At 29.1% G+C, this 115343-nt stretch carries 101 protein-coding genes and 1 tRNA gene (1 of these 102 running past the window's edge); 46 read left to right on the forward strand and 56 right to left on the reverse strand.

Going from position 1 to position 115343, the window contains the following annotated elements; genetic code table 11:
- Positions 1-2365, reverse strand: a 2365-nt coding sequence (locus R3342_RS10765; protein WP_318940103.1) for an endonuclease, incomplete at its 3' end; no start/stop codon positions are given.
- Positions 2366-2574: 209 nt separating this feature from the next.
- Between R3342_RS10765 and R3342_RS10770 the strand changes: the two genes are divergently transcribed.
- Genes R3342_RS10770 through R3342_RS10780 form a run of 3 tightly spaced genes read left to right on the forward strand, consistent with a single transcriptional unit; the run spans position 2575 to position 4797 of the window.
- Entirely contained in the window at positions 2575-3009 is a 435-nt protein-coding gene (locus R3342_RS10770; RefSeq protein WP_318940104.1) for a hypothetical protein, read from the forward strand.
- A gap of 38 nt (positions 3010-3047) precedes the next feature.
- Positions 3048-3779: a lysophospholipid acyltransferase family protein gene (locus tag R3342_RS10775; protein ID WP_318940106.1), complete on the forward strand. Its 732-nt coding sequence runs from the start codon at positions 3048-3050 to the stop codon at positions 3777-3779.
- A 25-nt stretch (positions 3780-3804) separates the two neighbouring features.
- A complete protein-coding gene (locus R3342_RS10780; RefSeq protein WP_318940107.1) occupies positions 3805-4797 on the forward strand; it encodes an acyl-ACP desaturase in 993 nt (330 codons plus the stop codon).
- A gap of 56 nt (positions 4798-4853) precedes the next feature.
- On the opposite strand, the gene R3342_RS10785 is transcribed toward R3342_RS10780, so the two are convergent.
- Entirely contained in the window at positions 4854-5633 is a 780-nt protein-coding gene (locus R3342_RS10785; RefSeq protein ID WP_318940109.1) for an amidohydrolase, read from the reverse strand.
- Positions 5621-6778, reverse strand: coding sequence for a methionine aminotransferase (locus R3342_RS10790; protein WP_318940111.1), 1158 nt, complete (start codon positions 6776-6778; stop codon positions 5621-5623). The genes R3342_RS10785 and R3342_RS10790 overlap by 13 nt, the downstream gene beginning before the upstream one ends.
- Positions 6779-6855: 77 nt before the next feature.
- Between R3342_RS10790 and R3342_RS10795 the strand changes: the two genes are divergently transcribed.
- Positions 6856-7794 carry a pyridoxal-phosphate dependent enzyme gene (locus R3342_RS10795; protein ID WP_318940113.1) on the forward strand — a complete coding sequence of 313 codons (939 nt, stop codon included), beginning with the start codon at positions 6856-6858 and terminating at the stop codon, positions 7792-7794.
- 197 nt (positions 7795-7991) lie between these two features.
- On the opposite strand, the gene R3342_RS10800 is transcribed toward R3342_RS10795, so the two are convergent.
- From R3342_RS10800 to R3342_RS10810, 3 genes are read right to left on the reverse strand one after another with little or no spacing between them, the layout of a single operon-like run.
- A complete protein-coding gene (locus R3342_RS10800; RefSeq protein ID WP_318940115.1) occupies positions 7992-8738 on the reverse strand; it encodes a succinate dehydrogenase/fumarate reductase iron-sulfur subunit in 747 nt (248 codons plus the stop codon).
- A 22-nt stretch (positions 8739-8760) separates the two neighbouring features.
- A complete protein-coding gene (locus tag R3342_RS10805) occupies positions 8761-10713 on the reverse strand; it encodes a fumarate reductase/succinate dehydrogenase flavoprotein subunit (protein ID WP_318940117.1) in 1953 nt (650 codons plus the stop codon).
- Between the two features lie 20 nt (positions 10714-10733).
- The gene (locus tag R3342_RS10810; protein WP_318940119.1) at positions 10734-11375 is read right to left on the reverse strand and encodes a succinate dehydrogenase cytochrome b subunit; all 642 of its coding nucleotides are present in this window, start codon (positions 11373-11375) and stop codon (positions 10734-10736) included.
- A 188-nt stretch (positions 11376-11563) separates the two neighbouring features.
- On the opposite strand from R3342_RS10810, the gene R3342_RS10815 reads away from it, so the two are divergent.
- The 4 genes from R3342_RS10815 to R3342_RS10830 all read left to right on the forward strand — a co-directional run bounded on the left by R3342_RS10815 (position 11564) and on the right by R3342_RS10830 (position 18306).
- On the forward strand, positions 11564-12250 hold the full coding sequence (locus R3342_RS10815) for a succinate dehydrogenase (protein WP_318940120.1): 687 nt from the start codon (positions 11564-11566) through the stop codon (positions 12248-12250).
- Positions 12251-12259: 9 nt separating this feature from the next.
- On the forward strand, positions 12260-14173 hold the full coding sequence (locus R3342_RS10820; RefSeq protein ID WP_318940122.1) for a fumarate reductase/succinate dehydrogenase flavoprotein subunit: 1914 nt from the start codon (positions 12260-12262) through the stop codon (positions 14171-14173).
- Between the two features lie 10 nt (positions 14174-14183).
- Complete coding sequence (locus tag R3342_RS10825; RefSeq protein ID WP_318940125.1) at positions 14184-14933, forward strand: succinate dehydrogenase/fumarate reductase iron-sulfur subunit; 750 nt, start codon at positions 14184-14186, stop codon at positions 14931-14933.
- Between the two features lie 127 nt (positions 14934-15060).
- Complete coding sequence (locus tag R3342_RS10830) at positions 15061-18306, forward strand: VPS10 domain-containing protein (protein ID WP_318940126.1); 3246 nt, start codon at positions 15061-15063, stop codon at positions 18304-18306.
- Positions 18307-18375: 69 nt separating this feature from the next.
- Here R3342_RS10830 and R3342_RS10835 read toward each other — a convergent pair whose 3' ends face one another.
- From R3342_RS10835 to R3342_RS10855, 5 genes are all read right to left on the reverse strand, one after another.
- Positions 18376-21156, reverse strand: coding sequence for a VPS10 domain-containing protein (locus R3342_RS10835; RefSeq protein WP_318940128.1), 2781 nt, complete (start codon positions 21154-21156; stop codon positions 18376-18378).
- A 79-nt stretch (positions 21157-21235) separates the two neighbouring features.
- Positions 21236-22048 carry a universal stress protein gene (locus tag R3342_RS10840; protein ID WP_318940129.1) on the reverse strand — a complete coding sequence of 271 codons (813 nt, stop codon included), beginning with the start codon at positions 22046-22048 and terminating at the stop codon, positions 21236-21238.
- Between the two features lie 93 nt (positions 22049-22141).
- Positions 22142-23206, reverse strand: a complete 1065-nt coding sequence (locus R3342_RS10845) for a response regulator (protein ID WP_318940131.1) — start codon at positions 23204-23206, stop codon at positions 22142-22144.
- Positions 23206-24435: a PAS domain-containing sensor histidine kinase gene (locus R3342_RS10850; RefSeq protein ID WP_318940132.1), complete on the reverse strand. Its 1230-nt coding sequence runs from the start codon at positions 24433-24435 to the stop codon at positions 23206-23208. Before R3342_RS10850 ends, R3342_RS10845 begins: the two co-directional genes overlap by 1 nt.
- A 92-nt stretch (positions 24436-24527) precedes the next feature.
- Positions 24528-25382 (reverse strand): ChaN family lipoprotein, encoded by an 855-nt coding sequence (locus R3342_RS10855; RefSeq protein ID WP_318940134.1) that lies wholly within the window; start codon positions 25380-25382, stop codon positions 24528-24530.
- A 167-nt stretch (positions 25383-25549) separates the two neighbouring features.
- Here R3342_RS10855 and R3342_RS10860 point away from each other — a divergent pair, with 167 nt between their 5' ends.
- Together R3342_RS10860 and R3342_RS10865 are read left to right on the forward strand one after the other, a co-directional pair.
- A complete protein-coding gene (locus tag R3342_RS10860; protein ID WP_318940136.1) occupies positions 25550-26842 on the forward strand; it encodes an aminopeptidase P family protein in 1293 nt (430 codons plus the stop codon).
- Between the two features lie 216 nt (positions 26843-27058).
- On the forward strand, positions 27059-28810 hold the full coding sequence (locus tag R3342_RS10865) for a helix-turn-helix domain-containing protein (RefSeq protein WP_318940137.1): 1752 nt from the start codon (positions 27059-27061) through the stop codon (positions 28808-28810).
- A 64-nt stretch (positions 28811-28874) separates the two neighbouring features.
- Here the strand turns inward: R3342_RS10865 and R3342_RS10870 are convergent, their stop codons facing one another.
- Positions 28875-30200 carry an aspartate kinase gene (locus R3342_RS10870; protein WP_318940139.1) on the reverse strand — a complete coding sequence of 442 codons (1326 nt, stop codon included), beginning with the start codon at positions 30198-30200 and terminating at the stop codon, positions 28875-28877.
- Between the two features lie 99 nt (positions 30201-30299).
- Here R3342_RS10870 and R3342_RS10875 point away from each other — a divergent pair, with 99 nt between their 5' ends.
- Together R3342_RS10875 and R3342_RS10880 are read left to right on the forward strand one after the other, a co-directional pair.
- Entirely contained in the window at positions 30300-30956 is a 657-nt protein-coding gene (locus R3342_RS10875; RefSeq protein ID WP_318940141.1) for a hypothetical protein, read from the forward strand.
- Positions 30957-30958: 2 nt separating this feature from the next.
- Entirely contained in the window at positions 30959-31738 is a 780-nt protein-coding gene (locus R3342_RS10880) for an alpha/beta fold hydrolase (RefSeq protein ID WP_318940142.1), read from the forward strand.
- On the opposite strand, the gene thiL is transcribed toward R3342_RS10880, so the two are convergent.
- Positions 31735-32781, reverse strand: a complete 1047-nt coding sequence (gene thiL / locus R3342_RS10885) for a thiamine-phosphate kinase (protein ID WP_318940144.1) — start codon at positions 32779-32781, stop codon at positions 31735-31737. The genes R3342_RS10880 and thiL overlap by 4 nt on opposite strands.
- 126 nt (positions 32782-32907) lie before the next feature.
- Here thiL and R3342_RS10890 point away from each other — a divergent pair, with 126 nt between their 5' ends.
- The 4 genes from R3342_RS10890 to sufD are packed head-to-tail and all read left to right on the forward strand — an operon-like array spanning position 32908 to position 36809.
- Positions 32908-33237: an iron-sulfur cluster assembly accessory protein gene (locus R3342_RS10890; protein WP_318940145.1), complete on the forward strand. Its 330-nt coding sequence runs from the start codon at positions 32908-32910 to the stop codon at positions 33235-33237.
- 9 nt (positions 33238-33246) lie between these two features.
- Positions 33247-34695, forward strand: a complete 1449-nt coding sequence (gene sufB / locus R3342_RS10895; RefSeq protein ID WP_318940146.1) for a Fe-S cluster assembly protein SufB — start codon at positions 33247-33249, stop codon at positions 34693-34695.
- A 47-nt stretch (positions 34696-34742) separates the two neighbouring features.
- Entirely contained in the window at positions 34743-35480 is a 738-nt protein-coding gene (sufC, locus tag R3342_RS10900) for a Fe-S cluster assembly ATPase SufC (protein WP_318940148.1), read from the forward strand.
- A 6-nt stretch (positions 35481-35486) separates the two neighbouring features.
- Positions 35487-36809, forward strand: a complete 1323-nt coding sequence (gene sufD / locus R3342_RS10905; RefSeq protein ID WP_318940149.1) for a Fe-S cluster assembly protein SufD — start codon at positions 35487-35489, stop codon at positions 36807-36809.
- A 43-nt stretch (positions 36810-36852) separates the two neighbouring features.
- Here sufD and R3342_RS10910 read toward each other — a convergent pair whose 3' ends face one another.
- Entirely contained in the window at positions 36853-38196 is a 1344-nt protein-coding gene (locus R3342_RS10910) for a serine hydrolase (RefSeq protein WP_318940151.1), read from the reverse strand.
- A 116-nt stretch (positions 38197-38312) separates the two neighbouring features.
- On the opposite strand from R3342_RS10910, the gene R3342_RS10915 reads away from it, so the two are divergent.
- From R3342_RS10915 to R3342_RS10960, 10 genes are all read left to right on the forward strand, one after another.
- Positions 38313-38924, forward strand: a complete 612-nt coding sequence (locus R3342_RS10915; RefSeq protein WP_318940152.1) for a TetR/AcrR family transcriptional regulator — start codon at positions 38313-38315, stop codon at positions 38922-38924.
- Between the two features lie 4 nt (positions 38925-38928).
- Positions 38929-40185, forward strand: coding sequence for a TolC family protein (locus tag R3342_RS10920; RefSeq protein WP_318940154.1), 1257 nt, complete (start codon positions 38929-38931; stop codon positions 40183-40185).
- A 10-nt stretch (positions 40186-40195) separates the two neighbouring features.
- The gene (locus tag R3342_RS10925) at positions 40196-41095 is read left to right on the forward strand and encodes an HlyD family secretion protein (protein ID WP_318940156.1); all 900 of its coding nucleotides are present in this window, start codon (positions 40196-40198) and stop codon (positions 41093-41095) included.
- 3 nt (positions 41096-41098) lie between these two features.
- Positions 41099-42001, forward strand: a complete 903-nt coding sequence (locus R3342_RS10930; RefSeq protein WP_318940158.1) for an ABC transporter ATP-binding protein — start codon at positions 41099-41101, stop codon at positions 41999-42001.
- Position 42002: 1 nt separating this feature from the next.
- Positions 42003-42731: an ABC transporter ATP-binding protein gene (locus R3342_RS10935; RefSeq protein ID WP_318940159.1), complete on the forward strand. Its 729-nt coding sequence runs from the start codon at positions 42003-42005 to the stop codon at positions 42729-42731.
- Positions 42728-43834, forward strand: a complete 1107-nt coding sequence (locus R3342_RS10940) for an ABC transporter permease (RefSeq protein WP_318940161.1) — start codon at positions 42728-42730, stop codon at positions 43832-43834. The genes R3342_RS10935 and R3342_RS10940 overlap by 4 nt, the downstream gene beginning before the upstream one ends.
- Positions 43834-44955, forward strand: a complete 1122-nt coding sequence (locus tag R3342_RS10945; RefSeq protein WP_318940162.1) for an ABC transporter permease — start codon at positions 43834-43836, stop codon at positions 44953-44955. The genes R3342_RS10940 and R3342_RS10945 overlap by 1 nt, the downstream gene beginning before the upstream one ends.
- 66 nt (positions 44956-45021) lie before the next feature.
- A complete protein-coding gene (locus tag R3342_RS10950) occupies positions 45022-46236 on the forward strand; it encodes a cysteine desulfurase (RefSeq protein WP_318940163.1) in 1215 nt (404 codons plus the stop codon).
- A gap of 172 nt (positions 46237-46408) precedes the next feature.
- The gene (locus R3342_RS10955; protein ID WP_318940164.1) at positions 46409-47449 is read left to right on the forward strand and encodes a zinc metalloprotease; all 1041 of its coding nucleotides are present in this window, start codon (positions 46409-46411) and stop codon (positions 47447-47449) included.
- 70 nt (positions 47450-47519) lie between these two features.
- The gene (locus tag R3342_RS10960; RefSeq protein ID WP_318940165.1) at positions 47520-47927 is read left to right on the forward strand and encodes a hypothetical protein; all 408 of its coding nucleotides are present in this window, start codon (positions 47520-47522) and stop codon (positions 47925-47927) included.
- Here R3342_RS10960 and rnhA read toward each other — a convergent pair.
- A complete protein-coding gene (gene rnhA, locus R3342_RS10965; protein ID WP_318940167.1) occupies positions 47919-48404 on the reverse strand; it encodes a ribonuclease HI in 486 nt (161 codons plus the stop codon). The genes R3342_RS10960 and rnhA overlap by 9 nt on opposite strands.
- Positions 48397-48966, reverse strand: a complete 570-nt coding sequence (gene purN / locus R3342_RS10970; RefSeq protein WP_318940169.1) for a phosphoribosylglycinamide formyltransferase — start codon at positions 48964-48966, stop codon at positions 48397-48399. The genes rnhA and purN overlap by 8 nt, the downstream gene beginning before the upstream one ends.
- A gap of 159 nt (positions 48967-49125) precedes the next feature.
- Between purN and R3342_RS10975 the strand changes: the two genes are divergently transcribed.
- From R3342_RS10975 to pyk, 5 genes are all read left to right on the forward strand, one after another.
- Positions 49126-49362 (forward strand): acyl carrier protein, encoded by a 237-nt coding sequence (locus R3342_RS10975; protein ID WP_068209181.1) that lies wholly within the window; start codon positions 49126-49128, stop codon positions 49360-49362.
- Between the two features lie 7 nt (positions 49363-49369).
- Positions 49370-50620 carry a beta-ketoacyl-ACP synthase II gene (gene fabF / locus R3342_RS10980; protein WP_318940177.1) on the forward strand — a complete coding sequence of 417 codons (1251 nt, stop codon included), beginning with the start codon at positions 49370-49372 and terminating at the stop codon, positions 50618-50620.
- A gap of 10 nt (positions 50621-50630) precedes the next feature.
- Positions 50631-51374: a ribonuclease III gene (gene rnc, locus R3342_RS10985; protein ID WP_318940179.1), complete on the forward strand. Its 744-nt coding sequence runs from the start codon at positions 50631-50633 to the stop codon at positions 51372-51374.
- 83 nt (positions 51375-51457) lie between these two features.
- Positions 51458-51913 (forward strand): IPExxxVDY family protein, encoded by a 456-nt coding sequence (locus tag R3342_RS10990; RefSeq protein ID WP_318940181.1) that lies wholly within the window; start codon positions 51458-51460, stop codon positions 51911-51913.
- Between the two features lie 2 nt (positions 51914-51915).
- Positions 51916-53352 carry a pyruvate kinase gene (pyk, locus tag R3342_RS10995; RefSeq protein WP_318940182.1) on the forward strand — a complete coding sequence of 479 codons (1437 nt, stop codon included), beginning with the start codon at positions 51916-51918 and terminating at the stop codon, positions 53350-53352.
- Between the two features lie 2 nt (positions 53353-53354).
- Here the strand turns inward: pyk and R3342_RS11000 are convergent, their stop codons facing one another.
- The 4 genes from R3342_RS11000 to R3342_RS11015 are packed head-to-tail and all read right to left on the reverse strand — an operon-like array spanning position 53355 to position 57697.
- Positions 53355-54446: a DUF2891 domain-containing protein gene (locus R3342_RS11000; RefSeq protein WP_318940184.1), complete on the reverse strand. Its 1092-nt coding sequence runs from the start codon at positions 54444-54446 to the stop codon at positions 53355-53357.
- 3 nt (positions 54447-54449) lie between these two features.
- A complete protein-coding gene (locus R3342_RS11005; protein ID WP_318940185.1) occupies positions 54450-56762 on the reverse strand; it encodes a M20/M25/M40 family metallo-hydrolase in 2313 nt (770 codons plus the stop codon).
- A 21-nt stretch (positions 56763-56783) separates the two neighbouring features.
- Positions 56784-57131: a hypothetical protein gene (locus R3342_RS11010; RefSeq protein ID WP_318940186.1), complete on the reverse strand. Its 348-nt coding sequence runs from the start codon at positions 57129-57131 to the stop codon at positions 56784-56786.
- A gap of 8 nt (positions 57132-57139) precedes the next feature.
- A complete protein-coding gene (locus R3342_RS11015) occupies positions 57140-57697 on the reverse strand; it encodes an HNH endonuclease (protein ID WP_318940188.1) in 558 nt (185 codons plus the stop codon).
- Positions 57698-57875: 178 nt separating this feature from the next.
- On the opposite strand from R3342_RS11015, the gene R3342_RS11020 reads away from it, so the two are divergent.
- Positions 57876-58211, forward strand: a complete 336-nt coding sequence (locus tag R3342_RS11020; RefSeq protein WP_318940190.1) for a single-stranded DNA-binding protein — start codon at positions 57876-57878, stop codon at positions 58209-58211.
- A gap of 47 nt (positions 58212-58258) precedes the next feature.
- On the opposite strand, the gene R3342_RS11025 is transcribed toward R3342_RS11020, so the two are convergent.
- From R3342_RS11025 to metG, 3 genes are all read right to left on the reverse strand, one after another.
- Positions 58259-60385, reverse strand: a complete 2127-nt coding sequence (locus tag R3342_RS11025) for a Tex family protein (RefSeq protein ID WP_318940192.1) — start codon at positions 60383-60385, stop codon at positions 58259-58261.
- 4 nt (positions 60386-60389) lie between these two features.
- The gene (locus tag R3342_RS11030; protein ID WP_318940194.1) at positions 60390-62681 is read right to left on the reverse strand and encodes a choice-of-anchor L domain-containing protein; all 2292 of its coding nucleotides are present in this window, start codon (positions 62679-62681) and stop codon (positions 60390-60392) included.
- Between the two features lie 63 nt (positions 62682-62744).
- The gene (gene metG, locus R3342_RS11035) at positions 62745-64802 is read right to left on the reverse strand and encodes a methionine--tRNA ligase (RefSeq protein ID WP_318940196.1); all 2058 of its coding nucleotides are present in this window, start codon (positions 64800-64802) and stop codon (positions 62745-62747) included.
- A 102-nt stretch (positions 64803-64904) separates the two neighbouring features.
- Between metG and R3342_RS11040 the strand changes: the two genes are divergently transcribed.
- Positions 64905-65801, forward strand: coding sequence for an LD-carboxypeptidase (locus R3342_RS11040; protein ID WP_318940197.1), 897 nt, complete (start codon positions 64905-64907; stop codon positions 65799-65801).
- 39 nt (positions 65802-65840) lie between these two features.
- On the forward strand, positions 65841-66200 hold the full coding sequence (locus R3342_RS11045) for a YraN family protein (RefSeq protein ID WP_318940199.1): 360 nt from the start codon (positions 65841-65843) through the stop codon (positions 66198-66200).
- On the opposite strand, the gene R3342_RS11050 is transcribed toward R3342_RS11045, so the two are convergent.
- Positions 66197-67543 carry a TlpA disulfide reductase family protein gene (locus R3342_RS11050; protein WP_318940201.1) on the reverse strand — a complete coding sequence of 449 codons (1347 nt, stop codon included), beginning with the start codon at positions 67541-67543 and terminating at the stop codon, positions 66197-66199. The genes R3342_RS11045 and R3342_RS11050 overlap by 4 nt on opposite strands.
- A 73-nt stretch (positions 67544-67616) precedes the next feature.
- On the opposite strand from R3342_RS11050, the gene R3342_RS11055 reads away from it, so the two are divergent.
- Positions 67617-68411: an SDR family oxidoreductase gene (locus tag R3342_RS11055; RefSeq protein WP_318940202.1), complete on the forward strand. Its 795-nt coding sequence runs from the start codon at positions 67617-67619 to the stop codon at positions 68409-68411.
- Here R3342_RS11055 and R3342_RS11060 read toward each other — a convergent pair.
- Entirely contained in the window at positions 68408-68761 is a 354-nt protein-coding gene (locus R3342_RS11060; RefSeq protein WP_318940204.1) for a hypothetical protein, read from the reverse strand. The two genes, R3342_RS11055 and R3342_RS11060, sit on opposite strands and share 4 nt — an antisense overlap.
- A gap of 64 nt (positions 68762-68825) precedes the next feature.
- Between R3342_RS11060 and R3342_RS11065 the strand changes: the two genes are divergently transcribed.
- Entirely contained in the window at positions 68826-69335 is a 510-nt protein-coding gene (locus tag R3342_RS11065) for a CvpA family protein (RefSeq protein WP_318940206.1), read from the forward strand.
- Positions 69336-69348: 13 nt separating this feature from the next.
- On the opposite strand, the gene R3342_RS11070 is transcribed toward R3342_RS11065, so the two are convergent.
- From R3342_RS11070 to R3342_RS11140, 15 genes are all read right to left on the reverse strand, one after another.
- Positions 69349-70101: a tetratricopeptide repeat protein gene (locus tag R3342_RS11070; RefSeq protein ID WP_318940209.1), complete on the reverse strand. Its 753-nt coding sequence runs from the start codon at positions 70099-70101 to the stop codon at positions 69349-69351.
- A gap of 1 nt (position 70102) precedes the next feature.
- Positions 70103-71866, reverse strand: a complete 1764-nt coding sequence (locus R3342_RS11075) for a BatD family protein (RefSeq protein ID WP_318940211.1) — start codon at positions 71864-71866, stop codon at positions 70103-70105.
- A gap of 1 nt (position 71867) precedes the next feature.
- Positions 71868-72668 carry a tetratricopeptide repeat protein gene (locus R3342_RS11080; RefSeq protein ID WP_318940213.1) on the reverse strand — a complete coding sequence of 267 codons (801 nt, stop codon included), beginning with the start codon at positions 72666-72668 and terminating at the stop codon, positions 71868-71870.
- Between the two features lie 7 nt (positions 72669-72675).
- Entirely contained in the window at positions 72676-73716 is a 1041-nt protein-coding gene (locus R3342_RS11085) for a VWA domain-containing protein (RefSeq protein WP_318940215.1), read from the reverse strand.
- A 26-nt stretch (positions 73717-73742) separates the two neighbouring features.
- A complete protein-coding gene (locus R3342_RS11090) occupies positions 73743-74750 on the reverse strand; it encodes a VWA domain-containing protein (protein WP_318940217.1) in 1008 nt (335 codons plus the stop codon).
- Positions 74737-75657: a hypothetical protein gene (locus tag R3342_RS11095; RefSeq protein ID WP_318940219.1), complete on the reverse strand. Its 921-nt coding sequence runs from the start codon at positions 75655-75657 to the stop codon at positions 74737-74739. The genes R3342_RS11090 and R3342_RS11095 overlap by 14 nt, the downstream gene beginning before the upstream one ends.
- 1 nt (position 75658) lies before the next feature.
- Positions 75659-76531: a DUF58 domain-containing protein gene (locus R3342_RS11100; protein ID WP_318940221.1), complete on the reverse strand. Its 873-nt coding sequence runs from the start codon at positions 76529-76531 to the stop codon at positions 75659-75661.
- A 75-nt stretch (positions 76532-76606) separates the two neighbouring features.
- The gene (locus R3342_RS11105; RefSeq protein ID WP_318940223.1) at positions 76607-77614 is read right to left on the reverse strand and encodes a MoxR family ATPase; all 1008 of its coding nucleotides are present in this window, start codon (positions 77612-77614) and stop codon (positions 76607-76609) included.
- A 197-nt stretch (positions 77615-77811) separates the two neighbouring features.
- On the reverse strand, positions 77812-78573 hold the full coding sequence (locus R3342_RS11110; protein ID WP_318940225.1) for a UDP-2,3-diacylglucosamine diphosphatase: 762 nt from the start codon (positions 78571-78573) through the stop codon (positions 77812-77814).
- A gap of 53 nt (positions 78574-78626) precedes the next feature.
- Complete coding sequence (locus tag R3342_RS11115; RefSeq protein WP_318940226.1) at positions 78627-80252, reverse strand: S41 family peptidase; 1626 nt, start codon at positions 80250-80252, stop codon at positions 78627-78629.
- Positions 80249-80680, reverse strand: a complete 432-nt coding sequence (locus R3342_RS11120; RefSeq protein WP_413468710.1) for a deoxycytidylate deaminase — start codon at positions 80678-80680, stop codon at positions 80249-80251. The genes R3342_RS11115 and R3342_RS11120 overlap by 4 nt, the downstream gene beginning before the upstream one ends.
- A 46-nt stretch (positions 80681-80726) precedes the next feature.
- Positions 80727-81311 (reverse strand): HupE/UreJ family protein, encoded by a 585-nt coding sequence (locus tag R3342_RS11125; protein ID WP_318940230.1) that lies wholly within the window; start codon positions 81309-81311, stop codon positions 80727-80729.
- A gap of 54 nt (positions 81312-81365) precedes the next feature.
- Positions 81366-82874, reverse strand: coding sequence for an aminotransferase class V-fold PLP-dependent enzyme (locus R3342_RS11130; RefSeq protein ID WP_318940232.1), 1509 nt, complete (start codon positions 82872-82874; stop codon positions 81366-81368).
- A gap of 83 nt (positions 82875-82957) precedes the next feature.
- Positions 82958-84934: a protein-disulfide reductase DsbD family protein gene (locus tag R3342_RS11135; RefSeq protein WP_318940234.1), complete on the reverse strand. Its 1977-nt coding sequence runs from the start codon at positions 84932-84934 to the stop codon at positions 82958-82960.
- Positions 84935-85068: 134 nt separating this feature from the next.
- Entirely contained in the window at positions 85069-86811 is a 1743-nt protein-coding gene (locus R3342_RS11140; RefSeq protein WP_318940236.1) for an ABC transporter ATP-binding protein, read from the reverse strand.
- Positions 86812-86977: 166 nt separating this feature from the next.
- Here R3342_RS11140 and R3342_RS11145 point away from each other — a divergent pair, with 166 nt between their 5' ends.
- Positions 86978-87430 (forward strand): hypothetical protein, encoded by a 453-nt coding sequence (locus R3342_RS11145; RefSeq protein WP_318940237.1) that lies wholly within the window; start codon positions 86978-86980, stop codon positions 87428-87430.
- A gap of 130 nt (positions 87431-87560) precedes the next feature.
- A complete protein-coding gene (locus R3342_RS11150; RefSeq protein ID WP_318940239.1) occupies positions 87561-89705 on the forward strand; it encodes a TonB-dependent receptor family protein in 2145 nt (714 codons plus the stop codon).
- A gap of 37 nt (positions 89706-89742) precedes the next feature.
- On the opposite strand, the gene R3342_RS11155 is transcribed toward R3342_RS11150, so the two are convergent.
- Positions 89743-89824: transfer RNA gene (locus R3342_RS11155), tRNA-Leu, on the reverse strand.
- Between the two features lie 135 nt (positions 89825-89959).
- Here R3342_RS11155 and R3342_RS11160 point away from each other — a divergent pair.
- The 3 genes from R3342_RS11160 (at position 89960) to pth (ending at position 92284) form a co-directional block, all read left to right on the forward strand.
- Entirely contained in the window at positions 89960-90901 is a 942-nt protein-coding gene (locus R3342_RS11160) for a ribose-phosphate pyrophosphokinase (protein WP_318940241.1), read from the forward strand.
- Between the two features lie 24 nt (positions 90902-90925).
- A complete protein-coding gene (locus R3342_RS11165; protein WP_318940243.1) occupies positions 90926-91555 on the forward strand; it encodes a 50S ribosomal protein L25/general stress protein Ctc in 630 nt (209 codons plus the stop codon).
- Between the two features lie 162 nt (positions 91556-91717).
- Positions 91718-92284 (forward strand): aminoacyl-tRNA hydrolase, encoded by a 567-nt coding sequence (gene pth / locus R3342_RS11170; protein WP_318940245.1) that lies wholly within the window; start codon positions 91718-91720, stop codon positions 92282-92284.
- 1 nt (position 92285) lies between these two features.
- On the opposite strand, the gene R3342_RS11175 is transcribed toward pth, so the two are convergent.
- The 12 genes from R3342_RS11175 to R3342_RS11230 form a co-directional block, all read right to left on the reverse strand.
- A complete protein-coding gene (locus R3342_RS11175; RefSeq protein WP_318940247.1) occupies positions 92286-92738 on the reverse strand; it encodes a 6-carboxytetrahydropterin synthase in 453 nt (150 codons plus the stop codon).
- A gap of 2 nt (positions 92739-92740) precedes the next feature.
- Positions 92741-92923 carry a hypothetical protein gene (locus R3342_RS11180; protein ID WP_318940249.1) on the reverse strand — a complete coding sequence of 61 codons (183 nt, stop codon included), beginning with the start codon at positions 92921-92923 and terminating at the stop codon, positions 92741-92743.
- Positions 92924-92925: 2 nt separating this feature from the next.
- On the reverse strand, positions 92926-93681 hold the full coding sequence (locus R3342_RS11185) for an enoyl-CoA hydratase/isomerase family protein (protein ID WP_318940251.1): 756 nt from the start codon (positions 93679-93681) through the stop codon (positions 92926-92928).
- An 11-nt stretch (positions 93682-93692) separates the two neighbouring features.
- Positions 93693-95027 (reverse strand): MATE family efflux transporter, encoded by a 1335-nt coding sequence (locus R3342_RS11190; RefSeq protein WP_318940253.1) that lies wholly within the window; start codon positions 95025-95027, stop codon positions 93693-93695.
- Positions 95028-95888 (reverse strand): alpha/beta hydrolase family protein, encoded by an 861-nt coding sequence (locus R3342_RS11195; protein ID WP_318940255.1) that lies wholly within the window; start codon positions 95886-95888, stop codon positions 95028-95030.
- A gap of 3 nt (positions 95889-95891) precedes the next feature.
- A complete protein-coding gene (locus R3342_RS11200) occupies positions 95892-98630 on the reverse strand; it encodes a PD-(D/E)XK nuclease family protein (protein WP_318940256.1) in 2739 nt (912 codons plus the stop codon).
- Positions 98631-98702: 72 nt separating this feature from the next.
- Complete coding sequence (locus R3342_RS11205) at positions 98703-100118, reverse strand: OmpA family protein (protein ID WP_318940257.1); 1416 nt, start codon at positions 100116-100118, stop codon at positions 98703-98705.
- 113 nt (positions 100119-100231) lie between these two features.
- Entirely contained in the window at positions 100232-101596 is a 1365-nt protein-coding gene (locus R3342_RS11210; RefSeq protein ID WP_318940258.1) for an OmpA family protein, read from the reverse strand.
- 114 nt (positions 101597-101710) lie between these two features.
- A complete protein-coding gene (kbl, locus tag R3342_RS11215) occupies positions 101711-102904 on the reverse strand; it encodes a glycine C-acetyltransferase (RefSeq protein ID WP_318940260.1) in 1194 nt (397 codons plus the stop codon).
- 31 nt (positions 102905-102935) lie between these two features.
- Positions 102936-106082, reverse strand: coding sequence for a UvrD-helicase domain-containing protein (locus tag R3342_RS11220; protein ID WP_318940262.1), 3147 nt, complete (start codon positions 106080-106082; stop codon positions 102936-102938).
- A 79-nt stretch (positions 106083-106161) separates the two neighbouring features.
- Positions 106162-106596 carry a TerB family tellurite resistance protein gene (locus tag R3342_RS11225; protein WP_318940263.1) on the reverse strand — a complete coding sequence of 145 codons (435 nt, stop codon included), beginning with the start codon at positions 106594-106596 and terminating at the stop codon, positions 106162-106164.
- A 55-nt stretch (positions 106597-106651) separates the two neighbouring features.
- Positions 106652-107092, reverse strand: a complete 441-nt coding sequence (locus R3342_RS11230) for a TerB family tellurite resistance protein (protein WP_318940266.1) — start codon at positions 107090-107092, stop codon at positions 106652-106654.
- 191 nt (positions 107093-107283) lie between these two features.
- Between R3342_RS11230 and mfd the strand changes: the two genes are divergently transcribed.
- Genes mfd through R3342_RS11245 form a run of 3 tightly spaced genes read left to right on the forward strand, consistent with a single transcriptional unit; the run spans position 107284 to position 111792 of the window.
- A complete protein-coding gene (gene mfd, locus R3342_RS11235; RefSeq protein ID WP_413468711.1) occupies positions 107284-110556 on the forward strand; it encodes a transcription-repair coupling factor in 3273 nt (1090 codons plus the stop codon).
- Positions 110557-110559: 3 nt separating this feature from the next.
- The gene (locus R3342_RS11240) at positions 110560-111417 is read left to right on the forward strand and encodes a DMT family transporter (RefSeq protein WP_318940270.1); all 858 of its coding nucleotides are present in this window, start codon (positions 110560-110562) and stop codon (positions 111415-111417) included.
- Between the two features lie 6 nt (positions 111418-111423).
- Positions 111424-111792 (forward strand): hypothetical protein, encoded by a 369-nt coding sequence (locus R3342_RS11245; protein ID WP_318940273.1) that lies wholly within the window; start codon positions 111424-111426, stop codon positions 111790-111792.
- Between the two features lie 2 nt (positions 111793-111794).
- Here the strand turns inward: R3342_RS11245 and R3342_RS11250 are convergent, their stop codons facing one another.
- Both R3342_RS11250 and dprA read right to left on the reverse strand, forming a co-directional pair.
- The gene (locus R3342_RS11250) at positions 111795-112391 is read right to left on the reverse strand and encodes a beta-phosphoglucomutase family hydrolase (protein ID WP_318940274.1); all 597 of its coding nucleotides are present in this window, start codon (positions 112389-112391) and stop codon (positions 111795-111797) included.
- A gap of 64 nt (positions 112392-112455) precedes the next feature.
- Positions 112456-113559 (reverse strand): DNA-processing protein DprA, encoded by a 1104-nt coding sequence (gene dprA, locus R3342_RS11255; RefSeq protein ID WP_318940275.1) that lies wholly within the window; start codon positions 113557-113559, stop codon positions 112456-112458.
- Positions 113560-113655: 96 nt separating this feature from the next.
- Here dprA and R3342_RS11260 point away from each other — a divergent pair, with 96 nt between their 5' ends.
- Positions 113656-114588 carry an SPOR domain-containing protein gene (locus tag R3342_RS11260; protein WP_318940277.1) on the forward strand — a complete coding sequence of 311 codons (933 nt, stop codon included), beginning with the start codon at positions 113656-113658 and terminating at the stop codon, positions 114586-114588.
- A 43-nt stretch (positions 114589-114631) separates the two neighbouring features.
- Entirely contained in the window at positions 114632-115141 is a 510-nt protein-coding gene (locus R3342_RS11265) for an acyl-CoA thioesterase (RefSeq protein WP_318940279.1), read from the forward strand.
- Between the two features lies 1 nt (position 115142).
- On the opposite strand, the gene R3342_RS11270 is transcribed toward R3342_RS11265, so the two are convergent.
- Positions 115143-115343, reverse strand: the final stretch of a protein-coding gene (locus R3342_RS11270; RefSeq protein WP_318940281.1) for a murein hydrolase activator EnvC family protein. Its footprint extends 1020 nt past the window's final position; only the last 201 of its 1221 coding nucleotides appear in the window; the start codon falls outside the window, past its right edge; its stop codon occupies positions 115143-115145.

Here is a 115343-nt window from a genome sequence, read left to right on the forward strand (position 1 = left end):
CCACTGTTAAGGTATTGGTAAATGGATAATCTGTCCCATTTATAGTAGCTACATAATCGTGAGTTTCATTTGTGGTAATGAATATCTGTCCATTATTTTTATCTGGACACGTTTCACTGGTTACCTGAATGTTGAAATTATTTTGTGGCAGCATAAAACAACCTGTAGCATCTACTGTTGCTCCTGCTGTAGTATTTGGACATAAATCATCTGCATTAGACACGCCATCGTTGTCATCATCTAACTGACTATCTGAACAACCATTTGCATCTACTATTTCTCCTGTTGGTGTGTTTGGGCATTGATCTACATTATTCATAACGCCATCATTATCATCGTCTAATTGACTGTCTGAACAACCACTAGCATTTACAGTTTCTCCTATTGGTGTATTTGGACAAATATCGTCGCTGTTTTGAACTCCGTCATTATCATCATCTAATTGCCCGTTTGAACAACCATTTGCATCTACTGTTTCTCCTATTGGTGTATTTGGACATTGATCTACATTATTCATAACACCATCATTATCATCGTCTAATTGACTATCTGAACAACCGCTAGCATTTACAGCTTCTCCTGTTGGTGTATTTGGACACAAATCATCACTATTTTGAACTCCATCATTATCATCATCTAATTGTCCATTTGAACATCCATCTGCATCTACTGTTTCTCCTGTTGGTGTATTTGGACACAAATCATCTGCATCTAAAACCCCATCTCCATCACTATCCCCATTCGGTCTATCTGCAATAATTTTAAAACTATCTACTGTCCAACGAGTTGGGTTTCCATCTGAATAGTATTTAAAAGCAAAATAAACCGTTCCATTAATTCCGCTTATATCAACGTCATTAAATGTGAAAACTTGTTCAGTACTAGTTCCATCAGAAATTGGTATCGTAATATTCGGAACTGATGTCCAAGTATAATTACCTGGGTTACTTGAGCCATCATAATTTGATGAATATACTAATTCCAATGGTGTACTTCCATAAGCTGCATCTGTGTAAAAACTTAATTTTTCACCAGTTTCAGTCTCAAAATTAATTGGAGTTTTAGTTATTAACCAATCTTTACTTGGTACGTCTTCCTGGTATCCATTAATTCCCATAGACCCAGAATTATTTTCTCCATATTGTACTTCACATACCCAATCTTTATTACTTGCTTCGGTATAAGTGAAAAAATTAGAATTGGCACAATCTTCAAAATCATCAACCAATAAAATTTTTGGGCCTTCTAAAGTTGTAACATTTAAAGCACTACTTTCTGTGGATAAATTAGAGGAAGCGTCTCTAGCTTTAATAGTTACACTATAACTTGTATTAGGAGCTAAATTTGTTAAACTAGTAGTATTGGTAGTTGCTGTTTGCAAATACGTTCCGTCCAAGTATATTAGATAATCGTAAACTCCCGTATTATCTGTAGAAGCTGTCCAATTTACATCAAATGAAGTATCCGTAACATTTGAAGCTACTAAATTTGTTGGAGCTGTTGGAGCTTCTGTATCAGAAGTTCCTCCCATATTCCATTTATCTTCTGCTACTAAACCTCCCCAAATTAACGTTGCTAAATAAGGATTATCAATAAATGGATTTCTGTTTTGTTGGATACCAGATAAGACCTCGTTTTTAGTAGTTTCATAAGGAGAAACTGGATCCTCAACATTCCATTTTAAAAATAATTCAATCATATTTGGATCAACTGTTAACGTTGTTCCAAAACCAACATTTATTGGTAAACATTGAGTTTGTGAAATTTGAGAACCATCTCCGTGGTACATCATGTACATATACATAACTGCACGTGCTACATCACCTTTCCACTCATCTCCAGGATACCATCCGCCATCACTAGACACAATATGAGAAGTTCCACTTCCATCTGTAAATTTATTATTACTTCTGGTTGAGTTTCTATCCTGATCAACCGCATGTAAGTTATAAACATCTGTCCCTGGACCTGGTGAATCTGTAACTAATACTGGGATTGCCAATGATTTTGCAAAAATGTGCTCTCTATTCCATTTTCCTTCAACATAAGTTGCACCTGCCATCTCTGTTTTTAATCGTGTTCTGTCAGTTGAAAAATCACCATCCGTATCATCATAACCATATATCAAAAGCACTTTTGAGCTATCATCAGGATCTTCATTTCCTGCCTGACAGGCATCCCAAACATCCGTAGAAGAACTTGTATATGGAATTCCTTGTTTTGTAGATTGTATTCTATCTGCTAGTTCTAAAAATAAGGCATTTCCTGTTTTGGTCAAATCTAACCCATTATAATATGATTGAACCTGTCCATAAAAGGGGATTACAAATAAAAAAAACAGAATTATAAAAAGTAGTTTTTTCACAATAACATTTTTGTTTTTAATTAATTTAAAAAAATAAATAAGCATACAAAAATAACAATTTTAATGTTATTAGCATATTAAATAACTTATTAATAACACAAACAGATTCATATATTTACCTAAAAAATTATTTTAGAAATTAGTGCATTAATAAAATGATAACTATTTTTAATTCATTATTTTTGCATCAACTAAAAACAAAAACTATTATGACAAAAATTATTCATTCGTATTGGGCTTATATTGTGCTAACAATACTTATAATTGCCGTGTTAAATGCCTTAATTGGTTTATTATCTAAAAAAGAGTTTAAAGATAAAGATTTACGTATATCTTTATTTGCTTTAATTGCTACACATATTCAGCTAATACTTGGAGTTATTGCTTATTTTACTTCTGCTTATTTTCAAACTATGCAATCGGAAGGAATGGGTTATGTAATGAAAAACAGCGAACTACGTAAACCTTTAGTAGAACATCCAATGGCTATTATTATTGCTATTGCACTTATTACTATTGGATTTTCAAAACATAAAAAGAAAACTACTGATAATAGTAAATTTAAAACTATTTTCATCTATTATTTTATTGCCTTATTATTAATTTTAGCAGTTATTCCTTGGCATAATTGGCTTTCTAATTAAATTTAAACGCCTATGTTTTTAACATAGGTTTTTTTATTATGAAAAAACTATTGGCATATCCCTTAACTATTATTTACTATTTCTTTTTTGGAATGGTATTGGTTATTTTTCATCCAATTCAATGGATAGCTTTTAAACTTGGAGGTTATAATGCGCATAAAAAAACAGTAGATTGGCTTAACTTTTTTGTTACAGGTTGTTTGTACTTATTAGGTTCTAAGGTAAGTTTTAATAATCCTTATAAGTTACCTGAAAATGCACCTTTAATAATTGTTTCAAATCACCAAAGTATGAATGATATTCCTCCTTATTTTTGGTTTTTACGAAAATATCATCCAAAATTTGTTTCTAAAAAAGAACTAGGTAAAGGAATTCCAAGTGTTTCCATTAATTTAAGATTAGGAGGTTCATGTTTAATTGACAGAAAAGATCCAAAACAATCTATTGCTGCAATTATTAATTTTGCTAAGTATATTGAAAAAAATAATTATTCTGCAGTTATTTTCCCTGAAGGGACAAGAAGTAGAAATGGAGTTCCTAAACGTTTTTCAGAAAACGGTTTAAAAATGTTAGTAAAAAAAGCTCCTTCAGCTTATGTAGTTCCTGTTTCAATAAATAATTCTTGGAAACTTTTAAAATACGGAGGTTTTCCTATGGAAATTGGTGTTCATTTATCTTTTGATGTTCACGAACCAATAAAAGCATCTAGTTTACCTTTTGAAGAATTATTTTCAAAAGTTGAAAAAGTTATAAAAAACAACGTAGTTTAGCAGCCACTAAACTAAAATCAAAAACATGTCCTTACACAATAAAAGGTTAGAAGTTATGCTTACCTTAGAAAAAAGCATAGACACATTTGTAAAAAAATTTCTAATAACTCCTGATAAAATTTGGCAACCTACAGACTTTTTACCTAACTCTCAAAACGATTCTTTTATAGAAGAAGTAAAAGAAATTCAAGAGCTATCTAAAGATTTAGATGATGATTTTTGGACTGTTTTAGTAGGAGATACCATAACTGAAGAAGCTTTACCAACTTACGAATCATGGTTGTTAGATATTGAAGGCATTTCGCAACATTCAAATAACAATGGAGATAATGGTTGGGCAAAATGGATACGCGCTTGGACCGGAGAAGAAAATAGACATGGAGATGTACTAAATAAATATTTATATTTATCTGGCAGAGTAAATATGCGTGAAGTTGAAATTACCACACAACATTTAATAAGTGACGGATTTGATATTGGAACAGCTCGAGACCCATATAAAAACTTTGTTTACACTAGCTTTCAAGAATTAGCAACTTACATTTCTCATAATAATGTAGCCAAAATTGCTCGTAAAAACGGGCATAAATTATTGGCTAAAATGTCCAAAATTATTGCTGGTGACGAAATGCGTCATCATTTAGCATATACAGAATTTGTAAGACAAATTTTTCAATACGATCCTAGTGAAATGATGTTGGCTTTTCAACATATGATGAAACATAAAATTGTAATGCCTGCAATGCATCTTAGAGGTTCAAATGGTGTAAAGGGAGATTTATTTGATAAATTTTCTGTAATTGCACAACGTACTGGAGTTTATACAGGCTTTGATTATGTTGATATTATTAAAAAATTAAATACTATTTGGCAAATTGATAAAATTACTGGGTTGACTTCTGAAGCTGAAAAAGCAAGAGATTATTTAATGAAATTACCAGAAAGAATGTATAAAATTACGGAAAGGATTATTGTTCCTGACACAACTTATAAATTTAAATGGATGAATCCTTTATAGCAAATTCATCTTTAAATAATATTTAAAAAGCCTTTCTAAAATTAGAAAGGCTCTTTTTAATTTTTAATTTCAAAGGAATCTTTATCCTTTAAAAAATTAAGTTTATTTCGCACTTCATCCATATAATTTTTATCTAAAGTTAAAATTACAGTGTCTTCTTCTCCTAATTTAGTTTTGGAAATCTCTTCCCCTAAACAATCATAAGCTGCTGAATGACCGTTATATTCAAAATTATTAGCGTCCTTTCCTACTCTATTAACTCCAACAACATAACTCATATTTTCAATAGCTCTAGCCTTTAACAATGCATCCCAAGCATTTATTCGTTGCTTTGGCCAATTCGCCACATAAAATAACAAATCATAATTTTCTGTGTTTCTTGCAAAAACCGGAAAACGCAAATCGTAACAAATTTGTGGGCAAATTTTCCAACCTTTTACATTAAATATTTTCTTTTCTGTTCCAGCTTTATAAACTTTATCTTCTCCGGCTAAACTAAATAAATGTCGCTTATTATAAATTTCCACTTCTCCTGAAGGATGCACAAATAATAATCGATTAAAGTAAGCTTCATTTTCTTTTATAATAATACTTCCTGTAATTACCGTATTTTTTAATGAAGCAAACTTTTTCATCCATTGTACAGTTTCTCCTTGCATAGTTTCTGAAATATTTTCAGGCTGCATACTAAAACCAGTAGTAAACATTTCAGGTAAAATAATTAAGTCAACTTTTTCAGAAATAAGATTGATTTTCTGAGTAAATTTTTTTCTGTTTTCTTCTGCATTGTGCCAAATTAAATTGGATTGTATAAAGGCTACTTTTAAATTTTGCATAATATTTCTGCTGCTTTTTGTAAGGTTTCTTCCGTTTTAGCGAAACAAACTCGTAATACTTTGGTATCTAAATTTTGTTCGTTAAAAACCGATATTGGTATGGTTGCAATTTTATTTTCAATGGTTAATCTTTTGGCAAAATCAAAATCGTTTTCATTAGTAATATCACTAAAATTAAGTAGTTGAAAATAAGTTCCTTTAGAAGGTATAAATTTAAACCTAGATTCCTTCATTAAATTTAAAAAGAAGTCTCTTTTCTGTTGATAAAAATTTCCTAAGTTTAAATAATTCTGTTCATTGGTAATATACGTTGCCAAAGCAACTTGTGTTGGATGATGTACTGAAAACACATTAAACTGATGTACTTTTCTAAATTCAGTAGTTAAATAAGCTGGTGCTGCACAGTATCCCATTTTCCAACCAGTATTATGAAATGTTTTTCCGAAAGAAGCAATAATAAAAGTCCGCTCTTTTAAACCTGGATACAAACATGCTGATTCATGTTTCTGGCTATCAAAAATAATATGCTCGTAAACCTCATCACTTATTAATAAAATATTGGTGTTTTTTAAAATCTTTTCCAACTGTTGCATATCTTCTTTAGACAATACTTTCCCAGAAGGATTATGAGGTGAATTAATAATCACCATTCTTGTTTTGCTATTTATTAAGCTTTTTACTTCTTCCCAATTTATTTTAAAACTTTCAGGATCTAATTGAATCGCTATGGGTTTTCCTCCAACTAATTCAACCGTTGGCTCGTAACAATCATATGCTGGTTTAAAAATAATTACTTCATCACCTTTTTTTACAGTTGCTGTAATTGCTGTAAAAATTGCTTGAGTTCCGCCTGCAGTTATGGTAATTTCAGTTTCTGGGTTATATTTTTCTTGATATAATTTTTCAAATTTTTCAGCAATGGCCTCACGTAAACCATAAACTCCTGGCATTGGAGCGTATTGATTATACCCATTTAGCATAGCTCTATTTACCAGTTCAATTAAGTGATAATCACTTTTAAAATCAGGAAATCCTTGTGACAAATTTAGAGCATTTTCTTTATTAGCTAAACCACTCATTATCGCAAAAATACTTGTTTTGCTATTAGGTAATTTAGAGAAGTTTTCTGAAAAAAAATTTGACATATTTTGATACATTTAAGTATCAAAAGTACATATTTAATTAAAAATTATTGGTATTTTTAAATATCAATTAAAGAATTATGAATTATAAAAAAGCGCTGCTAGAAGCACATCAAAGAATTTTACCATATATTCATCAAACTCCAATTTTAACTTCTCAATTATTAAATGATATTTCTGGTGCTGAAATCTATTTTAAATGCGAAAATTTTCAAAAAATGGGTGCTTTTAAAATGCGAGGAGCCTTAAATGCAATTCTTCAACTTTCCGATGCTGAAAAAACTAAGGGAGTAGTAACGCACTCTTCTGGAAACTTTGCACAAGCAATTGCTTTAGCTGCAAAAATGTTAGGAATTACAGCATATATTGTAATGCCAAAAAACGCTCCAAAAGTTAAAAAAGAAGCTGTTTTAGGTTATGGAGGAATTGTAATTGAAAGCGATTCTACACCTATTGCACGAGAATTAAAAGCAGATGAAGTTGTAAAAGAAAAAGAAGCTACTTTTATACATCCATCTAATGATATTCCCGTAATTATTGGACAAGGAACTGCAGCTTTAGAATTATTGAATAATCAACCCAATTTAGAAACTGTAGTTACTCCAGTTGGTGGAGGGGGTTTATTAAGTGGTACTGCATTATCCGCTCACTATTTTGGAAATAATTGTAAAGTTTATGCAGGAGAACCTAATGAAGCAAACGATGCTTTTCGTTCTTTAAAAAGCGGAAAAATTGAAAGTAACAAAACTACCAATACCATAGCTGATGGTTTAAGAACTCAGTTAGGAAGTAACACTTTTCCTATCATTCAAAAATACGTTAATGAAATTATTTGTGTTTCTGAAGATGAAATTATTGATGCTATGAAATTACTTTGGGAACGTTTAAAAATTGTAGTTGAACCTTCTTCTGCTGTTGCTTTTGCAGCAGTACTAAAACGAAAAGATATTTTTCAAAATAAAAAAATAGGTGTAATTTTATCTGGTGGAAATGTAGATTTAACTAACTTACCTTTCTGAATAAAGCTAACTAAGAATGAAAAATATTTGGAAAAAATATGCTCCTTATTTTATTGATTTTTGGCAATATTTAATAATTATACTAATTTTTATAATTGCAGGAATTGTGTACGCAATTGTTAAATAAGCATCATTAAAATTAAAAGCCCAATTTCAATATTGAAATTGGGCTTTTTTATACTTAAACAAAGGTTAATCTATTTTGGAACTATGTTAGCTTTTAAAAACTCTCTATTTAAACGAGCTATATTTTCTAAAGAAATACCTTTTGGACATTCCACTTCACATGCTCCTGTATTTGTACAGTTACCAAATCCCTCATTATCCATTTGATTAACCATATTTAAAACACGTTCTGTAGCTTCCACTTTACCTTGTGGCAAGTATGCAAATTGAGATACTTTTGCCGAAACAAATAGCATTGCGCTAGAGTTTTTACAAGTTGCAACACATGCGCCACAACCAATACATTCTGCAGCATCAAATGCATCAGCAGCATCCTGTTTTGGAATAGGAATAGCATTTGCATCTGGAGCACCTCCTGTATTAAAAGAATTATAACCACCTGCTTGTTGAATACGATCAAAAGCGCTTCTATCTACAACTAAATCCTTTACAACAGGAAAAGCATTTGCTCTAAATGGCTCAATATAAATAGTTTGCCCATCTTTAAAAGAACGCATATATAATTGACAAGTAGTTACTAATTTTTTTGGTCCGTGAGCCTCTCCATTAATATATAATGAACATGTCCCGCAAACACCTTCTCTACAATCATTATCAAATGAAATTGGTTCTTCATTTTTTTCAATTAAGTTTTGATTTAAAACGTCTAACATTTCTAAAAAAGAAGTGTCTGACGAAATATCTGTAACTTTATATTCTTTCATGCTCCCTTGAGCATTGGCATTATCTTGACGCCATATATTTAAAGTAAAATCCATATACTATATTTTTTACTTGTAATTATTTATAATTACGTTGTTTTAATTCTATTGCGTTAAAGGTTAACTCCTCTTTATGAAGTTTAGGCTCTTTGCCTTCTCCCATATATTCCCAAGCTGCTACATACGTAAATTCTTCATCATTACGTTTAGCTTCGCCTTTTTGAGGTCCATCTAATTCTACAGATTCTTCTCTATAATGTGCTCCACAACTTTCTTTTCTGTTTAAAGCATCAATTGCCATTAATTCAGCTAATTCTAAAAAGTCTGCAACACGAATTGCTTTTTCCAATTCATTATTAAATTGATCTGGTTTTCCAGTAACACGAACATCTTTCCAAAAATCATTACGTAAAGCTTTAATTTCCTCTATTGCTTCTGTTAATCCTTTTTCATTACGTGCTAAACCTACTTTATCCCACATAATTTTTCCTAATTTTTTATGGAAATGATCCACAGATTTGGTTCCGTTAACAGCAAATAGTTTTTCAATTAAACCACTAACCTCTTTTTCTGCTTCATCAAATTCAGGTGTATTTGTAGAAATTGGTCCTGTATGAATATCATTACTTAAATAGTTTGATATGGTTGCTGGTAAAACAAAATAACCATCGCATAAACATTGCATTAATGAGGAAGCACCTAATCTATTTGCTCCGTGATCAGAGAAATTTGCTTCTCCAATAGAATATAAACCAGGTACAGTTGTCATAGTTTCATAATCTACCCAAGTTCCTCCCATAGTATAATGTGAAGCTGGATAAATCATCATTGGAGTTTTATAAGGATTATCGCCTGTTATATTTTCATACATATCAAACAAGTTACCATAACGTTCTTTAACCACGTCATTTCCTAATCTTTTAATTGCATCTTCAAAATCTAAATAAACTGCATAACCTGCTTTATTAACTCCAAAACCTGCGTCGCAACGTTCTTTTGCTGCTCTTGAAGCTACATCTCTAGGAACTAAATTACCAAATGCAGGGTAACGACGTTCTAGGTAATAATCTCTATTTTCTTCTGCAATTTCAGTAGGTTTTAATTTACCTTCACGAATTGCTTTTACGTCTTCAATATTTTTTGGTACCCAAATTCGTCCATCATTTCTTAAAGATTCTGACATTAAAGTTAATTTACTTTGATGTTCCCCTGAAACTGGAATACAAGTTGGGTGAATTTGTGTAAAGCAAGGATTAGCAAAATACGCTCCTTTTTTATAAATTTTCCATGAAGCTGTTGCATTACAATTCATAGCATTAGTAGATAAAAAGAATACATTTCCATATCCTCCAGAGGCAATAACTACAGCATGTGCTCCAAATCGTTCAATTTTACCTGTAACTAAATCTCGAGCAATAATTCCACGAGCTTTACCATCAACAATTACCACATCTAGCATTTCGTGGCGACTATATGATTTTACTTTACCTGCTTTTATTTGGCGATTCATAGAACTATAAGCGCCTAACAAAAGTTGTTGTCCTGTTGCTCCAGAAGCATAAAATGTCCTTGAAACTTGTGCTCCACCAAATGAACGGTTTGCTAAAGTTCCGCCATATTCACGTGCAAAAGGAACTCCTTGTGCCACACATTGGTCAATAATATTTCCACTTAATTGTGCTAAACGATAAACGTTTTCTTCACGTCCGCGATAATCACCACCTTTTACAGTGTCATAAAACAATCGATAATCACTATCATTATCATTTTGATAATTTTTTGATGCGTTTATTCCTCCTTGTGCTGCAATTGAGTGAGCACGACGAGGACTATCTTGAAAATAAAAAACTTTTACATTGTAACCGGCTTCGCCAAGTGTAGCTGCAGCAGCACCTCCTGCAAGTCCTGATCCAATAATAATTACGTCTAATTTTCTACGATTAGAAGGGTTTACCAAATTAGTATGAGCTTTATAGTTCTCCCATTTTTCAGCAATTGGTCCTTCTGGTATTTTTGAGTTTAATTTTGTCATAATTTTTTTTAATCTTTTAATTATTTAAAGAAAAAATAAACTGCTATAGCTGAAAAACCAATAGCAATTAAAATACTAAAGCCTATTCCTGTATTTTTAATACACGCCTTGTATTTATTATAATTGGTTCCTGTACTTTGAAAAGCAGATTGAAAACCATGGCTTAAATGAATGCCTAATAACACAAATGCAATTACATAAATTGCGGTGTATAATGGAGATTTAAAAAGGTTAGTTACCAAATCATAATCGGTAGCAAAACCTCCTTTAGCATTAAATTTTAGTTGAATAAAAAAATCTTTTAAATGTAAAATTAAAAAAAGTAGTACTAAAATTCCTGTTACTATCATATTTCTAGAAGAAAATGAAGAATTTTCAGATGGTTTATTAACTACATATTTTACTGACCTTGCAGACTTGTTTTTAAGTTCCAAAGTAATTCCTTGAATTATATGTAAAATAAAACCTGCAGCTAAAATATACTGCATTACTTGTATTACACCATTAGTAGCCATAAATTCAGAAGCCTCGTTAAATGCGTTTGGCCCCCAAAACAAAGATAAATTAATACCAAGATGTACAATTAAAAAGATTATTAAGAAGAACCCAGTAAGTGACATTACTATCTTTCTTCCAATAGATGACGTTAAAAATTTGTTCATATTATTATACTTTTTTGAGGGTAACAAATATATGCATTTGAATTAAGGTTTTTAGAATCTTAAAAAAATTATATTCCTAATTTAGACTGATTATAAATAAATGCAGGCAAAATATAATCTGACAAAAATCATTCTTAAAAACACCACCCTATTTTATCTTTAGCAAATCAACTTAAATAATTAGCCTTATGGCATTTAAAAAAGGACTATTCAAAACATCAGTTGGACGCAAAAACTTGATGGCGTTTACTGGGCTATTCATCATCTTTTTCCTTATAATTCACCTTATAGGGAATCTCATTTTAGTTATTCCTGATTCATTTTTTCCAATAGAATTTTGGAATAATGTTGCAAACGTACATGATATGTATAATGCATATTCTCACTTTTTGGTTCACTTTTGGCCTGTAACAATTGTTGCATACATTTTATATGCTGCAATAATTATACACATTATTGATGCGCTGTTAATTACGCTTCAAAATAAAAAATCTCAAGGAGAAAAATATATGGTTACAGACACTTCTACAAGTTCATGGTATTCAAGAAATATGGGCGTTTTAGGAACTGTAATTGGAATTTTTATTGTATTGCATATGGCTCAGTTTTGGTTACAATATAAAGTACTAAAAATAGAACACGATTTATATCATTTGGTACTTGCCACTTTTAAAGTTTGGTGGTACGTGCTTATTTATGAAATAGGAATTATTGCTTTAGGTTTTCATTTAGTGCATGGAATAGAAAGTGCACACCGATCTTTAGGTGTTTATCATAAAAAAATAATGAAAGCTATTGAACTTATAGCGCTTTACTTTAGTTTAGTTATGGCAATTTTATTTGCTATTATTCCTATTATTCTTTACTTCAAATAAAATAAAATTATGGCTCTTAACGCAAAAATTCCGGAAGGACCTTTAAAAGATAAATGGCAAAATTACCTTGCTAAAACTCATATCGTAAATCCTGCCAATCGAAAAAAACTAGATGTTATAGTTGTTGGTGGTGGTTTATCTGGCGGCGGCGCTGCAGCTTCTTTAGCTGAACTAGGTTACAATGTAAAAGTTTTCTTTTTTCAAGATTCAGCTCGCAGATCACATTCTGTAGCTGCTCAAGGAGGAGTAAATGCTGCAAAAAATTATAAAAATGATGGAGATAATGTTTATAGAATGTTCTATGATACCATTAAAGGTGGAGATTTCCGATCACGAGAAGCCAATGTTTATAGAATGGCTGAAGTTTCTGTAGATTTAATTGACCATATGGTAGCTCAAGGAGTTCCTTTTGGTAGAGAATATAGTGGTTATTTGAGTAATCGTTCATTTGGTGGCGTATTAGTTTCACGTACTTTTTATGCTCGTGGACAAACTGGTCAACAATTATTAATGGCCACCTACCAAGCAATGATGAAACAAGTTAAGGTAGGAAAACTAAAACAATATAATAGGCATGAAATTTTAGATATTGTTGTTGTTGACGGAAAAGCACGTGGAATTATTGCTCGTAATTTAGATACCGGAGAAATTGAACGTCATGCCGCACATGCTGTTGTTTTTGGAACTGGTGGTTTTGGTAAAATATTCTATTTATCCACTTTAGCAATGAATTCTAATGGTTCTGCAAATTGGCGTGCACATAAAAAAGGAGCCTATTTTGCAAACCCATCTTGGACTCAAATTCACCCAACAGCTTTACCTCTAGCTGGGGAACATCAAAGTAAATTAACTTTAATGTCTGAATCATTACGTAACGATGGTAGAATCTGGGTTCCTAAAAAGAAAGATGAAACAAGAGCTCCAGGAGATATTCCTGAAGAAGAAAGAGATTATTACTTAGAACGTCGTTATCCAGCATTTGGAAACTTAGTTCCTAGAGATGTAGCATCTCGTGCGGCTAAAGAAAGAATGGATGCTGGACATGGTGTTGGTCCTTTAAAAAATGCTGTTTATCTTGATTTTAAAACTGCAATTGAACGATTAGGAATAGAAACCATAAAAGAGCGTTACGGTAATTTATTTACTATGTATGAAAAAATTACCGCAATAAATGCTTATAAAGAACCAATGAAAATATCTCCTGCCGCTCACTTTTCTATGGGTGGATTATGGGTAGATTATGAATTGCAAACCACAATTCCTGGGTTATTTGCTGTCGGCGAAGCTAATTTTGCTGATCACGGAGCAAATCGTTTAGGAGCAAACTCTCTTTTACAAGCTTCTGTTGATGGTAATTTTATTTTACCTAACACTATTTCCAATTATTTATCTAATGAAATTAGAACTGGAAAAATATCAACTGATAGCCCCGAATTTGAGGAAGCTGAAAAAGCAGTAAAACAACAAGTTGAAAAAATATTAGCTATTAAAGGAACTATGCCTGTAGATAAAATTCACAGACGTTTAGGCAAAATTATGTTTAAAGAAGTAGCGATGTCTAGAAACGAAAAAGGATTAAAATGGGCAATTGAAGAAATTAAAAAACTTCGTAAAGAATTTTGGGAAAATGTTGCTGTTCCTGGAGATCAAAATGGCCCTAATTCAGAATTAGAAAAAGCAGGTCGTTTAGCTGACTATTTAGAAATAGCAGAGTTAATGGCTGTAGATGCCTTAAACAGAAAAGAAAGTTGTGGAGCACACTTCCGAGAAGATTTTCAAACTGAAGATGGAGAAGCCATGCGTGATGATGAAAACTTTATGTATTCATCCGCTTGGGAATGGGTAAATAGCGAAAATTGGAAATTACACAAAGAACCATTAGAATTTACGGAAGTTAAACCAACGGTTCGCTCCTATAAATAAATTTAAGATTATGAAACTAACACTTAAAATATGGCGACAAGAAAACGCCAAAACCAAAGGTAAAATGGTAACTTATGAAATGTCCGATTTAAGTGAAGACATGTCATTTTTAGAAATGTTAGATGTTTTAAATGCATCATTAGCAATTAAAGGAGAGCGAGTTATTGAATTTGATCATGATTGTAGAGAAGGTATTTGCGGACAATGTTCATTAGTCATTAATGGACAAGCTCATGGTCCAGAATCGCATTATACTACTTGTCAAACTCATTTAAGATCTTTTAGAGATGGTGATACTTTATATATTGAGCCTTTTAGAGCAAATTCATTTCCTGTTATTAGAGATTTAAAAGTAGATCGTAGCAGTATGGATCGTATTATTCAAGCTGGAGGTTATATTTCCTCTTTCACAGGAATGGCTCCAGAAGCAAATGCAATTCCTATTCATCATGACATTGCAGAAAGTGCTTTTGATAGTGCTGCTTGTATTGGTTGTGGTGCTTGTATAGCAACTTGTAAAAATTCATCAGCTGCGTTATTTGTATCCGCTAAAATAAGCCATTTAGCAAAATTACCTCAAGGAAAAGTAGAACGTGAGGAACGTGTACAATGGATGGTAAACGCACATGATGACGAAGGCTTTGGTAGTTGTACAAATACTGGTGCTTGTGCAATGGTATGCCCACAAGAAGTACAATTAATTGATATTACACGTATGAATTTTGAATACAATAGAGCTGTTTGTCATTCAAAAGAATAATTTACAATTATTTATATTTTAAAAATGGGTTTCTATTTTATTAGAATCCCATTTTTTATATGTAATATTTTTACTTTGCTTATCCTTGTATTTTTCATAAATTTAAAAATTCCTAAAATTTCAAATAATGAAAAAACTAACCTTACTCACACTATTTATTTCAGCAATTGCTTTTTCACAACAATTTGACGTATCTAAATTTAAAGACATTAAAACCAGATCTATTGGTCCAGCAGGCATGAGCGGTAGAATTACTGCTATAGATGCGGTTACTAATAATCCAGATATTATATATGTAGGATCTGCATCAGGAGGTTTATGGAAATCAGAAAGTGGAGGCGTTGATTGGAAACCAATTTTTGATAAATATGGACCAATGTCTATTGGAGCTGTTGCCATTCAGCAAAGTAACCCAGATGTTATTTGGGTTGGTACTGGAGAAGGAAACCCAAGAAATAGTGTTTCAGGTGGTTTAGGATTGTACAAAAGTTTAGATGCTGGTAAAACTTGGAATTTAGTTGGATTAGAAAAAACAAGAAATATTCAAAGAATTATAATTGACAAATCAAACCCTGATATTGTTTATGTTGGCGCTATTGGTTCTTCATGGGGTGAAAACCCTGAACGTGGTGTTTTTAAAACAACTGACGGAGGAAAAACTTGGACAAAATCATTATTTGTAAATAATAAAACCGGTTGTGCTGATTTGGTAGTTGATCCAAACAATCCAAATAAACTATTAGCTGCAATGTGGGAGCATCAACGAAAACCATGGACTTTTACTTCTGGTGGTGAAGGTTCAGGAATTTATTTAACCTATGATGGAGGTAAAAACTGGAAAAAATTAACCGATAAAAATGGCTTACCAGAAGGTGATTTAGGAAGAATTGGATTAGCTATTGCTCCTAGTAATTCTAATATTTCATATGCTTTAGTTGAAGCTAAAAAAAATGCATTATACAAATCAGAAGATGGTGGTGAAAACTGGAAAAAAGTAAATGATAAATCAAGCGGAAGAGGTAAAGGAGGAATTGGAAACAGACCTTTTTATTATTCTCATATTTATGTAGATCCAATTAATGAAAATAGACTTTATACTATTTTTACTTATGTAAATGTAAGTGATGATGGCGGTAAATCATTCAAACAACTTATGCCTGCTTATAATTCTACCAAAGGTGTTCATCCTGATCATCATGCCTGGTGGATTCATCCTAAAGATCCATCTTTTATGATAGATGGTAATGATGGTGGGCTAAACATAACACACAATAAAGGAAAAACTTGGCGTTTTGTGGAAAATTTACCTGTAGGTCAATTTTATCATATAAATGTAGATAACGATTTTCCATATAATGTATATGGCGGGATGCAAGATAATGGATCTTGGGGCGGACCTGCTTATGTATTAAAAGCTCAAGGAATTAGAAATTCGTATTGGCAAGAACTTATGTTTGGCGATGGTTTTGATGTTATTCCTGATCCATCTAATTCACAATACGGTTATGCGATGTCTCAAGAAGGATATGTTGGCAGATACAACAAAAAAACAGGCTATGTAAAAATGATTAGACCAACACATCCAAATCCCGATGTAAAACTTCGATTTAACTGGAATGCCGCCATTGCAATGGACCCAATAGATAAAAAAACCATCTATTTTGGAAGTCAGTTTGTTCATAAATCTACCGATAAAGGTTATACATGGCAAATTATTTCTCCAGACTTAACTACCAATAATAAAGAACAACAAAAACAATTTGAAAGTGGCGGTTTAACAATGGATGCTACTGGAGCTGAAAACCATTGTACTATTTTAGCTATTGAACCAAGTACTTTAGATGAAAATTTAATTTGGGTTGGCACAGATGATGGAAATGTTCAACTAACACTAAATGGAGGAAAAACTTGGTCAAATATTACTAAAAATATAAAAGGAATGCCTAAAGGAAGTTGGGTTCCACAAATAAGAGCTTCAAAATTTAACAAAGGAGAAGCTTATGTTGTAGTAAATAATTACAGACAATTTGACTTTAAGCCATACCTATTTAGAACACGTGATTATGGGAAAACTTGGGAAAACATATTAAAAGATAAGCCTGAATCTTTTGGGTATGCACATGCAATTATACAAGATATAGAAGAACCTAAACTACTTTTTTTAGGAACTGAATTTGGATTATATATTAGTATTGACGAAGGAAAAAATTGGACAAAATGGACTAATAATTTTCCAACCGTTTCTACCATGGATTTAGCCATTCAACCAAGAGAACAAGATTTGGTTATTGGTACTTTTGGCCGATCAATTTATATTTTAGATGATATTAGACCGTTTAGAGCTTTGGCTAAAGAAGGAAATCAGTTGTTGAATAAACCTTTACAATTATTTACACCACCTAAAGCATTTATCACCCAAAACCAACAACCGTCAGGAACTCGTTTTGGTGCTAATGCTATTTTTAATGGAGATAATAGAAAAAAAGGAGTTATGATTACTTATAGTATAAATAAACCTGAAACTAAAAAAGATAGTAAACCTTTAGCTAAAAAGAAATTAAAAAAAGATAGTAAAATAACTTCCTTAAAATCAGAAAAACCTGAAGTGAAATTTGATACTCTTTTCTTTCAAGTTTTTAATGATAAAAATGAGCTGATAAGAAGTATAAAAAGAAAAGCTCCTAAAGAAAATGGTGTGCACAGAATGTATTGGCATTTTGAAGAAAATGGCCATAGAGGTCCTTCAAGAAGAAAAGTTAAAAAGAATAGCAATTTACCTTCAGGTGTTACGGTTTTACCAGGAAATTACACCATTAAACTTCATTTTGGAAATCAAACTGCAACTCAAAAAATAACTGTAGATTATGATCCAAGGGTAAACATGCCGTTAGCCGTTTTACAAAGTAAATACGATTTGTTAAAACAATTAGACGCTAAATTAGGTGTTGCAGGAGAGGCTACGCAACGATTACTTGTATCTAAAGAGATTGTAAAAGATTATCAAAAGAGAATTAAAGCACAACATAATAAAGAGAAATTTAAAGAATTATTAAAATCACATACTAAAATTCTAAAAAAAATAGATGGATTACTTGATGATATGCTTGGTAAAGAAGATAAGCGACAAGGTATAACTGCAACAGAGTTTCCTAGTAATATTTCCTATTTATATATGGCTAGTGGTTATGTAAATTCCTTATTACAAAAGCCTGGGCCAACTGAAATTACTTTAGTTAAAAACGCAAATAAAAAAGTGGGAGATGTTGTTTCTAAAATCAATAAATTTTATGAAACAGATTGGATTGATTATCAAAAATCTGTAGAAAACTTAAAGTTATCTCCATTTAAAAAACAAGAAGAATTAAAATTTTAATTCGCCTTATATTAACGAATTTTTATTTTAAACAACACCTGTAAAGCTAAAACTTTACAGGTGTTGTTTTTATTTTATTTCTAAGGATTTTTCAGTGCTTTTTATAGCGTCTAAAATTTTAATTATGTAGTTTCCTTTCGGTAAATAATATTTATCATTTTTTGCTTTTTTCACTTCCACATCATTTTTTGAAAAATAAGTATTCACTGTTTTTTCTGAAATACTCAAATCATAATTTGTATAATTAAATCCAGCACTTGCAACAGTATTATATTTTTTAAGAAGTGTTTTATCTTTTGATAAAATTTCAACAGAATAAATACCATCTTTTGCAACATAAAAAGGTATAGTTAGTTTTGGAGTAGTTGGCTTCAACCATTTATTCCAAGAACTTCCCCAGTAAGAAGAAAACTTAATAGAAGGAACATTAAAAATTACAATTCCCTTACCTTTTGCTTCTTTATATTTTTGCAAAGGAGCAATATTAGCTTTGTAAATAGAACGTCCGTGAGTTCCTATTACCAAATCTTTTGCTTCCTTTTGAATTACTAAATCGTGAACAGGAATTGTAGGAATTCCATCGGTAAATTGCTGCCAATTTTCACCTTTGTTAAACGATACATATACCCCGTTATCAGTACCTATATATAGTATATTTTCATCCGTTGGATCTTCTTTAATTACGTTTACAGAGGATTTTGGTAAATTACTTTGGATGTTTTTCCAAGTTTCTCCTTTATTTTCACTTACAAACACATAAGGTTTAAAATCATCATTTCTATAACCATTTAAAGTTACATAAACACGATCTTTATTATGTTGTGAAGCTATTACTCTGCTAACCCATAAATTTTGAGGTAAATTATCCGAAATTCTTTTCCAAGTGCCTCCTCCATCTACCGTTAACTGCACGTAACCATCATCACTCCCTGTATAAATTAATCCAAACTGAAAAGGACTTTCAGAAATTGTGGTTAGCGTTCCAAAAGGAACATTTCCTTTTTTACCTCCTGCTGTCAAGTCTTTAGAAATAACTTGAAAAGTTTTTCCTTTATCCATAGATCGCAACAATTTATTTGCGCCCATATATAAAATATCTTGATTATGAGGAGATAATAAAATTGGTGCTTGCCAATTATAACGGTATGGTGTGTCGCCTAATTCATGCTTTGGATGAATATCTATTTCTTTGTTGGTTTTTAAATTCTTTCGGTAATAATATCCAAATTGAGAACCTGCATAAACTATATTATTATCTCTATTATCAATTTGAACTTGCATACCATCACCTCCACCAATCATTTTATATGGATAACTTCCTGTGCTTTCCCAGCTTTTTGAGTTTTTATAATTGCTTGGCCCGTACCATACACCATTATCTTGTAAACCTCCGTAAACATTATAAGGTTTTTTAGTGTCAACATTTACAGAATAAAATTGTCCAACGGACGGAGCATTATTTTTAGTCCAGTTATCGCCATCATCGTAACTTATATTAATACCTCCATCATTTCCATCAATTAAATGTCCTTTTAAATTTGGATCCACCCATATTACATGATGATCTGCATGTACATTTTCTTTATTTATAGAAGTAAATGTTTTACCGCCATCTTCAGATTTTAGTAAAGGAACTCCTGCAATATAAACCTTATTTTGGTTAGAATTGTTTACACCAATGGTTCCAAAGTAATAGCCATACGAACTATAAATATCATCTAAATAATTTTTATGCGTTTTCACCCATGTTTTGCCACCGTTTATTGATTTGTACAATTCTGCACCAATAACTTCAGAATTTAATAATACATAATTTGCGTCTTCTAAATAACTAGCTAAATCTTTTGGAATAATTTTCCCCTTTTTAATTTCTTCTTTAACCGATATTGCTGTGTATTTTTTATCAAAGTTGTTTTCTTTTAAATAATTAGTGAGTTTTTTATTGTCCAATTTTAAAAATTCTTCTTTAGACATTTTTTTAAAATCATCTTTTTGTAAACCTACTTTTTTCTTCTTTTTAGTTATTGGTCGTAAATTTTGATTATCTAATAAAGCATATACAATATTATCATTAAAAGTAGCTAAACCAATTCGTCCAACTCCTTTACCTGTTGGAAAACCACTTTTTTTAGTGCTAATTTTATTCCACGTATTTCCAGCATCTGTACTTTTGTAAATTCCTGAATTTTCACCACTTCCTTTAAAATTCCATGCCTTTCGCTCTCGTTCCCATGAAGCTGCATATAAAATATTTGGATTTGTTGAAGATTGACTGATATCAATTACTCCTGTATTTTCATCAATAAATAAAACTTTTTTCCACGTTTTACCTCCATCCATAGTTTTATAAATACCTCGTTCTTTATTTGGCGTGTATAAATGCCCAATTACCCCAACAATTACTTCATTTGGATTGTTTTTATTAATAATTATTTTACCAATATGTTGTGAATCTTTTAGTCCAACATTTTGCCATGTTTTACCATTATCATTACTTTTTAAAACGCCAATACCAGCATAAGATGAACGAGAGGAATTACTTTCTCCTGTTCCAATCCAAATAGTTTTATTTTTCCAATCTACTGCTACTGCTCCCATATTTTGTGTAGACGCATTATTAGTAACACAAGTAAAAGTTATTCCATTATTTTTAGTGTACCATAATCCGCCAGAAGCATAAGCTGCATAAAATTCAGTTGTATTATTTGGGTTTACTGCTACACTTACAATTCTCCCACTCATTATGGTTGGGCCAATATTAGTGAATGGAACATTTTGAACAATATTTATTTGTGAATTACTATTATAAACAATAAATAATGTTAAGGCTAAAAAGAATAATTTTTTCATTTTTGAAGATATAAGATAATTACAATTACGCTTGTTCTTCAAATTTAAAAATAATTAAGGATATTATTGTGTATTTGTATTAAATAGTGCTTTGATTTAATACTAAAAAAGGTGTTTTATTAGTGTAATTTAAATTTTTACTGTTTGGCCTAAAAATTAATTGTTCAATTAAATTTAAATTTTTGGCTGCAGTAATAATTAAATCTGCTTTAATTTCTTTAACAAACTCGTCTAATGAAACCGCTAAATTATTATTTACTTTTTCACTAAAACTATGCGAAACATTTTTAAAATAATCATGCAAAGTTTCTTTATTCCATTGCTGATCATTATTTAAAGGCTTTTCGGCTTTAGTAAGATATAAGAATCTAAATTTTGAATTTTTAAAAGGTGTGTTTTCTCTTAAATTATAAGTTATTTTTGCTTCTAAAAAGTTAGTGTATTCTGTAGCAAATACTACTTCATTATAACCCGAATAACTAGCTGTATTAGGAACTACCATTATATCGCAAGGAACTTTAGTAATCAATTCTTCTGAAATATGGTTATTATTTTTAACATTTTTTGATGTTAAATCATTAGTGCCTATAATAACTAAATCAATATTATTTTCTTTTAATTGTGCTTTTGTAGCTGTAATAATATTTTTAGCTTCTTTAATAATATTAAAAGTATGTTTTTTATTGGTGGAAGTATTCTTTATTTCGTTTAGTAATGAATCCAAATTATCATCCGCATCAATCCTTTCTTCCAAATTAAAATATTCATTTTCTTTACTAAAAGTTTTTAAAATAAAAAAATTAATAGTTTTATCTTTAAAAAGATCTAGCGCGTAACTAATTGAATTCCAATAGTTATCAGAAAAATCCGTTAATATTAAAATGTTCTTCATGTATATAAATTACATGCAAACATATAGAAAGACCTATTAACTTTTTATGACAGAAATCAGTTTGGTATAAGATAAATTTTATATAGACTAACGCTAGTATATGGCTTCTAACTTTTTAAGGTCAAGAATTCTAATATTTCTTCCTTCAATTTCTAAAATACCATCTTTTTTAAAGTTAGTTAACGTTCTAATTAAACTTTCGGTTGCAACACCTGCAACACTTGCTAAATCGCGCCTAGAAATATTAATATTATCGGTTGGCTTATATGCCATTTTATTAGCAAATTTTATAATAGTTTTTGCGGTTTTTCGTCTAATGGAACTATATGCCATTTGCATAAGTTGTTCTTTAACTTCAGTTAAATTTTCATTTATAAATTTTAATATTTGAAGATATAAAACATGGTTGGCTTCTAAAATTTTTATTAAAGTATTTTTGGCAATATATACAACTTCTGTTTTCCCCATTGACATAACTGCTTCATAGTTTGGCATATTATCTGAAGCTATTGAAAAACCGAAAAAATCATCATCTTTAAATATGTTTAAAATAAGTTCCTTACCAAATTCATCTGTTCTAAAACTTTTTACATTTCCTTTATAAATTAAAAAAACATTATTACAAAACTGACCTTCTCTATAAATTAATTCTCCCTTTTCGTAAACTTTAGTTGTTCCATAATCACAAAAATAATTTTTTAATTCATCAATAGAATTGATATTATTATAATTGTTTTCGTCCTTATTAATTTCTTCTTTTTGAGCTTCATTTTCTCTTTCTTTTAACAACTCAGCTTTTGCTAATCTGCTTTCAATAGCACTAATTAACAATTCCTCATTAACTGGTTTAGTTAAATAATCATCTGCGCCTAAATCCATCCCTTTTCTTACTTCTGCCATTTCAGTTTTTGCAGACATAAAAATAAATGGAATCCTCTGTGTTTTTGGATTTGAGCTTAAAATTTCTAATACCCGATATCCATCCATTTCTGGCATCATAATATCGCAAATAATTAAATCTGGCATAACTAATTTTGCTAATTCTACGCCTTTTTCTCCATTTGCTGCAGTAACCACTTCATAACTTTCTAGCTCAAGTATTTCAGCTGTGGTTTCGCGTAAGGTAGTGTCGTCTTCAATTAATAATATTTTTTTCATTATTCTTTAATTAGTGGTAATTTAATGGTAAAAGTAGTTCCTAAATTTTTAGCGCTTATAAAAGATATGTCTCCTCCAAATTTATCTACATGGCCTTTTACAATATTTAATCCAATTCCTGTTCCTTGTAGTGTAAGTGCATTTTCGGCTCTAAAATATCTTTCAAAGATATGGTTTTGTTCTTCTACTGGAATTCCAATTCCTTCATCTTTAATTTGCATAATTAACCAATTATCTTTTACCTTAATTTCGATACCTATTGTACTATTTTCTGAGGAATATTTAATTGCATTGTGTAGTAAATTTGACATTATTAGTTCAATTATTTTTTCATCATGATACAAATCTATTTCATCAATGTTTTTAGGATAAATTATACGCTGTCCTATTTTTAATAATAAGTTAGCGTTATATATAACTTCATTAACTACTTTGCTTAGTTTGAAATGACTGAATTTATAATTTACTTTTCCAGAATCTAATCTTTCAATAGATAAAAATTCGGTTAAAATTCTATTTAAATAATCAACTTTATTTTTTATTGTGCTTAAATGCTTTTCTCTATTAGGTTGCATTTCGGATTTTGTATACTTTCCTATTAATATAGCTGCATTTAATATACCGCTTAGTGGTGTTTTAAATTCATGAGACACTAACGATAAAAATTTTGTTTTTAACTCATTTAATTCTTTTTCTTTTTTTAAAGCCTTCTTTAGTTTTGCTTCGGCTTTATTTCTTTTTTTAATTTCTTCTTTTAAATCATCAACCGTTTTATTTAGTTCATTTGTTCTAAGTCCAATTTTTTGTTCTAAATCGGCATTTAAATTTATTATTTTTAACTCGGCTTCTTTTCTTATGGTAATATCAATTACCATGGCCATTACATACTTTTTATTATCGTACTCAAATGGGTTTAAACCAACTTCAACTGGAATTTGTTTTCCACTTTTATGTGCTCCAAACAAATCTCTATTTTGTCCCATTTGCCTTTGAGAGGAATGTTGATAGTAATTTTTAAAATGAGAATCGTGATTTTTATGGAAACTTTTAGGGACTAAAACGCTTAATGGTTTGTGCATTAGCTCTTTTTTAGAGTAGCCAAACATCTTTTCTGCGGCTGTATTTGTTATTATAATAGTCTGATTTTCATCGACTACCACAACTCCTTCTGCAACTGCTTCAAATAAAACATTAAAAACGTATTCGTTTTCGTAAAATGGATTAGACAATCGTATTTTTTTTTAGTTAATAGTATTTTCGAAATTAATAAAAATATTAGAATGTATAACTATTAAATTTCATAGTTTTTTGCTAAAAAAAATCAATATGTTTTAGTCATAAATTTATCCACTACGATAATGAAGTCTGCCAAATTTTTATTTTCTTTAATAAATTTTTTAACATTTTGTTGTTCAACAATACTAATTGTTTTAACATTAAGTTGTGGATCTGCATTTTTTAAATACCAATAAATACCTTCAAAATTATTAGAATGATAAGACCCATTATAATGAATAAAAACTGAATTGGTTTTCAAATTTTTTAATAAAAAATAAGCCATAGTAGCATCTTTAATAGCTTGAGCTTTAGGTAAATTATCACCTCCATGACCTCCCATCATCGCTTTCATTTTAACATATCCCGGCAAAGTAGCATCATACTTAATTGGTAAAGGAGCAATCCACGATTTTTCATTTTTAGGTAAACTATTTAATGCTAAAAAACCCTTTTTATAAACTAAACTTGCATATTTACGTGGAACATTAGTAGCTATAAATTCTAATTTATTCTTCTTTGCAAAATCAACTAAAGGCTTATAATCAGTTTTATAATTATTCCATAATCGAGCTAAAGTATCTAATCCCCTATTGTTTATTTTTCCTGACAAATAATTGTTTAAAGGTGTTTGATTATCTGCTTCAAACATTTCAGCACCTAATACTAAATTTTTGGTTTTATAAATATCTTTTGTTACTTCTAACTCAAGCCAATGTGAAATTGGATTGTTATGGTGTTCACCAAATAAAACCACATTAGCTTTACGTAACTTTTTAATCATACCCTGGTAGGAAACTTTATGCCCTTTTGAATTGTATAATTTATATGCAGGTTTATTTTGACCAAAAAAACTATATGTAATTAAAAAAACGAATATTAAAGTGTTAATTTTTCTCATAAATCCTTTTTGAATATTAGATTGGTTGTTCACAAATTTATAACTTTGTTACAAATATTAATCTTTTTATTAATTTTTAATAGAAAGATATTCATTTAACACTTAACATTTAACTAATTTATAATTTCTAGTCAAAATTAGAAACTTATAGAATAAACTAAATTATCATGAAATACGATCCAATTAACAATAAACTTTTTATAAAAAATAGATCAAAGTTTACTGCTCAAATGAAACCAAAATCTATTGCTATTTTTAACTCAAATGATGTTTTTACTACCGGAGCCGATAGCACTTTGCCATTTGAACAACACAGAGATATTTTTTATTTAAGTGGAATTGATCAAGAAGAAAGCATTTTGCTTTTATTTCCAGATGCAATAGATCCTAAACACAGAGAAATACTATTTTTAACTGAAACAAATGAGCATATTGCTATTTGGTATGGTGCAAAATACTCTAAAGAAGAAGCTACCAATGTATCCGGCATAAAAACTGTGTATTGGCTGCAAGATTTTGATAAAGTTTTTTATGATTTAATGACAGAAGCGGATACTATTTATTTTAATACAAATGAACACTATCGCCAAGCGGAAGAATTAGAATCTCGTGAAGATAGATTCATAAAAAAATGTAAAGCACAATATCCTGCACATAAGTGGGAAAAAAGTAATCAAATTTTACAAGGGTTACGAGGTGTAAAAGAACAAGAAGAATTAGATATCATTCAGCAAGCATGTAATATCACAGAAAAAGGATTTAGAAGAGTATTACCTTTTGTAAAACCAAACATTATGGAGTACGAAATTGAAGCAGAATATATGCATGAATTTTTAAGAAATAAATCCGATGGTTTTGCATATACTCCAATAATTGCTTCTGGTTACAGCGCTTGCGTTTTACATTATATTGAAAACAACAAAGTTTGTAAAGATGGAGATTTACTACTAATGGATGTTGGAGCTAAATATGCCAACTATTCAAGTGATATGACAAGAACAATACCTGTAAATGGACGATTTTCAGATAGACAGAAAGCAGTTTACAATGCCGTTTTACGCGTAAAAACAGCAGCAACAAAAATGTTAGCTCCAGGAGTTTTATGGGCAGAATATCAAAAAGAAGTTGGTAAATTAATGTCTTCTGAATTATTAGGATTAGGATTAATTGATAAAGCAGACGTGCAAAATGAAGATCCAAATTGGCCAGCTTATAAAAAATATTTTATGCACGGAACTTCCCACCATATGGGATTAGATACGCATGATTATGGAGCCTTAAAAACTCCTATGAAAGCCAATATGGTATTTACAGTAGAACCAGGAATTTATATTCCAGAAGAAAATATGGGAATTAGAATTGAAGATGATGTAGTTGTTCAAAAAAATGGAGAACCATTTAATTTAATGAGAAATATACCTATTGAAGTAGAAGAGATTGAGGATTTAATGAATTCTTAATTGTAATAATATTTTAGTAAAAAACTCGAAATAATATTTCGAGTTTTTTTATTTGCAACTTTCCTCTATATAAATAATTACTTGATTGAATATAGTTTTGTAATATTTAAAACAAAAGTATTTTATTACTTCTTGATTAAATAATTTTAACAATCCAAATTCATAAATTTAGACTCATTTTTTGTAATTTTGATTTCCCCAATAGTTTTTAAAACAATGAAAAAAGAACATAAATCACTTGAAAACAATTTGTTGCATGTGATTTTACAATCAAAATCAATATTTTTTATCGCTGTCTTTTTTCTGAATTTTTCTTCAATTTATGCTCAAAAACACAAATTTTATATACCTGATTCCTTAAAAAACAAAAGTTATAAAGAGTTATATAAACCTCAATTAACTCATCCTAAAGATACTTTCCTTATTAAAACTTATGCTAATGCTTATTTAAATAAAGCTAAAAATGAAAAGGATACTGTTAAAATAGCAAATGGATATTCTCAATTAATTTCATTATCTGCTAAAAATTCTAATCATAAAACCACCCTAAATTATTGTGATAGTATTATTCATTTAACAAAAAACAATGAAGATTACACTTATCCAAGTTACGGCTACATGGTAAAAGGAATCGTTTTTTATACTTTAGGCAATTACAAAAATTCGTTAGATAATTATTTAATTGCTGAAAAATTAGCAAAAAAAAACAATAACATAAAACAAACATATTATATACAAAGTGGTATTGGACAATTAAAAATGTTTTGGGGAAACTATAATGAATCTAAAAACATTCTAAAAAAAAATAGAGCGTTACTAAATAGTCATAAAGATAAATTTGAGAATTTTAAATTTCTTCATTATAATAATATCATGACATTATCTAACTCTTATTGCTTAATAAAAAAACCTGATTCTGCAATTATTTATGTTAACAATGCAATAAAAGAAATTTCAGCTAATAAAGATTCTCATTATTACTACGCATTTATTTCTCAACTTGGTACTGTACAATATTATCAAGGTAAATATAAAAAGGCTATAAAAAATTTAGATATTAGTCTTCCTTACATAAAAAATGCAAACGAACTTCTTAATATTTATTATTATAAAGCGTTGTGTTATGAAAATCTTTCTAAAAATAAACTAGCTTTTTCTAATTTTAAAAAAGCAGATTCTATTTATAACATATCTAAAGATGTAACTCCAGAAATTAGAGATATACAGTTCAATATTTTAAATCATTATAAAAAACAGAAAGACGTTGAAAATCAGTTGAAATATATTGATAGATTACTTTATGTGGATAGTATTATTGATTATAACAAAAAATACATTAGTGAAACTTTATCGAAAAAATACGACAGACCAGCTTTATTGCTAGAAAAAGAAAAAATAATAGAAACCCTTAATAAAAATAACAAAACATCCTCTTTATTTATTTTTGGATTATCTTTTTTAGTAGTTGTCCTATTTGCATTTATTATCAATTATTATGTAAAACAGAAACAATATAAAAAACGTTTTAAAAAACTAGCTTTAGAGTTAAAAGAAGCTAATAAACCAATTATTCATACTGAAAGTAAACCAACTAAAATTCAAGGAATTTCTATAGAAATTATTAACCAAATACTAAAAGGTTTAAATGATTTTGAACAAAATAATGAATTTATTGACAATGAAATAAACCTAAACATTTTAGCAAAAAAATTGAATACAAATTCTAACTATTTATCAAAAATTATAAATTTTTATAAGAAAAAGAATTTCAGTAGTTACCTTTCTGATTTAAGAATAGATTACGGAATTAAAAAACTAACAAGCGACCACACATTTAGAAAATACGCCATTAAAGCAATAGCTTCAGAAATTGGATTTAACAATGCGGAATCTTTTTCTAAAGCTTTTTACAGTAAAACTGGAATTTATCCTTCCTATTTTATTAAAGAAATTGAAAAACAAGATTAATGTTTTAATAAAAAAAGTCCGCTATAAACGGACTTTTTAATTAACAAACCTAATCTAAACCTAACTATGCAATTAAACTACTTTCAAAAACATAATCATTTAAATTTCTGAGCGCTTTTACTTTATCTTTTGTGTTTACCAATAACGAAATATTATTTTCACTTCCTCCGTATGAAATCATTCTAATCGAAAAATCATGAAGTACATTAAATAATTTATGGGTTTTATTATGATTTACTATGGAATGGCCAACTAAACAAATTATACTTTGATTTTCATCCACTTCAACCGTAGAAAACTTTTCTAATTCTTCAATAATAGCATCTAAAAATGTAGTATTATCAATAGTTAAGGATACTGCTATTTCAGAAGTAGTAATCATATCAATAGGGGTTTCATACTTTTCAAAAATTTCAAAAACTTTTTTCAAAAAACCGTAAGCGAGCAGCATTCTAGCAGATTTTATTTTTATGGCAGTAATACCATCTTTTGCTGCTATTGCTTTTATACCTTTATCCGTAACATTATTGTTGATTAAAGTTCCTGGAAGTTCTGGGCACATTGTATATTTTAATCGAACAGGAATATTGGCTGTTCTTGCTGGCATTACTGTTTGTGGATGTAAAATTCTAGCTCCAAAATACGCTAACTCAGCAGCTTCTTCATACGATAAATTAGAAATTGCTTGTGTATTCTCTACAAACCTTGGATCATTATTATGCATCCCATCAATATCTGTCCAAATTTCAACCTCTTCTGCATTTATAGCTGCACCAATAATTGTTGCTGTATAATCGCTACCTCCTCTTTGTAAATTTGCAATATTTCCATCCGTATCTAAACATATAAATCCTTGCGTAATATAAATATCTGCAGGAATATTATTTCTAATTATTCTATTTAAATTTTGTTGAATATAAAAATTATCAGGTTCATTTAAACGATCAATTCGCATAAAATCTAACGCTGGTAATAATTGTGCTTTTATTCCTTGTTGAATTAAATATTTTGTAAAAATAAACGTGGAAAGTAATTCTCCATGAGCTACTATTGTGTTGTATAACAACTCATTATAAGTTTGAGAACTTATTTTGGTAAGTTTTTTAAAAATTGCTTCTACATAAATATTAACTTCTTGTTTTAAATTAATATTTTCAAATAGTTCATTTACAACTTCCCTGTATTTTTTAAACAGATTAGTAATAGTTTTATTCGCAATTTCAACTTCTTTATTTTCAACGCAACTAGCTATTTCAACCAATGCATTTGTAGTACCTGACATGGCAGAAAGTACTACAATTTTTTTTTCTCCGTCAGAAATAATTTTAGTTACACTTTTTATATTTTGGATAGTTCCTACTGAAGTTCCTCCAAACTTTAATACTTTCATCTCTAATAATTTAATGACAAATCTAAAACGATTTTAAACTTCTTGTGAATATTTAAAAATAATACACTAATTTTACACAAACCGTTAATTATTTAACACATGAAAACTATTGCTACTTGTGTTGAAGAAATTTTAATTTCTCAACCTTTTTTGGAAGATGCTTTATCTCGTAATATTTTAAATTATAGCGCTTTAGCAGAAGAATTAAGAGAACCTATTTCTAAAATGTTGCGCAAACCTATAAAATCGGGTGCTATTATGATGGCTTTACGTCGCTATAGCCCTCCTAAAGAAATGGCAAACAAAATTAAATTAAATAGAGTTCTTCAAAATTTAGGTGATATTACAGTTCGTTCTGATTTATCCGATTACACTTTTAAAAATTCAAATACTTTAATTCAAAGTCATTTAAAAATGCTAGAAGTAATTAAAGATAAATCTAATGTTTTTTTCACTTTTACTCGTGGAGTTCATGAAAGTAACGTGTTAATTTCAACTTCACTAAAAGATCAAATTGAACAAAGCTATAAAAATGAATTTTGCACAAGTGTAAAAGATGATTTATCGGCAATTACCATTGGTTTACCAGATGAAAATACTAAAATAGCTGGATTATATTATCAATTTTTTAAACGACTAGCTTGGGAAGGTATTTCTTTATATGAAGTAGTTTCCACTACTAATGAATTTACAATTTTAGTGGAGGATAATGTGGTTAACAATGCATTTTCAGCTATAAAAAGTTTGAAAAATTAAACATGAATATTCTAGTTAAAAATACCCGTATAGAATTTGAAACTTTTGGAAAAGGAAGTGCTGTAGTATTACTTCACGGATTTCTTGAATCGAGTTTTATGTGGAAAGATATTGTACCTATTTTATCTAAAAAATATAAAGTTGTTACTCTAGATTTATTAGGTCACGGCGCTTCAGAAAACCATGGATACATTCATTCTATGGAAGATCAGGCTGAAATTGTAAAATCCGTACTAAATCATTTAAAATTAAGAAAATACGTTATAATTGGCCATAGTATGGGCGGTTATATTACCTTGGCTTTTGCTAAATTATTCCCTAAAAATGTAAAAGGAATTTGTTTATTAAATTCAACCGCACTACCCGATTCTAAAGAAAAGAAGATAAACAGAAATAGAGCTATTAAAGCCGTTAAAGAAAATTATAAAACGTTTATCAAAATAGCTGTTCCAATGTTATTTTCAGAAAAAAACAGAACGCTTTTTAAAAAAGAAATTCAAAATTGCATTAATGATGCATTACGCATGAATCCACAAGGAATTACAGCCGCTTTAGAAGGAATGAAAATTCGTGAAAATCAGATAAAATTATACGTAAACTCCAGTTATCCTATTCATATGGTAATTAGTAAAGAGGATCCCGCATTAGATTATACATCTTTAATCCATCAAACAAAAAACACCAAAGTAACTACAAGTGAGTTACCTGATGGACATATGAGTTACATTGAAAACAAAACTGAAGTAATTAAAATATTATCTAATTTTATAAAAAGTTGTTAATCTTCTTTTAAAGCATTCCAACCTTGTGCTGTTAATTTAATCTTTTGATTTGCTCTGGTTATTAAATTAGCACCTTCATCTTCGTTAGTAATATGGCCTATAACCGTTAAGTTTGGATTTCCTTTAATTTTTAAAAAATCATCCTGTGAAATTGTAAATAGTAATTCATAATCTTCTCCTCCACTTAAAGCAATAGTTGTACTATTTAAATTAAACTCTTCACAAGTAGAAATTACCTGCGGATCTAAAGGTAATTTTTCTTCATATAAATTACATCCAACTTTTGATTGCGAACAAATATGTAAAATTTCAGAAGATAAACCATCCGAAATATCTATCATAGCTGTTGGTTTTACTTTCAAATCTTTTAAAAGTTTAATAATATCTTTTCTAGCTTCTGGTTTTAACTGACGTTCCACCAAATACGTGTAAGGTGTTAAGTCTGGTTGTGAATTAGGATTTACTTTAAATACCTGTTTTTCTCGTTCTAAAACTTGTAATCCTAAATATGCAGAACCTAAATCTCCAGAAACCACCAACAAATCATTTGGTTTAGCGTTACTTCTATATACTATGTCATTTTTATCCACTTCCCCAATAGAATTTATACTTAAAAGCAATCCTTTTGTAGAGGAAGTTGTATCTCCTCCTACTAAATCTACATTATAAGTTTTACAAGCTAAGTAAATTCCTTCATATAATTCCTCTAAAGCTTCTAAAGGAAATCGGTTAGATACTGCAATAGAAACTGTAATTTGAGTTGCAGTTCCGTTCATCGCATAAATGTCCGATAAGTTTACCATAACAGCTTTATAGCCTAAATGTTTTAACGGCATATAACTTAAATCAAAATGAACTCCTTCCACCAATAAATCGTTGCTAATTAAAACTTGTTTTTTTGTTGAAATTACCGCAGTATCATCTCCAACTCCTTTAATTGTGGACTTTTGAGTGCATTTAAAATTTTGAGTTAAATGATTAATTAAACCGAATTCTCCTAATTCGGCTAATTTTGTACGACTTTCATTTTTATTTTCTAACATTTTGCAAATATAATTTTTTATAGGTAACATCTATTACTCTATTACTGTAATCAATTCAAAATGATTATTAAAAGTGATTATTTGTACCTATATTTGCACTAATTTAGAATTAATCTATTTAAGCAAATGATAAACGTATCGGACATAGCAAAAAAGAAAGTAATAGAACTAATGAAAGAAGACGGATTAAATCCTGAAATTCATTTCGTTAGAGTTGGTGTAAAAAGTGGTGGTTGTTCTGGTCTTTCTTACGAATTAAAATTTGACAAAGAAAAACAAGACGCCGATAAACTTTTTGAAAGCAATGGAGTTAAAGTAGTAGTAGATACCAAAAGTTTTTTATATATAGCTGGTACTACACTAGAATATTCAGGCGGATTAAACGGAACTGGATTTGTTTTTAACAACCCTAATGCGGAACGTACTTGTGGTTGTGGAGAAAGCTTTTCACTTTAAAATATTAAAATGAATAAATTTACAGAAGACGATTTAAAAAAAGACCTCGAAAATAAAGAATATGAGTATGGGTTTTATACAGATATTGAATCTGATAAATTTCCTATTGGTTTAAATGAAGATATTGTAATTGCAATTTCTAAAAAGAAAAACGAACCAGCTTGGATGACAGAATGGCGATTAGATGCTTTCAAAATTTGGAAAGAAATGGAAGAACCTGATTGGGCAAATGTTACTTACGAAAAACCAAATTTTCAAAACATCAGTTATTATTCCGCACCTAAAAAGAAACCTAAATTAGAAAGTTTAGATCAGGTAGATCCTGAACTATTAAAAACCTTTGAAAAGTTAGGTATTTCTATTGATGAACAAAAAAGACTAAGTAATGTTGCCGTTGATGTAGTTATGGACTCGGTTTCCGTAGCAACTACTTTTAAAAAGACATTAAATGAAAAAGGCATTATATTTTGCCCTATTTCCGAAGCTATTGAAAAACATCCTGAGTTAGTTAAAAAATATATAGGAAGTATTGTTCCTAAAAGCGATAACTTTTATGCAGCTTTAAATTCAGCAGTATTTTCTGACGGTTCCTTTTGTTATATTCCAAAAGGAGTTACTTGTCCAATGGAATTATCCACTTATTTTAGAATAAATGAAGGTGGGACTGGGCAATTTGAAAGAACACTATTAATTGCAGATGAAGGCTCCTATGTTAGTTATTTAGAAGGGTGTACAGCTCCGCAAAGAGATGAAAACCAATTACATGCAGCTGTTGTTGAGTTAATTTCTTTAGACAATGCAGAAATAAAATATTCAACCGTACAAAACTGGTATCCAGGAGATTCCGAAGGAAAAGGAGGAGTTTATAATTTTGTTACAAAAAGAGCACTTTGTGAAACCAACGCAAAAGTATCTTGGACACAAGTAGAAACAGGAAGTGCTGTAACTTGGAAATACCCAAGTTGCGTGTTAAAAGGAGATAATTCAGTTGGTGAATTTTATTCTATTGCGGTAACTAATCATCATCAACAGGCAGATACTGGGACCAAAATGGTTCATTTAGGAAATAATACCAAAAGTACTATAATATCAAAAGGAGTTTCCGCAGGTAAATCTCAAAATTCATATAGAGGTTTAGTAAAAGTTAGTCCAAGAGCAAATAATGCTCGTAATTTTTCTCAATGTGATTCATTATTAATGGGAAACAATTGTGGCGCTCATACTTTTCCATACATAGAAGCTAAAAATAAGACTGCTCAAATTGAGCACGAAGCCACTACAAGTAAAATTGGTGAAGATCAATTATTTTACTGTAACCAAAGAGGTATTGATACCGAAAAGGCAATTGCATTAATAGTTAATGGTTTTAGTAAAGATGTGCTAAATAAACTTCCTATGGAATTTGCCGTTGAAGCCAAAAAATTATTAGAAATAAGTTTGGAAGGATCAGTAGGATAATTAAAACAAAACAACATTCAAAAAATTTTCAAATAACAAATTAAAAAATGTTACAAGTAAATAATTTACACGCAAGCATAAACGATAAAGAAATTTTAAAAGGAATAAACCTTGAAATAAAAGCTGGAGAAGTACACGCTATTATGGGACCAAACGGCTCTGGTAAAAGTACATTATCTGCCGTTATTGCAGGAAAAGAAGAATACGAAGTAACCGAAGGCAAAGTAATGCTTGATGGAGAAGATTTAAGTGATTTAGCTCCTGAAGAAAGAGCACATAAAGGCATCTTTTTATCCTTTCAATATCCAGTTGAAATTCCAGGAGTTACCGTAACTAACTTCATAAAAACAGCAATTAACGAAACACGAAAATCTAAAGGATTAGAAGAGTTACCAGCAAAAGAAATGTTGCAACTAATTCGTGAAAAATCTGATTTATTAGAAATTGATCGTAAGTTTTTATCTCGTTCTTTAAATGAAGGATTTTCTGGAGGTGAAAAAAAGAGAAATGAAATTTTTCAAATGGCAATGCTTGAGCCAAAACTGGCAATTTTAGACGAAACCGATTCTGGTTTAGATATTGATGCCTTAAAAGTGGTTGCTAAAGGAGTTAACAAACTAAAAAGTGATAAAAACTCCGTGTTAGTTATAACACACTATCAACGATTGTTGGATTATATTGTACCCGATTTTGTACACGTTTTATACAATGGTAAAATTGTAAAATCTGGAGGTAAAGAATTAGCACTTGAATTAGAGAAAAAAGGATACGACTGGTTGAAATAAAACATTATGGATTTAAAAGAAAAATTAACATCTTCATTTTTAGCTTTTGAAAATGAAGGAAATTTAGACCTCGATTCTAATACCCATGCCATTAGATTAGAAGCAATTAAATCTTTTGAGGCACATGGTTTTCCTTCTAAAACAATTGAAGATTGGAAATATACTAACCTTAAACCATTACTAAAACATGATTATTGTTTATTTCCAAGAACCAAAAATGATGTTGGGTTTAAAAACATCAAAAAATACTTATTAAATGATGTTGAAACTTACACTTTAGTTTTTATTGACGGTGTATTTAGTTCCTTTTTATCTACCACAACACATGACGATTGTGATGTTTGTGTATTATCATCGGCGTTAAATAGACCTAAATACAAAATGGTTGTAGATAACTATTTTAATAAAATTGCTAATAAAAATGAAAGCGTTTCACAATTAAATACTGCATTTACTATTGAAGGAGCTTTTATTAACGTACCAAAAAACACTATAGTTCCAAAACCTATTCAAATCATTTATTTTTCTACAGGAAGTGAAAAAGAAGTGCTACTTCAACCACGAAATTTAGTAATTGTTGGTGAAAATTCTCACGTTCAAATAATAGAACGACATCAAAATTTATCCGATGAAACTACACTTACTAATGCTGTAACCGAAATATTTGTTAATAAAAGAGCAGTTGTAGATTATTATAAAATTCAAAACGATACCAAAAATTCTTCTTTAATTGATAGCACTTATGTATCTCAAAAAATGCAAAGTGTTGCTTCTGTTAACACTTATTCGTTTGGTGGGAAATTAACTAGAAATAATTTAGAATTTTACCATGAAGGAGAAGGAATTACTTCAAATTTAAATGGCATATCTATATTAAACAGCAACCAACATGTAGATAACACAACTCTGGTAAATCATAAATTTCCAAATTGCGAAAGCCATGAACTTTACAAAGGAATTTATTCTGATAGATCTTCTGGAGTTTTTAATGGGAAAGTTATTGTAAACAAAGAAGCACAAAAAACTAACGCTTTTCAACAAAATAATAATATTTTAATTGATGATGGCGCTACTATAAATGCAAAACCTCAATTAGAAATATTTGCTGATGATGTAAAATGTTCTCATGGTTGTACAATTGGTCAATTAGATGAAAGTGCTTTATTTTATATGCAATCTAGAGGGATTCCAAAAAAAGAAGCTAAAGCTTTATTATTATATGCTTTTGGAAATGATGTAGTTGAAAAAATTAAAATCCCGCAATTAAAAACCAAAATTGCAAAATTTATAGCTGAAAAATTAAATGTTGAATTAGGATTTGACTTATAAAAAAAAGCCGCTAATAGCGGCTTTTTTTATATCTTGTTTCAACTTATTTAATAGATGCTAAAACACCTTTCAAAAAAGCATTAAAATCAAAATCTGGTTCTTCAGTTAAACCCATTCTAACAATAACTACATTTTTTGAAGGAATTATAAATACATGCTGACCTTGGTATCCATTACATGAAAATAAATCTCTTGGAACGTCTGGATATACACCGCCAGCATTAAGCCAAAAATGAGCTCCATATTTTCCATCAGACCCATTAGTTGGTGTTGCCGAATAAGTTACCCACGACTTATTTAAAATCTGTTCTCCATTCCAATTACCATTATGTAAATACAATAAACCAAATTTCGCCCAATCTCTAGGAGTTGCCCAACCATAAGATGAACCAACATAATTACCACTTAAATCGGTCTCAATCATCATAGTATGCATTCCTATTTTATCAATTAAAGCTGAGTACCAAAAATCTAAATATTGTTGATGTGTTTTAAATTGATTTCTGATAAAACCTGATAACAAATTAGTAGTTCCCGAAGAATAGTTCCAACTGTTATTTGGTTTACCTACTAGTGGCTTATTTAATTGTGTTTTAGACATATCTTTATCTAAAAACAACATTCTGGTAACGTCTGAAATATTATTATAATCCTCATCCCATTCTAAACCACTATTCATGTGTAATAAATCATTTAGTGTAATTTTAGAACGTTCATCATTTTTCCATTCAGGAAATAAATTACTTTGATTTACAGACACTTTACCTTGCTTTTCAAGAACACCTAAAACTGCACTGGTAATACTTTTAGTCATTGACCATCCTAAAATCTTAGTGTTTTTATCAAATCCTTCTGCATATTTTTCTGCAATAATATGATCGTTATAAACTACCAAAACAGCTCTTGTCTTTTTTTGATAATTTTCCCCTTTATCAAAAGCATTTTCTACTGCATTTTGTAATTCATTGTAATTTACATTAGTAAAAACAGTGTCTTTTTGTGGTAAATCTCCATAAGGATATGGCAAATTTATTCGTTTAAAATCTCGATGAGGAATATCGTATTTTAAACTATCTTTAACACCATCAATCATTAACACAGTTCCTAAACCTTCTCTATAAACTGCCGTTCTTTTTTTTATTCCAAATACGGTTGCCGAAACCGATTTTTCATTTTGATTTACAGTTTCCTTTGCTAAATTTATTGGTGAAAAGTTATTATCTTGTACTTCGGCAGAGTTTTGTGTTCTATGCGCTAAAAAGATTACCGAAGCTTCATTTTTTGAAGCATAACCTGTAATAATATCTAGTTTTGGGTAGTAAGTAAATCCAATATAAGCTATACTAACAAGCAATAAAAAAACTACTATTTTAATTGTTTTTTTCATGTATTTTATCTTTTTAATTTAAACAAATGTAAAGTTTATTTTTTTAGTTCAAAAAAAGTTTTTACTTTTGTCAACCATTTGGTTAAACTATTTAATTAAACTATTTGGTTTGTATTATGAAAAAAACAAAAGACACAAACACTGAAATAAAAATTTTAGAGGCTGCAAAAAGTATTTTTCAAAGAAAAGGTATGGCAGCAGCACGCATGCAAGAAATTGCAGATGAAGCTGGGATAAACAAATCCATGTTGCACTATTATTTTAGAAGTAAAGAATTACTGTTTAGCGCTGTATTTATTGGAGCTTTTAAATCGTTAGCACCTCAACTTAATGATATTTTAAATTCGGATGATACTGTTTTTGATAAGATTAAAAAATTTTCAAACAATCATATAACTTTTTTAGCATCACATCCATATTTACCGAGTTTTATTTTACAAGAAATGAATGGAGATGAAGCGTTTGTAGAAAATTTGCTTTCAGAAATTAAATTCCCTTCTATTAAAAAATTTAAACAACAAGTAGAACAAGAAGTTGAAGATGGAAACTTAAAACCTATAACAGCAGAACAACTTTTTATTAATATAATAGCATTAAACATATTTCCATTTGTTGCTAAACCTTTATTAAACAGAATTTTAAACACTTCCAATTCAAAATATCAACAATTAATTGAAGAAAGAAAAACAGAAGTTTCGGCTTTTATAATTAATTCCATAAAAAAATAACGTAATGAAAAAAATACCTATTTTAATTTTAATATTTTTTGCTTTACAAGTAAATGCCCAAGATGCATTAAGTTTAAAAGGCTGCTACAATTTAGTAGCAAAAAATTATCCATTAGCTAAACAAACTGATTTGTTAACTCGGCAAGCTCAACTTGAAAATGCTATTGTTGCTAAAAATAAATTACCAAAGCTAGATTTTTTAGCACAATCTACTTATCAATCCGATGTAACTTTTTTACCAGTTGCAATTCCAAATACTTCTGTTGAACCGCCAAATAAAGATCAATATAAAGCTACCATTTCTGTAAATCAATTAATTTATAATGATGGTTTAATAAAAGCTTCAACATCACTTAAAAAAAGTGAATTTGAAACTAAACAACAACAAGTATCTGTAAATTTATACCAGCTTAAATACACTGTAAATCAATTGTATTTTTCAATCTTATTATTGCAGGAAAAAACTTTATTATTAAAAAGCAAAGAAAGTCAATTGCAATCTAAATTAAAAGAAGTAAATGCAGGTATAAAATACGGTGAAATTTTACCAGCATCCAATCAAGTTTTAGAAGCCGAATTGTTAAAAATTGATCAACAATTAACTGATGTTCAAAACACTAAAAACAATTTATTTGAAACACTTTCTTCTATTATTGGAAAAAAAATAACGGAAACTACAATTCTTAAAAACCCTAAAGTTACTACGGATATTACATTAAAAATTAATCGCCCAGAAACAAAATTATTTGAATTACAAAAAAATCAGATTAATGCTTCTGAAGAAGTTTTATCTAAAAAAAATGCACCAAAATTAGTTGGATTTGCTACTGGAGGTTATGGTAATCCGGGTTTAAATATGTTAGACAATTCTTTTCAAACTTTTTACATGGTTGGTGTAAAATTAAACTGGAATATTTTTGATTGGAATGCTGTAAAAAAACAAAAACAATCCTTAGAAATAAATAAAGATATTATTAATAATCAGCACGAGATATTTAACCTTAATACTAATATAGAATTACAAAAACAAGTAACACAAATATCTAAATTAAAAACATTTATAAAATCGGATAAACAAATTATTGAATTACGTGAAAATGTATTAAAAACTGCTGAATCTCAACTAAAAAACGGAGTAATTACTTCATCCGCTTACTTAACAGAGTTCACAAATTTATACGAAGCAAAAAATAATTTAAACACGCATAATATTCAATTATTATTAGCAAAAGCAACTTATAATACAACTTTAGGAAATTAAACAAAAACTTATGAAAATAGCAAAAACAATAGTTAGCATCGTTTTTTTATCAAGCATATTAATAGGATGCTCTAATAATAATGGCAAAGCTGATGGTTACGGTAATTTTGAATCTACAGAAACAACCATTTCATCGGAAAGCAATGGAAAATTATTATATTTTAATGTAGAAGAAGGACAACGATTAAAACAAGGAGAAATAGTTGGATTAGTTGACACGCTTCAAATTTCATTAAAAAAAGAACAACTACTTGCATCAAAACAAATAATAAAATCTAAATCAAAAGGAGTTTTATCTCAAATTGGAGTTTTGAGAGAACAGTTAGCAACCGCTAAAATTTCACAAAATAGAATTGAAAATTTAGTAAAATCTAATGCTGGAACACAAAAACAATTAGATGATATTAATGGTAAAGTTGCTGTGTTAAATCAGCAAATAAAAAGTATTGAAATTCAAAACGTTTCCGTTCTTAGTGAGCTAAAAAATATTAATGCACAACTAAATCAATTAGACGATCAAATACAAAAAAGTATTATAAAAAACCCAATAAACGGAACAGTTTTAGTAAAATATGCTGAACCAAGCGAAATTACATCGTTTGGGAAACCATTGTATAAAATTGCAAACTTAAACACTATGCAATTACGTGTTTATATAGGTGAAACACAACTTCCAAATATAAAAATTGGACAAAAAGTTACCGTTAAAATCGATACAAATAATGGAATGAAAAATTATCCTGGAACCATTTCTTGGATAGCTTCAGAAGCAGAATTTACTCCTAAAATTATTCAAACAAAAGAAGAACGAGTTAATTTGGTTTATGCAGTTAAAATTGATGTTAAAAACGACGGAAGTCTTAAAATAGGAATGCCAGCTGAAATGTGGGTTAACAATGATTCTGAATAACAAATGAGTATTAATGTACAGCATATTAGCAAATCTTTTAAAGAAGTAAAAGCTATTAACAACATATCTTTTGAAGTAAAAGAAGGCGAATTATTTGGCTTAATTGGACCTGATGGAGCTGGAAAAACTACAATTTTTAGAATTTTAACAACACTTCTGTTTTCAGATAAAGGAACTGCAAATGTGGCTGGTTTTGATGTAATTGATAATTATAAAGACATAAGAAATCATGTAGGATATATGCCTGGTAGATTTTCATTATACCAAGATTTAACCGTTGAAGAAAACTTAGAGTTTTTTGCAACCATTTTTGGAACTACTATTAAAGAAAATTACGATTTAATTAAAGATATTTACATTCAAATTGAGCCTTTTAAAACGCGAAGAGCCGGTAAATTATCTGGTGGCATGAAACAAAAACTAGCTTTATGTTGCGCTCTAATTCACAAACCTAAAGTATTGTTTTTAGACGAACCAACAACAGGAGTTGATCCAGTTTCACGTAAAGAATTTTGGGAAATTTTAAAACGGTTGCAAAAAAAGGGAATTACTATTTTAGTGTCTACACCATATATGGATGAAGCCGCTTTATGTGATAGAATCGCACTAATTCAAGAAGGGGAGATTTTAGAAATTGACACACCTCAAGAAATCACTAAACACTATCCAAAAGCCATTTACAATGTAAAAGCTAATAATATGTACAAACTTATTAATAGCTTAAAAAAATACGAGCATCATTACAGTGTTTATCCTTTTGGAGAATATGTGCACTATACCGATAAAAGAACTAAATTTTCTATAGATATTTTAAAAAACTATTTAGTTGAAAACCAATTTTCAGATATTGAAATTATAGAAACAACACCTTCCATTGAAGATACTTTTATGGAATTAGCAAAATAAAATGAAACAAGAAAGCATAATACAAGTTGAAAATCTCACTAAAAAATTTAACGATTTTACTGCAGTTAATGCCATTTCATTTAATGTAAAAAAAGGAGAAATATTTGGATTTTTAGGTGCTAATGGAGCGGGAAAAACTACCGCAATGAAAATGTTAATTGGCATTTCAACACCAACCTCTGGAAATGCACATGTTGCTGGTTACAATGTTTTTAAAAATCCTGAAAATATTAAAAAAAGCATTGGCTATATGAGTCAAAAATTTGCTTTATATGACGATTTAACCGTAAAAGAAAATATTACATTTTTTGGAGGAATTTATGGTTTATCGCGTAAACAAATTGAAGTAAAAAGACGATTATTAGTTGAAGAATTAGGGCTGCAAGATATTGCAAATGAACTGGTAAGCTCATTGCCGTTAGGCTGGAAACAAAAAATAGCCTTTTCTGTTGCATTATTACACGAGCCTAAAATTATTTTTTTAGATGAACCTACTGGAGGTGTTGACCCAATAACCAGACGTCAATTTTGGGAAATGATTTATAAAACCGCAAATAATGGCACAACTGTTTTTGTAACTACACATTATATGGATGAAGCTGAATATTGCGACCGAGTTTCAATTATGGTTGATGGAAAAATTGAAGCATTAGATACTCCAAAAAACTTAAAAAAACAGTTTAATGCTGAAAACATGAATGATGTGTTCTTAAAATTAGCAAGAGGATGAAAAGATTTATAGGTTTTATTAAAAAAGAATTTTATCATATTTTTAGAGATAAACGCTCGCTGTTTATCCTTTTTGGAATGCCAATTGCTCAAATTATGCTGTTTGGTTTTGCCATTACCAATGAAATAAACAATGTTGATATTGCAATTCTTGATAAATCAAAAGATGCAACAACCATAGAAATTATTAATAAAATTTCTTCATCAAAATATTTTAGTGTTGAGCAATTAATTAATAACGAATCTGAAATAGAACCCGTTTTTAAAAAAGGAAAAGTAAAAGCTGTATTAATTTTTGAAAAAGATTTTAGCAAAAAACTAGTAAAAGAAAACAATGCTACTTTACAAATAATTACAGATGCTACTGATCCTAATACCGCTAATACTATTAGTAATTATACCAATTCCATTTTACAAAAATACCAGCAAGAAATAAACAAAAACATAAAAATTCCATATCAAATAATTCCAAAATCACATATGGTTTTTAATCCTGAATTAAAAAGTGTTTTTATGTTTGTTCCTGGTGTTATGACTATTATTTTAATGTTGGTTTCAGCAATGATGACCTCAATTTCAATTACTCGAGAAAAAGAATTAGGCACTATGGAAATTCTACTTGTTTCTCCTTTAAAACCATTTCAAGTTATTATTGGCAAAGTTGTACCTTATATTTTTCTATCTATAATAAATGCAATTGTAATTGTTTTACTTAGCATTTTTGTGTTTAAAATGCCTGTTCAAGGAAGTTTATTTTTATTAGCTTTTGAAAGTGTTTTATTTATCATCACCTCTTTATCTTTAGGTATTTTAATTTCCACTTTGTCATCAACTCAACAAACAGCTATGATGATTTCGTTAATGGGATTAATGTTGCCAACCATATTATTATCTGGATTCATTTTCCCGATTTCCAGCATGCCTTTACCTCTACAAATTATTAGCAACATAATTCCTGCAAAATGGTTTATTATTATTTTAAAAGGAATTATGTTAAAAGGTGTTGGAATATCATTTATTTGGAAAGAAACTTCTTTTTTACTGTTAATGACAATGATATTTATAGCCATTAGCGTCAAAAAATATAAAATCCGCTTAGAATAATGAAAACCATAAGATATATAATTCAAAAAGAATTCAAACAAATTTTTAGGAATAAAGGAATGCTTCCTATTATATTTATTATGCCTTTATTGCAGTTAGTTATTCTTTCAAACGCTGCAACATTCGAAATTAAAAATATAAAATTCTCCTATATTGATCATGATAATACTTCTTTTTCAAGAGCATTAATTGATAAATTTAAAGCATCTTCCTATTTTAACGTTGTAACTGATTTTCCTTCTGAAAAAATTGCAAGTTCAGAAATGCTAAAGGGAAACGTTGATGTAATTCTAGAAATTCCACACTATTTTGAACGAGATTTATCAAAAGATAAAAAAACAGATCTTTCAGTAATTATAAATGCAATTGATGGTGCTGCTGCAGGCGTAGAAAACGTTTACATTAATCAAATTGTAAGAAGTTTTAATAAGAATGCAATAGCCAATTTAATGCAACCTTCTGATAAAAAATACAATGTAAAAACAATAGATAGCATTCCTAGTTTTTGGTATAACGAAACCTTAAATTATAAAACCTATATGGTTCCTGGAATTTTAGTTTTGTTAGTTACTATGATAACCTTGTTTTTATCTGGAATGAATATTGTTCGCGAAAAAGAAATTGGAACCATAGAGCAAATGAACGTAACTCCTATAAAAAAACATCAGTTTATTATTGGAAAACTTTTTCCTTTTTGGATTATTGGTTTTGGGTTATTAACTATAGGACTAATTCTAGCTAAAGTAATTTTTAATGTACCAATGATAGGTAATTTAGCTCTCATCTATTTTTTCACAGCAATTTATTTATTAGTAGTATTAGGAATGGGATTCTTTATTTCAAATTTTACCGACACACAACAACAAGCTATGTTTATTTCGTGGTTTTTTATTGTGATTTTTATTTTAATGAGTGGGCTTTTTACCCCTATTGAAAGTATGCCACAATGGGCGCAACATTTAACAGATTTTAATCCTATTAAATATTATGTAGAAGTAATGCGTATGGTTATGCTTAAAGGAGCTTCATTTAAAGATATTCTTCCTCAATTTTCAATAATATTAACTTATGCAATTGTTATGAACGGATTGGCCGTTTGGAGTTATAAAAAAATAGCTTAAAATATACGGCAATAAAACAATCTCATTTTTGTAATTTTGTATTTAGAATGATTCTAAAAAAATAACATGATAGATATCAAAAAAGTAAGAGCCGATTTCCCTATTTTAAATCAAAAAGTAAACGGCAATCCATTAGTTTATTTAGATAATGCAGCAACTACTCAAAAACCGCAAATAGTAATTGATAGTTTAGTAGATTATTATTCCAAATACAATGCCAATATTCATCGCGGAGTACATACATTAAGTCAATTAGCTACCGATGCTTTTGAACAAGCTCGAAACAAAATACAAAAACATTTTAACGCTAAACATAATTACGAAATTATAATTACTTCAGGCACAACAGATAGTATTAATTTGGTTGCTACCAGTTTTACACAATTTTTACAAAAAGATGATGAAATTATTATTTCTGCAATGGAACATCATTCAAATATTGTGCCTTGGCAAATGTTATGTCAACGAACTGGAGCTACTTTAAAAGTAATTCCAATTAGCGAAAATGGCGAATTAATAATGGAAGAATATGACAAACTACTTACTAGCAAAACAAAATTAGTATTTGTAAATCATGTTTCAAATGCATTAGGAACTATCAATCCAATAAAAGAAATTATAGATAAAGCCCATACTTTTAATGCTTACGTATTAATTGATGGAGCGCAATCTAGTCCACATATTAAACCAGATGTACAAGCTTTAGATGTCGATTTTTATGTGGCATCTGCTCATAAACTTTGTGGTCCTACTGGAGTTGGTATTTTATATGGAAAAGAAGCTTTATTAAATAAATTACCTCCGTATCAAGGAGGTGGAGAAATGATAAAAGAAGTTACTTTTGAACATACCTCTTATGCCGATTTACCTTATAAATTTGAAGCAGGAACACCAAACATTGCTGGAGTAATTGCTTTTGGAGTAGCGATTGATTATTTAAATGAATTAGGATTTGATAATATTGCAGCTTATGAAAATGAATTGCTTACTTATGCAACAAAAAAGTTGTTACAAATTGAAGGATTAAAAATTTATGGAACTTCAAAAAACAAAACTTCTGTTATTTCATTTAATATTGATAACATCCATCCGTATGATATTGGAACTATAATTGATAAATTAGGAATAGAAGTTAGAACAGGACATCATTGTGCACAACCAATTATGGATTTTTATAAAATTCCTGGAACCGTTAGAGCATCTTTTTCATTTTACAATACTTTTGAAGAAGTTGATGCATTATATAATGCTTTATCCAAAGCAAAAGCTATGTTAAGCTAACTATTTAACAAACTATATTATTCTGTTTAAAACATTATTTTTATTGAAAATAAATCAATTTATTAATAATTTATTTTTCATTTTATTAGTTTTTTAACTTTTTTTTAATATATTCGGCCATCTTTTATTAAAGATAAAACCCTATTTATTAATCAAAAAATCAAACTTAAAGATGAGAAAACTAATTTTTTCTTTTGCAACATTAGCTTTAGCTGTAGTTGCATGTCAGCCTAATTCTGACAAAATTACTCCAAACCAAGAAGCTATTTCTGTAGACATGAGCGACTTTTATGTGTACACTGATCAAGCTTCTGCCAAAACCACAAAAACTGACGTTGAAAGATGTGTTAGTATGAAAGTTCTTAACCGAGAGTTAAAAGAAAATCCAGGTTTAGAAAAACGCATGTTCAACATTGAAAAACATACAAGAACATTTATTGCCTTTAAAGGAAAACCAACTACTGGTGGCGGAGGAACAACTCCTACTCCATATACTGGAACAATAACAATTCCTGTTGTAGTAAATATCTTAGAAGATCCTGCTCACCCAGTTACTCAAGCAAATATCGATTCTCAAATTGCTATTCTAAATGCAGATTATAACAATAACAATCCAAACACAAGCGGTGTTCCTTCTGAATTTGCAAGCTTAGTAGCAAATGCAAATATTACTTTTACTTTAGCTGCTGTAAACAGAAAAGCTTCTGTAAAAACAACTTGGGGAACCAGTGACGCAATGAAAGATTCTGCTCAAGGAGGTTGGGATGCAACTGACCCTGCTCATAATTTAAACCTTTGGGTTTGTGAAATTGGTGGTGGTATTTTAGGATATGCTCAATTTCCTGGAGGAAATGCTAGTACAGACGGTGTAGTTATAGGATCTGATTTCTTAGGAGAAAATCCTGCTGGTGGTCAATATGGTCATGGTAGAACTGCAACTCATGAAATAGGTCACTGGTTAAATTTACGTCATATTTGGGGAGATGGAAGATGTCGTCAAGACGATTTTGTTGCTGATACTCCAAGTTCTGACAGAGCTAACTATGGTTGTCCTGCTTATCCAACTGTTCACTGTAAATCAAATGATATGACTATGAACTATATGGATTATGTTGATGACAATTGCATGTATATGTTCTCTAATGGTCAAAATGACAGAATGAGAGCTCTTTTTGCTTCTGGAGGAGCAAGAGAAAGTTTTGTACTTCCTTAAACTTATATATTTTACATAAAAAAAGGAGCAATTCGCTCCTTTTTTTATACTTTTAACTAAACATTTTTTTATGAAAAAGTTTTATTTTCTATTTCTGTTAATGCTAATTTCTATGCAATCATGTAAAAGTCAAACCGCCCAAAGTGGTTCTATTTCCATTCATTATAAAGCACAAACTAGGGGTTTTTTATATGAAATTCAGTTGGAAAATGATACGTTAATCAAAATCAATTCTACTAAAACCTTAAAAATTAAATTGAATAAAAATCAGATAAGCAACCTAAAAGATATTATAGCCACTATTGATTTTTCAAAAATTAAAAACAATACAGATACAGAAGGTTTAGCTGTTGACAAAGCGATTGCTGCAAATTTTACCATTACAACAAAACAAAAAACATATAATTACCAACTAATTCACAGAAAATTACCTAAAAAAATACAAGAAGTATTAGATTATTTAGATCAATTAGAATAATAAGTTTTGTGGTTTAACATAGCCTTTATCTTCTAATAAATTCTTTTTTTTAGAAGCATTTACTGCTAAAATATCACATCGTTCATTTTGAGGATGATTATTGTGTCCTTTCACCCACTCAAACTTTGTGTTAGTAGAGTTATAAATTTTTAAAAATCGCTTCCATAAATCTGGATTTTTTACATCTTTAAATCCTTTTTTTTCCCAACCAATCAACCACTTTTTTTCAACTGCATCAACTACATATTTAGAATCTGAAAAAACAGTAATTTCTACCTCATTAGCTTTAATTTTCTCCAGAGCTTCAATTACAGCCAATAACTCCATTCTATTATTTGTAGTTTTTTTATAACCTTCGGAAAACTCTTTTTTATATGCTTTTCCAACCCATTCCATTACAATTCCGTAACCTCCTGGACCAGGATTTCCACTGCAAGCACCATCTGTATAAATATGTACTTTTGGTAAACTATCCATTTTTTAAAATAACTTTTTCAATAACTTTTGGGAAATTATCTTGTTCTAAAATATGAATTTTTTGAGCAACACTTTCTGCTGAATCACTTTCTAACACTTCAAATTTTTCTTGAAATATAATGTTTCCTTCATCATAATTCTTATTTACATAATGTATCGTAATCCCTGATTCTTTCTCTTTATTTTCAACAACTGCTTTATGCACATGCATACCATACATGCCTTTTCCGCCATATTTTGGTAATAAAGCTGGATGAATATTAATTATTTTATTTGAAAACTCATTAAGAATAAACTCAGGAACTTTCCACAAAAATCCAGCTAAAACAATAAAATCGGCGTTTTTCTTTAATACGTTTAAAACAAAATTAGTATCATAAAAATCTTCTCTTGAAAAAACAATAGAAGTAATGTCTAATTTTTTTGCTCTATCTATCACTTTAGCTTTAGCATTATTTGTTAAAACCATAGAAACTTTAATATTTACATGGTTTTTAAAATATTTTATAATATTTTCTGCATTGGTGCCTGAACCAGATGCCAAAATAGCTATACGTATCATAAGTGCTAATTTACCTATATTAGTGCACAAATAAAGTAAAATATTTTCAACTTTAGTTATTTTTAATATAGTAAAAATTATCTTTTATTAAGTAAAAGATTTTCATTTCAATAAAGTTTTATATTTTTGCCAAGTAATTAAATTTAAAATTAAAAAATTATGTCAGACATTGCATCAAGAGTTAAAGCCATTATCGTAGATAAATTAGGCGTTGACGAAAATGAAGTAACAACAGAAGCAAGCTTCACAAACGACTTAGGAGCAGACTCACTTGATACCGTTGAATTAATCATGGAATTTGAAAAAGAATTTGATATTCAAATACCTGATGATCAAGCTGAAAATATTGGCACCGTTGGTCAAGCAATTAGTTATATAGAAGAAGCAAAAAAGTAACTTTCATATGAAATTAAAACGAGTTGTAGTAACTGGACTTGGTGCATTAACACCAATTGGTAATACAGTGAATGAATATTGGAATAGCCTCCTTAACGGAGTTAGCGGGGCAGCTCCAATAACTTATTTCGATGCATCCAAGTTCAAAACTCGTTTTGCTTGTGAACTTAAAAATTTTGATATTACTGAATTTATGCATCGAAAAGATGTAAGAAAGATGGATAAATTTACGCAATACGCTATGGTAACAACCGATGAAGCTATTGCAAATTCAAAATTAGATTTAGAGAAAATTAATAAAGATAGAGTTGGTGTTGTTTGGGGTGCCGGAATTGGAGGTTTAGAAACCTTTCAAAATGAAGTTATAAACTTTACCGAAGGCGATGGAACTCCTCGATTTAATCCTTTCTTTATTCCAAAAATGATTGCCGATATAGCTCCAGGGCAAATTTCTATAAAATATGGTTTTAAAGGACCAAATTTCACCACTGTTTCAGCTTGTGCTTCTTCAGCAAACGCATTAATAGATGCTTATAACTACATTAGGTTAGGTAAAGTAGATGTTATGGTTTCCGGAGGATCAGAAGCTGCAATAACCATTGCAGGTATGGGTGGATTTAATTCCTTACAAGCTTTATCTACTAGAAATGACGACCCTAAAACTGCATCGCGACCATTTGATAAAGATAGAGATGGATTTGTTTTAGGAGAAGGATCTGGAACCATTATTTTAGAAGAATATGAACATGCAAAAGCAAGAGGAGCTAAAATTTATGCCGAATTTATTGGCGGAGGCTTATCTGCAGATGCTTATCATATTACTGCGCCACACCCAGAAGGAGCTGGAGCTAAAAAAGTAATGCTAGATTGTTTAGATGATGCCGGATTAAAACCTGAAGATGTAGATGCTATTAATATGCATGGTACTTCTACTCCACTTGGTGACATCGCTGAATCCAAAGCTATTTTAGACGTTTTTGGTGAACATGCTTACGCTTTAAATATTAACTCTACAAAGTCAATGACAGGTCATTTATTAGGAGCTGCAGGCGCTATTGAATCTATTGCTTCAATTCTTGCGATTGAGAATGGGATTGTGCCTCCAACTATTAATCATTTTACCGATGATGATCAAATTGACAGTAAATTAAATTTTACGTTTAACACTCCTCAAAAAAGAGATGTTAAAGTTGCAATGAGCAACACCTTTGGTTTTGGAGGGCATAACGCTTGTGTGCTCTTTAAAAAATTAGATTAAAAAACACTGAATGAATTTCATTCGAAAAATTATCAAATCTCGCAATTTAAAGGACGAGGCTTTTTTACATGAATTACGGAAATTATTAGGGTTTAAACCCAATGATTTATATTATTATAAAAAAGCATTTATTCATCGTTCCAATAAACAAATTGAAAAATCTACAGGTTTACCTCTAAATTATGAACGTTTAGAATTTTTGGGTGACGCTATGTTAAGCGCTATTATTGCCTCTTATTTATTTAAAGTTGTTCCGTCTGGTGATGAAGGTTATTTAACCCAAATGCGCTCTAAAATTGTTAGTAGAGATCATTTAAATGAATTGGGACAAGATTTAAACCTTTTGCATTTTGTAAAAAGTACCATTTCAAAATCAAAATTTGGAATTAATATACATGGAAATGTTTTTGAAGCATTAGTTGGAGCTATATATGTTGATAAAGGCTACAGATTTTGTGAAAGTTTTATTTATGAAAAAGTAATTGAACCTTATGTAGATATAGATCAACTTGAAGGAAAAATTACAAGCTACAAAAGCTTAGTTATTGAATGGTGTCAAAAACAAAAAATTGATTTTAATTTTGATATTTACGAAGATTCTGGAAATGATTCTGTAAAACATTTTAGTGTGAAATTAAGTTTTGATGATGTTGTAGTAGCAAAAGGAAGAGCAACGTCTAAGAAAAAGGCCGAAGAAATAGCATCAAAAAGAGCTTATTTCGCATATCAAAAAGAAATATCAAATACTCAATAATTTTTTTCGAATACGATTTCGTAATATTATTAGTTTGTAATACCAAACAATAGTAATTTTGCAAAAAGTATAAACATAATTATATGGAACAAGTTTTGTTTGATTTAGAAGATGATTTTTCCTTAATAGGAATTCATTCTACCGAAGAAGATTATAGACTTGCCTATTTATTAAATAAACATTTAAACACAAAACTAACTAGGTTTAAGCACAATTTAGACTTTAAAGATTCGCCTTCAGAATATCCGCTTTTTGAATATAATGATTGTAAAAGTTTAAATAACTATTACTTAATAAATAACAAATGCTCCATAAAAGCAACAAGTAATACTGAAGGATTGTTTGGTGGAAATTACAGTAAAACCACTTATTTAATACCTGAAAAAAAAGAAATTGATTTTTTTTATAAAATTGATGGTTGCAACAACCCTGTTTTTTTAAAAAAATTAGTCACTGACTTAAAAAAGATTAATCAAATAATTACTTGTTATTTAATTGATCCAACTAACTTAAAATCAAAAAATCACCTAATATTTTAATTATGGCCGAAATCACAAAAAGAACTAAAATAGTAGCAACATTAGGACCTGCCTGCAGTAATAAAGAAATAATTGAAAACATGATGGATTCTGGCGTTAATGTTTTTAGAGTTAATTTCTCTCATGCTGCTTATGACGATGTAGCCGAAAAAATAAAAATTATTAGAGAACTTAATAAGAAAAAAGGTTACCATGTTGCAATATTAGCAGATTTACAAGGCCCAAAATTACGAGTAGGCGTAATGGGCGAAAAAGTAAAATTACAAGTAGGCGACACCTTTACTTTTACTACAGAGAAATGTGAAGGAACAAATAAAAAAGCTTTTATGACCTACCAAAATTTTCCAAAAGATGTAGAAGTAGGCGAACATATATTAGTAGATGATGGTAAATTATTATTTGAAGTAACGGAAACAGATAGAAAAACCAATGTTACTACCAAAGTTTTGCGCGGTGGAAAATTAAAATCAAAAAAAGGAGTAAACTTACCTAACACAAAAATATCGTTACCGGCACTTACCGAAAAAGATGTAGAAGATGCATTATTTGCTATAAAAATGAATGTAGATTGGATGGCGCTATCTTTTGTAAGAACGCCTGAAGACTTAATTCAAATAAATACTTTAATTAAAGAAAATTCTCCAGTAAAAATACCTGTAATTGCTAAAATTGAAAAACCTGAAGCAATAGCTAATATTGATAAATTGACCCCACTTTGTGATGGTTTAATGGTTGCTCGTGGAGATTTAGGTGTAGAAGTACCTATGGAAAAAGTTCCTTTAATTCAAAAAAGACTAGTATCAAAAGCTAAAAAAGCACATATTCCAGTAATTATAGCAACCCAAATGATGGAAACTATGATTAACAGCGAGGTACCAACTAGAGCCGAAGTAAATGACGTAGCAAATTCTATTATGGATGGGGCTGATGCAGTAATGCTATCCGGAGAAACTTCAGTTGGAGATTATCCTGTGGAAGTTATTAAACAGATGCGTAGAATTATTGAGAGCGTAGAAAATTCACCTTTAATTAAAATTCCAGAAGTATATGTACAATGTGTAAATGACCGATTTATCTCAAAAACATTATGTCATCAAGCGGCTTTAACTGCAAATGCAATAAACGCTAAAGTTATAACTACATTAACCGACTCTGGATTTACAGCTTTTCATATTTCTTCATGGAGACCTAAATCTAACATTTTAGTGTTTTCATCTAACGAAAGAATTTTAGCTATGCTAAACTTACTTTGGGGGGTAAAAGGTGTTTATTATAATCGTTTTGTTAGTACAGATCAAACTATTGAAGACATTAATAATTTAGCTCACGAAAGAGGTGATTTAAACGAAGGTGATTTTGCCATAAATATAACATCAATGCCTGTTAAAAAAAGAGGTATGGCAAACACAATGCGAATTACCGAGTATGAAAAAAATTAAAGTTAACTATTACTTTTTAAAATAGCATATAGCGCAAAAGAAGCCAACCAATGTGCTCCTGCATATTCACCTGTGTCCATTTTTGAATAGCTGTAGTTAAAGTGTTGGTTTCCTAGCTGAATTAAATCTTCATTATGCAATGTTTTTCCAATTTCGTATAAACACCAAGCTCTACTGAAATTTAGTCCGTCTAAATGCGCTAATTTGCCATCTGACCGATCTGTAACTTCTGCGATTTGTAAATATTTTGATGGATTTTTTCTAAAATTTGGTAAAAATGCATCTAACCAAGTTGTAAATTCATCTTTAGGTAAAACTTTTAGCATTAAAGAAGCTTCTTGTAAACAAGGTGACAAAAAATCAAATCCACCAGGTTCCCAAGATATTGGTCCATTTTTATCATTTAAATAATATTCTTTCGCTTTTTTTAGTATTACTCCTTTTAATTTAGGCGAATATTTACTTGCATAATCTAACGCAAAGGACATTCCAAAAGCTGTATTTGGGTGCTCACCAACTCTAATTGGATAGTTTAATTTGTTTAAAAACTCTATATACTTCTTTTCAATTATTTCAACTAATGGCTTTAAATTGTCATAAATTTCTTTAGATTCTGGTGTATTCCAATCTTGTAAAGTTTCTGCTACTTTTAAAAGCCAAGCCCAACCATAAGTTCGTTCAAAATTTTTATTATAATTATCCTCAAAAAACAAAACTTCTTTAAGTATATTTTCTTTAGTTATATTTTTTTTAATTTTAAACAGAATAGAATCTCTTTGTGGAAAATTGGGAAGTTCTCTGCATATATTTAGCAAAGCCCAATGTCCATGAACCGAAGAATGCCAATCAAAACAACCATAAAAAGCTGGATGCAATTCTGAAGGCTCTTTTAAATACGATGCATCTCCTAAAACTTGTCCTAATTTATTTGGATATTCCTGATCAATACATTTATAGGCAAAATGGTACAAAAAGGTAGCTGTTTTTTCATTAAGCTCGGGTTTAGGACTTTTTTGAACAACTTTTTTAGGTGCGTTTTTACTACATGAAATCATAAACAGGAACACTACCATAATTAAAATTGATTTTTTCATTGGTTAAAGTTTAATATTAGTTTTAATAACCGTAGCATCATTTAAAACAAAAGGCATTGGCATCATTTTATTTGTTCTAGGCTTTATAGTAAATAATGGATTTGTAAATAAATCGTATTTAATTTCTAACATATCCATATCTAATTTTTGGTCTTTATCTCCAACCATTTCTAGTATAATTTTTTCATCTTTTGAGGTTCTATAATAAGTTAATATAGTTCCTTTTTGCATGTTTAAAACATATTCTGAATTAGAATTATTTTTTAAAGGTTCGTTATTAATTATAAATGATTTTAGCTGTAAAGGTTTTTCCGTTAGTAATTCCACTTTATTTGCATTTCTATTAGAAATAATTTCAATAGTAACTTTTCTGTTATTATTAATTAAAGTGTCTTTTAATATAGAAATAGTAGGTTTTGCTAAGTTTTCGATTTTAGCTTTTGAATATAGTTTAATATTAGTATGATATTTACTAGCCATTGTGTTTGCATCATAACTTCCTTTTATTGGTTTATTTACTAAAAATTGTTTTGTAAAATCATCTATTTTATAATTATAGCTTGCCCAAAATGCCTCATTTTTAGAAGTATCTAAAATGTAAAATATACTATTCGGTTTTTTTCTGTTTTGGGTGAAATTAGAAGTGAAATTTGCAATTACAAAACTTAAAACACCTACTGCTATAAATATTCTTTTTACTTGTTTTAGTTTTTTATACTGCTGAAAAACAGGAACTAATGCGCCAAATAATAATACCGTTAATAGCGCACTAACAAACAACATTTTTAGTCCTAATCCAACAGGTAACATTTTTACTAAAGGAGTAAAAATTATAATAACTGGCAAACTTAAAAAGGTAAAAAGTAGAATAGTATTAGTTTTTTCTTTGGTAAAAATTAGCACTCCTAATATTACCAATAAAATTACTACTGGAATACTAAAAAATCCTGCGCCTTTTAAATAATAAGCTACTCCAGCATTAATTAATAGCCAAAGAAATAATGGTGCTATTAATAAATCTTGTTTACTTAATTTTTTAAAATATCGATTATATACCGCAAAACAAATAGCTATGGTTATAGCTACAAAAGCTGCAATATAATAATATCCGTTATAAGTAAACCCATGTAAAATATCCTGATATTGAGGATGAATTTTTAGTGCTAATTTCCACCCAAAATAAGAGAATAATCCTGATAAAATTAAACTCATAATTAACGGAACAAATCCAGTTAAAACTCCTTTTATAGATATCTTTTTTGTAAAAAACCCAACAAATAGTAAACCAATAAATATAACTACACAGCATAAAAACGTAGGTAAAACCCATGTAAATGGATAATAAACCATTCCTAAATAAGGGAAATTAAAAAACACATCATCTTGTTGTGAATCCAATTTATCTAAATTAGCATTAGCAAAATAATTAAGTGTTGCTACTAAATAACTTGCTTGATGCTTAAGTGATTTTCTATCTAATCGTTCAAAAGAATCTTGTGCTGTGTGATAATCAAAATGATCTCCAATAAAAGCAAAATTAAATCCATTAATTTTTCCTTCTTCTCTAAAAACAGTTAAATCGGTATCATTAGGAAGCATTTTATATATGCTATACATTAATGAGTTTCCAACCGGAAATGGCGTGTTTGCCTTTTGAAAATTTTGAATTAAATTATGATTTCCTTCATTGGTTTCTAAAAGCATATAACTTGGACCTCCACTACCACGAGCTTCAAAATTTAATACTAAACCAACGTTTTTTGCCCAAGGATGATGATTTACAAATGCACTTGCGCCTAATAAACCTAATTCTTCAGCATCCGAAAAACAAATAATAATATCATTTTTAGGTTTTTTACCCGATGCTAAAAATGCTCTAACTCCTTCTAAAATAGTTACAACACCACTTCCGTCATCACTTGCTCCTAATGCGGAATGCGGATTAGAATCGTAATGAGATAGCAACAATAATGCTTTACCATTTTGAGTTCCTTTAATTTTGGCAATAATATTTTTGGTTTTAGCTGCTGCTCTCCATTTATTATTAACCGCCACATGCTCCTGTATTTCTACTTTTAAACCAAGCTTCTCTAATTGTGATTTTAAATAATTTTTTACTTTTTCATGTTCATCTGTACCAACAAAATGTGGTTTTTTGGTTATTTCTTCTAGCTGGTTTAAAGCATTATTGGTTGAAAATGCAGTTTCGTTACTTTTCTCATTTATACTCGCTGAAGGCATTAATGAAATAAAACTATAATAGCCAATAAAAACTAATAGTAAAAATGAAATTAAGGTTTGGTAGTTAGTTTTCATGAAAGTTTTTTTAAATAATAATTATTCGTTTTTAATCAATAAAAAATAATCGTTTTCTAATGGAAGATAACCTTGGTCATAAATATAATAATATGTATTTCCAGTTTTAGTAGTGTAAATAGAAGTAAAATATTTGAAATTAAAATTACCATCTACAAGTTTTCGCCTAGTAACTTTTGTTTTGCCTGTTTTGTTTAATTCCGTTAACAATCTGTGATTTTTTCGAAGTCGATTGTTAATGTTTCTAATAAGGTTTTTACTTTCTTTGTTTATTTTGTTGTTGTAAGTGTTTCTGCAGTAATCAGAGCAGAATTTTTTGTCAATGCGACCTTGAAATGACTCGCCACATTCTAAGCAATTTTTTTTCATAGTTTAATTTAATCGTCAATTTTTACATGTCCCCAGTTTTCACCAGATTTAATTCGATAAAGCTGCATTTCTGAAATACCAAATTGTTTAGCAATAATACGCATTCTAGTTTTTCTATTAGGGTCAAATATCTTCTTTTTTATTAACCGAACTCGTCCTTCTGTTAATTTTGAGTAGGTTATTTTACCTTTTCTATTAATTTTTTTTGGGTTTTTTTTATGATGTAAAAATAATTCCGATTTATTCACCCACTTTAAATTTTCAGCATGATTATTTGTTTTATCAAAATCTAAATGAATAACATATTTTTGATCCTCTCTTTTTTTGCAAAATAATTTAGCCACTACTCTATGCACATAACAAGAAGTTGTTATTTTTTTTCCTTTTTTAGAAATCCAAAAAGATTCATAACCTCCAACCAAGGATATTTTTGAGAACTTATAATTTTCCTCAATTTTTTTCTTCCGCTTAACTCTACCGTAATTAGAAACTAAATAATCATCGTTATCACTCCAACTATCTTCTCTATACGGTTTCCAAATTTCATTTCTATAATCAGCTCCCATCCCTAACGTTTTAATAAGTCCGTATCTAAATATACAAAAAAATATCCGTATACAAACGTTTACATTCATTTATATTCGAAAGTAATTAAATACCAACCGAATAATCGTTTTAGCCTGTCACATATTTGCACTGTTGATTTGACCAAATGATTTTCAACTTAATTTAAAAACTTATCTTATGAATACGTTAAGAAACAAAGTACAACTTATTGGACATTTAGGAAATAACCCTGAAATTATCACTTTAGAAAATGGCACAAAACTTGCTAAATTTTCATTGGCAACAAACGATAGTTATAAAAACGCACAAGGTGAAAAAGTTACAAATACGGAATGGCATAATTTAGTGGCTTGGAATAAAACTGCTGAAATAATAGAACAATATTTAGAAAAAGGAAGAGAAATTGCTATAGAAGGAAAGCTTACTAATAGATCTTATGAAACCAAAGAAGGTGAAAAAAGATATGTAACAGAGGTAGTTATTTCCGAATTATTAATGCTTGGAGGAAAGTAGTTTAGGAATTTTGTTATGAAAAAGAAAAACCGCCAAATGGCGGTTTTTTATTTATAATTCATAGATAATTGAATTCGCTTTCTTGCAATATCAACTTCTAAAACTTTAACAATTACTTGTTGGTGTAAACTTACAATTTCATTAACATCACTCACAAACTTGTTAGCTAAATTTGAAACATGTACTAACCCGCTTTCTTTAATTCCAATATCAACAAAACATCCAAAATTGGTAATATTATTTACAATTCCAGGTAATAATTGACCTTCTCTCAAATCATTAATTGTTCTAATATTTTGATTAAAAGTAAACACTTTAGCTTTTTCACGCGGATCTAAACCTGGTTTTTCTAATTCTGAAATAATATCTTTTAACGTAGGCAAACCAACATTTTCAGAAATATAATTTTCTAAATCTATTTTTTGTAAAACCGATTTATTACCAATTAAATCATCTATTTTTTGATGTTCATCTTTAGCCATTTTAGCAACTATTACATAACTTTCAGGATGAACAGCTGAGTTGTCTAATGGGTTTTTAGCATTCTTTATTCTCAAAAAACCAGCCGATTGTTCAAATGCTTTTCCTCCTAATCTAGCTACTTTTTTTATTTCATTTCTAGAAGTAAAAGCACCATTTTCTTTTCTATAAGCAACTATATTTTCAGCTAATTTAGGTCCAATACCAGAAACATAGCTCAATAACGATTCACTTGCTGTATTTATATTAACACCTACTAAATTCACACAACTTTCAACTACAGCATCTAACGAATTTTTGAGTTTTACCTGATCAACATCATGTTGGTATTGGCCAACACCAATAGATTTTGCGTCTATTTTTACAAGTTCTGCTAACGGATCTGCTAATCTTCTTCCTATTGAAACTGCTCCTCGAACAGTAACATCATAATTTGGAAATTCATCACGCGCAATTTTTGAAGCGGAATAAATTGAAGCTCCTGCTTCACTCACCACAAACACTTGAATATCTTTATTAAATCTGATTTTTCTAATTAGTTGTTCCGTTTCTCGTGATGCAGTTCCGTTTCCTATAGCAATTGCCTCAATTTTATAAGCATCAACCAAGGAGTTTATTTTTTTTATAGCCCCAATCTGATCATTTTTTGGCGCATGCGGATAAATGGTTTCGTTATATTCTAAACCTCCTTGAGCGTTTAAACAAACTACTTTGCAGCCAGTTCTAAAACCTGGATCAATTGCTAAAATATTTTTTTCGCCTAAAGGTGATCCTAATAATAGTTGTTTTAAATTTTTTGCAAAAACTTGAATAGCTCCTTCATCTGCTTTTTCTTTGGCTAAATTTAATATTTCGTTGGATAATGCAGGTAATAATAATCGTTTATACGAATCGGCAATGGCTAATTCTATTTGAATTGAACATTCATTATCAGAACGAATAATTCTATCTGCAATTTTTTGCAAAGCTTTATCATCGTCAATTTCAATTTTAACACGAATAAATCCTTCTTTTTCTGCTCTTAAAATTGCTAACAAACGATGAGAAGGACAACGATTTAATGCCTCTGACCAATTGAAATAATCTCTAAATTTTTGTGCTTTTTCTTCTTCTATTTTCGTTTTTACAACTTTAGTATTTATGGTTGCAAACCTTTCTAATTGAAAACGAATACTATTTCTAATATCACTTCGCTCATTAATCCATTCTGCAATAATATATCTTGCTCCTTCTAAAGCTTCATTAATCGTTTTAACTTCATCTTTCACATATTTTGAAGCTATATAATCTAAATCATTTGCTCGTTGACTCATAATTATTTTAGCCAATGGTTCTAATCCGTTTTTTCGAGCAGTTTCAGCTTTTGTTTTGCGTTTTTTCTTAAACGGAAGGTATATATCTTCTAAAGTATTTAAATTGCTTGTAGCGTTAATTTTTTTTGTTAATTCATCAGTAAGAACTTCTTGTTCTTCTAATGCTTTTAAAATTGTGATTTTTCGTTTTTCTAACTCTTCAAATTGTGATTTATATTTTACAATATCTCCAATTTGAACTTCATCTAAATTTCCTGTCCTCTCTTTTCTATAACGCGAAATAAAAGGAACTGTACAATCTTCATTTAATAATTGAATAGTATTTTCAATTCCTTTTACTGGAAGATTTGTTTTGGATTGTATATAATTTAAAAGACTCATAAATTTATCTGATAAGCGCAAAATGACCTCTAAGTGTTTCTCCGTTTTGAAAGATAATTTTGTACCAATAATCGGCACTTGGCATTTGTTTGGCATTTGCAAAACCGTTCCATCCATTTGATTGTGGGTTTAGTTCTGCTAACAATTTTCCAAAACGATCAAATACGTAAACGTTGGTAATTGGATTTTCGGAAGTGCTTATTCCAAAAGGATTCCAAGTATCATTTTTACCATCATTATTGGGCGTAAAAAATTTTGGAATTCCAAAAACAACTATTTTTTCTAAAATTGTATCGCATCCATTCAAATCTTTTACGGAAATAGTATGAGAACCTATTGAAACATTCAGAAAAGTATTATCAGTTTGAAAAATTCCATCATCTAAAGCAAATTCATATTCTCCAATTCCTGAAACCGTAAGAGTAATATTACTTGTTAAATCTAAATTGTTTTCAATTTCAATATTATCAATTTTTGCAGATTCAGAAGTATTTACTTGAATGGTTCTTTCTGAAAAGCAGTTATTCTGATTAGTAACTCTAACAATATAATTACCTGCCTCATCAATTTCAATTTCATTTTGGTTTAAACCTAAATCAACACCGTCTTTTTGCCATTTATAAGTATAAGAATCCGTTGGTAAGGCATTTATCAATCCTGCATTTAAAGTCATTTTTTGAGGAAGTGTATTTAAGCAATATAACTGTTCTTCATTCTCTTGTAACTCTGGTTTACTATAAACATTTAAAGTGATTGTGGTTAATATTTCACAAAAAATATTTTGAGCTTTTACCCAAATTTCTTGAGAATTTGGAGTAGTATTTTCAAAATTATCTGGTAATTCATTTTGATGATAAGCTGCATCGTTATATGATTCAAAAAACGAAATAGTTGCAGTTGAAGAAACTTCTGGTTTTATTAGAGTTCTTAATTCATCTAAATTAAAAGTAGCAATTCCATCAAAATTATCATCACAGATGTCAAACTCACTAAAACTTAGGCTCGAATTATTTGAATCTAATACTAAGGGTTCAACCTTATGACACCCGAATTGATTTTCAATTCTTGCATAAACAACTTGATTTGGAACCGTGTTAAAAAAAACGGAAGGATTAGGTATTGGGTCTTGGTTATTATCAGCTTTCTCTGGTGTTAGAAAAAAATTTACTACTGTTAACCCTGTCATATCTCCATAAAAAGGATCTGCTAAATGTAAATCAAAAAAAGTTAAGCCATCATTATCATCATCACATAAATTAAGATAATTTCCTCTAGTATTTATATCTTCCGATTTTTCAACTGTAATTTCTCCATAGGAAACACACGATCCATTTAAAACAACTTCAACTTTGTAAACTCCATCGTTTTGAACTGTGTATTTACTACTTGTTTCTCCAATAATTTCGCTACCATTTTTAAACCATTTATAGGTAACGTTATTTCCTGCTGTAAAAGCATCTAACTCTAAAGTTTCATTAAAACACAAAGGATTATTTGTTGCTAACAACCTATCTTCACCTAAATCAATTGTAGATTGAAAACTTCCGGCTTCTAAAAACACTGCAGAATCGTATCTATAATTCTGCTCATCAGCAATTACCAATTTTACATGGTATCTTTCATTTGGAGTTACGTCTGCTTTAGCGGTTAAAACTTTGGTTTGTCCATTAAAGTTTATTGGAGCTGAAGCATTATTCCAACTTCCAAAATAATATTCATTTTGAGCACTACAACCATTTGGAATATCAGGATGTACTGTAGTTACTTTAACTGGTATATTTGTATTTGGAACCAATGCAATATTAGTATATTGAGAACTATTTGTTGGGCGAATTAAGAACCCAAATAAATCTGAGTATATACACGTATTTGCATTGTTTTCCTGATATTCTTCTGAAGCAAAAATATAATTAAAACTAATTTGATTGGAAACTGATGTAAATTCAAACTCAATAATTGTAGCATTAGTTGTGTTAGATTCATTTAGCATCGTTTCTAAATCTGCATCTCCATTCCAATTTGTCACATCATCATCACTTAATGTACTATTTGGACCATCAACATTACTTAATTTACCTGTAGTTAAAACTAAACCTTCACTAATTGGAAATGTAGTTCCTGAAGCATTAAAATAACCATAGCTTTTTTCTGCACCTCCAAAATTTCCACCAACTACGTTAGTAACAACAACATTGGTAATGCAACTACTATTTATTAAAATATTTTCAATTAATTGTTGAGGTGTATATGTTGACGCATCCGTTTGAACATTTTGAGAAAAGACAGAAATACTCATTAAAAAAACAATAAAAAGAATGTTTTTTTTAAACTTTGTTTGTATTTCTATAATTCTAAACACCTAACTTATTTGTTCTCCATTAGTTACCGAATCATTTTCAGGTTCAATAAAAGCCAATTTACCATCAATAGTATCGGTCATTAAAATCATTCCTTGGCTTTCAATACCTCGTAATTTTCTTGGAGCTAAATTAACCACAACCGTAACTTTTCGCCCAATAATAGCTTCTGGATTGAAACTTTCTGCAATACCTGAAACTATAGTTCTAGTATCAATTCCAACATCTACTTTTAATTGTAGTAATTTTTTAGTTTTTGGCACTTTTACTGCTTCTAAAATAGTGCCTACTCTAATATCCAATTTGCTGAAATCTTCAAATTCTATGGTTTCTTTTTGAGGCTCTACTGTTTTATTTTCAGCTTCATTAGCTTGTTTTGTAGCTTCTAATTTATCTAACTGAACTTGAATTTCATTATCTTCAATTTTAGCAAATAATAATTCTGGTTTCCCTATTTGGTGATTAGCAACTATTAATTCCTCTGCTTTTTCCATTGAATTCCAAGCAATACTTTCTGAAATATTTAAAATCTCTTTCAACTTTTTAGCTGAAAATGGTAAAAATGGTTCTGCAACAATAGATAGTCCTGAAGCAATTTGTAATGCAACAAACATAATGGTTTTTACACGCTCTGGATTTTCTTTTATCTGTTTCCAAGGCTCTTCGTCGGCTAAATATTTATTACCTAAACGCGCTAAATTTATTAATTCTTGCGAAGCTTCTCTAAATCGATAACGCTCAATTGAACTTCCTATTATTCCTGGGAATTTTTTTAGTTTTTCTAGCGTTTCAATGTCAATATCTAAAAACTCATTTGGTTCTGGAACAATTCCGTTGTAATATTTATTAGTTAATACTACAACTCTATTTATAAAGTTACCAAAAATAGCTACCAACTCGTTATTGTTTCTTGCTTGAAAATCTTTCCAAGTAAAATCGTTATCTTTTGTTTCTGGAGCATTAGCTGTTAAAGCGTAACGCAAAACATCTTGTTTATCCGGAAAATCTTCTAAATATTCATGCAACCAAACTGCCCAATTTTTAGACGTGGAAATTTTATCTCCTTCTAAGTTTAAAAATTCATTTGCGGGAACATTTTCAGGCAAAATATAACTTCCTTCCGCTTTTAACATAGCTGGGAAAATAATACAATGAAAAACAATATTATCTTTTCCTATAAAGTGAATTAATTTAGTGTCTTTATCTTTCCAATATGGTTCCCAATTTTTTCCTTCTCGCTCTGCCCATTCTTTAGTAGACGAAATGTAACCAATAGGTGCATCAAACCAAACATACAATACTTTTCCTTCTGCTCCTTCTACAGGAACTGGAATTCCCCAATCTAAATCTCGTGTTACAGCTCTTGGTTTTAAACCATCATCTAACCACGATTTTACTTGGCCTAATACGTTAGCTTTCCAATCGTTTTTATGACCTACTACAATCCATTCACGTAACCATTTTTCATATTTATCTAAAGGTAAATACCAGTGTTTTGTTACTTTGGTTGTTGGTGTGTTTCCTGTAATTGCCGATTTTGGATTAATTAAATCGGTAGCATTATGACTTGTTCCACATTTTTCACATTGATCGCCATAACTTTCTTCGTTACCACATTTTGGACAAGTTCCTACTACAAATCTATCCGCTAAAAATTGATTTGCTTCTGCATCAAATAATTGTTCTGTTTCTTCTTCAATAAATTTACCTTCATTATATAATTTTTTAAAAAATTCTGAAGCTGTTTTATGATGAACTTTTGCGGATGTTCTCGAATAATTATCAAATGAAATCCCAAAATCTTCAAAAGATTTTTTAATAATTGTATGGTATTTATCTACAATATCTTGTGGAGAAACACCTTCTTTTTTAGCCTTTATAGTAATTGGCACACCGTGTTCATCTGAACCACAAACATAAAGCACATCATTTCCGGTATTACGCAAATAGCGTGCATAAATATCTGCTGGTACATAAACCCCTGCTAAATGACCAATATGAACTGGTCCGTTTGTATATGGTAATGCTGCTGTAATAGTATATCTTTTCGTAGTGCTCATCAATATTTATTTAAGAAAGCACAAAAATAAGGATTGTTTATTAGAAAAGTGAATAGTTAATTCGGTTTTCGTAATTTGCAATATTATTTATCCAATTTAAAAATGATTTCACCCAATTATTTACAAAAACAAAATACTGTAGCTATTGTTTCTACTGCCCGAAAAATCACTTTACAAGAAATTGAACCTGCTATAAAATTATTAGAAAGTTGGGGATTGAAAGTAATTGTTGGTAAAACTATTGGTTTAGAAGAAAATCAATTTGCAGGAAGTGAAAAAGAAAGGATTAATGATTTTCAGAAAATGTTAAATAATCCTGAAATAAAAGCAATTTGGTGTGCTAGAGGTGGCTATGGAACCGTAAAAATTATTGACCAACTAAATTTTACTAGATTTAAACAATATCCAAAATGGATTATTGGATACTCTGATGTCACCGTTTTACATAGTCATATTCATAATTTAGGAATTGAAACTTTACACGCCACTATGCCAATAAATGTTGCCAAAAATAGCAATGAAGCTTTAATATCTCTTAAAGATAGTTTATTTGGCAAAGTTATTTCTTATAAAATTAACGCAACAAAAGAAAATAAATCTGGAATTGCATCTGGAGAACTTGTTGGTGGAAATTTATCTATTTTGTATAGTTTAATAGGAAGTAAATCTGCAATAAACACCACTGGAAAAATTCTATTTTTAGAAGATTTGGACGAGTATTTATATCATATTGACAGAATGATGATGAATCTTAAACGAAATAATTATTTTACAAATTTAAAAGGTTTAATAATTGGTGGAATGACAGATATGCGCGATAATTCAATTCCTTTTGGAAAAACTGCTAACGAAATTATTTTAGACATTATTTCGGAATATAATTTTCCTGTGGCTTTTAATTTCTCTGGTGGGCATCTTTCAGATAATAGAACTTTAATTTTAGGAAGAAAAGTTACGTTAGATGTAAATAAAAACACAACAAAACTTACTTTTAACTAAAGCTGGCGCTAATTTTAGGAAAAAGAATACAACAAAAAAATGGCTATACATAACGAATTAGGGAAAAAAGGAGAAGACTTATCCGTTGAATTTCTTCAAAAAAAAGGATATAAAATATTAGATACGAACTGGCGATTTAAAAAAGCCGAAGTAGATGTTATTGCGCTAAAAAATAATACTCTAGCCGTTATTGAAGTAAAAACACGCTCTACTAATTATTTTGGAAATCCACAGGATTTTGTAACTCAAAAGAAGATTCAATTATTGGTAGAAGCCATTAATGAATATGTAATTTCAAAAAAATTAGATGTGGAAGTTAGGTTTGATATTATTGCTATTTTAAAAAATAAAAGCACCTTTGAAATAGAACATTTAAAAGATGCTTTTTTACATTTTTAATTTTTGAAAAATGCTTTAACATCTTCAAAATGATTGGGTTTTGCAACAATTCTTTTATTCTTATCTAAAATAAAATACGTTGGTGTTGCACGTATTTCGTATGTTCTAGCAGTTTTATTTTGCCATTTATTTAACCCTAAAACATTAGTCCATTCTGGATATAATTTTGAATATTTTTTAAACCCTAAATCGTCTTTTTCTAAAGTAAAACCTATTACATGCACATCTTTTAAGGTTTTTGAAAACTCATGTAACAAAGGAATTTCATGCAAGCAATGTGAGCAAGTGGTACTCCAAAAAACTAAAATATAATGATCGGCAATATTTAAATTCGATAATTTTTTAGTTACACCATTTTCTTGCCAAGAAAAATCTGGAGCTACATTACCTATAGCTAATTTTAATTTATTTTTTGTGTCTTTAATTACTTCTAAATTTTGAAATTCTTTCGGCAATTTTGTGTAAATATTTAAAACATACTTCATTAAAGGAGCATTTTCCTGCTGATTAAAATTGTACAAAATAGTGGTTAACAAATCGCTTTTTAACAATAAATCATTTCCTGCTTTTTCTTCAACTTCTTTAATTGCTTGTTTATATAATGAATTTTGGACAGAAACATCTTCAGAAACGCTTAAATAAAACACATAATCAATAACCTTTTCGGTAATAAAAATAGAGTTTTGAAGCACTTTATCTTCAAAATTTACAAAATCAAAATAATGTTGTTTTTTACTATTTAAAAATTCTTGTGGTGTTTTTAATAATTTGCTTGGGAAATAAACTTCATTAGCTTTTATAAAATGACTTGCTTGTAAACCTTCACTCTTTAACTGATAAGATTTTTCTGTTTCTTTATAATCTTTTAATGTTTTAGAATACAAATTTGAAACTTCCATTTTGGATTTATTGTCTTTTAAGTGAAAATATTCTAACTGTAAAGAATCTAATTTTTGTTGCAAAGCAGTAGCTTTTATTAAATAATTACTGTACAATTTATTTTCATCAGACACTATAAATTTTACGGAAGTTTTTGGCTCTTTTGGATTAAAAGTCAACTCTACGTTTTCTTTGTTATAAATAAAATCAACTTGACTTTTTTGATCCATTTTATACATTAATCTATACACACCTTTACTAGCAGTTGCAGGTATATTAATTTTAAACTCTCCATTGGCCAAAGTAGTATTTCCTATGTAAACCTGTTTTGCTCCTTTTAATTGATATAAAATAACCCAATTATATTGATTGCTGTAGGCTGGGTTCATTGTTCCTTTTACATAGTTTTGTCCAAATGTAATTTGGCTAAACAATATAATGCTAAATAAAATTTTTTTGACCATTTTAGTTTTTTTTATCATTTATTCAATAATCAGACCAAAAGTAATTATTTTTATCTTTTAAAAAATGTTAAAAATGAATTTTGACCATAAAGTAATTTGGATAACAGGTGCTTCTTCTGGAATTGGCAAATCCTTAGCTATTGAACTTTCTAAAAAATCTACTAAATTAATATTGTCTTCCAGAAACGAGTCAAAATTAAACGAAGTTAAAAAGAAGTGTAAAAATCAAGAAAACATAAAAATATTACCTCTAGATTTAGAAGATTATAATAGTTTAATAAATAAAACTAAAGAAGCTATAGTGTTATTTGGGAAAATTGATGTGCTTTTTAATAACGGAGGTATTAGCCAACGAAGTTTAGCAAAAGACACAACTATTGCTGTAGATAAAAAAATAATGGATATTAATTATTTAGGAACTGTTGCCTTAACCAAAGCGCTTTTACCTTACTTTATCCAACAAAATAGTGGTGTTTTTGTAGTTACTACAAGTATTGTTGGAAAAATTGGGACTCCTTTACGTTCTTCATATGCAGCTTCTAAACATGCTTTACACGGTTTTTTTGATAGTTTACGAGCAGAAGTTTATTCAAACAACATTAAAGTAACCTTGGCTTGTCCTGGTTTTGTACAAACCAATGTATCCATTAATGCTTTAACTGGAGACGGAACTCCCCAAAATAAAATGGATAACGCTACCAATAACGGCTTAACTAGTGTAGCTTTTTCCAAAAAATTACTAAAAGCTGTAAAAAAAGAAAAACAAGAAGTTTACATTGGTGGTTTTAAAGAAAAATTAGCAGTATATGTAAAACGATTTTTTCCAAAACTGCTTGCAAAAATGATTCGAAAGATGGCAGTAACTTAAATAAGTTCTTTTTCTTTAAAATAAAGTACAATTGCCTCTTTCATAAGTACTGTTTGTTCTCCTGATTTTAGTATTGGTAATTCTTCTTGAACTTTATAATGAGGCCATCCATCTTCGTCAAAAAAATCGAATTTATAATAACCGAAAGGCTCTAATAATCTACATATTGCAATATGCATTAAGTTTATTTTTTCATCCTTTTTAAAAGATTGCGCACCTTTTCCTAATTCTTGAATTCCTATTAAATAAATTATTGCGTCTAATTGTAGTTCTTCTCCTTCTCCAAATTTATCGGATAATTTATTTATAACAGTTTCCCAATTTTCTTTTAAAACTTGATCTCTTGACATTTGAAATTTTTTATTTGTCTGCAAATATACAAATCGATTCATGTATATTTACAAAAACTATCCTATGAATACTTTTGATATTATTATTTCCGCCTTATTAATTTTTGGTTTTATAAGAGGTTTGTTAAAAGGTTTGTTTGTTGAAATAGCTTCATTAGCAGCGTTAATACTTGGCGTTTATGGAGCAATTCATTTTTCTTATTTTGCTTCGGCTATTTTAAAAAATTATGTTTCATGGGATGAAAAATATATAACTATTGTAGCTTTTGCTTTAACTTTTGCCATAATTGTAATTGTAATTGCATTGTTAGGAAAGTTATTTACAAAAATTGCAAATTTTGCAGCGTTAGGTTTATTAAATAAATTATTAGGTGGCGTTTTTGGTGCTTTAAAAATTGGGTTAATTTTAAGCATTGTACTATTAATTTTTAGCAAACTTAACAACACAATCCCTTTTTTATCGGCAGAACAACAAAACGAAACTATTTTATATGAACCTATAAAAAATTTAGCTCCAACACTTTTCCCAAACTTTATTAAAGTTGTTGATTCTAAAACCGATAACGAAAATTAACCCAATTCTATTACTATATTTCTTTTAAATCATCTGCTGAAATCCAGCCAGTTTTTCCATCAGAAAGTTTTATTTGTTTCCAATTATCTAACTCATCTAACACCATTACTTTAGTTCCTTCGTGTAACTCAAAAACTTCATCACTATTAACGGAAGGTGCACTTTTAGCTTCAACTTTAGTTGCAAAAATAATTGCTGTTCTATTATTTTTAACTTGTTTATAATTTTCTATAGCAAAAAATAAAGATATTACTAATACTGCCAATGAAATTAAGGAAGTATTAAAATACATTAATTTTTTGGTTGAAGAGTAAGAGAAATAATACAGCAAAAAGAAAATAGCAACTAAAAATGATGCTACAACAGCAATTATTGCCCAATTATTAAAAGAAAATTTTTGAATTATAGCTGTAGAAAATTTTTGCCAAAAAGTTTTTGGAAGCGTATCAATTACATCAATAGTCATTCTTTTTGCAAAAGATAAATTCGTAATTACTTTTTGGTTTTCTGGATTTATTTTTAAAGCTTTTTCGTAATAATAAATAGCTGGAGCTACTTTATTTAGTTTATAATAACAATTACCTAAATTAAAATATAAAGCATCGGATTGCAGTCCTTCATCTTCAATAGATTTATATGAGTCAATTGCTTTTAAGTAATCTCCATTTTTATATAATTCGTTCCCTTTGGAAAATATTTCCTTTGGAGTTTGAGCCAACATTAAGGTTGTAAACAATAAAAACCAACTAAAAACTACATTTTTCATATTATAAATGTTTATCTAATTTAGTAATTACTTTTTTTGCTTTTTCAAATTCATTTTCCATCATAACATTGGATGTTGGTGTAAATCGAGCAAAATCACAATCGGTTAAAACTTCAATAAATTCATCTACAATTTCTTTATCTACTTTTTTATTTAGTAGTAGTTCTGTAATTTTTTCAATAGAAATATCAGAAGTTTCAACAAACAATTTAGCTTTTAAAAAGTTGTGTAATGCTTTTTCTAACGCAATATAAAAATCTTCTTTTTTACCTAACTGTTTTTTTGCTTCAGACAAATATTTTTTAGCTAATCTATCTGCTTTACGTATTCTATTTCCAAAAACATCATTAGCTCTTTCTTCTCTTTTTTTACCTATAAACATACCTATTGGAATAGCTAAAAACGGTAGTAATAGTAGCCAATAAAATTTAGTAGAATACAAAAACACTTCCTTTTCTTTAGGTTCAAATTGTGTATTTAATGTAATAAATCGGAAGCTATTATTTTCAACTACTCTTTTTTTGTTTTTGTTTTCAATAGTGTCTGTAATTGACGGTATTTTTTTCCCTTCGGTAACTTCAACAATTATATCCTTTGTTTTTAAGGTTTCATATTTTTTTTCTTTTGTATTAAAATAACTAAATGTTACTGCCGGAATTTTATATTTCCCTTTAAATTGAGGAACAACAGTGTAAGTATCTGAAATACTTCCTCTTAATCCTATTAAGGATGTATTTACTTGTTCTTTATGTTCAGGAGTATAAATCTCTAATTGTTTTGGTGTGGTTATTTTAGGAATATCAAATAATTTTAAATTTCCTCTACCAGTAACCTCCACTTTAATTTGTGCCGCTTCATTGGCTTTTAATACATTTTTATCGGTGGTAACATTTAATTTAAACTCTCCAACAGCTCCTGAAAAATCAATAGGTTTTCCTTTTTCGGGTAAAGCTTTAACGTTTATATATTTTATAGCAGATTGCGTATCGTAATTAATATTATTGGTTATCATATTCCCAAAAAAGTCACCTCTTCCGGTTGGAACACCTACGGAAAAGTCCATTTTCATTGGCTCAATTTTTAATTTTCCAACTCTTTGAGGAACTAAAACTGCTTTTTTAAGAATAATATATCGATAATTTTCTCCGTTATAAGTTCCGTTTTTAACATTGATATTTTTCACATCAATATCCTGATTCCAAAAACCATTATATTGAGGAGCTTCCGTAACTCGCCAATCGTTTACACTAATATTTTGACTAACATATAATTTATAAACCACATAAATTCCTTCACCTATATAAGGGTTTGATTTAGAAACTTCAGCAACTAAATGTATGTTTTGTTGCGCTACATAAAGTGGGTTGTTTGGATCTTTTGGAACTTCAACAGCTTTAACTACCGTAATTTTAACTGTGTTTGATTTTATTTTACTACCATCATATTCAATTTTAGCAGGTTCTATAGTAAACTGACCTATTTTTTTAGGTTGTAAAACATAAATATAGGATTGAGAGTAACTTGCTTTACCATTTATCCACGATTGATTTACAGAAGAACTTGGACCTCCAACTACTTTGAAATTAGAAAACGAAGGCGCCTGAAAATTATCTGCTCCTTGTTTGTCAACCGTAAACTCAATTCTAAAGCGTTGGTTAACTCCTAATTTATTTTTACTTACAGAAGTTGTAAAGTTTATTTGTGCAAACGTAAATTGCACAGAAAATAATAAAAAACTAAGTATGTAAATTTTACGTAATTTCATTTTACCAGTCTTTTTCTTGTTTAATTTTTTTAGCAGATGCTTTTTTTGCGTTTAATTTTTTTTGCGTTTTATTCTCTTCATTATTCATAGCATCTAATAACTGCTTCATTTGCTCAGGAGATAATTGATTTGGACGTGGTTTTGGTGGTTGCTTTTTTTGATCCTTCGGATTATTTTTTTTGGAATCTCCTTTGTCATCTTTCTTATCTTTTCCTTTGTCTTTATCCTTTTTGTTATCCTTGTTATCTTTATCCTTATTTTTTTTGTCTTTGTTATTTTTATTCTTGTTGTTCTTGTTATCCTTATTCTTTTTGTCTTTGTTATTTTTATTATTTTTATTTTGCTTTTGTTGATTTTTAAGCATTTTTTGAGCTAAAGCTAAATTATACCTAGTTTCATCATCTTTAGAGTTGTTTCTTAAGGAGTTTTTATACGCTTCTACAGCTTGAGCATATTGTTTAGCTTTCATAAATGTATTTCCCATATTATGAAAAGCTTCTGCTTTACTCATTTTATTTTTTAACATTTTTTCAACTAATTCATATTGGCTAATTGCTTCTTTAGTTCTATTTTGCTGATAAATTGCGTTTCCTAAATTGTAAGAAGCTTTTGGATAATTAGGATTATTATCTAATGCTTTTTTATAGGCAACTTCAGCGTCTTTAAACTTTAATTGATTGTAAAGTTCATTCCCTTTTCTAACTTCTTCTCTAGCTATACGCTCTAGCTTTTTTTTATTTTTTTGCTGAGCGAAGCCAATATTAGTTAAACATAAAATTAAAATAACAATATACCTTTTCATGGAATCTCTAATTTTTAGTTTGATTAAATAAGTTTAACTTTTGAATCCACTTAGTTTTTTTTTCTAATAAAAACGTGTCAAAAAGTAAGAATAACAACCCAAAAGCTACAAACCATTCAAACTGCGATTTGTAATCTGAAAACTGTTTTGCATCAAACTCCGTTTTATTTGCTTTTAACAATAAATTTTTAATATAATCTATAGCTTTCTGTGTTTTATTTCCATCAATATATTTTCCTTTTCCTGTATCGGCTATTTCTGATAAAATTTTTGGATTTAATTTAGTTATAACCACTTCGCCTTTATTATCCTTTTTGTAACGTACAATTGTTCCGTTATCTTTTATAGGAATTGGACCTCCTTTTTCAGTTCCAACACCAATAGTGTAAACTTTAATTCCTTCTTTTGTAGCTTTTTCTACTGCACTTAAAGCACTTTCCCCATGATCTTCTCCATCAGAAACCACAAATAAGTATCGATTGGTTTGTTCGTTATCATCAAAAAAGGTTATGCTCCTTGAAATAGCTTCATTAATTGCTGTTCCTTGGCTTGAAACCATATCTGGATTTGCATTTTGTAAAAACATTTTTGCTGCAGCATGATCTGTTGTAATTGGCAATAATGGGTATGAATTTCCTGCATAAACAATAATACCTACTCTATCACTTCCTAAATTATCAATAATTTTAGTGATAATTTGTTTAGCTTTATCTAATCGGCTTGGAGCAATATCTTCCGCTAACATACTTTTGGAAACGTCTAAAGCAAAAACAATATCAACGCCTTCTCGTTTAACTGTTTGTAATTTAGTTCCCATTTTTGGATTTACTAATGCAATTACTAATAATGCAATTGAAAAAGACAAAACTCCAAATTTTAAAATAGATTTAAATGTAGAACTTTCAGGGCTTAATTTTTTAAATAAATCAACAGAAGCAAACTGTTTTTGTTTTCTCTTTTTCCACCAAAGTACTCCAATAAATAGTACCAACATTGCTGGAATTATAAGCAAATAATAAAAATATGTTGGTTCTTCTAATTGATACATTTTATTTTTTTAATTTCTTAATTTAATTATATAAAACTTTTGAATATGGTGTTTTTTAACACAAATTCTAATGCTATTAAAAACAATGCTAACCAAACTAATTCTCTATACTTTTCATCGTAATTATAGTATTTAAACTCATCAATTTTGGTTTTTTCGAGTTTATTAATTTCATTATAAATTGCCTTTAACTTAGTATTATCTGTTGCTCTAAAATATCTTCCTCCTGTTTCTTTTGCTATATATTTTAACAACCCTTCATCAATTTCTACTGGTGAATTTCTGAATAGTAATTTGCCTGTTCTCGGATCTTTTGCATAAGGAAATGATGCTGTTCCATTTGTTCCCAAGCCAATAGTATATACTTTAATACCTAGCCCAACCGCCAATTCTGTAGCTGTTTTTGGATCTACAAATCCAGTATTATTTACACCATCGGTTAATAAAATAATAACTTTACTTTTTGCTTTACTTTCTTTTAATCGGTTTACGGCAGAACCTAATCCCATTCCAATAGCGGTTCCTCCATCTAATTCTCCCCATTTTATATTTGCTATTGTATTTCTAACAATTCGTTTATCACTTGTTATTGGAGTTTTTGTAAAGCTTTCTCCTGCATAAACTACAATACCAATTCTGTCATTTGGCCTTTGATTAACAAATTGCGTAGCAACTTTTTTTAGCGCCTCTAATCGGTTTGGTTTTAAATCGCGTGCTAACATACTTGCAGAAACATCAATTGCCATAACAATATCAATTCCTTTGTTTGTTTTAGTACGCTTACTAACTGCTACAATTCTTGGACGAGCTAAAGCAATAATTAACAATCCAATTGCAAGTAATCTTAAAACTGCTAAAAATGGTTTTAACTTTGACACTAAAGATGGCGATGATTTAAAACCTTTTAAACTTGCCATGGTTAACGTGGATGTTTCTTTTTTTTGAATTAAGAAGTACCATACCGCTATTATTGGCAATAATAATAACAACCATAAAAACTGAGGATGCAAAAATTCAAAATTATTCCAATTCATTTTCAGTATCTTTTATAGGTTTTAAATTTTGCAAAATTCGTTCTGATAAGTTTCTATCTGTTTTAATCTCTTCTTCAATTGGTTTTGATTTTGCAAATTTCACTAAATCCGCATTTTTTAAAACTTCTTTTAGCTCTGCAATAGTTTCTTTTGAAATGCCTAATTTACTTGATTCATTAAAGTCATTTATCGTTTCTAATAATTCATCCGTTGTAGATTCTAAAGCTGGAATATTAATGTCTTTTTCAATATACGTTCTAACTATTTCAGTTAATTCAGAATAATACAGTTTAATTTTATGTTGTTTTAATAGTTGTTTTTCATCCAAAGCTTTTAATCGTTCCATAGCTTCTTGGATTGGTGGAATGTAAACTGCTACTGCTTCTTTTTCAACTTTTTTCCTTAAAATGAAGTATAAAATAATTCCTATAATTGCTAGCAAAGGAAAAATTAACCACCACAAATACAAATAGTCATCTATTGTTTTAGGCTCTTTCATTACGGCTTTAATAGGAAACATTTTTTGTTTTGTAGTATCCACTTTTACTGTAGCTACGTTTATTAATAAAGAATCCGTAAGGTATTTTTGATTATTTATAAGAAGTTGTTGTTGTGGAATTATATATTGGCCACTATCAAAACTAGTAAGCAGATATTTTTTTTCTAATTTGTTTTTTAAAGTATCTACTGGAAGTGATTCTACAACTTCTACTTTATGCAAACTATCTAATTGAAGTTTTGGAAAAACTACTTTATCTCCCTTATTGGCCGATAATTTGTATTGAAATTGTTCTCCTATTCTTATAAATGTAGTGTCTATACTCGCCTTTACTGGGCTTTCTTGTGAAAAACCAATAAAACCAAAACAAACCATTATATATACTAAATATTTTTCTCTGAGGTTCATACTATCTTACTCCTTTTTGCTTAAAATATCCCAGTAATTTTTTTACATAACTTTCTCCTATTTGAGTACTTATTACTCCTGCTCCACTATGACTAAATGATTTTTCAAAATAATCCACCGTTTTTAAATAGTAACTAGTATAACTATTTCTAACTTTTTTTGATGCTGTATTTACAAGCATAACTTCTTTTGTTTCTGCATCTATCATAGGAACTAAACCAATATTTGGTATAGCATTTTCATGTTTATCAAATACTCTAATGCCTGTAACATCATGTTTTTTTCCTGCAATTTTTAAAGTAGATTCGTATGTGTCATCTAAAAAATCCGATAGTATAAAAAGAATGGCTTTTTTCTTTTGTACACTAGACATAAATTTTAAAGCTTCTGAAATATTTGTTTTGGTGCTTTTAGGTTTAAATTCTATTAATTCCCTAATAATTCGTAACACATGGCTTTTTCCTTTTTTTGGTGGAATATACAATTCCACTTGATCCGAAAACAATAAAAGCCCAACTTTATCATTATTTTGAATTGCAGAAAACGCTAAGGTAGCAGCAATTTCAGTAATCGTGTTTTTCTTAAATTGTTGTGTAGTACCAAAAAATTCCGAACCACTTACGTCTACCATTAAAACCATAGTTAACTCCCGTTCTTCCTCAAAAACTTTAACATAAGGTTCATTATATCTTGCCGTAACATTCCAATCTATAGATCGAACATCATCACCATATTGGTATTGTCTTACTTCAGAAAAAGTCATACCACGCCCTTTAAATGAACTGTGATATTCACCTGAAAAAATATGATCAGACAAACGACGTGTCTTGATTTCTATTTTTCGAACTTTTTTAAGTATTTCTTTAGTATCCATGAATTTAGGTTAAAAAATTAAAAAGAGAACCTTGAATAGTTTGTAAAAAAATCAATTAGTAATCTATCTAATTTTTTAAGGCACTTCTACTTCGTTAATTATTTTAGATATAATTTCTTCAGAAGTTATATTTTCAGCCTCAGCCTCGTATGTAAGACCTATTCTATGTCGTAAAACATCGTGAACCATAGCTCTAACATCTTCTGGAATTACATAACCTCTTCTTCTAATAAATGCATAGCATTTAGCAGATAAAGCCAAATTAATACTTCCCCGAGGAGATGCTCCAAAACTAATAAGTCCTTTTAAATCTGGTAAGTTATATTTTTCAGGAAAACGAGTAGCAAAAATAATATCTAAAATATATTTTTCAATTTTCTCATCCATATATACTTCTTTAACCGCATTTCTTGCTCTATTAATTTGCTCTAAAGAAGCTACAGGTTTTACATCACCATAACTGTCATTTAAATTTTGACGCATTATCAATTGCTCTTCTGCAATTTTTGGATAATCAATTACTGTTTTCAACATAAATCTATCCACTTGCGCTTCTGGTAAAGGATAAGTACCTTCTTGCTCTACAGGATTTTGCGTTGCCATTACTAAAAAAGGATCTTCTAACTTAAATGTAGTATCTCCAATAGTAATTTGACGTTCTTGCATTGCTTCTAATAATGCCGATTGCACTTTTGCTGGTGCTCTATTTATTTCATCTGCTAATACAAAATTGGCAAAAATTGGACCTTTTTTAATAGAAAAATCATTCTCTTTAATATTGTAAATCATAGTACCTACAACATCTGCAGGTAATAAATCCGGTGTAAATTGCAACCTACTAAATTTACCTTGTACTGCTTTTGATAATGTGCTAATTGCTAATGTTTTTGCCAAACCTGGCACACCCTCTAGCAAAATATGTCCGTTACCTAATAAACCAATAAGTAATCGTTCAACCATGTGTTTTTGTCCAACAATTACTTTGTTCATTTCCATCATTAATAAATCCACAAAAGCACTTTCTACTTCTATTTTTTCATTGATAGCTTTGATATCTACTGATACATTACTTTCTTCTAACATGTTATATTTATTTTTTGGGTAAAATAATTTCTTTGAAATTCACTGTGCAAGTAGCACATAAATTTCATTTTTTGCTGTTAAAAATAGGTTAAAAATCATACTAACTATTGAGGTTTAACACGATATTCACAATAAAAATTACAAAACCCAATTATTAGTTAATATTAATTGTTGTTTATACTGAAAAGTAAATTTTGCTACGCTTTTATATTTTTAAATATTTTTATTGCTAAATTTTCGCCTTCAAAAACTGCATAGGTAAAATGACTTATCCAATCGCCAGTATTAATATATTTTGAATTTTCTGAAATGGTTATTTCCAAAGGAAGATGTCTGTGCCCAAAAACAAAAAAATCATAATGTTTTTGAGTTAATTTTTTTTTACAATATTGAACTAACCATTCGTTTTCTTCGCCTAAAAATTTAATATCTTCTTCTCCTGAAATCAGTTTGTTTTTAACAGATAAATATTGAGCTATGCGGACACCTATATCAGGATGCAACCATTTATACAGCCAGTTAGAAAAAGGATTGGTAAACACTTTTTTCATACGTTTATAGCCTTTATCTCCAGGACCTAAACCATCTCCATGACCAATTAAAAATAATTTATTATTGAAGGTGAATTCTGTTGGTTTTCTATATATTGTAATGTTAAGTTCTGATTCAAAATAGTCTTTCATCCATAAATCATGATTGCCCACAAAAAAATGGATTTTTATTCCGCTATCATTTAACTCTGCTAATTTTCCAAGTACTCGAATAAATCCTTTAGGAACAACTTTTGTATATTCAAACCAAAAATCAAATAAATCTCCTAATAAAAAAATTGCTTCAGCATCATTTTTTATCGTATCAAGCCAATTTACAAATAGCTTTTCTCTAGGTTTACTTTTTTCGGAAGTAGGTGCTCCAAAGTGTTGGTCAGATGCAAAATATATTTTTTTTGGAGTATTCAAGTTTAATACAATTTAGTTTGCCAAATATACGGTTACTAATAAAAACTACCAATTTAGTTTTTTTGATCTAACTCAATTACTTTTTGAATCATATTGTCATTTTGTTGGGTTGCCATAAGATAACCTGTTTCTCCAAATAAATTACGTGCAATTAAACCTTTTAAATAAATTTTTAAATTTTCTTTGGCTTTTGGTGAAATTGGCATTTTTAAATCAATAAAATCCAAATAAGAATTAACTACATTATCTGAATTATCAAAATTAGCTACAAAATCTTTTAATTTCCAAGAGCTTAGCTTTTTTCTATGGTCATCTACATAATTGAATACAAACTCATTAAGTCTTCCATATAATTTATTACTAAAAACATGAGTAGTATCTATTGGAACAAAAACATCTGGGATAATTCCACCTCCACCATATACTACTTTTCCTTTTGGAGTAGTATATTTTAAATGATCGTCAACTTTAATACTGTCTTTTGACAACAATTCACCATTGTGAATACGATTTAAATAATCATTTTCATAATTTGTATTATCCTTATGGTTATATGGTTTTTGAATAGATCGCCCTGTTGGTGTATAATAGCGAGACGTAGTTAATCTAACTGCTGAACCATCTCCTAAATCCATTTCTTGCTGAACTAAACCTTTACCAAAAGATCGTCTTCCAACAATTGTTCCTCTATCATTATCTTGTAAAGCTCCTGTAACAATTTCACTAGCTGATGCTGAGTTTTCGTTTATTAAAACATATACTTTGTTATCTTGAAAACCACCTTTATTTGTAGCGTAGAATTTATCTACCTCACCATATTTATTTTTAGTGAAAACTATTAATTTTCCATCTTTTAAAAATTCATCTGCTATTTTATTCGCTATATCCATAAATCCTCCTGGGTTTCCTCTTAAATCTAATGTTAAAGAAGTCATTCCTTCAGATTTTAAAGCTTCTAATGCCTTTTTAAATTCTTTATATGTAGTTCTTGCAAAACGGTCAATTTTTATATATCCTATTGTTTTATTAATCATATAATAAGATGGAACGCTAACAATTGGCACTTCACCTCTAATAATTGGAAATTTTAAAATTTTATTAGATGATTTTCTATAAACGGTAACATTAACTTTTGTATCTGGTTCTCCTTTTAACGATTTAATTATAGCATCTGATACTTTTCTGTTTCCTGAAAAAGTTTTTGCTTCTGCAGAATTTACTCCCGCTTTGTTTAAAATAGATTTTCCGAAAAGTGTATCTTTATTTGCTATTAAAATTCTATCACCATCTTTAATCCCTGCTTTTTCACTTGGCCCTCCTTTAATAACATCACTAACGGCAACGGTATCATTATGCATCAAAAACGAAACTCCTATTCCAACAAATTTTCCTTGCATGGTTTCGGTAATACGTTTTAACTCCCCTTTTGGAATATAAACGGAATGCGGATCTAATTCACTAAGCATTTTAGTTATAGCATCATCTAATAAACTATCCGTATCTACTTTATCAACATAATCGTAATTTATATAATCAATAAGTCTTTTTATTTTGGCTTCACTTGTATTTGAACTAAATAAAGCTGGTTTCTTTTTAAAGTTAAAAAGTGTGCCAATAGCCATACCAATAACAACAGCAATTGCTAAATATAATGGTAAATTTATTTTTCTTTTTGTCATTTTAAATTTTTAAGATATGTTAATTCTACACCTGCTTTTTCTAAAAAATCTAATCCAGATGTATCTTTATATGCGTTTGCATATACTACTCTTTTGATTCCTGATTGATGAATTAGCTTACTACATTCTTTACAAGGCGACATAGTTATATATAACGTAGAATTTTTACAAGATTGTGTGGAAGACGCAACTTTTAATATTGCATTTGCTTCCGCATGTAAAACATACCATTTTGTTTCATCATTTTCTTCACAATTATTTTCAAATCCTGTTGGTGTTCCATTAAAACCATCAGAAATTATCATTCTGTCTTTCACAATTAAAGCGCCAACTTTTTTTCTTTCGCAATATGATAATTTAGCCCATTCCAAAGCCATCTTCATATAGGCTTCATCATATTTTTGTAGTTTTTTATTCATTTTACACATGTAAATTACGAAAGTAATAAGAAACTTATATTTAAAAAGTTAAAAATTACCAAAAAATGTTTCTTTTTAAAATTGGAAGTACTACGCCTATTACAACTGCAGAAATTACTAAAATCCAATCTCTTTTGGAAAATCGGAAAATCGATTGGAATATAAAGCCTAGTATTAATACTAATGAAACAATTATCACTTGAGCTAACTCAATACCTAAAGCAAATTCTAACAAAGGAATTAATTTGCTATGTGAACTTCCTATTAACATTTTAAAATATCCGGAAAATCCAAGTCCGTGAATTAAACCAAAAAACAAAGCAAAAACTAAATTTATGTTTGTTTTGGTTTGTTTAGTTGTGTTTTTAGCATAAAATATATTTGCTAATGCTGTTATTAAAATAGTAACTGCTATTAAAAATTCAACCCATTTAGTACTTACAGAAATAACATGATAAGAAGCTAAAATTAAGGTTAATGTATGACCAATGGTAAAAGAAGTAATTAACCAAAACACTTTTTTTAGGTGTTGAAAATCATAAACAACTGCTAATGCAATTAAAAATAAAATATGATCATAGGCATTCCAATCCAATACATGAAATAAGCCTTGTTTGAGGAAGAAAATAAAATTATCCATATATTTTTAAAAATTTCAAATCCAAATATATAAAAACAAATAGGATAAAAGTTATTATTTAAACCAATTATTAACGAGTTCTTTTTCTAAAGGTTCTTCAAACTTATAAATAAATTCATTTTTTATTGCATCATATTCATAATCCTTACCCCATTCTTCAAAATTTTTAGCTACTTTTTTAATACTTTCACAAACAAATAAAACTTCTTTATTGGTAATAGTTGGATGAATAGACATACGAACCCAACCTGGTCTTTCCATTAAACATCCTTCGCTTATTTGATTTTCAATACCTTCTGATGTTTGTTGATCTAAATGCAATAAATAATGTCCATAAGTACCCGCGCAAGAACAACCTCCACGAGTTTGTATTCCAAATCTGTCATTCAATAATTTTACAATCAAGTTAAAGTGTGCATTTTCTACAAAAAAAGAAAAAATACCCAATCTATCGGTATGTTGACTTGCTAAAATGGTTAGGTTAGGAATTTTAGATAAATGATCAAAAACAATTTTGTTAATTTCATGCTCTCTAGCTAAAATTTTATCCACTTTCATTTGCTCTTTTAGCTGAATTGCCAAAGCTACTTTAATAGCCTGTAAAAACCCTGGAGTTCCACCATCTTCACGAGTTTCAATATCATCAATATAATCATGTGCTCCCCAAGGATTTGTGTAAGTTACAGTTCCTCCTCCTGGATTATCTGGAACCATATTTTTATATAATTTTTTATTAAATAATAACACTCCTGATGTTCCTGGGCCTCCTAAAAATTTATGAGGGGAAAAGAAAATTGCATCTAAATACGTTTCTTTTTTTTGTGGATGCATATCAATAGAAACGTAAGGAGCAGAACAAGCGAAATCAACAAAACATAATCCGCCATATTCATGAATCATTTTTGCAATTTTATGATAATCTGTTCTAATTCCAGTAACATTTGAACAGGCAGTTACTGAAGCAATTTTTATAGGTCGATTTTTATGTTTCTCTAATAATTTTTTAAAACTTTTAAAACAAAATAATCCATTATCCTGACAAGGAATAATTTCTACATCAGCAATAGTTTCTAACCATGAAGTTTGATTAGAATGATGCTCCATATGAGAAATAAATACAATTGGCTTTAAATCTTCTGGAATTTGAGTATATGCTTTTAAATTTTCTGCAACTTTTAATCCTAAAATTCGCTGAAATTTATTAATAACACCTGTCATTCCTGTTCCGCTAGTAATTAAAACATCGTCATTATTTGCGTTTACATGTTTTTTAATAATGTTTCTTGCTTTATGATATGCCGAAGTCATAACTGATCCGGTAGTAGATGTTTCTGTATGGGTATTTGCAACAAAAGGACCAAAAGTATTTATCATTTTTTCTTCAATTGGACGATACATTCTACCACTTGCAGTCCAATCGGTATAAATAATTTCTTTTTCTCCAAAAGGAGATTGAAAAGTTTGGCCATTTCCTACAATATTTTTTTTAAAAGCCTGAAAATACATTTCTAATTCAGATAAATTAGAATCTATTTTATTATTCAACTTAGTATCCTCTCCCATATTACTTCACTTTAGAGTTTAAAATAAGAAACACGCTAATTTAAATAAAATCAACGTGTTTCTCTAACAATAAAAATCAAAATTTATTTATATTTTGCTATTCCATCTTTTAGCCAATTATAAAACTCATCCACATCGGGAGTATATGCAACTGGCTCATTTAGTTTTTCTTCATTTTTACCTAAAAGTACATAAAATGGTTGCGCATTAGTTCCGTATTTAATAGTTTCTAACTCACTCCATTTTTGTCCTATATATCTTAATTTTTTACCTGGATTTAGTTTTGAATCAACAGCTTCACCTTCTGGTAATTTTCTTTTATCATCTACATATAAAGAAATTAAAACTACATCATTTTTTAATATAGTCAATACTTTATCTTTTACCCATACATTTTGCTCCATTTTTCTACAATTTACACAAGCTTTTCCTGTAAAATCTAACATTACTGGTTTATTTACTTTTTTTGCGTAAGCTAAACCTTTATCATAATCGTTAAAAGTTAAAATATCAAACGGTGCCATTAAATGAGCTCCTTCAGGTAATTCTGATATATTTTGATTACTTCCGCCACCTAACTTTGAAAATCCAACTCCGTAAGGAGATTCGCTATAATGTTGTGGTGGTGGGAAAGCACTAATTAAATTAAGTGGAGCTCCCCATAAACCTGGAATCATATAAATAGTAAACGTTAAAGTAATTAAACCTAAACTTAATCTTCCTACTGAAATATGATCAATTGGAGAATCATGTGGTAATTTTATTTTTCCGAATAAATACATGGTTAGTGTTCCAAAAATTGCAATCCATATGGCAACAAAAACTTCTCTTTCAAACCAATGTAAATCGAGTACTAAATCTGCATTTGATAAAAATTTAAAGGCTAAAGCTAATTCCAAAAATCCTAAAACAACTTTAACTGTATTAAGCCATCCACCTGATTTTGGTAAAGAATTCATCCAACCAGGAAAAGCTGCAAATAAAGTAAATGGAATTGCCAATGCTAATGAAAAACCTAACATTCCTATAATTGGACCTATTTGATTTCCTCCTGCTGCTGCTTGTACTAATAAAGTTCCAACAATTGGACCTGTACAAGAAAAAGACACTATTGCTAGTGCTAAAGCCATAAAAAAGATTCCTATAATTCCTCCTTTATCTGCTTGGGCATCAACTTTTGTTCCCCAAGAACTTGGTAATACAATTTCAAATGCTCCCAAAAAGGATATTGCGAAAACAACTAAAATCAAAAAGAAAATTACATTAAACCAAATATTAGTAGATAATGCATTTAAAGCGTCTGCACCAAAAAAGAAGGACACCAACCAGCCTAAAGCAACATAAATTATTATTATTGAAACGCCATAAATAAACGCATTTCTAATACCTAACGCTTTAGTTTTACTCTGTTTAGTAAAATAACTTACCGTCATAGGAATCATAGGAAATACACATGGCGTTAACAATGCTGCAAACCCTGAGAAAAATGCTATTAAAAAAATACTTAATAAAGTTTTATCCGTTTTCTTTTTGGGTGTTTTATGAGTTACTGTTTCTTTTTTTACTTCTGTTTTATTAGAAGTAGTTGAAGTGTTTGTAACACCTGAATTTGAAGGTAATGAAAAGTTTAAATCTACATACGATGGTGGTAAACAACTTGTATCATCACAAGTCATAAACCCAACTTCTCCTTTAATTTTAAACGGTTTGTTTGATAATATTTTAATTTTTTGCTTAAATGTGGCTTTATTTTCAAAGAATTTAATTTTCATATTAAAAACTTTGTCATCAATAGTATGACCTTCTTCTTCGGAAGGCTTACCAATTAGTTCAAAATATGAAGTTTTAGTAAATGTAAACTCTGTTGGAATAGGTCCGTCATCTGGAACATTTTGAGAATACAAGTGCCAATTTTCTTCAATATTTGCAGTAATTACTAAGTTATATGTACTGTCTGATAATTTTTCTGTGGAAGTTTTCCATTTTACAGGTTTGTAAATCTGACTAAATGCCGTAATACTAAAAGCCGTAAAAAGTAATAGAAGTATATTTTTTTTCATTTTTAAATAAGATATTGAAAAATAGATGGTTTCAAAATTAAACATTAATTACAATTCTGTCGGGTTAAGATAATTTTTCTCTTATAAAGAAAAGTTAAAATTTTTAAAAGGCATATAAAATACTTTTAATAAAATTAAATTCTGGCTTGGTAAGTATACAAATCAAAATACCTTCCTTCTTTGGTAATTAATTCATTATGAGTGCCTTGTTCTACAATCTTTCCTTGTTCAATAACCAATATTTGATTTGCCTGACGAATAGTACTTAACCTATGTGCAATTACAAAAGTTGTTCTTCCTTCAATTAATTCCTGTAAACTTTTTTGAATATAAGTTTCACTTTCAGTATCTAAATTTGAAGTAGCTTCATCTAAAATAATAATTTTTGGGTTAGCTAAAATGGCACGTGCAATAGCAATTCGCTGTCGCTGTCCGCCAGAAAGTTTAACGCCGCGCTCCCCAATTACCGTTTCTAATCCTTTTTCAAAACGATCGGTAAATTCATTTACATAAGACGCTTCCACCGCTTTTTGAAGTTCTTCATCCGTAGCATTTGCTTTTGAAAATAATATATTTTCTTTAATAGTTCCTTCAAATAAAAATTCATCTTGTAAAACAACGCCCAAATTTTTTCGATAATTATTTAACGATACTTTTGATAAATCTGTTTCATCTATTGTAATTTTTCCTGAAGTTGGATTTAAAAAAGTGGCTGCTAAACCAGCAATAGTTGTTTTTCCAGAACCTGATGAGCCAACTAAAGCAATTACATTCCCCGCTTTAGCTTCAAAAGAAATATTATGCAATACTTCAACTCCTTTTTCATAGGAAAAACAAACATTATCAAACTTTATGTCTCCTTTAATATTAGAAAGTTTAATATTTCTAACCAAAGGATCATCTTCTGGAGTCATATTCATAATCTCTTCCGTTCTGTCTAAACCAGCAAACGACTCGGTTAATTGGCTTCCAATATTACTCATTTGCACAATTGGAGCAATCATAAATCCTAAGTACAATGTAAACGCTAAAAAATCACCAAAAGTCATAGTTCCTCCAATAATAAAATAACCGCCCATTCCCATAATTCCTGCGGTAGCTAATCCTAATAAAAGTGTAGATGAACTTGTTAGTAAAGCTGTAGAAGTTAAACTTTGTTTTACATTTAAAAACAATCTTTCTACTCCTTTTTCAAAGGTTTTAATTTCTTGATTTTCGGCGTTAAATCCTTTTATTACTCTAACACCACTTAACGTTTCCGTTAATCTGCCTGTTACTTCAGCATTAATAACAGCTCTTTTTTTAAAAATTGGGCGAATATAACTAAATGCTTTTAATGCTATAATTGCAAAAATACTTATAGGAACCAAAACATATAAAGTCATAATCGGACTTATTTTAATTAATAAAACTAACGAAACAATAGAGGTTAGTGTTCCTCCAATAAGCTGAACCAAACCTGTTCCTATTAAATTTCGAACTCCTTCTACATCAGTCATAATTCGTGAAACTAAAGCTCCTGATTTATTGTTATCAAAATAACTAATTGGCAACGATAATATTTGCTTTTGAACCTGAACTCTAAGTTTTGATATTAAATATTGGGCTTCTACACTTAACAATCTGGTTAATAAAAATGAAGTAACCGACTGTAAAACAATAGCAGCAACAACTATTAGTAATAACAATTTTAATTGATGAAGATTTTTATTTACAATAACATTATCTATTAAATATTTACTAGCTCCAGGTAATACTAATCCAGATAACCGACTAATTATAATTAAAATTAGTCCAACCAAAATGATTCCTTTTCTTGGCCAAATAAATGTTTTAAAGGCTTGCGCTACGGTTACTTTGTTTTTTTTGGAAGTCATTTTTTTGATTTTTTGTTAGAGGAAGCAATTTACTAAAAAGTTAATTGAAATTATTTATCAATAAATAGTATTTTTAAAGCCATTATTAACATTATCAAACGTTATTAAAAAATATACACCTTTCATATTATTAATTATAATTGCATCCTTAAGCAATGGATATTACTTGTATTTTAAATACTTACAACATAATATTCAACAAGAAATCAATAACGAAATTAAAGAAGGATTAAATGAAAAAGACCTTTCCGTTGTTATTATTCCTTTAAAGGATGAAAATAAAATTATTTGGACTAAAAAAAATAAAGAATTTAAGTACAAAGGATTAATGTATGATGTTGTTAAAACTAAAATAAAAAACGGAAATAGATATTATTACTGTATTAATGATGTTAAAGAGAAACAATTAATCACCAGTTTTTTTAGAAATAATAGAAGAAAAAATAAATCATTACTAAAGTTGAAAAAGATTTTAAGTAAAAAATACCTTTCCAATAAATTTTCAAAAAAAATTAGCATAAAAAATACTAACATCTATTTATTTGAAAATCAGGAATTTTATAAATCCAAAATTCTTGAAGTACTTTCACCCCCTCCTGAATTTAACTTTTCCATATAATACAAGTTTGAGATTTTTAATTAGAATATTGCTAAATACCTTTTTAGCACCTTTTAATTCTTAAAAACATATTCTATTTACTATAAATTCTCTCAAATAAACAATAGTTAAATATTTTAAAATTAAAACAGTGAAAAAAATTACATATTTCATTGCATTATTATGCATAAATAGTTTTTTATTTGGCCAAAATAAAGAACATCGTCAAGACACTTTAAAGCTTGACGAAATTACAGTTACAGCAAATAGAATACCTGTAACGCTTAAAAAAAATCCTGGAGCTATTTCGTTTGTTTCAAAAGCAACACTTTCCACTATGCCTAAAACAATTGGAGCAGAAGAAGCTTTAAGGTTTGTTCCTAGTGTTCGTGTAGACAATCAACACGATGGAGAACGAGTTCATATATCAATTCGTGGGCAAGGAATTTTAACTGAAAATGGATTAAGAGGAATAGGTGTATTACTTGATGGAATTCCAATAAACGATCCATCTGGTTTTGCTCCTGATTTATATGATGTTGATTGGGCTACAATTCAAAAAATTGAAGTTTTAAGAGGTCCATCAGCTGGGTTATATGGAAGCAGTGGTTCGGCAGGTGTTTTAAATATCACATCCAATATTGGAGGCTCTAAACCTTTAGAAGGTTTTTTAAGCCAAAGTATTGGTTCAAATGGGTTTAATAAAACACTTATTCAATTAAACGGTTCAAAAAATAGTACAGATTATAGAGCTAGTTATTCTAAATCAAGAGGTGATGGATATAGAGATCATCAAGCATTTTGGAGTAATAAATTTTATGAGAAACTAAGTTTTCATCCAAACAAAAAAACGTCAATAACTCAAATTATTTCTCATGTAGATTATTTTCAACAAAATCCAGAAGGTTTAACTCTTGATCAACTTGACAATCCAAAACAAGCTAATCCTGATGCAAATCCGTTTAATGAATATCAAAAAACAAATAGAACAACTTTAGGTTTTACTGGAACATATCAAATAAGTGATAAACAAAATATTCACGCATATTCTTATTACAGAACTTGGAAAAATAAAGAAACCAGTAACACAAGTGCTGAATACAGAAACTATACTGATCCTGGTTTTGGAGTTCAATATAACCTTAATCTTATTTCAGAAAAAGCAAAACATCATTTCAGCTTTGGATCGGATATGAAATGGCAAAATATTGATGTGTATAAATTGGAAAGTGCCGAAAATCCATTAAGAATTGAAAGTATTGATGAAACTAATATTGAAACAAATAACTTACTTGCCAATCAAATTATTAATCAAAATAATATAGGCGTTTTTGGTTTTTATAAATTTGAGTTGGGAAAACTAAATATAATTGGTAATGTTAGATATGATAATATAAAAAATGAGCTAACCGATAAAATGGCCGAGATTAATACATCTAAAACAAAAATGAATTTTTCTCATAATTCAGTTCGATTAGGAACCAGTTATAACTTTTCTGATGCAATAACCCTTTTTGCTAATTTTAGTCAAGGTTTTATACCTCCTTCAACGGAAGAGTTAGAAGCTAATCCAGTTGGATATTCAGGTTTTAATACACATTTAATTTCAGCAACTTCAAATTGCTACGAAATTGGAACAAGAGGATATATTAGCAAAAACTTTTATTACGATATTACAGGTTTTTTAATGAATACTAAAAATGATTTTTTCCGATTCAAACAATCTGGTAGAGGAAATCAAGAAGTATTTTATGGAAATGCAGGGAATAGCAGAAGGTTTGGCATTGAAACATTTTTATCCGTTGATATAATTAAAAATTTAAATTTACAATTAGCATACACGTATGCTCATTTTAAATACACCTCTGCTAATATTGATCCTGTTTATACGGATACAAATTATGTACTAACAACCCCACCTGCTGAAGGACAATATTTACCAAATTCGCCAAAACATCAACTAAATGCAGAGTTTAAGTATACCATTTTTAATAAAATAGTATTAAACTTAGGTACCGAATACCAATCAAAATGGGCAATATATACCGATGCAAAAGCATATAATAATGAACTTGATCCTGCAATTTATCAAAACTGGCAAAATGGGTTTAATATTTATAATGCTCGTATTTCATATTTATGGAATCTAAAAAATATTAACGGAGAAATAAGTTTTACAGCAAAAAACTTTACAGGAGAAAATTATATGGCTTTTACAGAACCTGATCCTGATGGAAATTCATACCAACCTGGGCCTAAACAAGAATATTTTGGGAATATTAAAATACGGTTTTAATCAAAATATTTTTTGAAATTAACATGTAATAAAAAAGTACCTCGAGTGGGAATCGAACCCACACTCCCGAAAGAACTGGATTTTGAATCCAGCGCGTCTACCAATTCCGCCATCGAGGCTTGTAATAGGTTTGCAAATTTATAAATAATTTTTATCTAAAGCATAAAAAGTTAACTAAGTTGTTTAATTGCGTCATAAATAATTTTAAATTTGCAAACAACAAACAAAACACACAACTAAATAATACTACTAAAATGGAAAACTACAACCTAGAACCTAAAATTTTTGCTTGCGAACAAAGTCTTGATTTAGCTGAAAAAATAGCTGAAAATTATGGCACAAAATTAGGAAATGTTACTATTTCCCATTTTAGTGATGGAGAGTTTCAACCCGCTTTTGTAGAATCTGTTAGAGGTAGAAGAATTTTTATAGTAGGCTCTACCTTTCCAAATTCAGATAATTTAATGGAAATGCTCTTAATGCTTGATGCTGCAAAAAGAGCTTCTGCTCGTCATATAACAGCTGTAATGCCATATTTTGGATGGGCTCGTCAAGACAGAAAAGACAAACCAAGAGTTGCAATTGGCGCTAAATTGGTTGCTAATTTATTGCAAACTGCAGGCGCAACAAGGATTATGACTATGGATTTGCATGCAGATCAAATTCAAGGTTTTTTTGAAAAACCAGTAGATCATTTATTCGCTTCCACTATATTTTTGCCTTATATCCATAAATTAAATTTAGATAATATAACCATTGCTTCACCTGATATGGGAGGATCAAAACGTGCTTATGCTTATTCTAAATTTTTAGAAAGTGAAGTGGTAATTTGTTATAAACAACGTTTAAAAGCAAATGAAGTTTCTTCTATGGAGTTGATTGGAGATGTAAAAAATAAGAATGTAATAATTGTAGATGATATGATAGATACTGGAGGAACTTTAACCAAAGCAGCTGATTTAATGATGGAAAAAGGAGCTATAAGTGTTCGTGCAATTTGTACACATCCAATACTATCTGGAAACGCTTATGACAAAATTGAAAAATCAGCATTAAAAGAACTTATAGTATCCGATACAATTCCTTTAAAAAGAGCTAGTTCTAAAATAAAAGTTGTATCTTGCGCCCCTTTATTCGCAGATGTGATGCATAAAGTACAAAACAATACGTCCATTAGCGGACAATTTTTAATGTAAGTAAATAATAAATAAATTTAATAAATGAAATCAATTACAATCAAAGGATCTAAAAGAGAAAGCGTAGGCAAGGCAGCGACCAAAGCCTTACGTAATGCTGAAAAGGTGCCTTGCGTATTATACGGAGGAGATAAGCCATTACACTTTTCAGCTGACGAAATTTCGTTCAAAAATTTAGTGTATACTCCAAACGTATATACTGCAATGATTGAATTAGATGGAACTAAATATCACGCAATTTTACAAGATATTCAGTTTCATCCAGTTACCGACAAAATTTTACATGTTGATTTTTACCAATTATTTGATGATAAAATGGTAACTATGAATATTCCTGTAAGATTAGTTGGAAACTCACCAGGAGTTTTAAATGGAGGTTCTTTACGTTTTCCTATGCGTAAATTACATGTTAGAGCTTTACCAGCTGATTTACCTGACTTTATAAATGCAGACATTTCAAAATTACGAATTGGAAGCAAATTATATGTTACGGAATTAGAAAATGAAAAATTCACAATCCTTCACCCTGAAAATACAGTTGTAGTTCAAGTTAGAACTGCTCGTGCTGCTATTACAACAGATGAAGAAGAAGGAGAAGAAGAAACTACTGAAGAAGGAGCTACTGAAGAAGGAGCTACTGAAGCTGCAGAATAGTATATTCTTTATAATAGAAAATAAAAGCGTTGTTACTAAAACAGCGCTTTTTTTATTTTTTAAAAATACGCTACCTTTTACTACTTTTGCTTCATGAATTTTATTAGTTTTTTACTAAAAAAAGTATTCCATTTAAAGAAAAATAAAACTAGAGAAGATCTTATGAAAAAATTCTTAATTGTTGGTTTAGGAAACATTGGCGAAAAATATCAAAATACTAGACATAACATCGGATTTACTATTTTAGACGAATTGGCTAATAAAGAATCCGTAACTTTTGAGAATCAAAAATTAGGAGCTGTTTCTAAGTTTAGATTTAAAGGAAGAACTTTTATTTTGTTAAAGCCTTCCACATATATGAATTTAAGTGGTAAAGCCGTTAAATATTGGCTTGCTAAAGAAAATATCCCTTTAGAAAATTTATTAGTTATTTGTGACGATTTAAATTTACCTTTTGGCGCTTTTCGTTTAAAAGCTAAAGGAAGTGATGGCGGACATAATGGTTTAAAAGACATTAATTTGCTTTTGCAAACACAAAACTATGCTCGTTTTAGATTTGGAGTTGGCGCTGATTTTTCCAAAGGAAAACAATGTGATTTCGTTTTAGGAGATTGGGAACCTGAACAATTTAAGTTATTGCCAGAACGCATAACAAAAGCTACTGAATTAGTAATTTCATTTGGTTTGGCTGGATTAAATAATACTATGAATTCCTTTAACGGAAAATAGGTTACACTTGATCTGCAGCAAACCATTCGGCATAAGAAGTGCCTGTTTCTCTCAATTTTAACGAATGAAGCTTAATACTTTCTGGTAATTTATTTTTAATTTTTTCGGCAAAATCTAACAACATCATTTCACTTGTTGGTTGATAATCTACTAAAATAACATGATGTCCTCTTTTTTCTAATTCTTCGGCTAATTCAACATGTGGAGTGTTTTTATTAAAAACAGTTGCATGGTCAAATTCATCTACAATTTCAGAGGCTACAATTTTTTTTAAATCACCAAAATCGATAACCATACCATTTTTAGCATTGGTTTTATCATTAACTGGGATTCCAATAACGGTTACAGATAATTTATAACTATGCCCATGAACATTTTTACATTTTCCATCATAACCATATAAAGCATGGCCTGTTTCAAAAAAGAAATGTTTAGTAATTCTAATTTTTCCCATTTTTAATCTTCTAAATCTTTTCTATTTTTAAGTCGATAATATATAATATACGCAAGTAAAACTAGTAGCACAAACGGCAAATATGTGCCAATTACAACACCAATTTGATAACTACTATCTGGCGCACTTTTAAGTTTTTCTTCAATGTTAACTTGTGTTAATAAACTTATACTAGAAAATAACATCTTTATTTTTTAAATTTGTCTAATGCATTTTTTGTAAATTCTGAAAGTACTAGCTTACCACTAATTTCTGCCCTTTCTTTAAGTAAGTCATCCCAGTTTTCAGTATTTTTCCAAAGTGCTTTTTTCATTTCCATCAATGCTTCAGGGTTATATTTTGAAAGCTTTAAGGCTAAATCTTCTACTGCTTCATCCATATCTTTAATCGTTTCAAAAACACGTGCAAATAATCCTTTTTGCTTGGCCCAATATGCTGTTTTCCAATGTGTAGCATCTAATGTTAATTCACTTAAAGCAGATACTCCTATTTTGCGCTCCACAGCAGGTGCTATAACAAAAGGACCAATACCAATAGTAAATTCAGATAATTTAATAGATGCTTGTTCTGTTGCAAAACAATAATCGCAAGTAGCAGCTAATCCAACTCCGCCTCCAACAGCTTTTCCCTGAACTCTACCAATAATTAATCTAGAGCAATTTCGCATTGCATTAATTACATTAGCAAAGCCTGAAAAGAATTCTTTGCCTTCTTCTAAATTAGATATTTTCATTAATTCATCAAAAGATGCCCCAGCACAAAAAGTAGTATCTTTTTCACTTTTAAAAATAATTACATGGACTTCATTATTGCTGCTTAACTCATTAAATGTATTCGTTAAACGAGATAATAATTCACTAGGCATAGAGTTACTTGCTGGATGATAGAACTCAACCGTAGCTATTTTATTCTGAATATTTGTATATAAACTTCCGTTACTCATAAGGTTCAAAGTTACGTGTTTTTGTGTAAATATTTTCGTTTAAATTTTACCACTAAAACACTAGCCCTAATAATCATCCAAATAGCAAAAGCAATCCAAATTCCATATAATTTTAAATTAAAATAATCTGCTATCAACAATACTGGTAAAAAGCCTAAAAAAGTAGCTATTAATAATAAATTACGAAGTGTTGCTGCTTCCGCTAACCCTTTAAAAATTCCATCAAAAACAAAAGCTATTGCATTAATTGGCTGCATAATTAAAACTATCCAAAAAATACTATAAAACAGTTTAAGAACTTCATTTTCTTGCGAGAACAATGCACCTATTGAGAAGTACGAAATTCCGCAAACCAAACTTAACAAAATAGCAATTACAATAGAATATCTACTAAGTTTTATACTTAATTTCCACATTTGTTTATAATTCTTCTCTCCTAATAGTTTTCCAGAAACAATGTTTCCAACACTAGCGTAACCATCAATAAAAAATGAGAAAAATAACCATATTTGAAAAGCAATTGTTTGTGCTGCTATATAAGAATCTCCATATTTTGTAGCATACGAATTTGCGAAATATAAAGCGACATTTAATGAAACGGCTCTAATAATTAAGTTAAAACTTATAGACAATAAGCTTTTAATTTCTTTATTAAATGGTAAGATAATTTTTAATCTAAATGGTGTTTTTTTGATAATCAAAATCAATGAAAAAACTGCCATTACAACTTGAGAAATAACACTTGCCCAAGCTGCTCCTTCAACATTCATTGGATTTATAAAACCGTCTATTCCGTAAACTAAAATAAAATCTAATCCAATATTTAAAACTGCTCCAACAATACTAATTATCATTGGCCAAAAAGTATTTTGTAAACCTCTAAAAATTCCAAATGCTGAAAACACAAACAGCGTTAATGGAAAGCCAATAACCCTAATTTTGAAATACGCTACAGCATAGTTTAAAATTAAACCTTGTGCATTATAAAGCTGAAATATTTCATTAACGAAAAACAAAGTTACCAGACTAATTACAATACTTACTCCTATATTAATTCCTATAATTTGAGCGGGTAACGTAGCAATTTCATCTAATTTTTTTGCACCTAAATACTTAGCAATAGTTGCCGAAATAGCTGAACGAGTTTGCGCTAAAATCCAAACTAAAGCTGAAATAAATGAACCTGCAATACCAACTGCTGCTAATGCTTCGGTTGGATGATTTTGAATATTTCCAACAATAGCTGTATCTGTAATAGAAAGAAGCGGTTCTGCAATACCTGAAATAATTGCAGGAATAGCAAGCTTATTAATTCCTTTAAAGGTTATACTTGACTCTTTATACATTTATTTAATTCCGCTATTTGTTTTAATGAAATAGATACTTTTTTGAACAACATCTTCTAAATGAGCTGGCATTTTTGTGTTATCCCACGGTTGCGTACATCCCAAAGAATGATTCATTTCTTTTATGAAAATAAGCTCACTTTTATTATTCCAAGCATGTAAATCTTTTGCTTCTTGCGGTAAAACTACTATGTCATTTTCGCCATGAATAATTAAATGCGGAATAGTTAATTTTTTAACTGCACTTTTAATAGTTAAACGTTCCTCATTATCTTTAAAATTTTGATAAAACTGATATAAATGTGGCATTTTTTGAAGTGTTCTAGAATTTAGAATGTAAGAAATTCCATCCTTTTTCCATTGTTCTAAAACTTCACCTTTAGGAAAACGAGCTCCAAAATCAGAAACAGAACTCCAAGTAATTAAATTAGTTATTTTAGAATTTTCAGAAGCTTTGATTGTTACTATTCCTCCTCCTCGAGAATGCCCAATTAATGTAATATTTGTATTATTTATTTCTTCTTTTAATTCTTCATTTTGTAAAATCCAATTAATTACATCTTCTAAATCTGCTAATTCTAAAGTAAAATTATTTTCTCCAAAAGCATCTAAATCAGGGAAATCAATTGGATTTTCAACGGTTCCTCCATTATGTGAAAAATTGAATTTTACTAAAAATAAATCGTTTTTTGCAAACGTTTCTGCTACTAAATTCCAAGCGCCCCAATCTTTATAACCTTTGTATCCGTGACAAAAAATTACTACGGACTTTTTTATTTTATTCTCTTTAAAAAATAAATCCGTTACTATTGGTTTTTGATGTTGAGAACTTTTAATGATCTCATTTTTAATAATTTTCATACGTTAAAAAGGTAAATTTTGGTTTTCAATAAATGGATTTTTCGGATTTAAAATACTTATAAGAATTGTTTTTATTTCATTCATAAACTCTTCAATTTTTTCGTCTGTAACTTCATAATCTTTACTTCTTCCTGCTGCAAAATTAATTCTTAAAAATCCTTCATTTAAATTTTTAAAAGAAAAAATACCACTTTCTATTGGTTTTGTATTTTCTTTAAAAGTTTTTTGATATAAAAAAGAATATAACATTACTTGCATTGCCTTTGTATATTTGTAATTATCTTTTATAATTGAAAAATCAGTTAATTTTAAATCGCTTGAAATTACTTTGCCTGTTTTATAATCAACAACTCTAATTACTCCATTTAATTCGTCAATTCTGTCGGCAATACCTTTAATTTTGATTGGATAATTAATTCCTTCAATTTGTATTTCAGAAGATAACTCTTTTTCAATTTCTAGTATTTTTAAAGCATTTCCTTCTTTGATTAAAGCTAATTCTTTCTTTAAAAAAAGTTGAACCTGATTTTTTGAAACTTCATAAATCAATTTGTTTTTTCCATTATCAATACTTCCTTTTTTATAATATTCCTTAAAATATTTCTGCAATAATACTTCCACTTTTTTTTGCATAGTTGTTATATGCTGTTCGGATAAAAAAGTATTTAAATATGGCAAATATAAATCCTTTAATGTTTCATGAATTACAGTACCCATAGTGTTTGCTGCAATATTTTCATCTACACTATCGGTATCGTTAATACCCAATATTTTTTGTTCATAAAATTGAATTGGATTGTAGATATAACTTGCTATTGCCGAAGGTGAAATTCCTTTTAAACTGATTTCTTTAAGCTTTTGTTGAATTTCCTCCGTTTTATCTATTTGTATTAGTTTTGTATTTATGGATTTAACTTTAGGATTAACTGTGCTAGATTTAATAAATGGATATTTGATTTCTAATTGTGTTAAAAACCTACTTTTTTCTCCACCTCCATAACCATCATTTTCTGTATTATAGAGTAGATAAATGTTTTTTGCTCTCCATAACAATCGTTGAAAATGATACGAGAAAATAGCGTCTTTTTCTTGATACGTTGGCAATCCAAAATGAGTTTTAATATCTAAAGGAATAAAAGAAAAATCACTTTTCCCCCCTGGTAAAACGCCTTCGTTAACAGAAGTTATTATTACATTTTCAAAATCTAATGTTCTAGTTTCTAACATCCCCATTAATTGTAATCCTTCTAATGGTTCGCCTTTAAATGAAAGTTTTTCCACCTTTAACAATTGCATGAAAAATTGATAAAAGGTTTTTAAATCGATTATAAAACCGTACTGTTTATTTAGGCTTTCTAATTGCTGAAAAATTTGATAAAATCGATATAAATATTCTTTTTCGATTCCAGATATATCGTGTTTTAGCTTATTAATTATAGTTTTACAACTATCTATTAATTGATAAACATTCTCCATTTTTCTAAAAATTAATAGAATTTCGGTTAAGTTTTCTTCTTTGTTATTTGTAAAATTTTTATTTAAATCTAAAACACTTAAAAAAACTGCATTCTCACTATTAATTCTCTGTTTTAATTTGGTAATTATTGTTCCGTACTTTTTACTCAAAAATGAGTTTGATAAAACGTTTAAAATATCTTTATAATAGAATTCTCCCTGCTCTGTTTTTCCAAATTTTTCTTGGTTTAAATGCAGTTTAAACACGTTTAAAAACAAGTTTGCTAAAGGAATATCCTTTAATGGATATCCCATTGTAACATTAATTTTATCTACTTTTTTTGGTAAAGAATTTAACGTAATATTTAGTAGATTTTCATCCGATAACACTACGGCTGTTTTTGAATAATTACTAAAACTATCTAATAATTCACCTACTTGTTTTACTTGAGAAATATTTTTAGGAGCGCCAATTATTTCAATATTTTTATTTAAAAATGAGTTTTTATTTATCCATAAAAAAGGATTCTCTGAATAATATTTCCATTCTTTTTTATATTTCCTCAAAAAATATCCTGCTTCATTTGTGGAATCAAAAAAAGAAGTATCTGCATCCCAATATATAGAAGCTATATTTGCGTGCAATAATTCTTGAATTAATTTTTCTTCTGCTCCATTTAAAGCATTAAAACCAACAAATACAGTATGAGTATCCTTTTTATTTTGAATATAATATTCTAAATTATGAATCGCTTCTCTATAAATAAGTCCTTGATAACCAAATTTATTGGTTAATAGCTTTTGATAAAATTTCTTATAAATTTGATATAAATCATCAAAAAAATGTAAGTAATTAACAGCTAACTCGCTTGGTTTTTTATTTTGAAACCAAATATTCAATCGTTTAGCATCACTTAAATTAGTGAATAATTGTTTGGAATTAATTAGATAACTATCTACTTCATTAAAGTCATGCAAAACTGTAGTTGCCCATTTAGAAAATGAGCCAAATTCTTCTAAATTTTCTTTTGGAATAACTTCTTTATAAACGCTATAAAACTCAAATAGTAATTTTGTGTTATCTATTAAACTTATATCTGCTATTTCTTGAATAAACTCCTCTATGCTTATAATTTTTGGTAAAAAGGTAACATTTGAGATGTTTTTTAATAGTTCTTCTTTTAAAAACACACAAGCTCTTTGGCTTGGCATAACAAATTGCAAATAACTACTAGTTTTATGTTGTTGCAAAATTTCTTCTACAACCTTTGTAATAAATAAAGTCATATATAATTTTATACCCTAAAAATAAAAAAGCCATTTCAATTGAAATGGCTTTTTTATAAATATTTAATTAATTTAGTTAACTATTTTTATTTCTACTCTTCTGTTTTTTGCTCTTCCTTCAGCTGTATTGTTTGGTGCAATTGGATTTTCTTCTCCAAACCCCTTAACCTCAAGGTTAAACTCACTAACACCTCTAGAAATTAAATAGCTTAAAATTTTATTCACACGGTCTAATGATAATTTTTTATTTAAAGCCTCATTTCCTACATTATCTGTATAACCTCTAATCTGGAATTTTAAATCTTTATGTTCTCTCATTAATTCAGCTATTTCATCTAAAGCATCATCGTATTTAGAATAATACTCATCGGAGCCTGAAATAAACAAAATACTACTAGCTATTTTAGCCAATTTAGCTTCTAAATCTTTTTTAATATCTGGGCATCCATTATTAGTTTTAGTACCTATTTCATATTTACAATTGTCTAATTTATCAATTACACCATCTCCATCCGTATCTGGTTCTGGACATCCTCTATTTGTAATTGGTCCTGCTATTGTTGGACAGGCATCTTGTAAGTCAATTATTCCATCTCCATCTGTATCTGGACATCCATTATTTTTTAAACTACCTTTTTTATATAAACACTTGTCCAGTTTATCCGCTACACCATCACCATCCGTATCTGGACATCCATTTAAAGTTTTTGAACCATATACCTTTGGGCATTTATCTTCTGCGTCTGAAATGCCATCTTCATCCGTATCTGGACAGCCATTAAACTCTTTTAATCCAAACACTTCTGGACATTTGTCGTTTTTATCATAAATACCATCATCATCTTCATCATAACCTCCAAATTTATACATAATACTTATTGAATGCTGAAAATGAGGAAATGAACCATTATTAAAAAAATGCTTGTAAACTGATTGAGCTTTTATTCCCAAATTTTTATATAACCATATTTTAGCACCTAATCCACTATTAAAAGAAGCGTAATTTTTAAATTGAATAATATTTTTCGAATCATTCCCTTTTGCGTTAAATCCTGATCCAAACAATGCATACGGATCAAACCATTTACTTTTTCCAATAACTTTATTGATATTATAAATTATATTAGCATCTACGGCAAAATAGAAAACATTTTCGTCTAACTTTATAGCACCAACTTTATCTATTTTATTAACACTTATTGCTAATTCTCCATTAAAACTTTCATTAATATAACGACCCAAACTTATTTTTGTTGGAGCAATAACATAATTATAATGCTTGTTTAAATTAAAAAACTGATCATACCATTTTGTAGAAACACCTGATTCTGAAGTCATACCCTGTATGTTTGTTGGGTAAAAATCTACAAAATTTACACCGAAACTAATTAACCAGGGATTATCTATATCCTGACTTTTAGCTGGAATAGTAAATAAAAACATTAAAGCTAAAATTAGGGTGATTTTGGATAAAATATTCATTTTCATAAGATTAGTTTTTACTAATTTAAGCGGTTAAATTTAAATCTCAAAAAAATAATCAAAAAAAAAGCCATTCGTTAACGAATGGCTTTTTTTTTATATTAAAAGGTTAGTTTAAACTATTTTACTAATTTAACTTCTACTCTTCTATTTTTAGCTCTACCAGCTTTTGTTCTATTTGAAGCAATAGGATTTTCTTCTCCATATCCTTTAGCTGTTAAATTACTTTCAGAAACTCCTTTAGATACTAAGTAGTTTTTAACTGCATTTGCTCTATCATTTGTTAATTCTAAATTACGTTTAGCACTTCCTGTGCTATCAGCAAAACCAGAAATAGAGAACTTAGCCGTTGAATATTTTGTCATAATTGCAGCTGCTTGGTCTAATATCTGAGAAGTGTTATCATTGATATCGTACTTTCCTGAACTAAAATAAACTGTTTTAAATAACTCATTCAATTTAGCTACTTCTACTTGTGTAATTTCAGGACAACCATTATTTGAAGCAGGACCTGCTTGATCAACACATTTATCATCTTTATCTAATACGCCATCTCCATCTGTATCTGGCCAAGGGCACCCTTTATTTGCAGAAGGACCCGCAACTTTAGGACAAGCATCATCTTTATCAACAACACCATCTCCATCTGTGTCAGGGCAACCATTGTTTGCTTTAGAACCTTTTGCGTTTGGACATGCATCATCTTTATCAGCAATACCATCTCCATCAGCATCTGGACAACCATTTAATGTTGCTAAACCAGCAACGTTTGGACATGCATCTTTTGAATCAATAACACCATCGTTATCAGAATCAGGACAACCATTAAATTCTGCTAAACCAAATACTTCTGGACAAGCATCATCATTATCATAAACACCGTCTCCATCTGTATCAGTGCCTCCAAATTTAATAACTACACCAATTGAATGCTGGAAATGTTGTACAATATTACTATCAAAAGTGTGTTTGTATTTTGATTCAACGTTTAATCCTACATTTTTTGAGAACCAGATATTTACACCTAAGCCCCCATTAAATGTTCCTGTACCCATATCATCTAACCAAGTATAACCTCCGCCAACTGAAGCATAAGGATCAAACCAAGCTGTATTTCCAATTAAATTGTTTAAATCATATTTTAATGCTCCATCTGCACTATAATATGGCATTTCACTAACTTTGTTATCACCAACTTTTGTAATTCTATTTAAAGTTCCTGCAACTTCAAATGTAAATCCATCAGCTAAATATCTACTAACAGTTAATCTACTAACTGCAGATTGAATATTATAATGATCTGTTGCGTTTCCAAATTCATTAAACCAACTACCGTGACCTGGTATACCAGGATTTGTTGGATAAAAATCTACAACATTAGTTCCAACACCAATAGCCCAAGGATTATTTTTATCTTGTGCGTTTACATTGGTGAAACCTGTAATTAATAATAAAGCCAATATGGCTGCTTTTAAGTGTTTCATTTTTAAAAATTTAAATTTAATGTTCTTTCTTTATTCATAAAATTAGCGTTTCACGCATAACTTAACAACAAAAATACAAATTTATGTGGAAATATCGTGTTTTTTTTTAAGTTTCTATATTACTCCCAGTTTTTTTCCAATTTTTATAAAAGCATTTATGGCTTTATCTAAATGTTCTTTAGTGTGAGCTGCGGATAATTGAACTCTTATTCTCGCTTTTCCTTTTGGAACTACAGGATAAAAGAATCCAATCACATAAATCCCTTCTTCTAGCAACATGTTTGCCATTTCCTGAGATAATTTAGCGTCATAAAGCATAACAGGAACTATTGCAGAATCTCCTTTAACAATATCAAATCCGGCTTTTGTCATTCCTTCTTTAAAATAATTAGTATTCCATTCTAATTTATCTCGTAAAGTAGTATCATTTGAAAGTATTTCAAACACTTTTAAGGATCCTCCAACAATTGCAGGTGCCAATGAATTAGAAAATAAATAAGGTCTTGAACGTTGACGGAGCATTTCAATAATTTCTTTTTTACCAGTAGTATAACCTCCCATTGCCCCTCCAAGAGCCTTACCAAGTGTTCCAGTAATAATATCAACTCTTCCCATTGCATTTTTGAGCTCAATAGTTCCTCTACCTGTTTTGCCTATAAATCCAGCAGCGTGACACTCATCTACCATAACCATAGCATCATATTTATCTGCTAAATCACAAATTTCATCAAGTTTAGCAACTACACCATCCATAGAAAAAACACCATCGGTTACAATTATTTTAAAACGATGATTTTTATTATTTGCTTCAATTAGTTGCTCTTCTAAAGATTGCATATTATTGTTTTCATACCTGTACCTTGCGGCTTTACATAAGCGTACTCCATCAATAATTGATGCGTGGTTTAAAGCATCTGAAATAATAGCATCTTCTTGTGATAATAATGGTTCAAATACTCCTCCATTTGCATCAAAAGCAGCGGCATATAAAATAGTATCTTCTGTTTGATAAAATTCAGCTATTTTTTGCTCTAATTGTTTATGAATATCTTGTGTTCCACAAATAAATCGTACTGATGACATACCATATCCGTGAGTATCCATCGTTTTTTTAGCGGCTTCAATAATTTCTTCGTTATTAGACAACCCTAAATAATTATTGGCACAAAAGTTAATTACTTCTTCTCCAGTATTAATTTTAATTACTGCATCCTGTGATGATGTAATAATACGTTCTGATTTGTATAATCCTGAACTTTTAAGATTTTCTAGTTCTTTTTGAAGTTCTTGTTTTATGGTTCCGTACATAATTTTAAAGTTTTTACAAATTTAACTTAATTTATATTTCTTTAATTAAAATTTCGTCATTTATATATATCAATATTTTTTTTTGAACTTGGTAATTTAAATCCTCTAAAACTTGTGCGTAAGTATTAATTTGATGCTCATGTTTAACTTCGGGTTTACCTGTTTTGTAATCTAAAATAGTAACATTTTGATTATCAAATACTAACCTGTCTGGAATAACAATAGCATGTTCCTTTGTTAAAATTTCTTGCTCGGTAAAAACAGTTGCGTTTTGAGAAAAATATGGTGTTAATTTTTTATGAGTTATTACCTTATTTATAATTTCTAAAATTTTAATTTTTTCTTGTTGTGTTATTGTGCCATTAAACTTATAAGGCTCTATAGCATCATCTATATCATTTTGAGTTTTAATTTTAGATAGAATCTCATGAATTAAATTTCCATAAGTAATTGCTTCTCCTTTTTCCGTTCCCCATAAAACCGATGAATTAGCAACAATGGTGATATTTTGATTTTTCCATGAATTGGTTATAAATTTTTGCTGATTAATTCCTTTTTTACTAAGTTTTAAAGTATTTTGAATTCGTTTTGGGCTTCCAAAATTGTATGTGCTTTTTTCAGGTTCCCAAATATTTTCTTTCTTCAAAAAATTAATAAATAATCCTGAAGAATGTTTGGTATCTTCTTCTCCTTTAGAATTTATTTTTTTCTCTAAAACAACGTACAACTGCTCAACGGCTCTTGTTAATGCAACATAAATTAAATTAAAGTTATCTAATTCATTTTCTTCTCGTTTTTTATGGTACAATTCTTCTCCTTGTATACCAATATATTTTAGTGCATTACCATAGTTAATTAAAGTAGTTTTTAAAATAGAATCCTTATTATTCTTATACCAAACTTTTGAGTTTTTATCCGAATAAATATCTAAGTTATATGGATAAATAATTACAGGAAATTCTAGTCCTTTTGCTTTATGAATAGTCATAATTCTAACTGCATTTTCGGCTTCAGGAGCTACAATACTTAACGTATCTTTTTTTAATTCCCAGTAATCTAAAAAACTAGTTAAAGAAGCTTCATTTTTTTGAGTGAACTCAAAAACAACCTCTAAAAAAAACTGGATATATGAATTTGCATCATCTGTAAGATTAAAACTTCTAACAATGTATTCTACACTTTCGTAAAAAGGGTTTTGGTGAAATTCGTTTTTATTAAAATAAACGCCATATTTACTTAATTCTTTATAGAAATTATTAGCATCTAAATTCAGTAAACTAGTAATAAAATGATGTTTTTTTTCGGTACAATTAATATGTTCGTATAAAAAGTATAATAATTTTACTTTACTTGATTTATCGTCTTCATTATTTAAAAAGTTTAAGAGGTTAATAATGAATTTTATTTTTGGATGATTATTTAACAAAAGTGTTTCTGAAGACATAATTTCTACATTATTCTCCAACAAAAAGTCTGCAATTTCAACTCCAGGTTTTTTAGACCGAACTAAAACGCAAACTTCATTTTTACGAAACGAAGCATCTAAATTTTCAATAATTTTTAACACTTTTTTAGCGTAAACTAAATCTTTTTCTTCATCCTCTTTTTGTTTTTCAACAAAAGATATTTGCACAAAACCACCTATTTTTTCATTCTCTTCTTGTTGATTTCCTTCCGTGTATAATTTTTGAAAACTTTGATTATTTAAAAAGTTAGAAATATGCGTAAAAAAGCGATTATTAAACTTTATAATTTCATTATAACTTCGGTAGTTTACAGGTAAGTTTTTTATATTTTTATTTACTACAAACGGATTACTTGCTTTGTTTTCTTCATTAGAGGATAATTCTACAAATTGTTCTGCTTTTCCTCCTCGCCAACGATAAATTGCTTGTTTTGCATCGCCTACTAACATTAGTTTTCCTATTTCAGAATCTTCATTTTCAGAAGAAATTGCATTTTCAACTAACGGAATTAAATTTTGCCATTGCAAAACCGATGTATCCTGCATTTCGTCTATAAAATAATATCGATATTTTTCACCAATCCGTTCATAAATAAAAGGCGCAGGTTCATTTTTAATCGTATCATTTATTTTTTGATTGAATTCTGCGTTTAACAGTAAATTATTTTCTAATTTAATTTCTTGAAGCGCTTTATTTATATAATTCAAAACAGCCAAAGGAATTAAACTGTTTAGCAATAAATCGTTTAATGTTTTTTGTTGAAACAAAGTTTCGGACTGATTATACAATTCTAATAAAGTTGGAATACAGCTATCAATTGCATTTTTTATAAAATCTGATTTTGATTTTGCATAAAATACTTCATTTTCAATGTTTCGTTTTAAGGTACTTTGATCAAAAAATTTTGCTCTTTTAGGATTTGATGCTAATGCAGAAAAATGTTTAGGTATTTGAGTCCGATAAAAATCATTTTGTTCTATTCCTAATCCATTAATTATTTCTAATCCTTTACTACCAATTTCCAGTAATTTTTTTTCTATAAATATATTTTCCTTTTGAAGTTGGGCTTTAATTTTCTTAAAATCCTCCATTGACACACTTTCAATTAACTTTAAATTTTTAGCGTCATTTTCATTTAATATAATTTTAGAGAATTTTTTTAACTCATTAGAAATATCCCAAGCTTTATCATCTTCTAATTTTTGAATAGAATAACTTATTAATAAATCGGTTAATTTTGAATCTGTACCAATTTTTGAAATTACTAAATCAACGGCTTCATTAAGTAGACTTTCGGCATCCATTTCAACATCAAAATTAACAGGCAAATGTAAATCGTAAGCAAAAGTTCTAATTAATTTATGTGTAAAACTATCTATAGTTGTAATACTAAAAGCCGCATAATTTTGAAGAATTGCGTTTAAAATTGTTTTTGATCTTGTGGCTATAATATTGTCTTCTAAATTTAATTCAGAAGCAATAATTTTAAACATTTCATTTTGTTCTCCTTTTGAAAACGTATTTAAATTTTTTATTACACGTTCTTTCATTTCTCCAGCAGCTTTATTAGTAAATGTAACTGCTAGTATTTGCTGAAATTTAAATTTATTGGAAGAATTCAATAAAATTTTTAAATACTCCTTTACCAATGTAAAGGTTTTTCCACTACCTGCTGATGCGTTATAAACTTGAAAAGATGTTGTGTTTAACACGAATAATTTTTAATGCAAATTACTATTTTAAAAACAAAAAGCCGAACAAATGTTCGGCTTTTAAAATAAATATACTTTCTTAAATTTTATTAACTCGTTTTATAGCTTTGGAAAAATCCTCTAAGTCGTTATCATTCAAAATTAAGTTAATTGCTTCATCCACCACTTTTTCTACATTATTAACTGGAAAACCTAATCCTACAGCAATTTTACGCAATGTGCTTGCTTCCTTTTCTGAAACTTCTTCATCTGCGTAAATCATTTTTGCTAATAGGTATAATTGTTCAATTCTATCCTCATAACTATGCGGAGTAACCATGGAAAATTTAGAAGGATTTTCTAAAATTTCATCATATTTATCTTCTAAAATATGAAATCTTGTAGCTAATCTTTTTAGTAATTTTTGTTCGCTTTCTGTTATAACAGAATCCGCTAATGCTAATTTTACAACACTTGCAAAATACGCAATATTATTTTTTTGTCCGCCTTTTAAATTGTGGTCTGCAATTCCCATTTAGTTAATTTTAAATTTTGGATAAATTAACTAAATATTATTGATATTTAAAAAATTAATGATGAATTGGATTGGCTTTTTTTATTTCTTTTTTAAAATCTTCTAAATCTGGTTCCTTTAAAAAAAAGTTAATTGCTGCATTTCTAATTGTTATCACATTTTTGCTGTGAAATCCTAAACCAACAGCAATTCTATCCAATAAAGAAGTTTTATCAATAGTTGGGTTTCTATCTAAAAAAAGCATTCGGGTTAAATCATATAACCGTTCTAAACGTTCCTCATAACTTACTGGAGGATTAACTGGATATTTATTTGGGTTTTCTAAAATTTTATTAAACTCTTCTTTTTGAATTCCTAAACTACAAGATAATCGCTTTAATAAAGTAAGTTCTTTATCATCAATTTTATTATCAATTAATGCCAATTTAACTATTGCAGCAAAATGTCCAATATTTCGCTCGTGCAAACCTGTTGGGTATAAATCTGAAATAGACATAACATATAAATTATTGGTTCTCTATAAATTTACACAATTTTCAGCATTTTTTTCTACTATTTTGATAAAATACTACCTTTGGCAAAATTTTAGACTTTTTGAGCCGATCTGTTATTATTAAAATTTACGAACAAGTTGTTAAAAAAAAGCAATTAGTTCAACACTTATCGAAAGAAAATTACCACTTCCAAATTTCTAATTTGGTTGGATCTTCATTGTCTTTTATTATTTCAGAATCCTTTAAAACTACAAAAAAACCATTTTTAATTATTTTAAATGATAAGGAAGAAGCTGCATATTTTTTAAACGATTTAGAGCAGTTATTACCTGAAAAAGATGTGTTTTTTTATCCGGGTTCGTACCGAAGACCATATCAGGTTGAAGAAACAGATAACGCGAACGTTTTATTACGTGCTGAAGTTTTAAACAGAATTAATTCACGTAAAAGTCCGGCAATTATTATTACATATCCTGACGCACTTTTTGAACAAGTAGTTACAAAAGCCGAGTTAAATAGGAATACCTTAAAAATTGGTTTAAATGATCTTTTAACTTTAGATTTTGTTAACGAAGTACTTTTTGAATATAACTTTAACAAAGTTGATTTTGTTAGCGAACCTGGTGAATTTTCTGTTCGTGGTGGAATTATTGATGTTTTCTCATTTGCTAATGATGAACCTTTTAGAATTGAGTTTTTTGGAGACGAAGTGGAAAGCATTAGAACATTTGATGTTGAAACTCAATTATCCACTAACAAACTAAATAAAATTAGCATAATGCCAAATGTTGAAAACAAGGCATTAAAGGAAAAACGCGAAAGTTTTTTAAGTTATATTTCTTCTAAAACTGTCGTTTTCACAAAAAATATTGACTTTTTAGCAAACCGATTAGATTCTTTTTATAAAAAAGCCGAAGAAACTTATGCAAAATTAAATTCGGTTTTAAATCATGCAGAACCAAACGCACTTTTTTGTAGCGGAACTGTAATAAAAAATCAATTGCAAAATTTTACTTTGGTTGAAATTTCAAATAATCGTAAAGGTGAAATAAGCAGTGATTCTACATCAAATCAGGATTGGAATAAAATTGTTCCTTTTAATACAAAACCTCAACCTTCTTTTAATAAGAATTTTGAATTATTAATAAAAAATCTTCAAGAAAATACTGCAAACGGATTTACAAATTATTTGTTTTGCGATTCACAAAAACAAGCAGAACGTTTTCATGATATTTTTAATGATGTTGAAGAAGATGTGGCATATAAAACTATTGTATTTCCTATATATCAAGGATTTATTGATGTTGAAAATAAATTAGTTTGCTATACCGATCATCAAATATTTGAACGATATCATAAATTTCGTTTAAAAAATGGTTATGCAAAAAAACAAGCAATAACTTTAAAAGAACTCACCAGTTTAACTATTGGAGATTATGTTACGCATATAGATCATGGGATTGGAAAATTTGGAGGTTTACAAAAAATTGATGTAGATGGTAAAAAACAAGAAGCCATTAAACTGATTTATGGAGATAGAGATATTTTGTATATCAGCATTCATTCTCTTCATAAAATATCAAAATATAGTGGTAAAGATGGAAAACCTCCTAAATTATACAAACTAGGTTCTGGAGCTTGGAAAAAATTAAAACAAAAAACCAAATCTCGTATTAAACATATTGCATTTAATTTAATTGAATTATATGCAAAACGTAAAATGCAAAAAGGGTTTCAATACCATCCTGATAGTTATTTACAAAATGAGTTAGAAGCTAGTTTTATGTATCAAGACACTCCAGATCAATCTACAGCAACACAAGAAGTTAAAACAGATATGGAAAGTGAGCAGCCAATGGATAGACTAGTTTGTGGAGATGTTGGTTTTGGAAAAACTGAAATTGCTATTAGAGCCGCTTTTAAAGCAGTAGATAATGGCAAACAAGTTGCTATTTTAGTTCCAACAACTATTTTAGCTTTTCAACATTTTAAAACTTTTAGTGAGCGATTAAAAGATTTTCCTGTTACTGTAGATTATTTAAATCGATTTAGAACAGCTAAACAACGAAAAGGCGTTTTAGAAGGTTTAGAAAATGGTTCTATAGACATTGTAATTGGCACACATCAATTAACTAATGCTAGCATAAAATATAAAGATTTAGGTTTATTAATTGTAGACGAAGAACAAAAATTTGGAGTTGCTGTTAAAGACAAGCTAAAAACCATAAAGGAAAATGTAGATACCTTAACGTTAACTGCAACACCAATACCTAGAACTTTACAATTTTCATTAATGGCTGCCCGAGATTTATCCGTAATAAGTACACCACCGCCTAACCGTCATCCAGTAGAAAGTAATGTAATTAGATTTAATCAAGAAGTAATTAGAGATGCTATTCGTTACGAAATACAACGCGGCGGACAAGTGTTTTTTATTCATAATAGAATTGAAAACATAAAAGAAGTTGCTGGTTTATTACAAAGATTACTTCCTGATGCTAAAATAGGAATTGGACATGGACAAATGGATGGTAAAAAGTTAGAAAAATTAATGCTTTCTTTTATTAATAATGAGTTTGATGTATTAGTTTCAACAACTATTGTAGAAAGTGGATTAGATGTACCAAATGCCAATACTATTTTTATAAATAATGCCAATAATTTTGGGTTGTCCGATTTACATCAAATGCGTGGTAGAGTTGGTCGTTCAAACAAAAAAGCATTTTGTTATTTTATAACTCCTCCGTATCATAACATGACCGATGAAGCAAGAAAAAGAATTCAAGCAATTGAACTATTTACCGATTTAGGAAGTGGTATTAATATAGCAATGAAAGATTTAGAAATACGTGGCGCAGGAGATTTGTTAGGAGGTGAACAAAGTGGTTTTATTAATGATATTGGTTTTGAAACATATCAAAAAATATTAAGCGAAACTATAGAAGAACTCAAAGAAAATGAGTTTAAAGAATTGTATAAAAACAACGATAACAAACCAAAAGAGTTTGTTAAAGAAATTCAAATTGATACCGATTTCGAAATTCTTTTTCCTGATGATTATATTAATATTATTTCTGAAAGATTAAATTTATACAACCAATTATCTAATGTTAAAACAGAGGAAGAATTACAAAAATTTGAATTAGAATTAATAGATAGATTTGGTGAAATTCCTATACAAGTTGAAGATTTATTAAATAGCGTTCGCATAAAGTGGATTGCTAAAAATTTAGGTATTGAAAGACTAATTTTAAAACAATCTAAAATGATTGGTTATTTTATTGCAAATCAACAAAGTGAGTTTTACCAATCGCCAAAATTTAGCCAGATTTTACAATTTGTACAACAAAATAGCGCTATTTGCACTTTGAAAGAAAAAGAAACAAAAAACGGATTACGATTATTGCTTACTTTTAGCCATGTTAATTCTATAAATAAAGCACTAAACCTACTTCAAAGAATATAAAATTTGAAAAATCAGCATATAAAAAACCTTATTGAACTTAATATTGGCGTACTTTTTATTAGTACATCTGGTATTTTAGGACGATATATTTCAATGCCTCCTCCAATTACTATTTGGTTCAGATGTATTTTAGCTGCATTATTTTTAGGAATATTTATTTGGTATAGAAAAATAAATTTAAAAATTGCAAACAAAAAAGATTTTAAAACCATTGTTATAAGTGGACTACTTTTTGGAGTACATTGGGTTACGTATTTTTATGCGCTACAATTATCAAATGTTGCTATAGGAATGCTTTCTTTATTTACATATCCTGTAATTACTGCATTGCTTGAACCATTATTTTTTAAAACAAAACTTAATAATAAGCAGGTTTTTTTAGGAGTTATTGTACTTGCAGGAATTTATTTTTTAACTCCAGAATTTAACTTAGAAAACAATTATACTTTAGGTGTAATTTTTGGTTTAATTTCTTCTGTTTTTTATGCGTTAAGAAATATTTTATTAAAACAAAAAATTGATGCTTACAATGGCTCTATGTTGATGTTTTATCAAATGATAACGGTTACTTTAGTTTTATGGCCAGCATTCTTTATTTTTGATGCCTCTCCATCGGCTCATGATTGGGAATCATTATTAACCTTAGCTATTTTAACAACAGCAATTGGACATACTCTTTTTATAATGAGTTTCAAAAACTTCACAGTAAGTACGGCAAGTATTATGAGTAGTATTCAGCCTATTTATGGTATTTTGTTTGCAATTATATTTTTAAGCGAAATTCCTGCTTCAAAAACAGTAATTGGGGGAATTTTAATACTTTTAACGGTAGTTATTGAAAGTTTTCAAACCAAAAAATAAATTATAATGGAATTTTTTAGGATTATTAACAAACAGGTTTCCGAAACTATTATTCAAAATAGCATTACTCCTAAAACGTTAGAAAAATTTACAGATTCTATGTTTTTTATGGAAGCTAAAAATCATGATTTTATTGGCGGAACCATTTGGGGTGAGTTTTTAATAAGTTACTCCAAAATTAATGGTGGTGTTCGATTTACTTTAGTAAGTTGCCCTAATGCTTTATCTTGGACTATTACTACTGGATTTCCTCCTGAAAAAAATAAAATCGTGTTACACTGCACTATAAATCGAACGCAAAAACCAGCTGAATTTATTGAAGAAATTAATGATTTTTTAGAGGAATGGGAAACTGGATTGACTTCTCAATTTTAAAACTACTTAATAAATTCTGTTTTAAAATATTCGTTAATATCTATAACCATCATTCCAGCAGTTTTTGCAGCTTTCATTCCTAATATTCCATCTTCAAAAACGACACATTCCGTAGGATTTACTTGCATTAATTCTGCACATTTCAAAAAAGTTTCAGGATGAGGTTTTCCCTGTACAACATCATCTGAAGTAATTACAATATTAAAATACTGTTGCATATCAATTATTTCAAGAGTTTGTTTAGCTCCTTCTGTTGTGCTACCCGTACCTATTGCCATTGGTAATTTATTGTGAAATTCTCGTATTACATTGGCAACAACTTCAATTTCTTTTGTTTCACTAACTAATAAATTAAAATATTCATTTTTTATCTCACCAACTATTTCTGGATTCATTTTAGTGTTAAACAATTGGTTTAATTTATTTATAGTTGCAGTACGAGCCATTCCGGTCAAACTCATAAATAATTCTTCGTTAAAATCAATTCCGTAAGGCGAAACTGCTTTTCGCCAAGCCTTAAAATGATTAGGCATGGTGTTTGCAATTGTACCATCTAAATCAAAAATAAGTCCTTTTGCATTGGAAGGAATTGTTATCATACTCTAAATTTTAAGCTGCAAAAATAGGTATAATAACTAAATGGTTCGAAAATTAATATTACTATTAAATAGCTTCAAATAATTTTCCTGGTAATGGTTTTACAACACCTTTCATTTCTAAATTAAATAGAATGGTGGTGGCTTTATGAATTGGAACATTACAATTAATGGCAATACTATCTAATACTTCTTTGCCATTTTTTACTAAATAATCAACTACTTGTTGTTCTGTTTCATTTAACTCTACAAATAATTGTTTTTGAATTTCTTTTTTTGGCTTTTTTTCTAAATCCCAATTTAAAAATTCAATTAAATCTTGAGAGGAAGTTAGCATAGCAGCTTTATGCTGTTTTATTAAATTATTACAGCCCTTACTAAATTTATCAAAACTCCTACCAGGAACAGCAAAAACATCTCTGCTATATGAATTTGCAATATCTGCAGTAACCAGAGAGCCGCCTTTTTCAGCAGATTCAATTATTATAGTAGCATCAGAAATTCCTGCTACAATTCTATTTCGTTTTAAAAAGTTTTCTCTTAATGGTGTTTCATTATGCCAAAAATCAGTAATAAAACCACCATCATTTTCTACTTCAGTAACATATTTTTTATGAACTTTAGGATAAAAATCTTCAAATCCGTGAGCTAAAACTCCAATAGTTTGCAAATTATTTTTAATAGCTTCTTTATGTGCACAAATATCAACTCCATAAGCAAAACCGCTAATAATTATTGGATTGTATTCTTTTATTTCATTAATTAATTGCTCACAAAAACCTCTTCCGTAACTAGTTATTTTTCTAGTGCCAACAATACTTATAATAGGTTGTTTTTTTATGGATATATTTCCTCTTTTAAAAATTAAAATTGGACCATCAATACAATGTTTTAATTTATCAGGATAGTTTTCCTCTAAATAATAACTTGTTTTAATATTATTTTTTAGAATATAATTTAATTCTTTTTCCGCTTCTTTTAAATTATTTGAATCTGCTAAATGACGAATAGTGAAAGAACCTATTCCATTTATTTTTTCAAGTAATATTCGTTTTTCTTTAAATACATTCTTAGCAGTTCCACAATGAGAAATTAACTTTTTGGCATTAATATCACCAATTCCTTTTACGTGTTGTAGCGCCAACACATATAATAAATCTTCTTCTAGCATATTTACAATAAATTGATTGTCAATATATAAAATTATTGTTAATAAAAAATACCGTTAATCTTATATTTAGCATCTATTTTTTTTATATTTGTTTTGATGACTTTAGCAAAATACATAAGCGATTTATTATACCGATATGAATGTGTAATTGTACCAAATTTTGGTGGATTTGTAGCAAACAAAGTTTCTGCTAAAATAAACCATTATACACATACGTTTTACGCGCCAACTAAGCAACTAACTTTTAATGCCCATTTAAAAAATAATGATGGGTTATTAGCAAATTACGTAGCAAGTGCAAAAAACATATCGTATGTAAATGCTGTAAATTATATTGCAGATGAAGTTGCTAAATGGCAAAACACACTAAATAAGGAAGAACTTGATATAGAAAATATTGGAACCTTACATAGAAATGAAGAAGGTGCTATTATTTTTGATCCTGTTTATAATGTTAACTATTTAACTTCTTCTTTTGGTTTAGATACTTATGTATCTCCTGCTATTAAGCGAATTTCTGAAAATGAAAAAGAAGCTATCTCTACCCCTGTTATTCCAATTCACAGAGCTGAAAACCATAAAGAAAAAACACCTGTATTTATAAAATATGCTGCAGCTGCAGTAATAGTTTTTGCTTTAGGAACTGTAGGATGGAAACAATATCAAAATTTCACTTATAACAATTTAGTAGCGCAATCTGAACTACAACAACAAAAAGTAGATAAAACTATACAAGAAGCTACTTTTGTAATTGATAATCCTTTACCTGCAATTACTTTAAATGTTGCCAAAAAAACGCAAAATTATCATATTATTGCTGGCGCATTTAGAGAACCTGCTAATGCAAATAAAAAATTGCAACAATTACTTAAAAAAGGCTTTAACGCAAAAATTCTAGGAATTAATAAATGGAATTTAACACAAGTAGCTTACGAAAGTTTTGATACCAAAAGAAACGCTATTAATAAGCTAAATGTTATTAAAAAAACTGAAAATAAAGACGCCTGGTTATTAATTAAAGAATATTAAGGCGCTACTTCTTCTTTTATTTACCTTTGCAAAAAAACATCTTATGGTAAAAACTCCTAAAGAATCGCTTACAACTATAACCGATATTGTATTACCTGGCGAATCTAATCCTTTAAATAATTTATTTGGTGGTGAATTATTAGCTAGAATGGACAGAGCTTGTAGCATTGCCGCTCAACGCCATTCAAGAAGAATTGTTGTTACAGCTTCTGTTAATCATGTAGCTTTTAACAAAGCTGTACCTGTTGGAAGTGTAATTACTATTGAAGCAAAAGTTTCCAGAGCATTTAAATCATCTATGGAAATTTATGTTGATGTTTGGATTGAAGATAGAGAATCGCAAGAACGCACAAAAGCAAATGAAGGCATTTATACATTTGTAGCTGTAGACACCACAGGAACTCCAGTTCAAGTACCACAAGTACGTCCTGAAACAGATTTAGAAAAAGAACGTTTTGAAGGTGCTTTACGAAGAAAACAATTAAGTCTAATTCTTTCTGGAAAAATGGATCCAAAAAATGCTACCGAATTAAAAGCATTATTTGGGAATTAATCTACATCCTATAAATCCAGTTAGACGGGTTTTGAGTTTTGGTATTTTTAGAAAGTAAGAATCCTAGAATGGTTTTTCCAGTAATTTTATCTGTAAAAATAGTTCCTAGTTTTTGCTTAGTTTTTACATCATCACCTGGGCTAACTAATACGTTTTCTAAGTTTTTATAAACCGTAATATAATTTCCGTGTTGTATTAAAAC

Source organism: Lutibacter sp., assembly GCF_033723435.1.
Classification (GTDB): Bacteria; Bacteroidota; Bacteroidia; order Flavobacteriales; family Flavobacteriaceae; genus Lutibacter.

Excerpts from the sequence above, each read along its gene's own strand:
- R3342_RS10770 (WP_318940104.1), top strand. The coding sequence starts at position 2,575 with ATGACAAAAATTATTCATTCGTATTGGGCTTATATTGTGCTAACAATA.
- R3342_RS10775 (WP_318940106.1), top strand. The coding sequence starts at position 3,048 with ATGAAAAAACTATTGGCATATCCCTTAACTATTATTTACTATTTCTTT.
- R3342_RS10780 (WP_318940107.1), top strand. The coding sequence starts at position 3,805 with ATGTCCTTACACAATAAAAGGTTAGAAGTTATGCTTACCTTAGAAAAA.
- R3342_RS10785 (WP_318940109.1), bottom strand. The coding sequence starts at position 5,633 with ATGCAAAATTTAAAAGTAGCCTTTATACAATCCAATTTAATTTGGCAC.
- R3342_RS10790 (WP_318940111.1), bottom strand. The coding sequence starts at position 6,778 with ATGTCAAATTTTTTTTCAGAAAACTTCTCTAAATTACCTAATAGCAAA.
- R3342_RS10795 (WP_318940113.1), top strand. The coding sequence starts at position 6,856 with ATGAATTATAAAAAAGCGCTGCTAGAAGCACATCAAAGAATTTTACCA.
- R3342_RS10800 (WP_318940115.1), bottom strand. The coding sequence starts at position 8,738 with ATGGATTTTACTTTAAATATATGGCGTCAAGATAATGCCAATGCTCAA.
- R3342_RS10805 (WP_318940117.1), bottom strand. The coding sequence starts at position 10,713 with ATGACAAAATTAAACTCAAAAATACCAGAAGGACCAATTGCTGAAAAA.
- R3342_RS10810 (WP_318940119.1), bottom strand. The coding sequence starts at position 11,375 with ATGAACAAATTTTTAACGTCATCTATTGGAAGAAAGATAGTAATGTCA.
- R3342_RS10815 (WP_318940120.1), top strand. The coding sequence starts at position 11,564 with ATGGCATTTAAAAAAGGACTATTCAAAACATCAGTTGGACGCAAAAAC.
- R3342_RS10820 (WP_318940122.1), top strand. The coding sequence starts at position 12,260 with ATGGCTCTTAACGCAAAAATTCCGGAAGGACCTTTAAAAGATAAATGG.
- R3342_RS10825 (WP_318940125.1), top strand. The coding sequence starts at position 14,184 with ATGAAACTAACACTTAAAATATGGCGACAAGAAAACGCCAAAACCAAA.
- R3342_RS10830 (WP_318940126.1), top strand. The coding sequence starts at position 15,061 with ATGAAAAAACTAACCTTACTCACACTATTTATTTCAGCAATTGCTTTT.
- R3342_RS10835 (WP_318940128.1), bottom strand. The coding sequence starts at position 21,156 with ATGAAAAAATTATTCTTTTTAGCCTTAACATTATTTATTGTTTATAAT.
- R3342_RS10840 (WP_318940129.1), bottom strand. The coding sequence starts at position 22,048 with ATGAAGAACATTTTAATATTAACGGATTTTTCTGATAACTATTGGAAT.
- R3342_RS10845 (WP_318940131.1), bottom strand. The coding sequence starts at position 23,206 with ATGAAAAAAATATTATTAATTGAAGACGACACTACCTTACGCGAAACC.
- R3342_RS10855 (WP_318940134.1), bottom strand. The coding sequence starts at position 25,382 with ATGAGAAAAATTAACACTTTAATATTCGTTTTTTTAATTACATATAGT.
- R3342_RS10860 (WP_318940136.1), top strand. The coding sequence starts at position 25,550 with ATGAAATACGATCCAATTAACAATAAACTTTTTATAAAAAATAGATCA.
- R3342_RS10865 (WP_318940137.1), top strand. The coding sequence starts at position 27,059 with ATGAAAAAAGAACATAAATCACTTGAAAACAATTTGTTGCATGTGATT.
- R3342_RS10870 (WP_318940139.1), bottom strand. The coding sequence starts at position 30,200 with ATGAAAGTATTAAAGTTTGGAGGAACTTCAGTAGGAACTATCCAAAAT.
- R3342_RS10875 (WP_318940141.1), top strand. The coding sequence starts at position 30,300 with ATGAAAACTATTGCTACTTGTGTTGAAGAAATTTTAATTTCTCAACCT.
- R3342_RS10880 (WP_318940142.1), top strand. The coding sequence starts at position 30,959 with ATGAATATTCTAGTTAAAAATACCCGTATAGAATTTGAAACTTTTGGA.
- thiL (WP_318940144.1), bottom strand. The coding sequence starts at position 32,781 with ATGTTAGAAAATAAAAATGAAAGTCGTACAAAATTAGCCGAATTAGGA.
- R3342_RS10890 (WP_318940145.1), top strand. The coding sequence starts at position 32,908 with ATGATAAACGTATCGGACATAGCAAAAAAGAAAGTAATAGAACTAATG.
- sufB (WP_318940146.1), top strand. The coding sequence starts at position 33,247 with ATGAATAAATTTACAGAAGACGATTTAAAAAAAGACCTCGAAAATAAA.
- sufC (WP_318940148.1), top strand. The coding sequence starts at position 34,743 with ATGTTACAAGTAAATAATTTACACGCAAGCATAAACGATAAAGAAATT.
- sufD (WP_318940149.1), top strand. The coding sequence starts at position 35,487 with ATGGATTTAAAAGAAAAATTAACATCTTCATTTTTAGCTTTTGAAAAT.
- R3342_RS10910 (WP_318940151.1), bottom strand. The coding sequence starts at position 38,196 with ATGAAAAAAACAATTAAAATAGTAGTTTTTTTATTGCTTGTTAGTATA.
- R3342_RS10915 (WP_318940152.1), top strand. The coding sequence starts at position 38,313 with ATGAAAAAAACAAAAGACACAAACACTGAAATAAAAATTTTAGAGGCT.
- R3342_RS10920 (WP_318940154.1), top strand. The coding sequence starts at position 38,929 with ATGAAAAAAATACCTATTTTAATTTTAATATTTTTTGCTTTACAAGTA.
- R3342_RS10925 (WP_318940156.1), top strand. The coding sequence starts at position 40,196 with ATGAAAATAGCAAAAACAATAGTTAGCATCGTTTTTTTATCAAGCATA.
- R3342_RS10930 (WP_318940158.1), top strand. The coding sequence starts at position 41,099 with ATGAGTATTAATGTACAGCATATTAGCAAATCTTTTAAAGAAGTAAAA.
- R3342_RS10935 (WP_318940159.1), top strand. The coding sequence starts at position 42,003 with ATGAAACAAGAAAGCATAATACAAGTTGAAAATCTCACTAAAAAATTT.
- R3342_RS10940 (WP_318940161.1), top strand. The coding sequence starts at position 42,728 with ATGAAAAGATTTATAGGTTTTATTAAAAAAGAATTTTATCATATTTTT.
- R3342_RS10945 (WP_318940162.1), top strand. The coding sequence starts at position 43,834 with ATGAAAACCATAAGATATATAATTCAAAAAGAATTCAAACAAATTTTT.
- R3342_RS10950 (WP_318940163.1), top strand. The coding sequence starts at position 45,022 with ATGATAGATATCAAAAAAGTAAGAGCCGATTTCCCTATTTTAAATCAA.
- R3342_RS10955 (WP_318940164.1), top strand. The coding sequence starts at position 46,409 with ATGAGAAAACTAATTTTTTCTTTTGCAACATTAGCTTTAGCTGTAGTT.
- R3342_RS10960 (WP_318940165.1), top strand. The coding sequence starts at position 47,520 with ATGAAAAAGTTTTATTTTCTATTTCTGTTAATGCTAATTTCTATGCAA.
- rnhA (WP_318940167.1), bottom strand. The coding sequence starts at position 48,404 with ATGGATAGTTTACCAAAAGTACATATTTATACAGATGGTGCTTGCAGT.
- purN (WP_318940169.1), bottom strand. The coding sequence starts at position 48,966 with ATGATACGTATAGCTATTTTGGCATCTGGTTCAGGCACCAATGCAGAA.
- R3342_RS10975 (WP_068209181.1), top strand. The coding sequence starts at position 49,126 with ATGTCAGACATTGCATCAAGAGTTAAAGCCATTATCGTAGATAAATTA.
- fabF (WP_318940177.1), top strand. The coding sequence starts at position 49,370 with ATGAAATTAAAACGAGTTGTAGTAACTGGACTTGGTGCATTAACACCA.
- rnc (WP_318940179.1), top strand. The coding sequence starts at position 50,631 with ATGAATTTCATTCGAAAAATTATCAAATCTCGCAATTTAAAGGACGAG.
- R3342_RS10990 (WP_318940181.1), top strand. The coding sequence starts at position 51,458 with ATGGAACAAGTTTTGTTTGATTTAGAAGATGATTTTTCCTTAATAGGA.
- pyk (WP_318940182.1), top strand. The coding sequence starts at position 51,916 with ATGGCCGAAATCACAAAAAGAACTAAAATAGTAGCAACATTAGGACCT.
- R3342_RS11000 (WP_318940184.1), bottom strand. The coding sequence starts at position 54,446 with ATGAAAAAATCAATTTTAATTATGGTAGTGTTCCTGTTTATGATTTCA.
- R3342_RS11005 (WP_318940185.1), bottom strand. The coding sequence starts at position 56,762 with ATGAAAACTAACTACCAAACCTTAATTTCATTTTTACTATTAGTTTTT.
- R3342_RS11010 (WP_318940186.1), bottom strand. The coding sequence starts at position 57,131 with ATGAAAAAAAATTGCTTAGAATGTGGCGAGTCATTTCAAGGTCGCATT.
- R3342_RS11015 (WP_318940188.1), bottom strand. The coding sequence starts at position 57,697 with ATGGGAGCTGATTATAGAAATGAAATTTGGAAACCGTATAGAGAAGAT.
- R3342_RS11020 (WP_318940190.1), top strand. The coding sequence starts at position 57,876 with ATGAATACGTTAAGAAACAAAGTACAACTTATTGGACATTTAGGAAAT.
- R3342_RS11025 (WP_318940192.1), bottom strand. The coding sequence starts at position 60,385 with ATGAGTCTTTTAAATTATATACAATCCAAAACAAATCTTCCAGTAAAA.
- R3342_RS11030 (WP_318940194.1), bottom strand. The coding sequence starts at position 62,681 with ATGAGTATTTCTGTCTTTTCTCAAAATGTTCAAACGGATGCGTCAACA.
- metG (WP_318940196.1), bottom strand. The coding sequence starts at position 64,802 with ATGAGCACTACGAAAAGATATACTATTACAGCAGCATTACCATATACA.
- R3342_RS11040 (WP_318940197.1), top strand. The coding sequence starts at position 64,905 with ATGATTTCACCCAATTATTTACAAAAACAAAATACTGTAGCTATTGTT.
- R3342_RS11045 (WP_318940199.1), top strand. The coding sequence starts at position 65,841 with ATGGCTATACATAACGAATTAGGGAAAAAAGGAGAAGACTTATCCGTT.
- R3342_RS11050 (WP_318940201.1), bottom strand. The coding sequence starts at position 67,543 with ATGGTCAAAAAAATTTTATTTAGCATTATATTGTTTAGCCAAATTACA.
- R3342_RS11055 (WP_318940202.1), top strand. The coding sequence starts at position 67,617 with ATGAATTTTGACCATAAAGTAATTTGGATAACAGGTGCTTCTTCTGGA.
- R3342_RS11060 (WP_318940204.1), bottom strand. The coding sequence starts at position 68,761 with ATGTCAAGAGATCAAGTTTTAAAAGAAAATTGGGAAACTGTTATAAAT.
- R3342_RS11065 (WP_318940206.1), top strand. The coding sequence starts at position 68,826 with ATGAATACTTTTGATATTATTATTTCCGCCTTATTAATTTTTGGTTTT.
- R3342_RS11070 (WP_318940209.1), bottom strand. The coding sequence starts at position 70,101 with ATGAAAAATGTAGTTTTTAGTTGGTTTTTATTGTTTACAACCTTAATG.
- R3342_RS11075 (WP_318940211.1), bottom strand. The coding sequence starts at position 71,866 with ATGAAATTACGTAAAATTTACATACTTAGTTTTTTATTATTTTCTGTG.
- R3342_RS11080 (WP_318940213.1), bottom strand. The coding sequence starts at position 72,668 with ATGAAAAGGTATATTGTTATTTTAATTTTATGTTTAACTAATATTGGC.
- R3342_RS11085 (WP_318940215.1), bottom strand. The coding sequence starts at position 73,716 with ATGTATCAATTAGAAGAACCAACATATTTTTATTATTTGCTTATAATT.
- R3342_RS11090 (WP_318940217.1), bottom strand. The coding sequence starts at position 74,750 with ATGAATTGGAATAATTTTGAATTTTTGCATCCTCAGTTTTTATGGTTG.
- R3342_RS11095 (WP_318940219.1), bottom strand. The coding sequence starts at position 75,657 with ATGAACCTCAGAGAAAAATATTTAGTATATATAATGGTTTGTTTTGGT.
- R3342_RS11100 (WP_318940221.1), bottom strand. The coding sequence starts at position 76,531 with ATGGATACTAAAGAAATACTTAAAAAAGTTCGAAAAATAGAAATCAAG.
- R3342_RS11105 (WP_318940223.1), bottom strand. The coding sequence starts at position 77,614 with ATGTTAGAAGAAAGTAATGTATCAGTAGATATCAAAGCTATCAATGAA.
- R3342_RS11115 (WP_318940226.1), bottom strand. The coding sequence starts at position 80,252 with ATGACAAAAAGAAAAATAAATTTACCATTATATTTAGCAATTGCTGTT.
- R3342_RS11120 (WP_413468710.1), bottom strand. The coding sequence starts at position 80,680 with ATGTGTAAAATGAATAAAAAACTACAAAAATATGATGAAGCCTATATG.
- R3342_RS11125 (WP_318940230.1), bottom strand. The coding sequence starts at position 81,311 with ATGGATAATTTTATTTTCTTCCTCAAACAAGGCTTATTTCATGTATTG.
- R3342_RS11130 (WP_318940232.1), bottom strand. The coding sequence starts at position 82,874 with ATGGGAGAGGATACTAAGTTGAATAATAAAATAGATTCTAATTTATCT.
- R3342_RS11135 (WP_318940234.1), bottom strand. The coding sequence starts at position 84,934 with ATGAAAAAAAATATACTTCTATTACTTTTTACGGCTTTTAGTATTACG.
- R3342_RS11140 (WP_318940236.1), bottom strand. The coding sequence starts at position 86,811 with ATGACTTCCAAAAAAAACAAAGTAACCGTAGCGCAAGCCTTTAAAACA.
- R3342_RS11160 (WP_318940241.1), top strand. The coding sequence starts at position 89,960 with ATGGAAAACTACAACCTAGAACCTAAAATTTTTGCTTGCGAACAAAGT.
- R3342_RS11165 (WP_318940243.1), top strand. The coding sequence starts at position 90,926 with ATGAAATCAATTACAATCAAAGGATCTAAAAGAGAAAGCGTAGGCAAG.
- pth (WP_318940245.1), top strand. The coding sequence starts at position 91,718 with ATGAAAAAATTCTTAATTGTTGGTTTAGGAAACATTGGCGAAAAATAT.
- R3342_RS11175 (WP_318940247.1), bottom strand. The coding sequence starts at position 92,738 with ATGGGAAAAATTAGAATTACTAAACATTTCTTTTTTGAAACAGGCCAT.
- R3342_RS11180 (WP_318940249.1), bottom strand. The coding sequence starts at position 92,923 with ATGTTATTTTCTAGTATAAGTTTATTAACACAAGTTAACATTGAAGAA.
- R3342_RS11185 (WP_318940251.1), bottom strand. The coding sequence starts at position 93,681 with ATGAGTAACGGAAGTTTATATACAAATATTCAGAATAAAATAGCTACG.
- R3342_RS11190 (WP_318940253.1), bottom strand. The coding sequence starts at position 95,027 with ATGTATAAAGAGTCAAGTATAACCTTTAAAGGAATTAATAAGCTTGCT.
- R3342_RS11195 (WP_318940255.1), bottom strand. The coding sequence starts at position 95,888 with ATGAAAATTATTAAAAATGAGATCATTAAAAGTTCTCAACATCAAAAA.
- R3342_RS11200 (WP_318940256.1), bottom strand. The coding sequence starts at position 98,630 with ATGACTTTATTTATTACAAAGGTTGTAGAAGAAATTTTGCAACAACAT.
- R3342_RS11205 (WP_318940257.1), bottom strand. The coding sequence starts at position 100,118 with ATGAAAATGAATATTTTATCCAAAATCACCCTAATTTTAGCTTTAATG.
- R3342_RS11210 (WP_318940258.1), bottom strand. The coding sequence starts at position 101,596 with ATGAAACACTTAAAAGCAGCCATATTGGCTTTATTATTAATTACAGGT.
- kbl (WP_318940260.1), bottom strand. The coding sequence starts at position 102,904 with ATGTACGGAACCATAAAACAAGAACTTCAAAAAGAACTAGAAAATCTT.
- R3342_RS11225 (WP_318940263.1), bottom strand. The coding sequence starts at position 106,596 with ATGGGAATTGCAGACCACAATTTAAAAGGCGGACAAAAAAATAATATT.
- R3342_RS11230 (WP_318940266.1), bottom strand. The coding sequence starts at position 107,092 with ATGTCTATTTCAGATTTATACCCAACAGGTTTGCACGAGCGAAATATT.
- R3342_RS11245 (WP_318940273.1), top strand. The coding sequence starts at position 111,424 with ATGGAATTTTTTAGGATTATTAACAAACAGGTTTCCGAAACTATTATT.
- R3342_RS11250 (WP_318940274.1), bottom strand. The coding sequence starts at position 112,391 with ATGATAACAATTCCTTCCAATGCAAAAGGACTTATTTTTGATTTAGAT.
- dprA (WP_318940275.1), bottom strand. The coding sequence starts at position 113,559 with ATGCTAGAAGAAGATTTATTATATGTGTTGGCGCTACAACACGTAAAA.
- R3342_RS11260 (WP_318940277.1), top strand. The coding sequence starts at position 113,656 with ATGACTTTAGCAAAATACATAAGCGATTTATTATACCGATATGAATGT.
- R3342_RS11265 (WP_318940279.1), top strand. The coding sequence starts at position 114,632 with ATGGTAAAAACTCCTAAAGAATCGCTTACAACTATAACCGATATTGTA.